Here is a 115,343-nt window from a genome sequence, read left to right as displayed (position 1 = left end):
TATTGAACGATATTTCCTTCCATGAAAACATTTTCGCAATCCTGTGTCTTTATCAGATTCGATATTTCGGCAGGAGTTGGCGACAGGAACAGGTTGTCCGTGATTTTTAATCCGTCGACTGATTTGGCGGAGATAGCGTTTGTGCCTGTCAATTGGAAACGGTTGTTCGTTATGGCGATGTTGCGGTGAACATAGCCTTCGTTACGGTCGTTTTCCGGAGAAATGAGGATGACCGGTCCGCCGCATTCCATGAAATTGTTGTTGCGGATGGTTACATCGCGTACCATACCTGATTCGAACCAACTGCGGGCATCGTCGGCTATCAGAATGCCACTCATTTGCATACGGAAGAAGGTGTTGTTCTCTATCAATACCTTGCGACGGGTCGAAACAAGGATTCCGCGTGTCGGTATGCGGGCAAAATAGTTATTGTGAATGAGGACTTCCGGTGTATAGGTTACGTTTTCAACGACCAGTTCTTTTTTATCCCGGATCGTTTGGGGGATATTCCTGTCGAGGGTTATGAGTATTTCCCGTTCATTTTTCATTTCCGCCTTTTTTACCTTTGCCGGTGCAAGGCTCATCAGCGAATGGGCATCGATAAATTCGATCTGGTTGCCGGGAAGGAACGATTGGAAGCCATATGTCTGCGGGTGCATGTATTTTACTGATACCTGGTTGGGGGCCGGGTAGCCGGTGACAGCCAGATGGGTTCCGTGTATATTGATTGGATCGTCGTGTGCTCCGAGGAAACGGGAGTTTTCAATCGTGATCTTACCTTTGCAGCCTGACATTTGTACGAAATCGGCAAAACCGGCACAGGTACGTCCGCTTCCGGCTTCCGGTTCGAATGTCAGATTCCGGTAAGTGATATTTTCTGTCATTTGCCCGACAATGCCGAAGTTACCCAGGAATGCCAGATGTACCCCTTCCAAAGTGACGTTTTTACTATATTGGATAAGTCCGCAAGCCTGGTCACGGATACCGTCACGCATCTGGAATACCGTACCTTGTTTGGCCTGTGGCGGGGTGTCATATACGAAACGGAGCAGGTTGGTGTCCAGCTCTATTGCCTTGCGAAGGCCGGAAAGCGGCGACCAGCTGCGCCAGGTTATATCTTTTTCTTTGTCATAGCTTTGAGCGATACCTCCGGATAGTTCCCAGTTGTCACCGACAAAAGCAAAATGTCCGTCTTTGACGGTGTAGCGTGATTGCGGGTGGATGCGTACGGTCATAAAGTTTTCGCCCACTTCCGTAACGGTCAGTTCCGGGACGGTGGGGTCGGAAGCTGTAACGGTAAAGTCCCGTAGAGTGATATTTTCGCACTGGTCGATTACGAAGCTGCTCATTTCGCCATGGGTGACGAAACGGGCTCCCTGACCGTCTATTGTCACGTTTTTCAGGTCTTTCAACCACAAACCGATATGTTTTGTCTGATCGGGGTTTTCTTTTTCGGAGGCCGTATTGGAGATATGGTAAAGGATCTGTGACGAACTTTCGCGATGGAGGTTATAGTCTGCATTTTGCAGTTTGATGACAACCGCTTTCCCGTTATAACTCCGGGCCTGTTCGATTGCAGCCTGGATTTTCTTTGTCATATCTCCGTTTTCCGGGGCAATCCGGATTACATGTTGTGCATTTGCTATGAATCCCGAAAAGAGACATAGTGCAATAAGGATCGTTTTTTTCATGGTGTAATTAAGAATTTAGAAATAATAAATTGGCGCAAAAGTAAGAAATAATGCGTCAATATTGTCGGATTACTGCCGGTTTTACGAATAGAACATTATTTGAAATAGTATTTTACCAGACAGAGATTATCGTCTTCCTGTAAATTTTTTACTTTACTGAACTCTTCCGGCGAAAGAATATTATGCAATGTCCCGATCTCTTCCGGTGAAACGATGCTGATCATATATTCATCGGTGAAAAGACTTGTTTTCTTGACTTTTGCGCCTCCTTCCAGCGTGTCGAAAACAAAAGATTTCCCATCTTTTTTGCGGTAGAAAACATTGCGCCATTTATCTATGTTCCAGGTGTTCAGGACTGTGTAATAATAGTCTTTGTTTTGAAACTGCCGGAAGAAAAAGTAGGGGACTTCGTGTGAATCTACCAATTGAGGAAATACATTGGGATCTTCTTTTATCCTTTCCTTAAAGGGTTCAAGGTCGATATTGCCGGAACCGAAGTCCCATTTATATGCTAATTCTACGGCCTCTTTCGTGAACCGGTATACCTCATTGGAATATTGAGTGGAAAAGTAATTTTCATTATTATATTTGTAAAAAACATCGATGCACATGTTGGTCATAAAATTGTCGTCTGTCGTTTTCCAGAAACCTCCGGCTATTTCCTCTGTGTTTGTATCATAGAATGTGATTAAGTTTTCTGTCGGATCGCCCGCTGTTGTCAGAGTCCAGTAAGCAATCAGCCCTTTGTCGATTTCTATCATATCCGTCTGTCCTCCGCCTCCTGGCAGCAGGTGCCTTTTTATGAATTGTCCGTCTGTTGTATAAGTATATATGGCTCCCATCGGACTTAACATATGAATAAGGTTCTCTTCCGGATTGACAATGACTTCATAGATCATATTATATTCACCCGGACCGTTACCGGTCTTGTCTATTTTAGATAGAAATTTGCCTTGTTTATCAAAACAGAAAAGTATACCCATCTCCCTGTCATCATCGAGAATATAATATTTGTTATCAGCTTCGATAACTCGTCCGATCGTTTTAAGCAGGCATTGTTCGTTTGTTTCCAAAGGGATCACTTCTATCTTTTTGAACAGGGTGGAGGCTGCCAGATCTTTGGGAGAGAGTTCTACCTGCAAAATTTTCTGTTCCGTTTTGCTGTTTTGTTTGTTACAAGAGAGTAGTAACATACAGAGAAGTGATATGAAAAAGTATTTATTCATGGCAGTACTTGATTTTATTCATTGGGCTAATGTAAGTAATATTTTTTATTTTTGTATTCAAACACGGGGTTATTATGGAAGAGAAGAAAACAGGTCTTTGGAAGGCTTTTAAAAATAAGATAAATACCTTTCTTCACAATAAAGAGTTGAAGGAGAAATTGTATGTGATCATTTTTGAATCGGATACACCGAAAGGGAAATTATTCGATGTCTTTCTGATCGGTTTTATCATTATGAGTGTTCTGGTGGTCATCCTGGAGAGTGTGGTCACTTTTTCCGATCATTTCAGGCTGGCGCTTCAGATACTGGAGTATGTGTTCACTGCTTTTTTTACTTTCGAGTATCTGGTGCGTATTTATTGTTCGCCGAAGCCGAAGAAATATATTTTCAGCTTTTTCGGTATTGTCGATTTGCTGGCAACCTTGCCGTTGTATCTGGGATTCCTTTTTACCAGTGCACGTTATTTACTTATTATCCGGACATTCCGCCTGATCCGTGTCTTTCGTGTGTTTAAGCTGTTTAACTTTCTGGAGGAGGGGAATTTACTGTTGGTTTCCCTGCGGTTGAGTAGCCGGAAGATTTTTGTTTTCTTCTTTTTTGTACTGATCCTGGTGACTTCGATCGGTACGATCATGTTTATGGTGGAAGGTACGCAACCCGATACTCAATTCAATAATATTCCCAACTGTATTTACTGGGCGATTGTAACCATGACGACCGTGGGGTATGGAGATATAACTCCTGTGACTCCTGTCGGCCGTTTTATCTCGGCTTGTGTGATGCTGATCGGTTATACGATCATCGCTGTGCCTACGGGGATTGTCTCTGCCACGATGATCAAGGAACACCGGCGGCGGAGCGAATTGAGATGCCCCCATTGTTTCCGCACGGGACACGAGGAAGAAGCTAAATACTGTAAATACTGTGGTGGAAAGTTAGATGAGTTTTCATGATTTTTTCTATATTTGCGCTTTAAGAAGGGGGAAGGAATATGAAAAAAGTATCTATGAAAACACTACTGGCTACTATTGTGGCCGCATTATTTATTACACTGTTTTTTGTCGGCGGAGCGTATTGCCTATATACTCAGGTGGCAGATCCGGCATTGTTTATCGTCGCTTTAGGGATTGTCTGGGCGGTTTCGTTATGGTTGTTATTGTCTACTGTTTTCAGTAAAAGACGGAAAGTATCCGTTTCTTTTCATTTTCATGACAGGAGTCTGTTAGTCTTTTGATCCGCTGTTAATATCTTTCCAGGTATCTTTTACAACATACCATATTACACATACGATCATAACCAGCATGATCGCACTGCCGCCTACACTGATAATTGTTTTTATGTATTGATCCATTTTTTCCGGTGTTAGATTTATGAATGCTGTTATTTGATTGGCTAAAGATAGGAATAAGAATATCAATAATTTGAGTTTTGTCGAAAGAATGATGCTGTGTCCAATAAATTTCTGTATTTATTCATTTATCATTACTTTTGCAGAAAAAGGTGAAACAAATAAAAAGCTGATGGGATGCGGGGATTGGCATGTGGATAAGATAGTGAAAGGGGATGAGCTTGCTTTCCGCTTTTTTGTCGATACGTACTCTAAAGATTTATATTATTTCGTTTTGGGCTATGTTCATACGCGCGAGGTTGCAGAAGAGGTCGTTAGTGATGTCTTTCTGGAGGTCTGGAATAATCGTACCTGCCTCGGTGAAATACGGCAGATGAAATCATGGCTGCTCATTCTGGCTCGTAATAAAGCGATTTCTTATCTAAGAAAGGAAACTCCGGAAGTCGTGTCTTTTGATGAAATTGATGATTTTTATGTTCCGTTGGTCCAATCACCTGACCATAATCTTATAAGTAAGGAAGAAATAGATGAGATAAACTGGACAATAGCCTTGTTGCCTCCCAAATGCAAAGAGGTTTTCACACTCGCTAAAATAGAAGGGTTGCCTTATAAGGAAATAGCGGAGATGTTGGATATATCTGTAAAAACCATAAATATTCATATTGCAAAAGCATTGAATATCATTGCAGGAATACTTTGTAAATAAATAATTTCAAAAAAAATGATATTAGAGTAGGAGATTTATTTTCTTTCTGCGTCATAGTTTATGTAAGTACAATTAAACTTGAATGAAAGAAAATAAATTCATAGACAATGAAGTCTTTCAGCCGAAAGATGAGGAAGAACGGGAAAAACTCGAGTTCTTCTGGAATCGTTGTACACCGGAAGATACGGATGTGACGGAATCTATCCGCCAAAAGACTTTCCGGAAAATACATGAGGAAGAACGGAAATCGACTGTTCAGCAAAAGAGGTCATCGAAAACACTTTATATTACTATTGCTTCAGTTGCTGCTTCTTTGTTGCTCCTTGTTGCAGGAAACTGGTTTTTCAGTCACGATAATTCAGCTGGTATAAAAGAGGTTGCAGCCCTGATGAGTTCTGTTGATCCGGAGGATGCTGAAGATATTACATTGATGATGTCTGATTCGAAAAAGTTGCAGATCGAGACTGACTCCCGGGTTGCTTATACATCGAAAGGAACTGTTTCGGTAAACTCGAAGTCGCTGTCGCATGATGCTGAAATGGAGGATGTAAAAGAAGAAAAAAGCGCAGCAAAGAATGAATACAATCAATTGATTGTCCCCAAAGGGAAACGTTCGCAACTGTTGTTGTCGGATGGTACGAAAGTCTGGGTGAATTCGGGGACAAAAGTTATTTATCCGCGTGTATTTAAAGGGAATAAGCGTGAAATATATGTGGAAGGTGAAATTTATCTGGAAGTGGCTCATAATGCAGAAAAGCCGTTTTTTGTCAATGCGTCCGGATTTGAGGTGAAAGTGCTGGGTACTTGTTTCGATGTGTTCGCTTATAAGCAGATGGAAGCGAGGGTGGTACTGGCCGAAGGATCGGTTCAGATAAAGGATAATAATGAAAAGCTGATCAAGATGGTCCCTAACGAACTGGTCTCGATTGCGGAGAATGGAATTAAAGAAAAGATCCGGGTAAATGCAAACGATTATAAAGCATGGATCGACGGTTTGATGATTCTGGATGGAGAGAATCTGAATCGTCTGGCCGAGCGACTGAGTCTATATTACGGAAAAAAGATTGTCTGCGATTCTTCACTGTATAATGAAACGGTCTATGGTAAACTGGATTTGCGGGATGATCTCAATGATATTATTGATTTTATTAAATCTATGATCCCTCTTTCTGCGCGCGAAGAAAATGGGGTGATTTATTTATACAGAGAGTAGATATGGTAAGTATTAACCTTTAAAAAGATATTATTATGCAGCGATAAAACACTCTTTTTCATATGAAAAAGCCGGAGAATATTCCCGTATTCTCCGGCGGTGATTCTATTTCAATCAAAAGTCGTAAAGTTGATTAATCAAAAATCTAGGTAAAGTTATGAATAAGAATAGAATTCCCTGGCAACAACCAAGGGAAAAGACATTGTATTTTCTATTTATTAGTATTTTTTTATTTTTAACAACCGTCCCGGTATATGCGGGAGGGGTTGATATGTACACCCAGCAAAAGACTTTTACTGTTAAGCTGGAGAATAAAACAGTAAAGGATGTTATCAATTATATTGAGAAAAACAGTGAGTTTGTTTTCATGTATTCTAAGAATTCCTTGGATATTCTGAATAAACAAATTTCTTTGCAGGTCGATAACGAAAATATATCCGCTATCCTGGATCGTTTGGCAGACGAAACGGGGCTGAAGTTCCGGATAAAAGATCGCCAGGTGATCATTTCTGATCCGGAAACCAGAAGTTCGGCAACTCAACAGCAGGGAAAGATTGCTGTTAGCGGTTGTGTGTATGACGAGAATGACGAACCGATCCCGGGTGTCAATGTGTATGAAAAAGGCACCACGAACGGAACAGTGACGGATATGGATGGTTTGTTCAACCTGAAAGTGCCTGAAAATGCGGTACTTGTCGCATCGTTTGTCGGTTACCAGCAGAAAGAAGTACCGGTAAAAAAGAAAAAACATCTGGAGATCAATCTGATTCCGGATAATAAAATGCTGGATGAGGTGGTCGTAGTCGGCTTCGGTACTCAGAAAAAAGAGTCGGTGGTTGGGGCTGTAAATACGATTAAGGCGGAAGATTTGCGGGTACCTTCAAGTAATATCTCTAATGCGTTGGGAGGACGTCTGGCGGGTGTTATTGCCGTACAACGTTCCGGTGAGCCGGGGGCTGATGCTTCCTCTTTCTGGATACGCGGTATTTCTACGTTCTCAGATGCAACTTCGCCTTTGATCTTTATCGATAATATAGAAGCCTCTTCGAGCGACTTAAATGCTTTGCCTCCTGAAGCGATTGAAGGTTTTTCCATATTGAAAGATGCTGCGGCTACTGCTCTTTATGGGGCACGTGGTGCAAACGGAGTTATGCTGGTAACTACCCGTACCGGAAAAAATATGGAGAAGGCCAAAGTGAATTTTCGTTTGACACAGACTTTTGCCGCTCCTACCCGTACGGTGAAGATTGCCGATGGTATCGATTATATGAATATGTATAATGAGGCTACGATGGCCCGAAATCCGGAAACCGATCCTTCTACCTTGCGGTTCTCCCAGGAGCGTATTCAGGCAACAAAAGATGGTTTAAATCCTTATATTTATCCGAATGTGGATTGGATGGATTATTTATTCAAGAAAATGACAATGAATCAATCGGCCAATCTGAATGTCACAGGGGGAACTAAGCGGATGGATTATTTTCTAAGTGCATCCATTAATAATGATAATGGTATGTTGAAAAATGATCCGAACAATAATTTCAATAATAATATCAGGAACTTACGCTATTCATTTCAGGCAAATCTGAATGTAATGGTAACTCCCACAACCAAAGTCGGTGTAAAACTTAATTCTCAAATACTCAATTATAGCGGTTCGGCCGTATCTACAAGTGATATCTACAACAAAATATATCAGTCACCGGGTGTTTATTTTTCTCCGACCCTGCCTGCATTAAACGGAGAAGATCATATTTTATTCGGAAATGCAACCGGAGGTCCCATTAACCTGGGAGGAGGTCGTTATGAAAATCCTTATGCCGCGATGGTTAGCGGATACGATAACAGAAACGAATCGACTGTGACGACATCCTTTCATATCGAACAAAAGATGGATTTTATTACCAAAGGTCTTTCTGCCAGAGCTCTTGTTTCTTTTAAGAACTGGACAAAGACAGATGTAGTACGCTCTTTTGATCCTTATTATTACAAGATAACAGATTATGCGCAACAGCCGGACGGATCTTTTACGTACCAATATGAGCCAATGAATACTGGACGGACTTCGCTTACCACAACAAATTCCCAGGAGGGAAACCGGTATATCAATTTACAGTTTATATTGGATTATCAGAGACGTTTCGATAAACATGATGTTTCGGGAATGTTGGTCTATATGCAAAGAGATTACAGCTTGAATACTCCGGCCAACTTTTATGATACGTTACCGGAAAGAAATCAGGGTATAGCCGGCCGTCTTACTTATGCTTTCGACGACAGATATCTGGCAGAGTTTAATTTTGGATATAATGGTAGTGAAAATTTTAAAGAAGGAGACCGTTTTGGTTTTTTCCCTTCTATTGCTTTGGGATATATTATCTCGAATGAGAGATATTTTCAACCATTGGCAAACGTGATCACTAATTTTAAATTACGCGGTTCTTACGGCCTGGTGGGGAACTCTGTTTCGGATTCCCGTTTCCCGTATCTGACACATGTGGATTTGAATGGTTTAGGCTATCAGTTTGGAAATTTATGGCAGACTAGTGGCAGTGGTGCCGTCGTTACTCAATACGGAGCGGATAAAGCTCACTGGGAAGTCGGTAAAAAGCTGAATGCGGGTATTGATCTGGGGGTGTTGAATAAGTTTAATTTATCAGTCGATTATTTTACCGAGACACGTAATGATATATTTGTGACGCGCGGTACGATTCCATCGGAAATCGGATTGGTGGCGGGAGCAAAACCGATTGCCAATTTAGGAAAAGTGAGAAACGGTGGTGTCGATTTGACGTTGGATTACAATCAGGCTATCAATAAAGATTTGATCATTTCAGCGAAAGGTACGTTTACTTACGCCAAGAACAAATTGCTTGAAAAAGATGAACCAATAGTCGATTATCCTTATTTGTCTGATATCGGACAACCATTGAAGAGATACCGGGGATTAGTTGCTATCGGATTGTTCGAAGATGAGGAAGATATAGCAAACAGTCCGATTCAAACTTATACAGCCAAGGTGATGCCGGGTGATATTAAATATGCCGATTTGAACAATGACGGAAAAATCGACGATTTGGATAAGACTCAGTTTGGTTATCCGACTGTCCCTCAGATTGTATATGGTTTCGGAGGTTCTGTTCAATATAAAAAGTGGGATGCCTCTATTTTCTTCCAGGGAGTTGCACAGACTTCTATCCAGTTAAGCGGCATACACCCTTTTGGCGGGGATGCGAATACTGTTTTACAATTTGTTGCTGATGATTATTGGAGCGAGAGCAATCCGAATCCGAATGCAGCATATCCCAGGTTGGATTTGTCTGTCAACAAAAATAATTCACAGGTGTCGACTTTCTGGTCGCGGAACGGAGCCTTCCTGCGATTGAAAAATATAGAGATTGGTTATACTTTTAAATTTATTCGTTTTTATCTGGCCGGACAAAACCTGTTGACTTTCTCGAAGTTTAAACATTGGGATCCGGAACTGGGAGCAGGTAAGGGACTTACTTATCCGACAATGCTTTCAGGAACGATTGGCGCACAAATTAATTTTTAAAACTAGAAAATCATGAAAAAACTGATTCTTGCTATAAGTACTATTTTCTGTCTTTCCGGTTGTAATTATCTGGATATTGTACCGGACGATACCCCTCTGCTGGAAGATGCATTTAAAAATGAGCAGACAGCCGAAGGATTTATGTATTCCTGTTATGCTCAGATTCCTGACTATACGAATTTCAGAAGCAATATTGCGTGGTTGACGACTCCGGAAGTAGTTTATTCTTATCACTGGATCGATGCGTGGTTCGCTTCCATCGGTTTGCAACAGGGCAAATATTCTGCATCGAACCCCGTAGTAGATGTTTGGAGACCCTCTTACCGGGGTATCCGTCAATGCTATACCTTCCTGGATAATATGGAAGGAGTTCCGGGTGTAAATATCTCGCCGGAAGATTTGGTACAGAGGAAGAAAGAATGGAAAGCACAGTGTAATTTTCTAATTGCCTATTATCATTATATCCTGCTGCAACATTACGGACCGATTGTAATAGTGGACCGGTTGATCGATATGAATGAAACCGGCGATGAATATTATCGTCCCAGAAAAACGTATGACGAATGTGTGGAAGCGATTGCAGAAATGTTCGATACTGCGATTGCCGATCTGCCGGTATCTGTAGGAACCGATGATTACGGGCGTCCTACCAAAATGGCGGCTCAGGCATTGAAAGCGCGTATGTATTTATATGCAGCCAGTCCGCTTTTCAACGGCAACTCCAAATTATATGCAAACTTTAAGAATCTGGATGGTACGAATCTGATCTCGCAGACTTATGACAAGGAAAAATGGAAGAAAGCATTAGATGAGACAGAGAAAGCAATTAAACTGGCGGAAGAAGGCGGCCGCAGTTTATATCGTTCGAAAAAGACCGGTTCGGCATTTGATGTAGCTGTAGATGCTGAAAGATATGTGATGACTGATCCGTGGAATGAAGAGTTGATCTGGGGATATTCGGGCACCAAAGAGACGATAGATAACGGTAATTCTTATCAAAAACATGTTATACCGAGAGGTATGGGAGCAACAACCGGCGTTATCGGTGGTATCGGTACTACTCTGCCAATCGTAAAAATGTTTTTTACTCAAAATGGTTTGCCGATAGACAAGGACCCTGATTATAAGATGGATAAGATCATGACGATAGAACCGGGTGATTCGACTATTTATCTGCATCGTGACCGTGAACCTCGTTTTTATGCCTGGATCGGTTTTGACCGGGGGGATTATCCTTGTAATGGGATAACAAATCTGAAATTGCGTGCCGGGGAACGCAATGGTGCCGAGTGGGCAAATGGAGCGGCCAATCTGGGGCGTGACCTTATATATGGTGGCTATGCGATTGCTAAAGGGATTCATCCGGATGCAAAAATGACAGCTACGCAGCGGAGCATCGTTTCTTACCCGTATATTTTAGCCCGTTTAGGTGAACTGTATCTGAATTATGCGGAGGCGTATGTCGAATATTATGGCAAACTGGATGGAAAAGCATTGGAATATATCAATGCAATCCGTAATCGTGCCGGTATACCGAATATGGAAACGTCGTATGCGAAGATAGGTGGTTTGCCGACCGGCGATGCGCTGATAAACGCTGTCCGTCTGGAGCGTACGATCGAACTGTTGTTCGAAGGTCATATGTTTTACGATTACAGGCGCTGGATGACTGCGAGCAAAGAATTTGCCGGTATGGAAGATGGTATGATCGGTCTGAATGTGGCCGGTGCGACTGCCGAAGATTTTTATAAGGAAACGAGGCTGACTACCCAACCGTATATATTCAACAGCAAAGAGTATCTGCATCCGATCAACCAGGAGGATATTAATGTGAACCGCAACCTGGTACAGAATCCGGGATGGGGTGTTGATATTTTACCGGAATTATAGTAGAAATAGCTGGTATATAATTTGAAAACTCCTGCCGGGACATAAAAGATATTTAATATATGCTTATGTCTTTGCAGGGGTTCTTTATATAGATTATTTTTGTTTTAAATTTATATATATCATGAAAAAAATAACGTCACTACTAGCTATTCTGTCCCTGGCTTCGGGACTTTCCGCCCAGACCGTGATTAAACAATCCGGATGGGAATGGCACATCAGCGATAAAGGTACAATCGAACAATTGGTTTTTAAAAACAGTCGGGGGAATGATACGATTCCTTTCTTTGTCGGGAAGGAAAATGACGGTCCTTCCTTTTATATAAGCCGTGAAGGGAAAGAAACGAAAGGAAAATGGATTCCCGACGGATACCGCTCGTTCCGGTCGGATATAGATCATGTGGAATGTCGTATGACATATAAGGAGTGGAACGGGCAACCGGCCCTGGAGGTGTTGCTGGTCAATAAAGGACATGTGCCGTTCCAGCCGGAAAAAGCCGGACTGAAATTAGGTATAGATACGTATATGGATAAGTATCCTGACTGGTTCAACAAGTATTTTCCCACTCTGATGCGGAATGAGAAAACGCATTTCTATGGTTATTTGCAAACGCCTGAAAAGCATACGCTGGCTTTGGTTTCTCCGCAGCCTGTAGCCTCCTGGAGTGTGGATTATAATCTGGGGTATATGGATCCTGCACCGCATTGGTTTATGGGACACCGCATTGAATCCCTGAACCTGGACCTGATGAATGCATTGCCTTTACCGGAACGTCATCCGCAGGATTTGTGGCAGTTGATGCCGGGTGAGTCCAGAACATGGACAATTGCCCTGGTTAATGTAGGGGAGCTGGATCAGTTGGAAACGACAATCAACAAGGTATCAGGACTCCCGCTTATCCGCCTGGACCAGACTTCTTATCCGCCGAAAGAAGAGGTAACCTTTGATGTGATAGGGAAGGAGCCGGTGGTCCGTGTACAAAATGATAAAGGAGCCGCAATTGTTTCGGTTGTGGAGAAGACCGGTGCTGATCGTTACCAGGTTAAGACTCAGTTGCCGGAAGCCGGACTTTATACGGTAGATGTTGTTTGCGGTGATAAACAGGCAGAAGCCGTATTAACGGCTCATCATTCCTGGAAATGGACGTTGGAGAATGCCCGTGTTGCTACATTGAAATATCATCAGAAAGCGACATCGCATGCAGAAAGCTGGTATGGATTCTATTCTGCTTTTATTGCCAGCAAGTACTTTCCGTCTGCCGGTACGGACAAGGCGGTGACAGAGCGTTTTGACTATCTGTTCAACCTGTTGCATGATACGACCAGAATGGAACCTCTGTATTATGCTTCCAGGATTCAGAATACGTCGACTACAATCGGTATGCTGATCGATAAATACGAAGCACAGGGTTCTGTGGAAGATTTGCATAAGGCTTCTATGCTGGCTGATTGGATGATAAAGCATTGGCAGCGGGAGGATGGCGCTTATGTAAACCATAATACGATTTATACAAGTGTGATCTATGTCGCTAAAAGTGTTTTGGAACTGGCACTTGCCGAGAAACAGTTGGATGGGCAGGAATGGCAGGATGCGGCCGGGCGGCATTACCAGTCTGCTAAAAGGGCTATCGATCAGTTGGTTGAATCGCAGGGAGACTTCCAGACCGAAGGTGAATTGACGTTTGAAGACGGGATGATTTCCTGTTCGGCATTGCAGATCGGCATGCTGGCTTTGATGCAGAAAGATGAGATTCAAAAGAAGCATTATACGGATGCCATGCTGGATATTTTGAACAGCCACGATTGTCTGACTCAGTTGAAAGTGCCTGATGGCCGCCGTCGTCAGGGAACGATGCGTTACTGGGAGGCACAGTATGATGTACAGATGCTGCCGAATATGTTCAATTCGCCTCACGGATGGAGCGGCTGGCGTGCATATGCCACTTATTACGCTTATTTGCTGACCGGTGAAGAAAAATGGCTTTTGCAGACATTCAATGCAATGGGTGCTTTTGCCAACCTGATCGATTATAAAACCGGTGATCTGAGATGGGCGTTTGTTGTCGATCCGCATCTCCGCGTGGAACAGGCTTGCAGTGCGGATACGCATTATACGGCGGATTCACTTAGTTTTGGAAATCCGCATCCCCGGTTGTATGATACCCGTAAGTTTGTGATCGGTGAGCAGTATGTCAATATGATAAGTGACTGGCAGACGGTAAATACGCAGGACAACGATGTACATGAGTTATTTAAATGTATAGGAGAGACGGTTCTGACGAATGCTTTTGTTGTAGAGCGTGCTGACGGTAGTGTTGCCGGATATAACTGTAAGGTTATTCGTAAGGGAAATACGCTGGAAGTAAAAGCGGATGAAAAACAGATCAGGAACCTGCATTGTAACCTGAAACATGCTTATACAGTCCGGTTTGAAGGACAGAAAAAGGATTTCTCCGGAGCTTATACAGGATGGGCTTTCGGTAAGTCAGAATACGATTTTTAAATTCGTATATGCCTGATTGGCCTCCTGTTCTTAAATAATATCTATATTTGCGATATGATGGAGGTCGATCGGGAATCTGAATATCTGGAAAAATTGGGGCAGGGGGATCATAAGTCCTTCGATGCCCTGTTTATGTTGTACCATCCGCGGGTAAAGAACTTTCTCAAAGGTTTCATTAAGGATGAGGAAGAGGCGTGCGATATGGCGCAGGATATTTTCTTCAAGGTCTGGACAAATCGGGAAAGCATTTCTAAGGTCAGTTCCCTGAAAGCCTATTTATTTCGTATGGCTCGTAATATGGTCTACGATTATTATGAACACAGTCTTGTAAAAGAATCTTACGAACAGAAACTACAATCTTCATCCTCTGCTTATACCGACCTGATAGAAGAGGATATCTATGCAAAAGAGTTATCGATACTGATCGATATTGCTATCGAACAAATGCCGGAGCAACGCCGGCGTATTTTTAAGATGAGCCGGAAAGAAGGGTTATCGAATGAAGAAATTTCACAGAAGTTGCAAATAAATAAACGGACTGTTGAAAACCATGTAAGTCAGGCGTTGGCGGACCTTCGTGAAGTCGTGCGCGGAACTTTTTTATTACTTTTTTGAAAAAAATCTCTTTTTGACCGTGTGTGCCTGCTCTTTGTCCCGTCTTCAATATAAACAGGGGATAAAATGGCGAATAAAACGATACATACATTAATCACTAAATTCTTCGGAAATGATCTTCCGGATGCAATCCAGATGTCTTTCCGGAAGTGGTTTGTCGGCGGAACCCATCAACAGGAAAAGGAAGAGGCTATGCGGGAACTTTGGGAACAGGTTCCGGCAGAAGCAGACGGTCGGACTGTACAGGAACTGTACAGGTTACACCATCGTATGGAAGCAGTTGCCCGTCCGGTAGCCAGGCGATCTATGTATCAGCAGGTTCTTCGAGTTGCCGCCATATTACTGTTACCTCTGATCGGTGCCGCCAGTGCCTGGTTTGTGATGCAGGGCGAGCCGAAGGTTATAGAGCCCGAATGGACGGAATGTTTTGTGCCGAACGGCGAGAGAAAGCAAATTACTTTATCGGATGGTTCTGTGGTATGGCTGAATTCAGGATCGCTACTGGTATATGCCGCAAAGTTTGAAGGTAGCAAACGAGCTATTTACCTGAATGGGGAAGCGAGCTTCAATGTCGCTAAAGACCCGGAAAAACCTTTCATTGTTAAGACAAGCCATATGGATGTGGAGGCGTTGGGGACGGTATTTAATGTAGAGGCTTATTCGGATTCGGAGTTGACCGTAGCAACGTTGGAGGAAGGGAAGGTCCGTGTAAGTACCGACCTGACAGCGGATAAGCCGATCATTCTCCACCCGGATGAGCAGGTCGTATATAACAGTTTATTGCGGACCGTTTCCAAAGAAGTTGTCGATGCCGGCAAAGTCATGCAGTGGAAACACGGATATCTCACCTTCCAGGGGGCTTCGTTCGATTATATCGTGAAGACGATAGAAAGGCGTTTCGATGTGACGATTAACTATGAGACCGGCAAGTTTGCAGGACGTAGCTTCACAATGAAATTCCGACCGGATGAAGGCTTGAACCAGGTACTGGATATTCTGAAAGAAATGGTGAACGGATTAAATTACAGGATTAAAGATAACGTGATATACATAAACTAAAAAATGGAGGATACATTATGAAAAAAAGAACCCGGGAAGACGACGCCAATCAGAACTCCCCGGATTTGAAATCGTGGTGAACACCAATTAATAAATCGCCTGAAACAGGTGGTAAATAATATAGTATTCAACTTTAAAATCTAATTTTACAAAGGTATGGAAATAAACCTGAAAACACAATGGAATAAACTGAATAGTTTGTTCCGGGTAGCAATAATACTTTTTCTTTTCCTTTTTTCGCAATTTACGGTTATATGGTCTCAGACCATAACGTTTTCCGAAAATAGTCTGACAATCAAAAAAGCGTTTGCCGAGATCGAGAAACAGACAGACATGTCGGTTGACTATGATGAATCGGTTTTGAATATTCATAAGAAGATAGAGCTTGGAACTGGTAATAAAAATCTGGATGAAATATTAAATCAGATTTTACAGGGAACAAATTGCTCTTATGTAATTAAAAATAATCATATTGTTATTTCTGCCGAGAATAAAAAGCAGGAAAAGGAGAATCTGGTGGTAACCGGGACAATCACAGATGAACATGGCGAACCGATTATCGGTGCGAATGTGATGGAAAGAGGAACAACAAATGGTTGTATCTCCGACATCGACGGCAATTATTCATTAAGCGTAAAAGGAAATTCGGTCCTTTTATTTTCCTATATCGGATATATATCCAAAGAAATAGCCGTGAATAACCAAAAGATGATAAATGTGAGATTGATGGAAGACACACAAAAACTGGAGGAAGTGGTTGTCGTAGGTTATGGTGTTCAGAAAAAGGTAAATCTTACCGGTGCTGTTTCTGTTGTGAAAGGGGAAGAGATGACTAAACGTCCTGTTACCAATGCAACTTCCATGTTACAGGGGCAAGTTCCGGGTTTGCGTGTCGTAAACGGTTCCGGACAGTCGGGTAATAATAAAGTGAGTTTGCGGGTTCGCGGACAAGGCACGTATTCCGATGCCGGTTCCGATCCGCTGGTGCTGATCAACGGTGTTCCGGGAGATCTGTCAAATCTCGATCCGAATGCGATAGAAAGTATATCGGTATTGAAAGATGCCGCTTCTGCTGCTGTATATGGTGCGCGTGCGGCTAATGGTGTAGTATTGGTGACAACGAAAACGGGTATAAATAAAAAGACATCGATCAGTTATTCCGGAAACTTTGCCATTTATTCTCCGACACGTATGCTGAATGTCGTTACCAATTCCGTGGATTATATGAATTTATGGAATGAGGCTAAAGCGAATTCCGGTATTTCTTCGGGTTTGTATCCTCAGGACATTATTGACCAGTATAAAAATGCTAAACCGGGTGATCCGGAATATCCTAATTATGATTGGTTGGGAGAACATATCCACAGCACGTTCTCACATAATCACAATGTAGCTGTTTCCGGCGGATCGGATAAGATGTCATACAATGTATCTATGTATTATGCCGATGAAAACGGAACAATGGACGGACACGGATATAAGAAGTATAATTTTACGGCAGATCTGCAGAGCCAGATAACTAAATGGATGAAATTCGGTTCGTATGTGGGATTTATGAGAGGGGACAGAAAACGTCCTTATGAGGGAGGCACAGATGGCAGCTTTACTTCTATTTTTGCACAGGCACCTACTTATGCACCTCAACGTTCCGACGGTTCTTGGGTGTACAAGGCTTATCCGTGGGAAAGTAATAACAAGAATGTGATTGCTTTGGTCGGTAATGATGCATTACGTAAAAATACGAGTTATGATGTGAATGCACAGGCCTGGTTGACAATAGATATTGTTAAAGGGTTGTCCTGGCATACAAAGGGAGCGGTTCGCATGATCGCAGAAAGAGAGAAAGAATGGCGTCCGTTGGTAAAACTTTATAATTATCATTCCGGTGAATATATGAATGAACTGGATGTGGGTGCAAAAGGTCTGAATTCGAATGATTATCATACATTCTATACTTATCTGTATTCTTATTTGAAGTATGATGTGTCAACAAAGGACCAGAATCATAATTTCGGTCTGCAATTGGGTTATTCCCAAGAAACAAATGATTATGATTGGCTGAAGGGATATAGAAAAGATTTTCCGTTCCCGTTGACAGAGATTGATGCCGGTTCGAAAGAATTGCAGGAGGCAGAAGGAAATCTTGAACAATGGTCGTTAATGGGTATTTTCGGACGTTTCAATTATAACTATAAGGAACGTTATTTGTTTGAGGCCAACTTCCGTTATGATGGTTCTTCCCGCATTAATCCCGACGACAGATGGGGTATATTCCCTTCTTTCTCTGCCGGTTGGAGAATGACAGAAGAACAGTTTATGCAGGATTTGCATTGGTCATGGTTGAATAGTTTGAAGATCAGGGCTTCCTGGGGACAGTTAGGTAATCAGAATATTGGTATATACCCTTATCAGGCAGTCATGGAAAATGAGGGAAACTATACATTTGATAATTCTTCTTTGTCGACCGGTTATGCACAAACCAAGTATGCGAACCGGAATATAACATGGGAGACAACTACCGTTACTGATATAGGTTTGGAGGCAACAGTATTCAATGGTCTTAATGTTACGCTTGACTGGTATAAAAAGAAAACAAAAAATATTCTCCGGGATGCCCAGGTTACAGGGGCTTTAGGATTGGATGCACCTGTTATAAATAACGGTGAGATGGAGAATAAAGGCTTTGAAATTAATGCGCAGTATGTAAATAATATTAAAGGCGGTCTTTTCAAGGGATTAAATTATAATGTAGGTTTCTATTTTGACCGTAACAGGAACAAGGTGACAAAGTTTGGTGCTGATGAAATATCCGGACATTATCTGCGTCAGGAAGGTTTGCCTTACAATTCTTATTATATGCTGGATTGTATCGGTATTTTTAGGGATGAGGATGATGTGAAAAATTCACCCAAACAGTTCAATGATAATACATTGCCGGGCGATCTGAAATATCGTGATGCTAATAATGACGGTGTGATAGATAATGATGACCGTGTAGTGATTGACGGACGATTCCCTAAATTTGAGTATGCATTTAATTTGTCTGCCAGTTGGAAGGGATTTGACGTTTCTCTTCTGCTGCAAGGTGTTGAAGGAAAGAAACATTATGTTACGGATTGGGGATTACAGCCATTCCGTCAGGGTAGTGCTCCGACAATTGACTATGTAAAATATCGCTGGACAGAAGATAATCCGGATAACGCAAAGTATCCGAGAATGTATTTTGATGATTTCGGCGGTAGCAAGAATACAAGAAAGAATTCTTACTTTTTGAAAGATGCTTCTTATTTGCGTCTCAAGAATCTGACAATAGGCTATACTATTCCTGTAGAGTTGACAAGGAAAATGTTGGTTGAAAGGATACGTATATTCTTCTCCGGTGATAATCTGGCGACAATTACCAATTACCCGGAATTGGATCCGGAAAGAGAAGAAGACGGTCGTTTTGTTGCTTATCCGCAAAATAAGATTTGTTCATTTGGTATTAACGTCCAATTTTAATTCGATATGGTTATGAAGAAAACTAAATATTATTTGCTGCTGGCATTGGTTGTTATCATGAGCGGATGTGATGATTTTCTGGAAAAGAATCCGCCGTCCAAACCTTCGGAGAATACATTCTGGAAACAAAAAAGCGATTTGGATATGGCTCTGACCGCCTGTTACGGGACAATGACGAAATTTAGCCATGGTTATTTTTCATTCGGTACTCCTCAATGGGATAGCTTTGTTGATAATTGTCATAGTGTGGGCGAAGGAATCACATTTGATGTATTCCAAGGGAATATAGACCCGTCGACTGTAGGCATAATTCAAGATGTATATAAAGGTTCGTATGTCGGGATTACCCGTATGAATTTATTTCTTTATCAATTGGACCGGTACGAAAATACCGACTTATCGGAAACAGAGAGAGATTTTTATAAAGGACAAGTACTTTTCCTTAGAGCATTTTATTATTCATTCTTGTATAGATGTTACGGAGATGTACCTTTGATCCTTGAACCCCTCGATCTTGAAACACAATATCAGCCGAAAGTTGAAGCTGCAAAAATCTTAGAACAGATCTATTCGGATCTGGATGATGCCATTGGGCTGTTGCCGGACAATACCTATTTGGAATTACCCGGAAGAGTGACAAAAGGTGCGGCTCTTGCTTTAAAGGTCAGAATTATGTTATATGACGCATATAATGACAACGGAAAAGCTGACATTGGAAAAATGGGAAATATACTGACTGTGGCTGAGCAAATAAAAGGCTATTCGTTAAGTAATGATTTTGAAAGTATTTTTCAGGGTGCAGGGCAGGAAACGAATACAGAGATCATTTTCTCGACAAAATATCTGGCTCCCAATAATTGGCATACGAGTGATCTGTGGTTTGGCGCATGGTTACGTTGTGCTCCTTTGACAAACCTGGTGAGTGAATTTGAGTTTAAAGACGGTACCTCTTTTTCTACGGAAAATCCGTTATATAATCCGGAAAACCCGATCGAAAACCGAGATCCCCGTTTGGATATGTCCACTTTTTATCAGCAATTGGTTATGGGAGATGTCGAACAGCCTGTTACGGGCGTTTTGCCGACCGGTTACGGACTGAAGAAATTTGTAACCCGTGACAAGACGCAGTATCCGATCGGGTATAATACGCGTAGTGATCAGGACTGGGTACATTTCAGATATGCCGAAATATTGCTGGCTATAGCGGAAGCAGAGAATGAAGTGAATGGCCCGACTCAGAAAGCGTATGATGCGATTAACAGTATCCGTGCCCGTAAAGGTGTTGATATGCCGCCATTACCGACAGGTTTGAATCAGACACAGATGCGCGAAAAGATACGTCATGAAAGGCGGATAGAATTAGCATTTGAAGGGCATCGCTATTTTGATCTGAAACGATGGCGTATTATTGGAGAAATTATGAATAACTTTGACGAGCCGACATTGCCATTGTATAAATCTGTATTTGAAGATCGTTTTTATTTGTGGCCGATACCGCAGAGTGAGATCGACAAAAACAATGGCGTTTTGGTTCAGAACCCGAATTACAAATAAAACAGAGATATGAATAAGTTAATCAAAAATCGCGGGCTGCTTCTTTCATTAGGCAGCCTGGCAGTCTTTAGCAGTTGTGCTCAACAACAGCCACAGGAAGCAAAGAAGCCGAATATCGTGTTCATCTTTGCGGATGATATGGGATATGGAGATGTTTCTGCATTGAATGAAAATTCCAAGATAAAAACGACTAATATCGACCGGATTGCCAATGAAGGAGTTGTTTTTACAGATGCACATTCCAGTTCGTCTGTCAGCACACCTTCGCGTTACGGCGTGTTGACCGGACGGTATAATTGGCGTTCCGATCTCAAATCCGGTGTATTGATGGGATACAATAAGGCTTTGATCGCTCCGGATCGCAGAACGATCGCTTCTGTGCTGAGGGATCAGGGGTACCAGACTGCCTGTATCGGTAAATGGCATCTCGGATGGGATTGGAATAATATAGAAGCAGGGCCGGATAGTGTGGATTTTAGCAAACCTATCTCCAACGGGCCTACGACAAGAGGTTTCGATTATTTTTACGGAATCATTGCTTCCCTGGATATGGCTCCTTATGTTTATGTGGAAAATGATATGCCGACGGCCTTGCCTGACCGGGTAACAGTGAATGACGGTATGAAGTATTGGCGTAAGGGACCGACGGCTTCCGATTTTGATCATGAACAGACGTTACCCAATTTTATCAACAGGGCGGTGGATTATATCCATGATAAATCAAAGGAAGACAAGCCTTTCTATCTGTATCTCCCGTTACCGGCCCCTCATACTCCGATCTTGCCGATCAAGGAGTACCAGGGTAAATCCGGTCTGAATCCTTACGGCGATTTTGTACTGATGGTGGATGATATGGTAGGCAAGGTAATGAAAGCGTTGAAGGATGCCGGTGTTGATGATAATACAATATTGGTATTCAGTACCGACAATGGTTGCAGTCCGCAGGCCAAGTTTGATGAGTTACAGGAAAAGGGGCATTATCCGAGTTATATTTATCGCGGGCATAAAGCCGACTTATTTGACGGCGGTCACCGTATCCCTTGTGTTGTAAGATGGCCGGCACAGGTTAAACCTCATACGGTAAGCCAGACGGTCTGTCTGACAGATTTTTTTGCGACGTTTGCCGCTGTTGCCGATTATCAGTTGAAAGATTCTGAAGGTGAGGACAGCTACAATATCTTGCCTTTGTTGTTGAATGAGAAAGAAAGTAATGTTATCCGTGAGGCTACGGTTCATCATTCGATCAATGGTGATTTCACGATCCGTAAAGGAGAGTGGAAACTATTGTTGTCTCCCGGTTCCGGTGGTTGGAGTTTTCCGAGACCAGGTACGGATGATGATGTTATCAAAACATTACCGTTGGTTCAGTTGTATAATATGAAGGATGATCCGGCAGAAACAAAAAATGTATATGCAGAACATCCTGAGATCGTGAAAGATCTGAAGGAACTGATGATAAAATATGTCAGGGAAGGCCGTAGTACTCCGGGAGTCCCTCAGAAAAATGATGGTCCCGAAGTCTGGAAGCAACTAAGCTGGATAGAAGAATAATATTTTGAATCCTTGGAAAATCCCGGAAAACAGTTACTTTTGTTTTTCGGGATTTTATTTATCCGAGGGAGAGATATGTTAACAGAAAAGAGGAATATACCGTATGATTTTGAAGAAATATATGTATCATATTTCTCCAGGATGAAATGTTTTGCCCGTGAATATGTCTTGTCCGAAGAAGATGCGGAAAACATTGTACAGGATATTTTTACAGAGCTTTGGGAGAAAAAAGAGTTACTTACCTATAATATAAATTTAGTCGCATTTCTTTTTACTGCTGTAAAAAACAGATGTATAGATCATTTACGCCATAAAGTAACCGTGAGAGAAGCGGTAAACCAAATGCAGGAAGAATACCAGATTACTTTAAATGTGAAACTGGCGTCTTTGGAATTGTTTGACCAATCACTTTTGTCGGAGCAGGATGTTGAAAAGATAATTTCAGACGCAATCGACTCTTTACCTGAAAAATGCCGGGAGATTTTTATTAAAAGTAAGATAGAAGGGAAGAAACAGAAAGATATTGCCGCAGAATTGAATCTATCCCTTAAAACCGTTGAAAACCAAATGAATATAGCTTATAAGAAAATCAAGTCCGAGTTAAAAGATTATTTGCCTCTTCTTTTATTTTTTTTGAATAACTAAAAAAATAATTTCCTCTTTGGGGGTTTTTATACCTTCATCCGTTTACTAATTACTAAACGGAAAATATGGACGAACGAATATATAAATACTTTTATGAGGAGCTTTCCCCTGAAGAACGGGTTTCTTTGTTGCGTGATGTTGAAGCAGATGAAGAACTGAAAATGCAATTCGCAGAATATCAGAATATGTATGCCTTGTTGAATTTGGGACATCAGGTGGAAAACAGAGAGGTCGGCAAACATAAGTTCAATCAGTTTGTTTCCAGGAAGCAACGTGGAGTTCGCCTGAAATTGTGGTCACGGCGATTCAGTTATGCTGCTGTTATTACCTTACTGGTTGTTTCATCAAGTATATTGACGTATTGGTATGTGTGGAATAGCCTGCAACAGGATTTATCAGCCAATATAATGAATACTTTATATACACCGGCCGGGCAGCGTGCACAACTTGTTTTGCAGGATGGAACGGAAGTGTGGCTGAATGCGAAGTCGAAACTGGTTTATCCGGCACAGTTTGTTGGAAAGGAAAGACGGGTGACCGTTGAAGGAGAAGCCTTTTTTAATGTAGCGAAAAATCCCTCAAAACCATTTATCGTTTCAACACAAGATGTCGATATGAAGGTACTGGGTACACAGTTTAACGTTTTCTGCTATCCGGATGCCGGGTATATACAGACTAGTTTGCTGGAAGGTTCCGTCAAAGTGTTTTTTCCGAATAAAGAAAATGAAGGGGTTATTCTGAAACCGGACCAGCAGGTTACCGTTTCTCAGGGGGAAATGCATGTTTCACCGATAAACCTGGAAGATCATTTTTTATGGCGTGAAGGTATTTATGCTTTTGAGAACGAACCTTTGATTGAGATCCTGAAGAAAATGGAGTTATATTATGATGTCAGGATTGTAGTTAAAGATACTTCTCTGTTTAACGATACCTATACAGGAAAGTTCAGGCAGCGTGATAGTCTGGATGATGTGTTCCGGGTATTACAACAGATACGGAGATTCAAAATCGAAAAAGATAAAGATCGAAATATTATAACCTTGAGTAAATAACATGTTAAACTAAAAATGAGATGCTTATGAGGAAATAACACAAGTAAGAAAACAAAAGCGACAGAAGCTACCAACAACTGCCGCCGATGTAAAGTAAACACAAGACGTAAAATTTTAGTATTCACTTTAAACATTGAACAAATGTATGAAAAGAAAAACTTTGTTACAGTATTTTGCTGTGCATAATAACAGCATTAAAGATTTTTTTAGGATTATGAGAATATCGCTGGTTCTTTTATTTGTCTGTGTATTTCAGTTGATGGCAACTGATATGGATGCACAAAATACAGTAGTCAAGATTAAACAGAATAATATTTCTGTTAAGCAGTTTATAAAAGAGATCGAATCTCAGACTGACTACCTGGTTGTTTTTCGCAATCAGGATGTAGATGTCGATAAGATGATTTCTTTTAGAAAGACATCTGCCAAAGTCGCAGAACTTTTGGAGGAAATGTGTAAAAATGCCGATATTAATTATGTATTTGAAAATAATTATATCACACTTTCCAAAGCTCTTCCGGATGTAAAGCAGAACAAGAAGAGAGTCACAGGTGTTGTGACCGATGCTAAAGGTGAACCGGTAATCGGAGCCAATGTCGTAGAAGCTGGAACGACTAATGGTTCTATTACAGATATAGACGGGAATTATATTTTAGATGTTAACGATGATGCGACTATCCAGTTCTCATTTATTGGGTATCTCAGTCAGAGTGTGAGTGTGAAAGGAAAGACTGTTCTTAACATTACACTTATAGATGACACGCAGGCTTTGGATGAGGTGGTAGTTGTAGGTTATGGTACAGCTAAAAAGAGTGATCTGGCAGGATCTGTTGTTCGTGCTGATTTGGGTACTTTACAAGAGTCTCCCAATATTAGTTTAGGTTCTGCTTTACAGGGTGTTGTTCCCGGATTGAATGTGGGTGCGGTCACAGAGGCTGGGAAAGATCCGGATATGTCAATTCGCGGACGTACATCTATTAGTGGGGGAAATTCTCCGTTGATAGTGTTAGATGGTATAATATTCCGTGGAAACATGGTTGACATTAATATGAATGACGTAGAGTCAATAGATGTATTGAAAGATGCCAGTGCTGCTGCTATTTATGGTTCTGAAGCCAGTAATGGTGTAATTCTGATCACATCAAAAACAGGTAAGGTGATGAGTAAACCAACTATTGAGTATAGCGGTTCTTTTTCTTATCAACAACCAACAAATAAGGATATGTTTCCGGAAGGACGCGATGGTTTTCTTCGGAAAATTGCAGATCGCTTTCTGGAAGAAAGTAGGACAGGAAGTGATATGCTTGCTCCTAATCCTGACTGGGATGTTACAAAGCATTTGATGGATGGTAATACTTTCGCAGGTTATACTAATGGTACGGAAACCGACTGGTGGGGAATGTTGACGAAAGACATGCCATATATCCAGAATCACAATTTGAGTGTAAGAGGAAAGAGTGAATTAAGTAGTTATTATTTCTCGATGGGATATACGGATCAGCAGAACCTCATCATCAATGATACCTATAAGCGTTACAATGTGCGAATTAATATGGATACTAAAATCACCAATTGGCTGAAAGTTGGAGTACAATCGTTTTTTACGGTTAGTGACTATTCTGGTGTAGCTCCAACCTTGGGGACTGTAGTTGGTTTGCCACCGATTGTTGCTGTAACGGACGAAACCGGTGAATATATCAAAGAACCATATAAGAATACAACAAATCCGTTACTCCAAATTCAACAGGATGATGTAAACAAGCGTTATAATTTGTTTGGTAATTTCTATGCAGATGTAGATATTCCTTTTGTGAAAGGATTAAATTATCGTATGAATTTCTCACAAAACTTAATTGAAGGGAAAGAATATAATTACAATGCACTGGGACAAAATTATACTGGTTCTGCCTCTAAAAAAAATACAAGCCAGTATAACTGGACAGTGGATAATATAGTATCTTATAAGCGTACATTTGGTAAACATGCTATTAATGCCACTTTTGTATATGGTGTTGAAAAAAGACAGTATGAGGAGACGAAAGCAGGAGCTGTCAATTTTGCGAATGGTATTTTAGGTTATAATAAACTACAGACTGGCCAGTCGGATTTACAAACTGCACAATCAGGAGCTTGGCAAGAATCGAGTTTATATACTATGTTGCGTGCTATTTATTCATTCAATGATCGTTATATTTTCACAGGAACGGTTCGTCGTGATGGTTTTTCGGGTTTTGGTAAAGACCATAAATTTGGCGTATTTCCTTCCGGTGCTTTTGCATGGAGAATTAGCGAAGAGGATTTCTTTAAGGATAGAGTCGATTGGATGGAAAATCTGAAGTTACGTTTGTCTTATGGTTCAAATGGAAACAGAACAGTAGGGCGTTACCAAACATTAGCACAGTTGGGTTCGGGTGCCGGGTCTGTTAAAATAGGTGATGTTACCTATGATGCGGGTTATTTGTTTGGGGATGGATCTAGTGCAGAGCAGATGCAATGGATCACTTCATTGGCAAATGCCGATTTGAAGTGGGAAACAACTAATACTTTCAATATGGGGATGGACTTCAGTGCTTTAAACGGACGTATATTTGGTAATGTTGATTATTACTTATCACAAACGAATAATTTGTTGTTTAACATTAATATACCACAAATAAATGGTTTGGAAAAAATACCTACTAATATTGGTAAGCTCAAAAATCATGGGGTTGAATTTTCTATAACTGGTGTGCCGGTGCAGACAAAAGATTTTAGCTGGGATGTAACATTTAATTTTTCACGCAATAGAAATAAGGTTGTAAGTATTCTAGGTATTGATGCTGATGGTGATGGAAAAGAAGATGATCTGATTGCTAATAAAATATTTATAGGAAAGCCTTATGGAGTGAAATATGACTATAATATTATTGGTATGTGGCAATTGGCAGACAAACAGAATGGTCTTATTCCGAATGGCTTTGAATATGGAACTTATAAAGTGGAAGATGTTAATAATGATGGAAAATATACAGCTGACGAGGATCGTAAGATTGTTGGTTATGAAGACCCTGCTTATCGTTTTAGTATCCAAAACTCATTCAGATATAAAAACTGGGAGTTGAAAGTTTTCATAAATTCAGTACAAGGTGGTAAAAAATATTATTATGGACAACCGGGTAGTTCTTTACCTAACCCTGATAATATCTATCAGAGTAATCTGTTTAATTTTGATTACTGGACTCCTGAAAATCCGGACGCTCGTTATCGTCAGTTAGGATATTTTTCACAGTCTTTGGGGGGCTTTGCTTTTTCTCCATATGTTCAGCGTAGTTTTGTTAGGTTGCAGGATATAACCATATCTTACAATGTACCGGCCAGTTGGTTGAAGAAATTCAATGTAAATCGTCTGAAAGCTTATGTTTCTGGGAAAAATTTGCTGACATTTACAGACTGGGATGGATGGGATCCGGAAACAGGTTCCGGACTAGATTCGTCCAAATATCCGGTAATGAGAAGTTATTCTGTTGGTCTTAATCTTGAATTTTAATAATCTATGAATATGAAATCATTAAAATATAGTGTATTGTTTCTTATGGCATGTACACTTTGTGTATCATGTGATGAAAGTAAATTTCTGGAAGAAAAACCGTTGGATTTTTATTCTCCGGAGAACTCAATGGAAACATCAGCCCATTTTCAGGCGTCTATTAATTATTTGTATAACAGGACTAGACATTTGCAGTGGGGGACAAATACGGAAGCTCGTTTTGCATTTCGTTATGCAACTGATTTTGCATTTAATGCAACCGACTATTACAAACCAGCAAAACTGAATGATTATACGAATGTGATGGTTCCGACTTATTCAGTTCCGTTAGAGATCTGGAAAACTTGTTATACGATTGTATCAAATGCAAATGTAATATTAAATAGGTTGAACCAGGCTGCATCTGTTACGGATAGCGATAAAGAGGCTTTTCGTGGGGAGACCTTGTTTTTTAGATCTTATGCATATAAAATTTTAGCAAATTTATACGGAGGCGTTCCATTAGTCCTGGAAGAGGTCGAAACACCACGCCGGGATTATGTGAGAGCGACTCGTGAAGAAGTTTACGATCAAATAAGGAAGGACCTCGAAGAGGCCGAAACCTTATTGGATGATATAGATAAGGTAAAAGACGGAAAAATAAGTAAACAGATGGTCGAGCATTTACTAGCAGAAGTCTATATCAGTCTTGGACAGTATGACCAAGCTATCAGTGCTGCATCTCGTGTGATTGAGTATCCGGCAATGGGATTGATGACTTCTCGTTTTGGTTCACGCAAAGATGAAGAAGGCGATGTGTATTGGGATTTATTCCGTTTGAATAATCAGAACAGAAGTAGTGGAAATACAGAAAGTTTGTGGGTTATTCAGTATGATTATCAAAATCCTGCTTCAGGAACGGAATATAATATGCCTTGGGTTGTCCTTCCTTTTTATCAGAATATCCAGATAACGGAAAAAGATGGAACAGGCAAAGATATAACAACCAATGCTTTTTTAGGTGTAACAGATGGAAAGGGAGGACGTGGTGTTGCTTGGATGCAACCTACAGATTTCTTTTTCGGAGATTTATGGAAAGGTTCGGAAAATGATATAAGGAATTCATCATATAATATCATGCGTGATGTGAGAATTGATAATCCGGCATCCCCTGCTTTTGGTAAATGGTTAGTGAAAGATGGATATTCTAAGCAAGTGGATCCTATTCGTCAATGGTTCCCGTTCCTGACAAAGGTGGCTCGTATGAATAATTTCCCGGAAGATTTGTATCAGAGGAACTCAAACGGAGAACCTCTTATGACTGCATTCGGTGAACATCTGTTGATAAATAATGCGAACAGTTCTTATAAAGATGAATATATGTATCGTTTGGCAGAAACTTATTTATTACGTGCTGAAGCCTATGTCGGTAAAGGTGATAAGGAAAAAGCTGCTACTGATATTAATGTAATTCGTGCTAGAGCGAATGCAGAACCGGCAAAAGCTTCGGAAATGGATATTGATTATATTCTGGATGAGCGTTTGCGTGAATTATATGTAGAAGAAATGCGTATGGTCACTTTATGTCGTATGGGTAAGCTGGTGGATAGAAACCGCAAATACAATCCAAAATCAGGACCCTCCATTTCCGACTATCATAACTTATGGCCGATACCATTCTCTGAAATAGAACGGAATATTTTTGCAGAAATAAAACAAAATCCTGGATATTAGTACTATTTTGTTGATTATGATAAAGTTAATTAGGAACCAAGGGCTATTGTTCTCTTTGGGTGGAATGGCTATTCTAAGTACTTGTGCCCAAGCAGAACAAAAAACGGAAAGACCTAATATCATCTTTATTTTTGCAGATGATATGGGATACGGAGATGTTTCGGCCTTGAACGAAAATTCTAAAATTCAAACAGCTAATATCGATCGTATAGCAAAGGAGGGTGTTGTTTTTACGGATGCACATTCCAGTTCTTCAGTTAGTACACCTTCGCGCTATAGTGTGTTGACTGGACGGTACAACTGGCGCTCGACTGAAAAAGCCGGTGTATTGGGCGGATATAGTAAAGCTTTAATTCCACTGGGACGACGAACGGTAGCTAGTTTCCTAAAAGAACGAGGATACCAAACTGCTTGTATCGGAAAATGGCATCTGGGTTGGAACTGGAATAATATTGATGCAGGGATTGACAGTATCGACTTTAGTAAACCTGTAACTAACGGTCCGACAACATTAGGATTTGACTATTTCTATGGTATTTCCGGTTCACTGGATATGGCTCCCTATGTTTATGTGGAAAATGATATGCCTACAGCCTTACCTGATAGGATTACGGAAAACACAGGAATGAAATTCTGGCGAAAAGGTCCGACGGCTTCCGATTTCGATCATGAGCAGACTATGCCTAATTTTGTGAACAGAGCGGTGAGTTATATTCATGAGAAAGCGGAGAGCAATCAACCTTTTTATTTGTATTTGCCGTTACCGGCTCCTCATACTCCAATTCTTCCGATAAAGGAATATCAGGGTAAATCTGGCTTGAATCCATATGGAGACTTTGTTTTGATGGTTGATGATATGGTAGGTAAGATTATGAAAGCGTTGGAAGATGCCGGTATCGATAAGAATACAATTTTGGTATTCAGTACAGATAATGGGTGTAGTCCGGAAGCTAAGTTTGAAGAACTTCAGGCAAAAGGGCATTATCCCAGTTATGTTTACCGTGGACATAAAGCGGACTTGTTTGATGGCGGTCACCGTATCCCGTGTGTTGTTAAATGGCCTGCAAAAGTGAAACATCATATAGTAAACCAGACAATCTGTCTGACTGACTTTTTTGCCACTTTTGCTTCGGTTGCCGATTATAAATTGAAGGATTCTGAAGGTGAAGATAGCTATAATATCTTACCATTGCTTATAAATGAACAAGAAGGAGATGTTATTCGTGAAGCGACAGTTCATCATTCTATCAGAGGGCATTTTACGATTCGTAAAGGAGACTGGAAATTGTTACTCTCTCCTAGTTCCGGAGGTTGGAGTTTTCCGAAACCGGGAAAGGATGATGAGGTTATAAAAACTTTACCGGCTGTGCAACTCTATAATATGAAGGATGACCCGTCAGAAATAAATAATGTGTGTGCTGAACATCCGGAGATTGTGGAGGACTTAAAGGCTTTGATGATTAAATATATCAGAGAAGGACGAAGTACTCCCGGAATTCCTCAAAAGAATGATGGCCCTGAAGTTTGGAGCCAATTGAGTTGGATGGAAGAATAAGAATCTTTGAAATTTGTATAAATCCCGGAAAACTTTAGAAATCGTTTTTCGGGATTTTAATGATAAAATCTAATAAAAATGAACAAACGAATACTTATTTTGTCAAGTATGATGGTCGGTATAGGCTTTCATTTAGTAGCGCAGGATAAGAAATTACCGAATATTGTTTTTATCCTGGCTGATGATTTAGGATATGGTGATCTTTCATATTTGAATGAAAAAGGGAAAATTAAAACTCCCAACCTGGATAGAATGGCCGAAAATGGCGTTGTATTTAACGATGCTCATTCCTCTTCAGCAGTCAGCACTCCATCCCGATATGGAATACTAACTGGACGTTACAATTGGCGGTCAACATTGAAAAATGGGGTATTGGGTTGGTATGATAAACCTTTGATAGCAGGAGATAGAACTACTATGGCCAGTATGCTGAGAAATCAGGGTTATCATACTGCTTGTATTGGAAAATGGCATTTAGGTATGAATTTTCCTACAAAAGATGGCGAGAAACCTGTTGATACACCTGATGCATATAATCTCGATTTTTCAAAAGAAATAACGGGAGGACCTTGTGATGTCGGATTTGAATATTTTTTTGGCGTTGATGCACCAAACTATCCTCCTTATTGCTTCATTGAAAATCGTCATACAATGGGAATGCCGGACTTTTATTATCCGCTTAGTAAAGAAATGGATTCCCGTCCCGGAAGAGGATTGGCTAATTGGAAAATGGAAGAAATTCTTCCTGCTTTAGAAGAAAAAGCTGTTACGTATATAACTCAGGCAGCAAGTAATGAAGATCCGTTTTTTCTTTATATCCCGTTAACTTCTCCTCATACACCGATTGTTCCGACGGATGAATTTGCAGATCAGTCGAAATTGAATAAATATGCTGATTTTGTAATGCAATCGGATGCTGTGGTAGGGAATATAATGAAGGCACTGGCGGATAATAATATTGCGGATAATACAATAATTGTCTTTACTTCCGATAATGGCTGTTCTCCACAAGCTGATTTTAAACTACTTGCTGAAAAAGGGCATAACCCTAGTTATATTTTCCGTGGAATGAAATCTGATTTATTTGAAGGAGGACACCACATTCCCTGTATTGTCAGTTGGCCTTCAGAAATTAATCATCATCGTGTAGACCAGACTATTAGTCTGATTGATTTTATGGCTACATTTGCTTGTATAACGGGCTATGAATTGTCTGATGACGAAGCAGAAGATAGCTATAATATATTGCCTCTGTTGATCCAGGCAGATTACAAACCAAAAATACGTGAAGCAACTGTATACCATTCTATTAGAGGTGACTTTACTATTTGTAAAGGCGATTGGAAATTACTTTTATCTCCCAGTTCAGGCGGATGGAGTTTTCCAAAACCGGGAAATGATGATGAACTTATTAAAACTTTACCTTCCATACAACTATATAATATGAAGGATGATCCGGCAGAAACTAATAATGTGTATGCCGAATATCCTGAAATTGTCAATGAACTTAAAGCTTTGATGACTAAGTATGTCAAGGAAGGGCGAAGTACTCCCGGAATTCCTCAAAAGAATGATGGACCTGAGGTTTGGAGGCAATTGAGTTGGATGAAATAATTAAAAAAATAAAAATATAGAGACTTTTCTTGAGGAAGGGTCTCTATATATCCGTCTATTTATCACCAGAGCAGGAATATATAAACGAATATTTTAAAATCAATATCATGAATTCTTTAAAATGTTTTCAATTCTTAATCTTTCTTCTGATATTATTATCCTGTCAAAGCAAGGAGAAAATGGCTAATGAAACCCTGTGGACCGACATGTATAATATTACTTGGGAGCAACCTTCATTGAATGCTTCGGAGTCTATGCCTTTAGGTGGAGGAGATATCGGTTGTAATGTTTGGGTTGAATCGGGTGATATTCTGTTTTACATGCAGAAAAGCGGTAGTTTTAGTGAAAATGGCGAATACCTGAAATTAGGGCGCGTCCGTTTACGTCTTACGCCTAATCCTTTTGCCGGAGTGACTGGTTTTCAACAATCTCTCAGGCTGGAAGACGGTTCAATTCTGATTTCGGCCGGTGAAGAAGGTAAAGAGTCGGTTCATATTAAAATGTGGGTCGATATTTTTACGCAATCCATTCACTTCGATCTGCATTCGGATAAAAAAATAGCAATGGAAGCTTTTTATGAGAACTGGAGAACGGAGGATCGGGAGTTGGCTAATGAAAAGAGAGGTCGTTTCGGATGTTTTGGAATGGAAGGTTATCCGGGGGAAGTGATTAAGAAGAAAGATCAGATTGCTTTTTCGGAAAACGGTATCCTGTTTTACCATCGGAATGCGGAGAATACATTATCGCCTGATGTGATGATAGAGCAACAGAAACTGACCGAATACAAAGATGAGATTTGTAATACTATCAGTAATCTGACGTTCGGAGGTTTTATGTTTGGCGATAATCTGGTAGCCGGTGATGTAACGGAAGGAAGGTATTGTAACACTGATTTTAAAGCATGGTCCCTGAAAAGCAAGGAAACCAGCAATAATTATCATCTACAGATTGTTACTCACAGGGAACAGACTCCGGATATGAACCAATGGACAACCCGTTTAAAAGAAAAAGCGGCATTAGCGGATAAGGAGAAAGGAAATCCGAATAAAAATGCGGAATGGTGGCGGCAGTTCTGGAACCAAAGCTGGATTATCACTGATCCGGCCCGGAAAGATACAGGTAACTTATGGGAGGTTGGACGTAATTATCAACTCTTCCGCTATCAGCTGGGCTGCAATATGTATGGAGAATATCCATCCAAGTTTAATGGTGGTAACCTTACATTCGATCCGGGATATGTCGACCCCAAAATGGAGCATGATCCTGATTGGCGCCAATGGGGCGGCGATGTCTTTACCGCACAAAACCAACGTCTCCTTTTCTGGCCTATGCTGAAGAGTGGCGATTTTGACGGGATGATTGCCCAGTTCAATTTATATAAAAGAGGATTACGCGGTGCCCAGTTAAAAGTCTGGGAGTATTTCGGACATAACGGGGCCGTGTATTGTGAATATGCAAATGATGCAGGTTTGGATTTTGGTGCCGGATGGGGATGGGAAGGAAGTAAAATGAGACAGCGCGGGAAGGAATTACCGTTCGGCTCACCTGAGATAAAAGCTGTCAATACCTATTTTGAGCCTGTTGAACAAGGAGTTATGGCTAACGGTTCCATCTCTTATCATTGGGAATCACAGGTAGAACATGCGTATATGCTTTTGGAATATAATCGTTTCACCGGAAGAAATATTGATGAATATATGCCTTTTATCAAGAATGCCTTGATTTTCTTCGACGAGCATTATCAAAAAAGGCAGCAGATGAGAGATGGGAAGACGTTGGATGAAAACGGGATGCTGGTTTTCTTTCCGTCTACTTCGTGCGAGTCCTATCGGGGTGCAAAAAATCCGGCGGATCTGGTTTCCGGTATCCGTTCCTGCCTGGAATCGTTGCTGGTGTTACGGAGCGACTCTGTGTCGGATAAGGACAGAGACTATTTCTCCGCTTATCTGGAACGATTACCCGATTTATATTATGATGTGATAGAGGGTGATACGGTTGTGAAACCGGCAGAATCCTATATCAAGTATCAGAATGTGGAGTGTCCGCAGTTTTATCCTCTTTTTCCTTTCAACCGTTACGATATAAACAGCAGTGAAATTCCTGTATTCAGAAACACATGGAAACATGGGAATTTCCCGAAGAATATGGTAATCAGCTGGCATCAGGACGGTATTTTTTATGCCCGGATGGGGATGGTAGAGGAGGCGTATCAGTATAATAGGCGGAAACTGAAGGATTCGGAACGACGTTTCCCCACGTTCTGGGGGCCAGGGCACGATTGGGTACCGGATCATAATTGGGGAGGCTCGGGTATGATCGGTTTGCAGGAGATGTTATTGCAAACTATAGGAAACAAGATACATGTATTACCTTGCTGGCCGAAAGACAAAGATGTCTGTTTCAAGTTGCATGCTCCTCAAAACACAACTGTGGAAGTGGAATATAGAAATGGTGAAATACAAAAGCTGGAAGTCTTGCCGGAAAGCCGGATGAAAGATGTTGAACTGTTTTTGGAATGAATTTATTATCAGTAATATGAAAACAAAAGTATAAATGTTTGGAAATATTTGATGGTTAAAAAGTAACTTACTAAATAATAATAATATGAAATCACTTTTACTGCTTGGAATAGGGACTTCTGCGTTCGTTGCCTGTTCTGCAAACAAACAAAAAACGGTAGAAGCCACGCCGCAGAAACCCAATGTTATTTTTCTTATTGCAGACGATATCGGGTATGGAGACCTGAGTTGTTATGGGGAAAAAACAATTCATACCCCCAATGTAGATAAACTTGCTTCTCAGGGAATCCGTTTTACGGATGCCCATTCTGTTGCTGCAACCAGCACACCGTCTCGCTATTCCTTATTTACCGGACACTACGCCTGGCGACGTAACGATACGGGGATTGCGACAGGTGACGCGGGTATGGTGATCCGCCCGGAACAGTATACGATTGCCGATATGTTCAAAGAATGCGGATATACGACCGGAGCTATCGGTAAATGGCATCTGGGGTTATCGGATAAAACGGGAGGACAAGACTGGAACGGGCATATTACTCCAGGTCCGTCGGATATCGGTTTTGAATACTCCTATATTATGGCGGCAACGGGTGACCGTGTACCTTGTGTCTGGCTAGAAAATGAGCATGTTGTTAATCTCGACTTGAATGATCCGATCGAAGTGAGTTATCAAAAACCTTTCCCTGGGGAACCTTTGGGAAAAGATCATCCCGAATTGTTGACCAAGTTGAAACCCAGCCCGAATCATGGACATGATCAGGCTATTGTGAATGGGATTTCCCGTATCGGTTATATGAAAGGCGGTAAGCAAGCATTATGGGAAGACGAGAATATTGCCGATAGTATTACAATGAAAGCTGTGCAGTTTTTGGAAAATCATAAGGGTGAACCTTTCTTTTTATATGTTGGGACCAATGATGCGCATGTTCCCCGTTGGCCTCATCCTCGTTTTGTTGGTAAAAGCGGTATGGGACCACGCGGAGATGCTTTGCTTCAGTTTGACTGGACTGTGGGGCAAATAATGGAAGCACTGGAAAAGAATGGACTGGCAGAAAATACGCTGATTGTGCTAAGTAGTGACAACGGTCCTGTTGTTGATGACGGATATGCTGACAAAGCAGTGGAGTTACTGGGTGATCATCGTCCCTGGGGAGATTTTAGAGGTGGAAAATATAGTAATTTTGAAGCGGGAACTCGTGTTCCTTTTATCGTTTCATGGCCTGCCAAAATAAAACCAGGTGTTTCGAACGCTTTAGTTTCTCATATTGACTTGTTTGCTTCGATGGCCGGACTTGTTGGAGGAAAGATCGCCGATCAGGCTGCTCCCGACAGCCGTAATCAGTTGGAAACACTCTTGGGTAAAGATTCGAAAGGTCGTGATTATATTATAGAGCAGGCTGGTACTTTATCTGTTTCTGATGGAAACTGGAAATATATTACTCCTGGCAATGGAGCAGTATATAATAAGTTAACAAATACGGAATTAGGGAATAATAAGGAGGTTCAACTCTATAACCTGAAAGATGATGTTGGAGAGAAAGTAAATATCGCGGCTCAACATCCGGAGATTATAGAACGACTTAGGTCTATTTTGGAAAAAGAAAAGAATAAATAGACGATTTTGTGTAAATAAGCAATTCTGCAAACCTTTGCGTAGATTTTTCTAAATACTTGTTTTCCTTTATTGCATAGGGTTGACTGAATTCAAAATGCCGGCCAAAGATTAGACATGGATCTGTAGATACAGGATTTCGGGGATGGCTTTCATTAGCTAATGAAACATCAAAAAACAGATTTCTTTGTTTTTTGATTATCTTTGCTTACAAATTTATTTTTCTGACAGTCTTGGAGAATGAAACATATATGAACGGAAATGTTCAGTTTTATCTTAGACTGTCAGATTAAGTTGAAACTCATTTATGTATGTTAGTAGATGAAAGTCAAATAAAGTGGCAGCAATTTATCTCAGGTGATGACGATTCGTTTTCCTGGATATATACGACTTATGCACGAAAACTATATCGGTATGGTCTTTGCTTTACATCGAATGAGGAAGTCGTGAGAGATAGTATACAAGATATTTTTGTGTATTTATATGATAACAAGACGAAATTGGAATTTTGTGATAATATCAAATATTACTTGTTTGGTGCTTTTAAGAATAATTTAATCAAAGCTATTCATAAAGAATCTGTATCTGAAGATTTAGTTGGGGATATGCCTTTTTTGATCGAACTGACGGTAGAAGACCAATATATCCAAAATGAACAGTATGTGACTGAAAGTAAGAAGATAGAAAAACTTCTTTCGCTATTGACTTCCCGGCAAAGAGAAATTATTTATTATCGGTTTACTCAAGGGATGAGTATGGAAGAAATTTGCGGCTTGATGGACCTTAATTATCAATCTGCACAGAATCTGATTCAACGCTCATTGAAAAAAATGAGAACCTCTCAGATAGATATGGATTTGTTTCTGATTTTACTACTTGCGCTGCAGTAATTTTTATTTTCATAAAAAAACGTTTTTTAGTGAGTATAAAAAGCGCTCCTCTGGCTTTTACTATTAAACGGACAATTTTATGAATAAGAATTATACAGGATATAATGTTGAAGAACTGTTGAATGATGAATATTTTATTCAATGGTTGTTGGCTCCTGATGTTGAAAATGAAAGGTTCTGGAACGAACTTCGGGAAAAAGACCCAGAATTGAAGTTAGAGATCGATGAAGCTTGTACCTTTGTTATGCATTTACAACAGGATATGGAGAGTCCAGGTTTCTCGTCAGAGGATGAGATTGCGGTATGGAATCAGATTAAAGTGAAGACTGATAAAAATAAAACCAGGAAGAAGAGAGTCCACATTTTCAGAATAATAACCGGAGTTGCAGCAGTTATTTGTTTGTGTTTTCTTACAGTCGGTAAGTTCTATCTGAAAGATAAGCAAGATATAAATTATTTAGCGATAATAGAATCTGTAGATCAGGCGAGTAACTATTCTGGGGATGTGGAGTTGATTTTGTCAGAAAGCAAAAAGATTGCTATTTCGGAAAAAGAAAGTCAGGTGGAGTATAATCAGGATGGTGATATTAATGTTAATTCTCAAAAGGTGGAGAGTGTATCGAAAGAAAAAGACCATGCTGAAGCCTTTAATCAATTGATTGTCCCTTTGGGAAAACGTTCTTCTGTTACTTTCTCTGATGGAACAAAAATCTGGGTAAATTCAGGTTCAAAGGTCATTTATCCTGTGGTCTTTGAAAAGAAAAAGAGAGAAATATTTATAGAGGGTGAAGTTTATTTGGATGTAACCTCTGATATAGATCGACCATTTGTTGTAAAAACACGAGAAATGGATGTAAAAGTATTAGGGACAAGTTTTAATGTTTCTGCCTATAAAAGTGATTCGAATTTGCAGGTAACTCTGGTTGAAGGAAAAGTCGAAGTAAAGACAAGCAATAACCATTCTGATATTTTATCACCCAACCAACAGTTCGATTATGATATTAAAACAAATGAAGCGACAGTTCAATCCGTGGATGTAGATAACTATATTGCATGGAAAAACGGGTATTACCAATTTGAGAAACAGCCGTTGAATATTGTATTTAAGAAGTTATCCCGGTATTATGGAGTTCAGATAGAATGGGATGAAGAGGTTGGAAAACGAACTTGTTATGGTAAACTTGATCTGAAAGAGGAATTAGGTGATGTGTTGAATAATTTGAAAGATGCGACTGCAATCCCGATGCAGTTCATTTATAATGATGATTGTATTAAAATTAGTATGAACCCTTAAAAAAATAATTACTTATGGATCCTTAAATCTACAATTAAAAATAGAGCCGAACAATACTCCCAATATTATCCGGCTCTCTAAAAATTAGTCTGTTAATAACAATACTAACTTAAATCATTTACAAAGTTATGAATTTAAAAGTGAAGTTCGGTGTAAAAAACACTGAATGCATGAAATTTTTGCGAATAATGAGAGCTGTCGTATTATTCTTATTTCTTGGAATAGGTGTAAGTTTTGCCTCTGATATGTATTCTCAAGAGACATTATTGTCGATTAGCGTTAGGAATAAGACCGTAAAAGATGTTTTCAAACAGATTGAAAATAAAAGTGAGTTTATTATCTTCTGTATGGCTGATGTAGTCGATTTAGACAGAAAGGTAAGTCTGAGCCTGGAGGATCAGAATATTGAAACGATCCTGAATTTTATTTTCAGAGATACGGATAATACTTTCAAAATAGAAGATCGGCAAGTCATTATAACTAAAAAAACAAGTGATCAGCAATCTTCGTCGGTGTCACAGCAAAATAAGACAAAAGTGACTGGTGTGGTAACGGATACCAATGGTGAATCGGTTATTGGTGCTTCAGTTGTTGAAAAAGGAACGACAAATGGTATTACGACCGATATAGATGGACGTTATGAGATTTATGTTTCCGGCAAAAATGCAGTTTTAAGTATTTCCTATTTGGGATATGTCACTCAGGATATAAAAATAGATGGGAGACGTAATATCAATGTCCAACTTTTTGAAGATACCAAAGCTTTGGAAGAGGTTGTGGTTATTGGTTACGGTCAGCAGAAAAAAAGTAGTGTTGTCAGTTCTATCAATACCATTACGAGTGCGGAACTAAAAGTACCAAGCAGGAATTTAACAAACAACTTGGCCGGCCAAGTTGCGGGCCTGATCGCCGTGCAGCGATCAGGCGAGCCTGGCTATGATAATTCTGAGTTTTGGATTCGGGGGGTCAGTACGTTCAGTGGTGCACAGAACCCGTTAGTCCTGGTTGATGGTGTTCCTCGGGCCATGGCAGATATTGAACCAGATGAAATTGAAACATTCTCCCTTCTAAAAGATGCTGCAGCAACAGCCGTTTATGGAGCCGAGGGAGCGAACGGGGTTATTTTGATTACCTCTAAAAGAGGGCGTGAGGCAAAACCGAAGTTTACTTTCAGGGCCGAAGGAACTATGTTGACTCCAACTCGTGTACCTGAGTTTTTAGGAGCTAAGAATTTTATGGAGGCTTACAACGAGGCGTTGATGAATGTAGGAAAAGATCCTATGTATTCGGTTGACTTAATTGAAAAACATGCCTCACATATAGATCCCGATATCTATCCGGATGTTAACTGGATGGATTTGTTGAAAGATAAGACTTTTAATCAACGTTATACGTTAAATGTCAGAGGTGGCTCGGCCAGAGCACGTTATTTTGTTTCCGGTGCTTATTATTCAGAAAAAGGGTTGTTTGAAACTAATGGTTTGGAGAAATACGATGCCAATATCGGACTTGAACGTTTCAATCTTCGTAGTAATATTGATATTGATGTATCCAAAACAACTGTTATCAATGTAGATATGAGCGGACAATATTTAATGACTAACTATCCGGGACAAGCGACTGGTGATATTTTTTCAGCTATGACTCGTACCGCTCCCAACCAAATTCCGATGGTTTACTCTGACGGATCGTTAGCGGGGCACGTTTATCATTCCGGAAACAGAAATAATCCTTACAACTTGATTAATCATTCGGGGTATATCAAAGAGTGGAGAACTAATATCCAATCCAAAGTGAGTATCAACCAGAAATTAGATATGATAACCAAAGGATTGTCATTTAAAGGAACAGTCTCTTTTGATGCCAACACGACAAATGTTGTTGCCAGAAAGAAGAGTCCTACATTATTTCATGCGGACGAACGTAATGAAGACGGCACTTTGAAGTTATATGAAGTTATAGCCGGAAGTGATAATCTTTCAGAAGAGAAAAGCCATAAAAACGACAAGCAAATTTACATTGAAGCTTCGTTGAATTATCAGCGTACATTCGACTCGCATAATGTCAATGGTATGTTACTCTATATGCAAAAAGAAAAATCGTATCACGATCAGGCCCTTCCTTACCGCAAACAAGGATTTGTCGGCAGAGCGTCTTATTCTTATGCTGACCGTTATTTTATAGAAGGTAGCTTTGGTTATACCGGTAGTGAGAACTTTGCTGATGGGTATCGTTTCGGAATCTTCCCTGCTGTCGGTGTTGGTTGGCTGTTGTCGGAAGAAAGTTTTTATTCGACAGGTTTGAAGAAGATTGTCAATAAATTGAAGATCAGAGCCTCTTATGGACGTACCGGTAATGACCAGACAGGAACCGATCGTTTCATTTATCGGGGAACATTAAATCAAGGCGGTGGAGGATATAATCTAGGAATTTTGAATGGGTCTACAACTGGAGGAGTGGGTAATAGTATTTGGGAAGCCCGTTTTGCTTCTCCTACATTATCATGGGAAATTGAAAACAAGCAAAACTATGGTATTGATCTAGGTTTACTGGATAGCCGCGTCGATCTACAGGCTGATTATTTCAGCAACAGAAGGCATAATATCCTGTTAAAACGTCAAACGGTATCGGGGGTGGCTGGTTTCCAACAGAACCCATGGCAGAATTTTGGTATAGTAACCAATAAAGGAGTTGATGCCAGCCTTACATTGAATCATCGGATTGGTGACTGGAAACTCAGTGCACGAGGAAACTTTACTTTTGCTAGAAATAAGATTATCGAAAGGGACGAAGTGCCCCAGCTTTATTCTTGGATGAATGACACCGGAACTCGTATTAACACTTGGGATCTTTATATTGCCGAAGGGTTATATAAGGAAGAAGATTTCATCATTAGCGGTGAAGGAATAAACAGAAAATACACATTAAAAGATGGAGTTGTTAAATCTGGACTTAGTGGTGATATCAAACCAGGCGATATCAAATATAAGGATATGAACAATGACGGCATTATCAATTCGTATGACGTTGTACAAGATGTCGGACAACCTTCTGTTCCGGAAATAGTTTATGGTTTCGGTTTTAATGCTGAATACAAGGGGATTTATGCAGGTATATTTTTTCAGGGGGCCGGAAATACCTCTACTGTTTTAGGCGCTAATGCCGGACAACTCATTTTCCCGTTTACCTATGGATTGGAGGAATCGTCTCTTCGTAAAGAGGTTTTAGATCGATGGAATGAAAACAACCCGAGCGATGACGTTATGTTTCCTAGATTAAGACCTGACCGTCATCCGCATAACAATGCTGCCAGTACATGGTGGCAACGAAACGGATCGTTTCTTCGTTTAAAGAATATCGAAATTGGTTATAGTTTCAACGAAAAAACATTGAGGCATACACCGTTTAATGCGTTACGGATTTACTTGATGGGGAATAACCTTGCCGTATGGGATCATATAAAAATGTGGGATCCGGAAATTGGTAATAAGAATGAAGGGGTTAACTATCCGCTTTCCCGCACGTTTACCTTAGGATTAGAAGTTTCATTTTAAAACAGTGTTGATATGAATTTAAGAAGTTTATATAAGATTTGCGCTTTGTCACTTTGCTTAGCCGTATTCGCCGGATGCGATTATTTGGCTGTTTCCGATGAATTGGCCAGCGAGTTGACAATGGAAGAGGTATTTGAAAATGCATCCTATACAAGACGTTTTCACCGGGGGATTTATACAGGCATACCGGATGTCTCTTTTGTATCGATCAACTCCGGTTATGGGGTATGTAATGGACTCGGTTTACCATGGGTTGGTGCTTCCGATGAAGCGAAAATGGGACACAATAACCTGAAAAACCTTGTAACAACGGGAGAAAATGCGGCTAATGCCTCTTTGACGCGTTGGTCCCTGTATAATAATATTCGTCAGGCCAACCTGTTTTTGGATCAGGCGCATACAATTCAAAGCGATAAAGATCAGTTAGATGAAACGGAATTGAATCAGATGCGTAGTGAGGCTCTTTTTCTGCGTGCTTATTATCATTATTTATTGTTTGAACTCTATGGACCTATTCCTATATTGGATTATCATGTAGATCCTAATGCCACAGATTTGGATTTTGCCCGTAATTCGGTTGATGAAGTCGTAGAATTCATAGATCGGGAATTGCTGGCTGTTGCTGATCTGTTGAAAGAATCGGAACCAGATGAACGAAAAGCTGCTCCGACAAAAGGTGCAGCATTGGCAATCAGGGCTAAACTTTGGGTTTATGCTGCAAGTCCTTTGTTGAATGGAAGTTATAAGGAAGCAGTTGAATTGAGAGATAATGAAGGGAAGCAATTGTTTCCGGAATACGATGCTTCCAAATGGCAAAAAGCGTTGGAAGCTTTACAAGATTTTATAAATTATAGTGAAGGCCGTTATGAATTATATAAAGTTTATAGTAAAGATGGACGTTACAATCCTGATGCTTCACTTTACGAATTGTTCCAGAAATATAATAATGAAATTATTTGGGCAACAACCAAAGACTCTTGGGGGAGTGTAGATAATGAAGGTTTTCAAAGACGCAGTACCCCACGTGGTGTCAGAGGGAGTCAGGGTATGTCAGCACAGGGAGTTACACAAGAATTGGTCGATGCGTTCTTTATGAGAGACGGATTGAGCATTAAAGAATCTCCTATTTATTCGGAAACAGGATTTAGTACTGTAACACATAATGTTATACAATTGGCAGACACCGTGGAAGTTACGGATACAATTTTTAATATGTACCTGAATCGTGAACCGAGATTTTATCAAACAGTCATGTATGCAGGTAGAAGATGGCATGTTGGAGGAGAACAGGTTTTCTTTCACAAGGGAGCGAAAGATGACAACTCCTCTACCAATAATTGTTATACCGGTTATCTTCTGTATAAACGTGTTAATCGTACTTTGTATAGTTATGGTAGTTATCCTCGTTCCTGGTTCCGTCCGGGTATTCTTTTCCGTTTGGCTGAATTTTATCTATTGTATGCGGAAGTGTTGAATGAGGTGAACCCGTCTGACAAACGTATTATTGAGTATGTAGATAAAGTACGGGAAAGAGCCGGTATTCCTTTGTTGAAAGATATTAAGCCTGGAATTATAGGTAATCAGGAACTGCAACGTGAAGCCATTCGTCAGGAGCGTCGCGTGGAATTATGTACTGAAGGACAACGCTATTTTGATGTACGTCGTTGGATGTTAATTGAAAACTCGCCTGAAAATGGTGGTCAGGCAGGGGAGTTTCATGGAATGAATATGGAAGGAGATTACAATAACTTCTTTAAACGCAGGGCGTTTGAGACTCGTGTTATGGATCGTAAAACTTACCTGTATGCTATACCGCAGTCAGAAATATTGAAGAGCCGTAAATTAGTTCAAAATCCGCTTTGGTAATGTTATACCGAAAAGCATAAAACTATCAAACGCAGATTTCGCGGATAAGACGGATTGTTAATACCCGGAAATTCGTATTGTTCGCGGAATTTGCGTTGTTTTTGATTAATAATTAAATCGTTACAACCATGAAGAAAGTATTAAAAGGTTGGATCGCCGACAATTCGGTGACAGCCGACAAGACAGACAAAATCTTGGTACTCGAATCGGCAGGAAAAGTCGATATCGATGACATTCTCGAAGAGATGTTGAAAGAAGACACCGGGTTACGGCCGGAAACACTGCGTCATGCTGTGGAACTTTACAATCGTATTGTTATGGACTTTATCCTTAACGGATATCAGGTGAACACAGGCTTGTTTTATGCCGTAGCCAAACTTACCGGCATTTTGGAAAGCGGTGTTTGGAATAAAGCAAATAACTCTATTTATGTTGCTTTCACACAAGGGAAGGATCTTCGAAGAGCGATCTCCGAAACATCTGTCAGTATTTTGGGTGAAAAGGCCGGTATTATGTATATCCTTGAAACAGAAGATGTGAAAACCGGTCGCAAAGACGGAAGTGCAACGGCTGGGCGTAATATCTTTGTTCGCGGTGGAATGTTGAAGATTTCAGGAGAGGATCCGGCAGTGGGTATAGTATTGACTGATAGTAAAGGTACAGAAACGAAGTTGGAAGACGATCTGATTGTTAAGAACATGCCATCGGAACTAACTCTACTTATACCTGCAGAGTTAACGGCTGGGGAATACACGCTGACTATTACGACCCAATACAGCCATAGTTCCCGTCAGTTCCTGAAAACCCCACGTAGTGTTACCACACCGATATGGATTGGCGGTAAACCGGAAGAGGGTGGTGGCGACCGTCCGGAAATCGAATAGTTTTCTCTTTCCGACACATAGGATGTGCCACTTGTGGCACATCCTATGTGTCTTACCTAGCGCATGTCGTGTGCCACTGGTAGCGCATCGGGATTTGTAGAATGGAAGAATAATATTCTGAATCCTTAGAAAATTTCGGAAAACAGTTACTTTGGTTTTCCGGGAGTTTAAATATAGAATAAACAGGGAGTGTGTTGAAATGACATACTCCCTAAAATACTTGAGAAATGAAAGGTCTGTTTTTGTTGATTTTTATGAGTTGTATTTTCTGCTTGTCTGCACAAGTAGGACGAGCTAGAATAGTAGATGTTTTTTTAATTGGAGGACAGTCTAATGCAACAGGACAAGGATATGTACGAAATATTCCAAGGTCGTTTGAGGTGGATACGACTGTTATGTTCTATTATTCTCGCTATTTAAACGGAGGAAAAGGAGGTGAACGTTGGCGCCTCCTTTGTCAGGCATCAGAGTCGGACGACAAATTCGGAGTTGAATTAAGTTTAGGCACTTGTTTGCATAATGAATATCCGGATAGGAATATTGCTTTAATAAAACATGCGCTATCGGGGTCTAATTTGTATGAGCAATGGAATCCGGGAAATAGGAAAGGGGAAACCAGAGGAGAAGAATATGCCAAGTTTATAGAAACTGTAAAAAGCGGACTGGCCCAATTGCGGGAAAAAGGATATACCCCAGTATTGCGAGCAATGGTCTGGCAACAAGGGGAAGCAGATGCACGTGATATTGCAGGAATGGAGAGATCCCGTTTATACGGGATAAACCTGAATAATTTCATACAGCAAGTACGTCTTGATTTGGGTGCGGAAGACCTACTGTTTGTCTATGGATCCGTGATGCCAATGGCAGCTTCCCGGTTTACCGGTCGTGATTTGGTGCGTAATGCACAAAAAGAGGTAGCAGAGGGTTCCGGCTCTTCTTTATCTCTTCCCAGTGCGATTTGGATTAACGCTGATGATTTGCAGATGAGATGCTCTGATTATATGATACCTATGCCGGAAGATGATGTGCATTTGGGTACTTACGGGGTGTTAGAGTTGGGACGACGTTTCTCGCAAGTGATCATACGTAAGTGGGGTGACAAGTAAATGGAATTTACTCGATCGACAGGTGTATACCTGTTCGGTTGACAGGAACGGGAATGATTGTATATGATTTTTGAAGTGGAGTTTTGCATGATTTGATTTTTAATGAATGAACTGATCATTAAGAGAAAAACAAAATAATCCACCCTAAGGAGTTTTTAGTTGCATGCCACTCCTGAAAAATAGCTTATATTCATGACATTATATAGAATAAGGTTTTAGGATACTAATAAACAAGCATCCTATTCCTTATTCTATATAAACTCAAATAATTAATAGATAAATTATGAACTATTTAAAATCAGTGTATTTATGTTTAGTCGTAACTGCGATGGGAATGGTTACGACTTCTTGCGAAAAAAAAGAAGTCCCAGTAAGATTTGCTATCGCATCGGATTTTCATGCACCGGATGTTCCGGGTGGAAAGGAACGTGTTGAAACATTTATTAAAGTGGCTAGTGATGAGAATGTGGATTTTATCATCGAACTGGGGGATTTTTGTCGACTCGACAGTGTAAATCAAGTGTACAGAGATGTATGGAACAGTTTTAAGGGAGAAAAACATCATGTTATCGGAAATCATGACCTTGATCGTTACAGTGTAGATGAATATGTAGCGGGAATGGGGATGCCGAATCGTTATTATTCATTTGACAAAGGTAATTTTCATTTTGTGGTACTTGATGGTAATAATTATTCCGATGGTGAAGAAATTCATCATTATGACCATGCAAATTATGGGAAGTATCCACTGAGTAACCATTCGTATATGGACAAAGAACAAATGGAATGGCTGGAAAAGGATTTGGCATCAACGAACTTGAAGACCGTTTTGCTGTCTCATCAAAGTCTTGACAGTGAACTAAAAAACGGTGCTGAAGTGCGAAGCATCCTAGAAAAGGAAAACAAACGTGTGGGATTTAAGAAAGTTGTACTTGCTTTCAGTGGGCATAACCATAGTAATTACACGAAAAACATCAATGGGATCACTTATATGCAGATCAATAGCGCTTCCTATGTGTGGATCGGCGAAGAAACTATGACGGAGGAGCGGTTCCCGAAAGAAATCAATGATAAATATGGCCTGATGAAATATTCTATGATGTATGATAAACCGTTGTATGCTATTGTGACATTGACAGAAGAGATGGCTGAGGTAAAAGGGGTTAAGGCTAACTTTATACCGCCGGCACCTAAAGAAATCGGGCTAGGAGATTCGATTGGAGTCTATCCGTTGGTGTCCACAATTGAAGATATGTTTGTGAAGTTTACGGATTAAAGGTTGTAATATTTGAAAAAGAATAAAATGAAAAAGAAACTTATTATATCGGGGGTATCTGCGATAACTCCATTTATATTGTCAGCCCAATCAGAGCAACCGAATATTATCTTTTTTCTGGTTGACGACATGGGATGGCAGGAGACTTCGGTCGCTTTTTACAAAGAGAGGACTTGGCTTAATAACAATTATAATACTCCGAATATGGAGCGTTTGGAACTGCAAGGGGTGAAATTCACGCAAGCTTATGCCTGTCCTTTATCTTCTCCAAGTCGCATAAGCTTGATGACAGGTCAAAATGCTGCACGACATAAAGTAACAAACTGGACGTTATTCAAAGATCAATCTCCGGATCGTTATTCTAAAAATAAAGAAGTGCTCGTACCGGAGTGGAATGTGAATGGCATGTCTATGGCACCGGGTGTTGAACATGCACTATATGTTTCTGAAACACTCCCTTCAATTTTGAGGAAGGCAGGTTATAAAACAATACATGTGGGTAAGGCGCATTGGGGGGCTATCGGGACTCCTGGTGAGGATCCGTTAAATTTAGGGTTCGATGTAAATATAGCAGGACATGCAGCAGGTGGGCCTGGTAGTTATTATGGGAAAAACAATTTTAGTGCAGCATTTCGGAACGGCGGACCGGAATGGGATGTTCCAGGACTGGAAAAATATCATGGGAAAGATATTAATTTGACGGAAGCATTAACCTTGGAGGCTACGCATGAGATGGAAAAGGCTGTTGATGAAAAAAGACCATTCTATCTGTATATGTCCCATTATGCAATTCATGCTCCTTGGGAAGAAGACAATCGTTTTGTTGAAAAATACAAACAAATGGGATTGACTGACTTTGAGGCTGTTTATGCTTCTATGTTGGAAAGTATGGACAAATCGTTGGGAGATTTGATGCAACACGTTCGTCGTTTGGGGATTGAGAAAAATACGATTATTATTTTTATGTCAGATAACGGTCAGCCACATCAGGTAAAGACATATCCTCCACTCAGAGGACATAAGATAACGCCGTATGAAGGAGGTATCCGTGTTCCAATGCTGGTGAAAGTTCCGGGGATGACGAAACCGGGATCAGAATGTAATGTTCCTGTAATAATAGAAGATATTTATCCTACAATATTATCTTTGGCTTCTGCTACGAAATTTGCAGAAAACATGGAAATAGTGGATGGACGTGACATATCTCCTTTATTGCAAGGGAAAAAATCAATGGATAAGAACAGGGCTTTCTTTTGGCATTATCCTCATATTTATGATGTTACTCCTTATAGCATTATCCGTAAAGGTGACTGGAAACTGATCTGGCATTATGCAGACCAACGGGCAGAGTTGTTTAATTTGAAGTATGATATAGGAGAAAAGAATAATTTGGCAGATAAAGAACCTGATAAGGCGCAGGCTTTGCGGAAAGAATTACGGGAATACCTGGAATCAGTGAATGCTCCTATTCCTAGAAAGAAGTCGACAAATGAACCTTTTAGATTGCCTTGATTTTAAGTTGCTACAAATAATATTCTTTTCATAAAAATAGTATAAGATGAATTGTTTTAAAAGTCTGATTATTTTATTTCTTGGGTATTCGTTAGGGGTAAAGGCCCAAACGCATACCCCGATCTCTTTACCTTCTCTTTTTTCGGATCAGATGGTCTTGCAACAAGAAGATTCCGTCCCTATTTGGGGATGGGGAAGAGCTAGTACTACGGTGAAAATCGTAGGTAGTTGGTCACCGGAAGATACAACTTCGGTGGTTGTCGATGATAATGGACGATGGAAGGGAAAAATTAAAACCACCCGTTATGGTGGACCTTATACTTTGAGGGTCTTTTCGAAAAATAGTAACGATGAGGTCTTGTTGAGAGATGTTATGTTGGGAGAAGTTTGGGTATGCAGTGGCCAATCAAATATGGAGTGGGCTTCCGGTAACGGAATAACCAATCAACAGGAAGAGATCGGGGCTGCCGATTATCCGAATATTCGTTTTTTCAGTTTAGCTAAACAAGCCAGTGGAACGTTACAAGACGATTGCCGGGCTGTATGGGAGATTTGTACACCGACGGTCATGCAAAAGCGGAGTGCCGTCGCTTATTTTTTTGGTAGGCATCTACATCAGCAGTTGAATGTTCCGATCGGATTGATCGTTTCAGCTTGGGGAGGAACACCGGCAGAGGTTTGGATACCGAAAGAACTTGTTCCCGATACGCCGGAACAACAAAAGCTTACAGCAAGCAGAAAGAATCCTTGGTGGCCAGTCGAGGCTGGAGTGCTCTACAACAGCATGGTTAGCCCTCTTTTTCCTTATCGGATTGCCGGTGTTATCTGGTATCAAGGAGAATCCAATCGAGATGCAGCGCAACCGTATGCCATGCTGATGAAACAACTAATCCAGACCTGGCGTAAGGGATTTGATAAGGAATTCCCTTTTTATCAAGTGCAGATTGCGCCTTATAATTATAAATCGACCGATAATGGTCCGGCTTTAATACGTGAAGCGCAAGAGTTGGTGGCGCGTACTGTTCCACGAACGGAAGTTGTTGTCACCAATGATATCGGGGAATATGGAAATATACATCCTGCCCGGAAACAGGAAGTTGGGATACGGTTGGGAGATATAGCATTAAAAGAAAACTACGGGATGTCGGATAAGGAAGTCCGGAGCCCTTTTCTAACTCATGCAGAAATAGAAAAGGATCGGGTAATCCTTACTTTTAGCCATGCAGAAGAAGGATTGATTTGTACAGGCAAAGTGGTTAAAGGTCTGCAAATAGCTGGTGAGGATGGTGTTTTCGTAGAGGCTAAAGCCAATATAAAAGAAAGCCGTTTGATAGCGTATGCACCAGGTATCAAACGACCGGTTACCGTTCGTTATTGTTTTGATGATGCAACAGTAGGAAATATATTTAGCAAACAAGGGTTACCGGTTGCTCCCTTTCAAAAGGATCATTTAACGAAATAGAAATGTATTTATTATGAAACAGTTGGTTAATTTTCTACTTATAGTTGCCATATTTTTTTCTCCAGTTTTTTGTTTTGGGCAAAAGATTAAAGTTGCGTGTGTCGGGAATAGTATCACCTATGGAGCTGGAATTGTAAACCGCGAGAAAAATAGTTATCCGGCACAATTGCAGGTATATTTAGGGGATAAATACGAAGTACGTAATTTCGGAAGCAATGGAGCGACAGCCTTTCATGAAGGGGATTATCCTTATGTGCAGACTGAAGCGTATAAACAGGCGATTGCCTACAGCCCGGATATTGTTTTCATAAAATTAGGAACGAACGATTCCAAACCCCAGAATATTTGTTATCAACAAGATTTCAAATCAAATTATTTAGAGCTTATCCGAAGTTTTAGCAAACTGACTTCAAAGCCACGAATTATTCTTTTGTCTCCTCTTCGTTGTTTTTTACCGGAGGCAGCACCTATAAAAGACAGTGTGATTCGATCTGCTTTGGTTCCGGTTATAGAAGAGATTGCCCGAAAAGAAAAACTCGAATATATAGATCTTTATGATTTGATGGGGAATGAATATGATGCATCCTTAATGCCGGACCGCCTTCATCCTTCTTCTATCGGAGCCGGACGGATCGCTCAAAAATTATATGAATATCTGAAGCCGGAAAATTATGATCCTAATCCTTGTACACATCCGATATGTGGAAATGAATATCGAAGCGGAGCCGGGTGGAAAGAGGGTGCCGATTGGCATGCTGTTTCAGAAGAAATATCTCAAATAACATCTTCGCAGAAGTTGGATATTCTATTTTTAGGTAATTCCATAACGCAAGGGTTTGGTGGAAACCGCCGGCTTGTTACTTACAAACCGGGAAAAGCCGCGGCAGATAGCTGTTTTACTCATTTGCGTTGGGAGTCTGCCGGCATATCGGGTGACAGAACGGAGACATTACTTTGGCGTATCCGGAATGGCGGCTATGGAAAATCGGAACCGGCTTACGTTTTCATAACAATAGGTGTAAATAATATTATTGCCGGACATCAGGTAAATGATATAGCGGAAGGTATAAAATCTGTCGTTCAGGAAAGTAAAAGAGAATTTCCTGATTCTAAGATTGTGCTGTTTGGATTATTGCCGGTCGGGTTGGAGAAAGAATCTGAAAGACGGCAGAAATGTGATGCTATTCATCAGTTACTGAAACTACAAAATTGGGGGGATGTTCTGTATGTGAACCCAACACCTTGGTTTACTCAAGAGAATGGTGAGTTGAAAACGGAACTATACGGAGGAGATTATTTGCATCTGACGACAAAGGGGTATGAAGTATGGTGTCAGCACATAAAGGATGTGCTTTCATTAATTTCTGAAATTAAGTAACTGTAAGTAGATAACATTTAGAAAAGATTATTGGTAATCCTTTCTGCAAACCTTTGCGTTGATTTTTCTTGTAACTTATTTTTAAGTCAAAGATTAATACTGTATTTTTGATCAAATTATCATATCATAATAAACACACACATGAAAAAAATCTATTCTTTTCTGCTTGGGACAATGCTTTTTACAGCATGTTCGCAAACGCAAGAAGGAGGTATGCCTTTTCAAAATACGATTAAGATTGAAGAGGGGGACAGTCAGGAACTCATCATTGAAAAGGCGGCCCATGTTGTTCCGACTCCGAACCAGTTGGCTGCACTGCAAAATGAATTTATTGCTTTTATTCATTTCGGGCCGAATACGTTTACCCGGATGGAATGGGGGAACGGTATGGAAGATCCTAAAATATTCGATCTGAAAGAGCTCGATACCGATCAATGGTGTGAGGCGATGAAAGCTGCTGGGATGAAAATGGTTATCCTGACTGCGAAACACCATGATGGCTTTGTGTTGTGGCAGAGTAGGTACACAAAGCACGGGATTATGTCTTCCGGTTTTGAAGATGGAAAAGGAGACGTTCTGAAAGACCTGTCGGCTTCTTGTCAGAAATACGGACTGAAGTTAGGTGTTTATCTTTCGCCTGCCGATTTGTTCCAGATAGAAAGCCCGGATGGTTTATATGGAAATCTAAGTAAATATACTAAACGGACCATCCCGCGCGAAGTTCCCGGCAGGCCGTTCGCTAATCAAACGAAATTTGAATTTGTAGTGGATGATTACAATGAATATTTCCTGAACCAGTTGTTTGAGGTCTTGACAGAATATGGTCCTATACACGAAGTCTGGTTCGATGGTGCCCATCCGAAGCGGAAAGGCGGACAGACCTACAACTATCCTGCCTGGAAAGAACTGATTCATAAGTTGGCTCCGGATGCCGTTATTTTCGGTCGCGAAGATGTGCGCTGGTGTGGTAACGAAGCCGGAGGAACAAGACCGACCGAATGGAATGTAGTTCCTTATCCGGCAGATCCGGATACCATGACGCAGTTTGCCGATATGACAGATGCCGTATTGGGTGGACGTGACGAATTGTATAAAGGAAAATATCTTCATTATCAACAGGCTGAAACCAATACATCCATCCGCGAAGGTTGGTTTTACCGGGACGATACACATCAGCAGGTTAGAAGTGCCGATGACGTATTTGATATATATGAACGGGCAGTTGGTGGAAACTCGACCTTCCTGCTGAATATACCGCCTAACCGTGATGGGAAATTCTCTCCCAGGGATGTCGAATCGTTGAAGGAAACCGGTAAACGTATCCGTGAAACATATGGTACGAATTTGCTGGCTGGAGCCAAAGGACCGAAAGAGGTGTTGGATGGAAAAGAGGATACTTATTTGTTGATGAAAGATAAGGAGTTCACTGTTAAGATGCCTTCTCCGGTAACGATCAACCGTATCATGCTTCAGGAAGCGATTGCGACGAATGGGGAGCGTGTGGAAAAACATGCGGTAGATGCCTGGATCGACGGTGCCTGGAAAGAGATTGCCGTTTCCACCAATATCGGATATAAACGTATACTTCGTTTTCCGGAAATAACAACCGATAAACTTCGTTTCCGTTTATTGGAATCGCGTCAGACTCCGGCTATCAGCCATATATCCGCCCATTATTATAAATCCCGTCCGCCTCAGTTGGGTTTCCGGCAGGATATGAACGGAATGGTTACGATCGAACCCAAATTGCAGGACTTCGGGTGGAAGTCTCATGGTGAGAATGCCGCCGGAAACCTGAACGCCGGTTATAAGATCTATTATACGACTGACGGAACAGAGCCGACTGAAGCATCCGCCGAATATACGGAACCTGTGCAGCTGGATCGTTGCGAACTGAAAGCCGTGGCTGTTTTACATGGCGAGAAAGGAACTGTGTCCGGTGAACGACTGGGGTTGATCAAGAAAGACTGGAAGTTGTTGGATGCAAAAGGGGGTAGTAATCCGTCCCTTCTTGCTTTAGATTTGGGTAATAATCAGGATTTGAATGGGTTTGCCTACAAACCACAGACCGGCAAAGGTTTTAAAGGGGGAGTGACAAAAGGAACTTTTAAAGTCAGCGATGATGGCAAAAACTGGCGAACGGTGGAAAGTTTTGAATTCGGTAATTTGATTAACGATCCGAGCAAACGGTACCATTATTTCAAGAAGTCAGTCTCTGCCCGTTATGTACGTTTCGATATAACAGAAATGGCACAGGGACAGTTTACAATAGGTGAATTAGACCTGCTCTGATTGAAAATGGCTTAAATACTTTTGATGTCTCCGGAAAACAACTACTTTTGTTGTTCGGAGACATTGTTTTATCAATTATAATTCTAATATCATCATTATGCGCATTTTATCTTATTTTTTGTTCGTATTCGCTTTTGTTGCGTGTGCGGAAACACCAAGGGAAGAGCCATTGTCTTTATGGTATGATCGCCCGGCGGAGAACTGGAATGAAGCCTTGCCCATAGGGAACGGTCATGCAGGTGCTATGGTGTTCGGAGGTGTAGACTCGGAACAGTTACAGTTGAATGAAAATACTTTATACAGTGGAGAGCCTTCGGTCATTTTCAAAGATATAAAGGTCACCCCGGAGATGTTCGACAAAGTGGTGGGGTTGATGAAAAAAGAAAAATATAAAGAAGCAACCGACCTAGTATGTGAAAACTGGCTGGGACGTTTGCATCAGTATTACCAACCTTTTGCCGATCTTCATATTAAGAACAATAAATCCGGTGAAGTCAGCGAATACAAGCGCGACCTGAATATATCGGATGCCATAGCCGGTACGCGTTATGTGCAGAACGGCATAGAATATGAACGTGAGGTCTTTGCGTCGAATCCGGAGAATGTAATTGTTGTCCGCCTGAAAAGTAATAAGCCGGACGGGATTGATATTTCCCTCAATTTCACATCGGAGCATCCGACTGCTGTACAAAAAAGCAAGAACGACCGTCTGGCCGTGCAAGGCAAGGCTCCCGGATATGTGGAACGTCGCACGTTCGAACAGATGGAAAGCTGGGGCGACCAACATAAACATCCGGAGCTGTACGATGAGAAAGGCAATCGGAAGTTTGATAAACGTGTATTATACGGTGAAGAGATAGACAACAAAGGCATGTTGTTTGAGGCACAGATCAAGCCTGTTTTACCTTCAGGCGGTACTTGCGAAATCACAGATTCAGGTATACATGTTAGCGGAACGGATGAAGTTTATTTCGTCATGAGTCTGGCTACCAGCTATAACGGTTACGATAAAAGTCCGAGCCTGGAAGGTATAGATCCGGCTCTGAAAGCTGCCGGTATATTGGATAAGGCTGTTGCCTATGATTACAAAGAGTTGAAAAAGAGACATCTGGATGATTACCGGAATTTGTTCGACCGGGTAAAACTGAAGCTGGTATCAGACCAGGAACAACTGGCTTTACCTACCGACGAACGTATTATCCGTTTTGATGAAAAAGCTGACCCGGCTCTGTCTGCCTTACTGTTCCAGTACGGTCGTTATCTGATGATTAGCGGTTCGCGTCCCGGCGGCCAGCCGTTGAACTTACAGGGAATCTGGAATAAGGAAGTCGTTCCGCCATGGAACTGCGGATATACTATGAATATCAATCTGGAAATGAATTATTGGATGGCAGAGACTGCTAATCTGTCGGAATGTCAGGAACCCTTATTTACTCTGATTAAGGAATTGTCGGAAACAGGAGCAGAGACTGCCCGCGACATGTACGGTCGTCGGGGTTGGGTGGCTCATCATAACACTTCCCTCTGGCGCGAATCCCTGCCGAACGACAATGTCCCTTCCGCCTCTTTCTGGCCGATGGTACAGGGATGGTTATGCAGCCATTTGTGGGAGCATTACCTGTATTCCGGTGATAAGGAATTTTTGAAAAATACAGCTTACCCGTTGACGAAAGGTGCTGCCGAATTCTTTGCCGACTGGTTGATCGACGATGGAAAAGGCCGTCTGGTTACTCCCGTCGGTGTCTCTCCGGAGAACTGGTTTATTACTCCCGGCGGCGAAAGAACCGCTTTGAGTATGGGCCCGACGATGGATATGGCGATTATTCGTGAAACATTCGAGCGGACCATCCAAATGTCTGAAATGTTTAACCTGGATACCGATTTCCGCAAAGAACTGGAAGATAAACTGGCTAAACTGCTTCCTTATCAGATAGGTAGCCGTGGCCAGTTGCAGGAATGGATGTACGACTTTAAAGAGCAGGACCCGCAACACCGCCATTTATCTCATCTGTACGGTTTCTATCCGGGCGACCAAATCACACCGGATAAAACGCCTGAGTTGTTTAAGGCTGTAGAACAGACATTGAACTTGCGTGGCGACGCAGCTACCGGTTGGTCGATGGGCTGGAAGATTAACTGTTGGGCCCGTCTGCTGGATGGCAATCATGCCTATGAAATTATCAGGAACTTATTCAATCCGGTTCAGTTCGGGCCGAAGAAAAGAAACGGCGGAGGTTTATACAGTAATTTGCTGGATGCTTGTCCGCCTTTCCAGATCGACGGTAACTTCGGCTATGCCGCCGGTGTCGCCGAAATGCTGATGCAGAGCCATGCCGGATTTATTCAATTATTGCCGGCCTTGCCCGACGTATGGAGCGAAGGAAACGTGTCCGGCCTGAAAGCACGTGGCAATTTCGAAATAGCGATGCAATGGAAACAAGGCAGTCTCTCAGAGGCAACTATTCTTTCCGTCAAAGGAAACGAATGTCGGTTGCGAACGGCTGTCCCGGTAACAATCAAACAAGGAAGCAAGGAGATAGCATCATCTTCTCCTGTCACCTCCAACGGAAAGGAATACTACGAAGCGGTATTTGCGACTACAGCGGGAACAAGCTACCGGGTAAATCCGGTTACACCCTGATGTAATTATGATGACATGGTAACTATTTATATTTACCTGCTCATAAAACTTGTTGCCGACGTCCTCGACAAAATAAACGACGTCCTCGACAGCTTTGCCGACGCCCTCAACAATATTGCCGAGGGCGTCGGCAACAAAATACATTGGCGACTAAGTAAGAAAACATCCTGCCTTGTAGGAACTTACCCCGGGGTAGTAATAAATATAAAGCACATAACATAAAACATATCACTTATGAATAAGAAATTAACCTTATTAAGTACGGCCATGCTTTCAGCAACCAGCCTGTTTGCCGCCGACAAGAATCCCAACATCATCCTGATACTGGCGGATGACATGCGTGGAACAGCAATGGATTTCCTGGGTGTCGAGGACATACACACTCCCAATCTGGATAAACTGGCTGCCGAAAGTACCGTCTTTACGAACGCTCATATCATGGGCGGAACCTCCGGCGCCGTCAGTATGCCGAGCCGTGCCATGCTGATGACCGGTAAATATCTCTACACCCTGGAAAAGCAGGGGGCAACCGTTCCGGAAGACCATAAACTGATTGGTGAAACGTTGCAGCAGTCCGGTTATAATTCCTTCCATACCGGCAAATGGCATAACGGCTACCAAGCGATGAACCGTTGCTTCAATGATGGCAAAGGCATCTACTTCGGTGGCATGTGGGACCACTGGAACGTACCGCTCTACGACTACAATGCCAACTGCGACTATAGCAATAAACGCCCTGTCGTAAAAGATTGGGCAAAAAGCAATGTCATTACTTACGAGAAAGGCGAATATATGCTCTCCGGCAAACACTCGGTAGATATCTTTACCGAAGATGCCGTCGAATATATCGAAAAACAAAAGGAAGCCGGCAAACCCTTCTTCCTCTCCGTTGCCTATATGTCGCCGCACGACCCGCGTACTATGCCGGACGAATACATGCGCCAGTACGACTTCGACAAAATCCAGTTGCCGCCGAACTATATGGATAAGCATCCGTTCGACAACGGTGAACTGGTGATCCGTGACGAGGTACTCGCCGCCATTCCCCGTGTGCCAGACGAAATCAAGAAGCATATCATGGAATACTACGCCATGGTTACCCATGTGGACCGCCGTGTGGGCGATATCGTGAAAGCCTTGAAAGAAACGGGCGAATATGAAAATACAATCATCGTCTTTGCCGGCGATAACGGACTGGCTGTCGGACAACACGGTCTGATGGGCAAGCAGAATGTGTATGAACATAGTGTCCGTGTTCCTCTGATGATTAAACAGGCAGGCAAAGACGTCAAAGGACAGAGGAGCGATAAGCTGTGTTACCTGATCGACGTTTTCCCGACTTTGTGCGAGATGGTCGGTGCGAACATCCCTTCTTCGGTAGACGGTGTGAGCCTTGTCCCCGCCATCAAGGAAGACAAGCCGGTGCGCGATTATCTCTATTACAGCTACATGGATAACCAACGTGCCGTATCCGATGGCGAATGGAAGCTGTGCGAATATAATGTAAAAGGCGTACGTACCACCCAACTGTTCAATCTGAAGGCCGACCCTTGGGAGATGAATAACCTGGCAGGAGAAAAGAAACATGCCAAACTGATTAAGAAACTGCGCAACCAAATGACTTTGGAGCAGGAGAAAACGAGAGACAATTCGTCTTTCTGGAACGGATTTGTATTCTAAAATTACTATCTTTGCGGCTGTTTGAATAAAATAAAGAATTTAGAAATGGAAACAGTAGTAAGTGGCATCAGGCCAACAGGTAATTTGCATCTGGGGAATTACTTCGGAGCAGTAAAGAGTTTTCTGCAAATGCAGAATGAGTATAATTGCTTTTTCTTTATTGCAGACTGGCACTCCCTGACTACGCATCCGCGTCCGGAAAATATCCGTAACAGCGCGAAGACAATCCTGGCTGAATATCTGGCCTGCGGCATCGATCCCGAAAAGGCGACTATCTATATACAGAGCGACGTGCGTGAAGTGGCAGAGTTGTATCTCTACCTCAATATGAATGCCGGTATCGGCGAATTGATGCGTACCACATCTTTTAAAGATAAGGCGCGTCAGATGCTTCATATCGACCGTGTAAATACGGCGGAAGGCGACGTGGAAAAAGAAATCTTCAACGAAGGAAACCGTCATAGTGTAAGTGCAGGCTTGCTGACTTACCCGACTTTGATGGCCGGTGATATCATCATCCACAAAGCCGTGAAAGTGCCGGTAGGAAAAGACCAGGAACAGAATATGGAGATGGCCCGCCGTTTTGCCCGCCGCTTCAATTCAACGTTTGAAGTCGATTTCTTCCCCGAACCAGCATCATTCCACTTGACAGAGAAGGCTGTAAAAGTGCCCGGCTTGGACGGTTCCGGTAAGATGGGTAAGAGCGAAGGCAATGCCATCTATCTGATCGATGATGAAAAAGCAATCAAGAAAAAGGTCATGAAGGCAGTCACCGATGCCGGTCCTACAGAACCGAACAGTGTGAAGCCCGAACCGATTGCCAACTTGTTTGCCATGATGGATATCGTTTCAACGAAAGATACATACGATTTCTTCAACGAAAAGTACAACAACTGCGAAATCCGTTACGGCGATTTGAAGAAGCAGCTGGCAGAAGATATCAACAACTTCTGTGCACCGATCCGCGAAAAGATTATCGACATCCGTTCCAACGAGGAATACATGGAGAAAGTAGCCCGCATGGGAGCCGAAAAAGCCCGCGAAAGTGCCTCTAAAACATTAGCGGAAGTGCGTGAAATTATCGGGTTCCGGCCGTATTGACATTTATTGTATAGAATAAGTCTAAGAGGTTGTTCCGGAAGGGATGACCTCTTTCTTTTTATTAAATATGTGATAAAGAAACTGAAATATTGCTTGACTATCAGGAAAACTCCTTTTCTTTGCACGGAATAGTTACAGATAGCAAACGTATGGCAATCATTTCCAGCGGAGAGTTTGAACAGTATTTCAGGGATTTGTATAAACCTCTGTGCTTGTTTGCGCTTCGTTTCACTGAACGGTTAGATGATGCGGAGGATATTGTACAGCAAGCCTTTGCCGATGTATGGGATAAGAACATCAATAATGTGTTGATTGAGAATCTTAAATCCTATATGTATCAGGCGGTACGCAACCGCTCCCTGTCGCTGGTGACTCAGCCGGTCGAATTGCAGACTACCGACCAGTACCCGGATATGGAAGACGTGTCGGAAGAAGAGCAGATGTATAATGCCGAACGCGATGCCCGATTGTGGAATGCCATCGATGGTTTACCTCCCGAACGCAAAAAAATCTTTTTACTTTCCAAACGCGACGGCCTGAAGTACCAGGAGATCGCGGAAGAACTGAATATCTCAATCAAGACGGTTGAGAATCAGATGGGTAAGGCTTTGAAAGCGTTGCGGGAAACAGCTGTGCGTATCTATAACTTTCTCTTGGGGCTGGCGTGACCTGAGAAAAAAGTTTTATCCGGAGTAGGGGTTTTTTCCATTAACTCTGTCTTAGAGACAAAAGGTATTACAAGTTTTTGTTTCACTAAGAATGAGAGAAATGATGATGAAGAAGATTACATCTTGCGTGATGTTGATGATGATGTTGATGTGTGTGACGGAGGTTAGTGCACAATGGTCTGTAACTCCTGAGGCCGGAATGAATGTGACGAAGTACAAGGATTCGCCTGCCGCACAAGTCGGTTTTAAAGCCGGTGCGGCTGTGAGTTATACTTTTGGTTCAGGATTGTTTTCACTTCAATCCGGCCTGTATTATGTACAACGGGGGACGGGAAAAAGTTTTTATGGAGCAGCCTATGGTAAGGTTATGGGCGAAGATGGGAAAGAGGTAGATCATTATCTGAACTTTGCACCGGGATATTTGAATAGTTTTCATTATGGATACTTAAATGGGTATGGTCAGGATGGAGGAATGAGCTTTCCGCTGGATATGAAGGTTGAAGGTATCCGTTTGAGCGAAAGTAGTATTCGGAGGGATTATCTGCAATTGCCTGTTTTAGCCCGTTTTAACTGGAAGGTTGGTGAGGATATAAGGTTGCATGTAGCTGCCGGTCCTTATTTTGCTTATGGAATTGGAGGAAAGTGGAAGTATTCGTCAACGGAGATGTCTGAGAAGGGGTTTTCATCGATCTACGAGTCTTCAAATCCGTTTAAAAATTCCACTTATAGGCGTTTTGATTGGGGATTATCTGCTAACGCAGGTATAGAGGTGAAACGCTTTTCATTCAATGTCGGTTACGATTTGGGATTGGGTAAAAAGTATAAATACGATGATATGGGCTTACAATATCATACCGTAAGTTTTACAGTAGGATATAGGTTTTAAAGAATTAAATAAATATGAACAACGAGCAGGAACATAAACTGGAACAACGCATTCGTTTCGTAGCGAAACACTACGAGGAAGGACGTCTGGATACTGATAAGGCCTGGCAAAAGTTTGCCGGCAAGCATCAGGTGCGCCGTACGGTCTCTTTCCGTCGCTACTGGATGGCGGCTGCGTCGGTGTTGTTGCTGCTCATAGGTTTTGGTACCTATTTTATAACCGAACGTAATTCGCCCGAATGGGTTGCTGTTACGACCGAACCGGGACAAATCATGGAAGTTTACCTGCCCGACAGCACATTGATTTCGATGGCTGGTAATTCTTCCATCCGATATGATAAAAAAGCTTACGGAAAGGAACGGCGTGTAGTGGAGATGAAAGGAAAAGCCTTTTTCCAAGTGACGCGGAATGAAGCACGCCCCTTCTCTGTATATACTGAACGGACGGAAGTCACCGTGCTCGGCACTAGTTTTCAGATAGATGAACAGCCGGACGGGACGGATGTGGATGTGATGACCGGTAAAGTCAGCTTTGGCGCTACCGGATGCGAAACGGACAAAGTGATATTAACCGCCGGAATGTCGGCCTCCTATTCTATGGAAAGTAAAGGAATCATGATACTTGAAGAAGAAGACCTTAATACCCTGTCGTGGAAAACCCGGCAGTTGCGCTTCAATGACACCCCGCTGGAGAAGGTGGTCAGCGATCTGAGTGAATATTATCAGGTGAATATAATCAATAAAGCAGAAACCCCGAATCTGAAACTGACGGCCACTTTCAATGATCTTCCGCTGGAAGATGTTTTATTGGTTATCAACCAGACACTCGATACCCGTCTGGCTCCTGACACCAATAAATAAGTAATCTATGGAACGTATATGGATATTGCTGACAGGGCTTCTTATGCTTTTTTTCCAGGTAAAAGCCAGGGAAGAAGCCTTTGTTGTCGATCTTCCGGTGGAACCGACGCCTACGGTTACGATGGACAAACGACAGGTCTCTTTGTTGGAAATCTTACAGGAACTGGAAAAGCAAACCGGAATCTTTTTCTCCTACGAATCGTCTTTGCTGGATGAGTTTCCGAAAATCTCATTCAAGGCACAGGACGAATCGCTTTCCTACTGTCTGAGAAGATTATTTTCCACCTTGCCTCTTACTTACCGACAGACAGGACAGATCGTGATACTGAAACGGAAGCCGCGGCTGTATACGATCAGTGGCTTTGTCCGCGATTCGGTGTCGTATGAAAGTCTGATCAATGCCAATGTATTTGAACGCAAATCCAGAACCGGTACGACTTCCAATAATTATGGTTTTTATAGTATCACGCTTCCACCCGGAAAAGTCACTTTGCGGGCCTCTTATGTCGGGTATGAAGCGAAAGAGGTGACATTTGAATTGTCTTGCGATACATTGATAGATATACCATTGCTTTCGTCGAGGGCATTGGGCGAAGTGGTCGTGGAGGGACTGAATCCCCGATCGGAGGTATTAAGCACACGAACCGGGGTTGTGGAGGTTCCTGCCCAGCGCATCAAGTCGATGCCGGCCCTGCTGGGGGAGACGGATGTGGTGAAAACCCTGCAACGACTGCCCGGTGTTGCAGTGGGGACCGAAGGGATGACCGGACTCTATGTCCGGGGAGGGGATGCGGATGGGAACCTCTTTTTGCTGGATGGCAATCCGGTTTATCACACCAACCATCTGCTCGGTTTCTTCTCCGCCTTTAACCCGGATGCCGTCAAAAATGCAACATTTTATAAAGGAAGCTTTCCTGCCGAATATGGGGGAAGGCTTTCGTCCGTAGTAGACGTAAGGACCAATGATGGCGACCGGTATGAATATCATGGTAATCTTTCGATTGGTCTGCTGGCTTTGCGGGGCAACCTGGAAGGTCCTATCGTAAAAGGGAAATCATCTTTCAATGTGTCTGTCAGGCGTACTTGGATGGAGCTGATTACCTGGCCTTTGCTGAAAGCTCTCAACAGCGGGGAAGAGAAGAAGATCAGGGGTGGTTATCATTTCTTCGATATGAATGCGAAAGTAAACCACTCCTTTAGTGACCGGACACGCGGTTATATGAGTTTTTATATGGGAAGCGACAGCTATTTGAACGGAGAGGAGAAAGACGAAGAAGATCGTGTAGGTAAAGATTTCCGTTGGCGCTGGGGGAACCTGATCGGTTCGGCCGGGATCAGCCATGTGTTCAGTAATAAATTGTTTGCTACGTTTACGGCAGGCTATACGCGTTATCGTTCGCATATCCAGCAGGATAAGGAAGGGTATACTTTATCGCCCAATCGGAAGGACCGGCAGTTATTCAGTCAGGAAAACCATTACCGTTCGGCGATGGAAGATGTCAGCCTGCGTGCGTCTTTCGATTATCGTCTGCATGAGAAACATCGTCTGAAGTTCGGGGGAGACTATCTTTTCCATAATTTCCGTCCGGAGCAGAATACGATGAAGAGTTTATATAAAGATTCTGTCAAATCGCAGAAGACCAATACGGTCTATGCAAACTCGCTGATCCGCGGTCACGAAGTGTCTCTGTTTGCGGAAGAAGAGATGCATGTGATAGAGCGCCTGACTGCTAATGTCGGTTTGCGTGCAACGACCTTTCATGTGCAGGGGGAGACTTATTTCTCTTTGCAACCCCGTTTATCCGCCCGTTATTTGCTGGCGCGTAATTTATCGGCAAAACTGTCGTATTCGAAAATGAACCAGTATATCCATTTACTTTCCAATTCTTATATCAGCCAGCCTACGGATATTTGGGTACCCGTTACCCGTAATATCAGGCCGATGAATGCCCACCAGTTTACAGCTGGTCTTTATTATACATTACACAGGCAGTATAATTTTTCCGTGGAAGGATATTTCAAGCGGATGAATAATTTGATAGAATATAAAGACCGCATTCCGGTCGGTACGGATTATTCTAACTGGGAAGAGCGGGTTGGTATGGGATATGGTCGTGCGTATGGCATGGAGTTGATGGCACAGAAAAAGTCCGGACGCCTTTCCGGCTGGATCGGTTATACGCTGTCCTGGTCTGACCGCCGTTTTCCGGACGGTAGTGTGAACAAAGGGCGTCGTTTCCCATCCAAATACGATAACCGCCACAAGATTGATTTGGTAGCGACTTATAAAATTTCCCGTAAAGTAGAGTTGACTGCCGCCTGGATGTTTGCCTCTGGTAATCATATTACTATCATGGATCAGATCTATCATGGAGGAACCGGGCAGACTGATCATGGCTATATGCAGGGAGAAGACGTAATTCTAAAGGATGGTGAAGGGGTCGCTTATGCTGCCAGTTCGCGTAATAACTATCAGCTATCACCTTATCATCGTCTTGACCTGGGGATGAATTTCTACCGTTATAAAAAGAAAGGACGTCTGGGAGTCTGGAATCTGAGCCTTTGCAATGCGTATCTCCATCCGAATCCGTTTTCTGTGAGAACTCATTATTATATAGACGGTGAGACAGGAAAGAAAAATATATATCTGGAACAATCCATCCTGTTTCTGTTCCTGCCATCTGTGTCTTATACTTATAAATTCTGATCGTTATGAAAAAGATATTATTGTTCCCGTTGTCTCTGTTGCTATTATTCATATGCCTCTCGTGTACACGCGATGTGATATTAAAACTTGACCCTGCACCTCCGGTGTTGGTTCTGAATGCATCCATAACTCCGGAACGGGAAGTGGCGGCTTTTTTGTCAAAAAGCTGGTTTTTGCTGGATAGTGTTCCGGAGTATGATTTACCGGATGAAGGAGTGAAGGTTGACGTTTACGTGAATGAGACTTTCCGGGGAACTATGCAGCGATCCGACGATCCGGCCGATAACATGGCATATAAAGGGCAGTTCAGACTACCGGGTTGTCATGTACAGGCTGGTGATAAAGTGCGGCTTGAAGCTCAGGCTCCGGGATTTGATCCGGTAAAGGGTGAAACCATTATTCCTTCAAAAACAGATATATTATCACTCGATACAGCCAGTGTGATTACCTCTGATTATAGTTCGGCGCGTACGCGGATATATCTGACGTTGAAAGACGATCCTTCTGTCCGGAATTATTACCGGTTGGTGGTGGAACGTCTGGTCGAGTATCGTAAAGGGGATAAGGTGTTGTGGGTGAGTTCATTTAACGATAATGGTTGGGAAAGTCCTGTAATTTCCGGTGACAGTTTAGTGGTCGCAATTGAATCTTCTAATTTCAGGCTGTTTTATGATGATCCTGCATTTCAGCAAGGTATTCCGTCTCCCGCTCTGGAGGAGTATGACGGGACTTATTGCCGGGGTGTTTTATCCGATGAGATGTTTGAAGGGAAAGAGTACACGTTGACCAGTTCCTTTTTCACGGAAAGTTCTTTTAAGAATGATTCGATAGAAGCTATTGTACATTATGATATCCATCTGATGTCTATTTCGGAAGCTTATTATAACTATCTGAAAAAGATTCGCGGTTTCTCTATCTCCTTGGGGGATGCTTATCTGGATGGTTTGCTGGAACCGACTGCCATTTATTCGAATGTAACTGACGGTTTCGGAGTAGTAACAGGCTATCAGATTTCCACACGTCGCCTAACAATGCCTTTCGGTGATCGGACGCACGTGTGGTACTAGGTTGTATCCATCTGATTGAGATTTTTTAGATCTTCGAACTATGTAATTTTTTATAGATCTCGATACGGGCTTCTCTCTCTGCCTGTGTCAGGCTGGCCGGCAATTCAATAGTTGTTCGCGGACCTACTGAAACGAGTATCACTTCGCCAACGCTTTTTTTATACTCTTTCAGTGAATTTTCAATTAATTGATTGGCCTGATTCCTGTCCGACCGCATGTTGATTTCCCTTTTCATACTTTTGTATATTTAATATTAAGTGATATCGTCTTCCGGATTTTTATTCTCCGGTTCGTTCTCCAAAGAGATATTGATCGCATTCATACCCTTCAATCCACGTTCCAGGTCGAATGTTACAATATCACCTTCTTCAACCTTTGAAAGTAAATTGTTTACGTGGAAAAAGTATCTTTCACCTCTTACCAGTTCTTTGATAAAACCGAATCCTTTGGATGTATTGAAGAAATCGACTTTACCTTTTAATATAACCGGTTCCTCTTTTTCCTTTTTAGGTACTGAGATCATTATTTCTTCCTGATTGATCTCTTCTTTTTTGAGATCCTCAGCCGGTGGGGTTGATGAAATAACGCCATTCTCATCGACATAAGCAATCATATCCTCGAAACTGCTTGCCTTGCCGGATAACTTCTTTTCTTCTTTTTTCTTTTGCTTTTCTGCTCGTTTAGCGAGTCTTTTCTTTTCATTTTCACGTTTGTCAACTGTCATTGATCTTGCCATATAACTTTTTTTATAAGATAAATACTAAGTGGAGTGAGGAGTATAATTAAAGGAGAGACCTGCTTAAAATAAATAAGGAGAACTGTGCAATAATGATTTATATCTCTAACTCTTCTACAAAGATACGAAAAAAAGGGGAATATTCCTAGGTTTAATTTTTTTTGTCTTGCCCGATAGGGGTATTTCCTGAAAATCTGTCTTAAAAACAGATATCAACAAATAACAAGATGAAGAAAGTATACCCTGCAAAACAATTTGCCCGTGTTACCTTGGTAATAATGATGATGATTTTTAGTTTGTCCGGCCTTCAGGCACAGACAAATAGAGTGGATGAAACACGGAAGGTTACGTTGAACATGCAAAAGGTCTCTGTCCGGGAAATCCTGGACGAAATTCAGAAGCAAACCGGAGTAACCTTTTCCTACGAATCATCTTTGTTGAGTGGACTTCAGAAAACTACGTTTCGTGCGGATGATGAAGCACTGACGGATTGCCTGACGCGTTTGTTCGCGAATCTTCCGGTAGTGTACAAGATGACAGGAAACGTAGTGGTTCTGAAGCGTAAACCCAAGCAGGTAACGGTCAGTGGTTTTGTGCGTGATAAAAGATCCGCCGAATCTCTGATCGGGGCCTCGGTTTATGAAGCCCATAGTCGTGTGGGAACAGCTTCCAATAATTTCGGTTTTTTCAGCCTGACACTGCCACCAGGGAATATTACAATTCGTTCTTCTTATATTGGTTATACCAGTCATCAGCATATTCTTAACGGACTAGAGCGCGATACAGTGCTTACTATCGAACTGGAGCCTTCGGCTTCGTTACAGGAAGTTGTCATAACTGGACAAAGTAATGACAAGCAATCTGTGCTAAGTACCCAGATGGGAGCGTTGGAAATTAATCAGCAAACGATCCGCTCTACTCCCGTAATGTTTGGGGAGGCTGATATTATCAAGACTTTGCAGTTGACGCCAGGCGTGTCGGCCGGTACGGAAGGAACGGCAGGAATGTATGTCCGTGGCGGTAATGTGGATGAAAACTTATTCCTGATCGATGGTAACCCGGTTTATCAGATCAATCATATCGGTGGTATCTTCTCGGCATTTAATCCGGAAGCAATCAGCGGTATGGATTTTTTCAAATCCGGTTTCCCCTCGCGTTATGGGGGACGACTTTCGTCTGTAGTGGATGTGCATACAAAAGAAGGTAATATGAAGGAATATCACGGGAGTGCTTCAATTGGCTTGATTTCCGGTAATCTTAATTTCGAAGGGCCTATCATAAAAGACCGTACTTCTTTTAATATAGGTTTGCGACGTACCTGGCTGGATGTACTTTCAGCTCCGGCTGTCGCTATCGCCAATAAGATAACGAAGAAGGATGGAACACGTCTGCGGGCCCGTTACGCTTTTCATGATCTTAACCTGAAGGTGAATCATATATTTAACGACCGTAGCCGCATGTATCTGAGTCTTTACAACGGTAATGATGTGTTGAAAGGAGGAAGTACAGATTTCCCGGATCAAGATAGTGACAATAATTATAATTATGATTCCGATCTCTCTTTACGCTGGGGTAATATCATGGCTACTGCCGGTTGGACTTATGTGTTTAATAACCGTTTGTTTGGCAAAGTGTCAGGTGTTTTTACCCGCTATCATTCCAGATTGAGGAATACAGAACACGATGTGGTAGGAAACGAAGGAGATGAGGATTATTCTGATTCGTTCAGGGAGAATGAAACAAATACGGGTATTACGGATTTTGGGTTGCGCACTTCATTTGATTATCTGCCGGCATCTGCTCATCATATCCGTTTTGGAGGTGATTATCTGGTACACCGTTTTCATCCGGAATACAATCGTTCGGTAGCTTATGAAAAGAATGAAGAAACATCGGTCGAGATAGGACAGGAATTTGCAAACGATTTGTTGTGGGGGCATGAAGCCGGAGTCTATACGGAGGATGACTGGACATTGTCGTCTGCCGTAAGGTTGAATGCCGGTCTGCGTTTCAGTCTTTTCAATGTACAGGGAAAGACTTATACCGGACTGGAACCGCGGGTATCTCTTCGTTGGTTGCTGGATGATAATCTGAGTTTTAAAGCTTCTTATTCCCGAATGAATCAATATGTACATCTGATTAGTAATAGTTTTATCAGTTTACCGACCGATGCCTGGATGCCGGTTACACGAAGATTGAAACCATTGATAAGTGACCAGGTCTCTGCCGGTTTCTACTACAATCTTAATAAAGAATATAATTTCTCTGTTGAAGGATATTATAAAACATTGGATAATCTGTTGGAATATCGTGACGGACATACCTTTACACCTTCCTTTGTCAATTGGGAAGACAAACTGACTGCTGGTGAGGGACGTTCTTATGGAGCAGAATTTATGGTACGTAAGGAAACCGGTCGTACGACGGGTTGGGTGGGTTATGGCCTGTCCTGGTCCGACCGACAGTTTGACGAACTGAATCAGGGAGCACGTTATCCGGCTCGTTTTGACAACCGGCATAAATTGAATATAGTGGTGATGCATAAGATATCTCCTAAAGTTGAACTATCTGCAGCCTGGTCGTATGCTTCCGGAAATCACGTGACATTATCTTTGGAAAACTATTATGAAAATGGAACAGGTTCTCCAACGAATAATGATAACCATTATGTGGTTAATTCTGGTGAGTCAATAGATTATTACGAAGGACGAAATAATTATCAGTTGCCAGCCTATCATCGACTCGATTTAGGAATCAAGATATATCGTCCTAAAAAGAAAGGGCGGATGGGTATCTGGACAGTTAGCATATATAATGTCTATTCCCGCATGAATCCTTTTATGATTTATAAAAGTGATAAGACGATTCCTGATCCAGGCAGCCCTTACGGTAAGAATGTACCGGTCTTTAAAACTATTGGAATAATGCCTATTATTCCTTCTATTTCTTATACCTATAAATTTTAATGATTATGCATATGAAACATATATTTCTTTTAGCTCTTCTTTTATTAGTTACTTCCTGTATGAAAGAGATTGATCTGGAGCATTTGCGTCCGGATCCTAAACTTGTATTGAACTGTGCCATTATACAGGACAAACCGATAATTGCTTCCTTGTCACGTACTTGGTTTTACACGGAGGGCGGAGTTAACCATCTTATGGAAGGCGCGGATGTCAAGTTATACGTAAATGACCGTTTTGTAGAACAGTTATCATTTAATCTAAATGCGTATAATTATAATACATTTGGAGGCTATGTGGCTACTTATGTTCCGGTTGTCGGAGATAAAATACGTATTGAAGCGGAAATGGAGGGGTATAAATCGGTTATGGCAGAAGATGTAATACCGGGTCCTCCTACATTACTTAATTTTGCTGTGGAAAATTATTTTAATCAGAATCCTTATTATAGCTATTTTCAGGAACGTTTGAAAGTTACATTTCGGGATGATCCATCTGCTGGAAACTGCTATCTTATTCGTTTTACCAGAGGCTATCCGGAGTATGATTATGTGGGGGACGACTGGGAGAAAACGCAGGTTTACAGGGGATCTTATAAATGGAATTTGCAGTCTGTTAATTTTGCTTCTGAACCGATATTTGAAAATAAAATTACTATTCTGGATAAGGTAATGGGAAATGACTGGTTGTCTGGCGGACAAGGACGGCCTTTTTCGGATGAGTTGTTTAACGGGAAGGAATATACTATGAAGTTGGAAGGTGGTTATTCTTATTCACCTGAAAGTGCTGAGCCTATTATGCCGGATTCAATGAGGGTTTATTTATACTCTATATCTGAATCTTATTATAAATATATGTTAGCTTTGGCTTCCTTACAAGACGGATCATTGAATAACGACCTTGCGGATATTGGTCTTGCCGAACCGGTTCGTGTATTCAATAATATCGAAGGAGGAGTAGGCATATTGGGAACAGCTTGCGTGGATAGTCTTACTGTTGCTATTCCCAATAAAGTTTTGTCGGATAACGATTAGATATCTCTTCCCTAATTGAAGTTTATTTTACTGTCCCGGTGAAAGTAATCACGCATTTTGCCGGTACACTGACAACATACCGGCCGTTTTTGTCCGGTGAGTAACTTTGTGGAGACCAGCGGTTGTTTTCATCAGTCAGGAAACTATTCAGAGTTCCCGAAACCTGCACTTCTGTAAGTTGTATTCCGGTGAGAATCGACCGGGATGAGTTGTTGATGACGACAACGGTATAAGTCTGTTCTTTTTTATAAGCGGATATCAGCAGGCTGTCGGTCGGCTGACTGAGCTGAGTACCGATACGCTGGCTTCCCGGTGTGATATAACGGGTATAGTTACCGAATGTCTCGTATCGTTTAGTCAGGGAGTAGCCTTTGCGGTCCGGATTCAGTACAATCAAGCTTTCATTGTTGCCTGTAGGCATAGCTCCGGCCCACCAGACAAAAGCGTTTACATTGGCATCCGTCAGATAAGCATGAAAAGTATTTGCCCATTTCAAACCATCGTTTATTGTCGTATCGAGCGGATTTATGTCACTGATTTCTGTTACCCAAACGGGGAGGTTGTTTTTCTCTGCCAGTTCAAGTGGTACGATCGGGGTCCGCAGGCTGTCTTTTTCCGGAGACAATGATTCCGGCAAAGTATATCCGTGTCCGGCAGCAATCAGGTTGAAGTCCGTGATTTCCGGATATTTCTCCAATATCGTATTGGTGAAATAGAGCGAGGAGGCAAAGTTTGCCTGTGAACTTACGGCAGACCATAATGGATTTTCTCCAAAGATGATCCGTGCAGGTATCTGCTGACGTTTGAAAGTCGGTCCCAGATAGCGGGTAATGAATTCGCCCATCTTCTCCGGTGTCCAGAGGCTGGAGTTCCAGGGAGCGGCATAACCCGGTTCGTTGGAAGGGGAGAGGGCATATGGTTCCAGTCCGACAGATGCATATGCTTTGTAGAATTCAGCCAGGTAATCGGCATATTCCTGATAACATTCCGGTTTGAGTTCACCCTGGGATACTTTTCCATTGGTTTTCATATAAGCCGGAGCACTCCAGGCGGAGAAGAACAGTTTATCTACATGATATTTGTTTTTTGCCAGCAATGTGAGCCATAGCTGTCCGCGGCGCAGACGGTCATCTGATTTCCCTTCAAAGAATGGATCGTCGAGATCCATATCCAGGTTATCTGCCAGGTTGAAGTCCTTGTCCTTACTGTTTTTCCAATAATGGGGGAATATCTCTCCGCGAAGAATATTCAATCGCAGGCCGTTAGGGCCGAACATTTCGTCCATGACTTTTTCTCTGTTTTTATGCGAATAGAGTTCATCGGCCCATCCGGCTTGTGCGATACCGAAACCATCAATCGGTTGTTTAACGTCATCCCATATAAGTTGTATGGAAACTTCCGGTTGTTCATTTCCTGTATTACTTCCGGAACAACCGGAAGTAAGCAATGTAAATATGGAGCAGCCCAAGAATAAATATCTGTATAATTTCATGATGTAACCTCTTAATGGATAAAATATTTATTCCCCTTTGTATTGTTTGTTCTTATCGATTAGCTCGTTGATCTTTGCTACGGAAGCAGCAGACCGGAGGCCGTCTTCGGGGGTATTCATACAATAATCGACCAGTATATCTATGGTAGAAACCGCGACATGCATCCGGGTATCGCTTGATGCATAATAAATGAATACTTTCCCATCTTCATCAACAATCCATCCGTTGGAAAATAACACATTGGATACATCTCCAATCCGCTCTTCCCCTGTTGGTGCCAGAAAATAACCTCCGGGCTGTGCAATAACCTTTGTGGGGTCTTCGAGGGCAGTCATATACAGGTAGAGTACATATCGGAGTCCGGCAGCACACGCCCTGACTCCGTGAGCCAGATGTAACCAGCCTTGCGGAGTCTTTATCGGGTGTGGCCCTTCTCCATTCTTTACCTCTTTAATCGTATGGTAGTAGCGTTTATCTATAATTAGTTCAGAGAGGATTTCTGCATTTGTCATATCTTCTATCAATGCCCAACCGATTCCACCACCGCTGCCGGCATCAATAAATCCATCTTGCGGACGGGTATATAATGCATATTTTCCGTCTATAAATTCGGGATGCAGAACGACATTGCGCTGTTGGCTTTTCGATTTCAGATCCGGTAGTCTATCCCAATTGATCAGGTCTTTTGTACGAACAATACCCGCTTTTGCCACAGCAGAAGAGAGGTCACCTTGTTTTGCTTCCGGATCATGGCGTTCGCTGCAAAATATTCCGTATATCCAACCGTCTTCATGTGCTGTCAGGCGCATATCATATACATTCGTTTCTTCCGGGTCGATATCCGGTAAATTAACCGGACGTTCCCAGAAGCGGAAGTTATCCACTCCGTTCGGACTTTCTGCAATGGCAAAGAAGGATTTACGGTCCGAGCCTTCCACGCGTACCATAATCAGATATTTTCCATTCCATTTGATGGCGCCGGAATTCATGCAGGCGTTTACACCTATACGTTCCAGACAAAAAGGATTTGTCTCGGGGTTAAAATCGTAACGCCATTCCAAAGGGATATGTTCGTTTGTGACTATCGGATGAATATATCTGTCAATGATACCGTTATTATTCTCCTCTATTATATTTTTTCTGGCTAACAGGTTTTCATGGGCTGTTTGCAGTTTTTCCAAACGTTCTTTGAAGATGTTGTTTCTCTTATTCATAATGAAAGACTTTCATATTTGTATTTTGAATGCAAATGTAGAGAATGGATTATATACAGGACTGTCCTATTCAGTCAACTTATTGTACGTTTCTGTCAAGTTTGTCAAAGCGAAATCTTGCCTGTTGCTTTATGGTTACAAAAATTTACTTATAACAGGTTGTTATACCGTGATATTAACAAAAGTTTGTGGGTGTAATGTGAATATGTGTTATGTGCTCTTATTCTTTTATTTTGGATTCAAGGTGTTAACAATCAGTGTGTTATTATTATCTGTTCTGCTCAGGATGGTCAAAAAAGATTCCTCTATTCAGTCAAAAGATTGTCGGTTAAATGATTACCCGCATACGTTGATAGCTTTCCCGATATTCCTGTGGAGTGGTGCCTTTGAATTTTTTGAAAACTTTGTAGAAGTACGATTGACTGACAAAACCACAACGGGAAGCGATATCCATGATGCTTTCTTTTTCATTAATATTCAGTTCCCGGATAACAGAATTGATGCGGTATTCCTGTAAAAAGTCGGTAAAGTTATGATTGGTGTTTTTCTTTAGGAAACGTGAAAGTGTGGAAAGGCTCATGCCCATGTATTGAGCGAGTTCATTGATCGTGATCGTATTGGATAGGTTTTTACTCACATAATCGAGTATCTTTTTCATTTGATAGTCGCTTTCCGTATATGCAGGATATATATTGGGGGATAGGACACGTATATCTTCTGACAGGGATAGTTCATGGAGCAGAATAAAGAATTTCATGACGGAATAGAATCCTTTTTCTGTCGAAATCATCCGTAAGATAGGTAGTATACGGTTGATTTCTGCCTGCCCGAATAACAATCCGTGTTCTGCTTTTGCAAACATTTTCATGATGGAATCGAACTGTCTTTTCTGGAAAGCCGGACTACTGAAAAGGGAAGGATGGAACTGAATGGTAATTTCGTGGATATCATTCGACTTGCAGCTACCGTTCATCCAGGCATGTTTCAGTTCCGTATTGGTGATAAGTACAAGATCCTTTTCTCCGATTGTCTCTTCAGAGTTTCCTACAATACGCCGGGCACCGGCTGCATGCTCCACAAAGTTCAACTCCCATACATTATGAACATGTATCGGAAAAGTGAAGGATGATTTTGTGCGTTCAAATAATATGAAACTGTCTTTGTTGGATAAAGGAGACTTTTCTCTGAATATTTCTGTCATCATGGTATTTGAAACTAAATGAGTATAAGACAAAGATAATGGATAAAGTCAGAAAAACACCTGTCAAACAAGATTAAACGACATGAATAGCCGTTCTTCGTGTTTGGCAGATGTATAGACAGAGGCATATTGATTGCCGCTTATTTTGTTAATTGGAAAGTAGCCAGTACAGCTTTATGATCGGTAGGCCAGATGCCTTGCGGTTCAATAACCGGATCAGCAGTTTCTTCTGTGATACGTTCACCACGGAGAATATCGCCTTTCGGTCCGATAATGGTCATGTCTGTCAGGGTAAGGCCATTGAAAGGTGAATACATGATAAAGTCAATACGGTCGCGATCATCGGCTTCCGGTGACCAGACCAGTTTTTTTAAGGCAATGTCCGGGCAATCTGCCGGGCAGGTAAAACCGGGATGAGTGACGGGATCCGGATATTTTTCGCGATAGGAGTCTTTATATCCGGCTTTTTCAAGCATAACGGATACATCCCAGGGAACAACCAGGCCATAATGGTCGCGCATATCTTTAGTCGCTTCCGTCCAGTCCAGATGAGAAGGCTCGTTGAAGTCACCTCCCAGAATAACGATACGGCCTGCCACCTTGTCTTTTTCCGCTTCTTTGATGAAACGTGCGATAGCATCGTCACGCACGGATGCACGGTTCAATATCAGGATCGAGTCCAGATTCGTAACAGGTTCTATTTTTTCCCAATTGTTACCGTCATATCCACGGGCATCGTAGTAAGCACAATTGCGGTAATCCAGATGGGCAGTGTATACGGCAAATTCCTGGTTCCCTTTTTTCGTTACCAGGCGATAAATGCTTCCCCGGTCGTCGTTCAAAGGATAAACAGTACTGCTGTCGCTGATGGGATAGCGGCTTAATAATCCGGAATCTTCCGTGTAGAATGAGTAATATGTTTGTCCGCGTTTTTTGAGAGCTTCAACGATACGGTCGCAGAAACGTGTGTTGTGGTAATTTCGTACCTCGCTCAATGTAACGAAATCGGCATCGCTACGAACAATTTCATCTGCAACGGCATCAAATCCGTTTTCTACTACGGTTCCTTCTTGCCAGATATTAAACTGGAGAACTTTAAATGTTTCTGTTTTCTGACAAGACGAGAAACAGAAAGTGATCATAAACAGTAGAACTGTTGCGAATAGACCTTTTTTCATGGTGTTTATGTAATTTTGTTTAGCTCCGCGAAATTAATTAAATTTCGGATAAATAGGAGTGAATTTTTTATTTATTAGTGTTACAACAGTTTTACAAGACTCTTTTGTTATCTTTGCAGCAGACAATCAAACACAGAACAGGGTATGGACGGTAAGAGAGTTTTTGTCACCGGTGGTGCTAAAGGTATCGGTGCAGCTATTGTGACTGCATTTTGTAATGTGGGAGCAAGGGTCGCTTTTTGTGATACAGATGAAAAAGCGGCTTCGCGTCTTTGCGATCTATTACCTACTTTCGTCCAGTTCTTCCAGGCTGATGCAAGTGATCCGGAAGCTCTTCAAAAAGTTATCAACAGGCTTTTCAACATGTGGGGAGATATAGATGTGATTGTTAATAATGTGGGAATCAGTGAGTTCTCTCCATTGGCCGAAACGAGCATTGAACAGTTCGATAAAGTGTTGTCAACAAACCTGCGGCCGGTGTTTATAACTTCGCGGGCATTGGCTATCCATCGGAATAACGAGGAAGGGAAACAGCGTTACGGCCGGATCATCAATATCGCTTCTACCCGTTATCTCCAAAGCGAACCCGGTTCGGAATGCTATGCTGCTTCCAAAGGGGGGATTGTTTCGTTGACACATGCGCTAGCATTGTCTTTCAGTGATTATAATATTACTGTAAACAGTATCAGTCCGGGATGGATACAGAATGAAGATTACCGTTTGCTGAAACGGTCGGACCATAGCCAGCATCCGTCAGGACGTGTGGGGCGTCCTTCAGATATAGCAAGCGCCTGCCTTTTCCTGGCTGCCCCGGAAAATGATTTCATCAACGGCCAGAATATTGTAATAGACGGCGGGATGACTAAGAAGATGATTTATGAATAATCGGTACGTTAATTAATGCCTATCCTGATATTTTTACCTTTGAACGCCGGATAGAACAGGAACTGCGGATCCATACGTTTGTTCCAGGGATTATATTCATAATTTACTCCGACACCGAAGCTGAAATTATCCTTTACTTTAAATTCAAAAGCACCTCCTACGCTTGTATGATTATAATAGGGATTCAGCAACATGTGAGGATTCATACGTTCTCCTTTCTGATAGAATGCATATTGCCCCCAACCTTTGACAGTCATCCAGTCAACCACCTCGATGCTGACAGTGGCGTTAACACCTCCCATAAAGTCAGGACTGTAGTTGAACGGCGTGAAGTAACGTCCGGCAAATGCACCTCCTGTAAGTGTCCATCGGTCCTGGTGCCATACTAATGATGAACTAACCCTTGTAAGTCCTCCTACTCCTGGCCAGGTAAATTGTTCTCCGACTGTCAGCAGACCTGTTGTTTCGCTGATCGGGGTAAAACTAAACTCCTGAAAATCGAGTGCCATTGGAGATACGCGGCGTAGCATTGGAGTAAACGGATTAAAGAACGGACGGTAAGCGGCTGACAGAACCTGCATATCCATCGGACGTTGATCTTGAATTTCAGGAAAGTCTGGCGTGAATTCCCTGAGTTTCTTCTCCAACTCCGTCCTAAGAGAAGGAGTATATGTTTTATATGAAAATTCAGGAATATTGAAATTGAATTTTTGAAACTTGGGAATGGCAGTCATTTTCCCATCACCATTCAGAACATAATCAAAAACAGACTGTGCGTGCCCACAGCATACACATGTCACTAGTGCTATAATTATAAAATATCCCCGCTTCATACACAACATCATTTTATTGACGCTAAGATAGATTATTTGCTTAAAATAAGCTATTTATTGATCTTGTTTTTACTTAAAATAGTAGAAAAACTACATATTAATTCTTGTAGAGGCTGCTAGCAGGAGAAAATATAGCATATCTTTGCCTTTAATAAGAAAAAGAAAGGAATGTTACGTATGAAAATTAAAAGTTATATACTGGTTATTTTATTTTCGCTGTCATTTGCTGCTTGCGAGAAGGAGGATAACAATGGACCAAAAACAGATAATGATGTGAATCTGTGGATAGAAAGGATTATGAGAGAAAACTATCTTTGGTATTCTGAACTTCCTGAAAAAAACACGTTGAACTTTGATGCGGAACCGAAGGCTTTTTTGCTTTCTTTATTATCTGATAAAGACGGTAAAGACCTGGCCGAAGGCCATCATTATTATTCAACTCTGGAAAAGGCGGTAGCGACGAAAAGTATTTTTAATGATAGAGATTCGTATGGATTCGATTTCGCTACTTCCAATTTAAAAAGTGGGAATAACATTTATAAAATAGCTGTTGTCCTTTATGTCTTAAAGAACTCACCGGCCGAGGAAGCCGGGTTGAAACGTGGTGACTGGATTCTGGGTGTAAATGGGGCAGAAGGCACGATTCAAAATTATGATATATTGAGAAGCGGAGGCAGTGTGTCTCTTCAACTGGCACGATATGATGAGGATAGGGAGGTTATTATTCCGACCAAAGAAATAGCTTTGGGAGCATCCCGTGTTGTGGAAGATACCCCTTTTCTGAAAGATTCGGTTTATACTATCGGTAATAGTTGTATCGGTTATTTGATGTATAATCATTTTACTATCGGTCTGGATGGGCGTGACGATATGAGTTATAATCTTTACCTGCAACAATTATTTGAAAAGTTCAAAAGCCGGAATGTAAATGAGTTTGTGCTCGATTTACGGTATAATGGCGGTGGTGATGTGAGATGTGCCCAGTTACTGGCCTCTTTACTTGCTCCTGAAAGTGTGTTGGGAGATACATTTTGTAAACTGGAATATAATGACAAAAACGAAAGTAAGAATAATGTGATACCTCTCCTGAAAACATCAGAGGTCCGATCTGGAAATCTCAACTTGAAACGGTTGTTCGTTTTGACAGGAAGCAATACTGCTTCATCTTCTGAACTTGTTATCAATTCTTTGAAGCCTTATCTGGGTAATAATGTTCGTTTGATCGGTGTACAAACTTTCGGTAAAACGGTAGGGATGAGTGTTTATGACGAATCGGAGAAATATGGGTGGATTTTTTCACCTGTTACATTCCGTAGTTATAATAAGGAAGGTAAGGCTGATTATGCAGATGGTTTTTCTCCTGATATAAGGATCAATGAGTTTAATTGGAACTTGGTAAGTTTTGGAGAAACGAATGAACCTTTGTTGGCAGAGGCTATTTACGAAATAACAGGTCGGTCTTCATTGAAATCGGTGCGTTCTGCTTCAAAGCCTGTTCCTTTGGATATTTCTTATTCTCCCCAACAGAGTATTAGAAATAATATGGTATTATATATCGAGTGATAATTATTTATTTTTATTTTTCTCCACTATAGCTGCAACATTAGGAGAGGCTTTTTCATCATACAGATAGAGAGTAATATTACCTATGGACGAACAGCTGTTAATTGCCGGATGCAAACGTGGGGAGTCATGGGCTCGTAAAGAAGTCTACGAGCTGTATGCTCCTGCCATGATGAGTGTGTGTATGCGGTATGTCAATAACAGGGAAACAGCTCGCGACTTGTTGCAGGACGGATTTATCAAGATATTCACAAAGATCGGAAGTTATACGGGATCCGGTGCGTTTCCCGGTTGGGTACGCAGGGTATTCGTTACTACTGCTCTTGAATATCTCCGAAAAAATGATGCAATCCGGTTAAGCGTAAACTTTGATGACTGCGGGGATTTGGCTGATGAGGTCGATGTGTCGGCTTTAGACCGTTTGTCGGCAGATGACCTGCATGCTTGTATTGCCCGTTTGCCGAATGGCTACCGGACGGTGTTCAACCTCTATGCGATAGAGGGATATTCTCACAGTGAAATAGCAGAAATGCTACATATAAGCGAAGTAACCTCGCGAACACAGTTCATCAGGGCGCGGAAAGTGTTACAGAAAAGTGTTCAATCATTAATTATGCATGAAGATGCGCAGTGATACGGATCATAAAGAACAGTTGGATGATTTCAGCGAATTCATGAAGCAGAAACTGGAAGATCACCGGTTACCTGTCGATGATCTTTGCTGGGAGGATATCGAGCCTCATATGAAGCCCTACGGACAGAAATGGTTGTGGTGGGCCGGAAGCTCTGTGGCTGCTGCCGTCATTGCATTACTGTTTTTGTTTTCACCCTTTCGGGCAGGGGACGGATCCTATGACGGCGTGGTGCCGCCAGTGGCTTCTGTTCAGGATGAAGAGAAAATATATCAGGAGACTCAGGAAAACATTCCGGAAAAAACGAAACCATCTGTTACTGAGTCTGTACCAGCGAAGAAACTGATTGCTGCCGCGAGACCTGACAAGCCCTTGCAAATAACTGAAAATGAAGTATCGGAAGCGGAAGTCGCAGAAGAAATACAGGAACAAGAAAAAACGGTGCAGCAGCCGGAAAAGAAACAGAAGCAACAGGATTTGTATAGCTATGAATCGAAAAAATATAATTTCTCTTCTGCCGGTAAGAAAAAGACAGCGGAAGGCGGATGGTCTGTCAATGCAGGTTTCGGTACTGGTGGTCATGTCTCGCTAGGACTCGGAAATGGGGATCTTGTAGCGGATATGGATGATCCTTCGAGTAGTATAACTCCGGGTAATCCGGGAGAGGTATCTCCTCCTCCGGTCAAGCCGCCTTTGTTTGAGAATTCGAATGTATTGCCTCCTGAACAATATACGGAGGTGGATGCAGCATTGCCTCTCTCTTTCGGTGTGACAGTCCGGAAAGATTTCAATCGTTATATCGGGGTGGAGACAGGGTTGGTATATACTTATTTATCTTCCAATCTGTCTGCATGGGATAAAGTTCAGTATAAGTCCCGCCTGGAACTTCACTATTTGGGCATACCTGTCAACCTGGTTGTGTCCCTTTGGCAAAATCCACGATGGAAAATATATTTGTCGGGCGGCTTTATGATGGAAAAAGGGTTACGGTCCAAACAGACGGAAAACAGGTTCTGGCAGTTTGAACAGGTAAATAATGTTGAGAAGAAAAGCATAAACGGCCTGCAATGGTCATTGAATGCCTCTGCCGGTATGTCCTATCGTTTTTACAGGGATTGGAGTTTTTATTTCGAACCACGTATTTCGCATTATTTTGATAATGACCAGCCGCCGAGCATCCGGACAGAAAATTCAGTGATTATCGGACTTGGTGCAGGTATTCGTTTTGATTTTTAATTGAAAGAACTATAAGTATTTATCCACTAAATGTATTGAAGATGAAAAAACTAATGAGTCTGTTTTGTGTGTCGTTGATCTGTTTGCTTTGCGGATGCAACGATGATATGAAAGTGAGGGAGACGATTACGTTGACCATGAATGAACCTGTATTTATGCCTGCCGATGTTTTCCGTTCGTCAGTGAAAGTAAAAACACAACCCGAAGAAATTACTCAGCAAGGTAAGATTTGTTTTTATGAGGGGTATCTGTATGTATCGGAACCGGGAAGAGGTATTCATATCATTGACAACCGGAATCCTTCTTCTCCCCGTGCCACAGGTTTTATTGAGTTGATCGGGAATGCGGATATAGCCATTCGTAATAATATGTTGTATGCCGATTCCTATGTGGACCTGATTTGGTTCGATATTGCCAATCCGGCTCTTCCCGTTTTGAAAGACCGTTTGGAAAATGTGTTTGAAACTTTACCGCCGGTGGAAGAAGGTGAGATCGATTATCAGATGTGTTTTTCGGAAGAGGCAAAAACGAAAGGTGTTGTTGTCGGCTGGACTAAAAAGGAGAAGACAATAACACATGAATATTACAAGAATGAAGAAATCTATTATGATATGGCTTCAAGCAATAGCAGTGGTGGTTCTACAGGGGTGAATGGCTCCATGTCCCGCTTTGGTCTTTATCAGGACTATCTGTATGTTGTCCTGAATAATCAGATGAGTATTTTTAATCTGGGGGGAGCCAAACCGGAGAAAGCGGCAGATAATATGTATATCGGAGGAAATGTGGAAACTATTTTCAGCTATAAGGATTGTATGTTTATGGGAACTCCGACCGGTATGTTGATTTATTCGGTGGCCGATCCTGTTAAGCCGGAATATCAGTCGTTTATGTCGCATGTGTATGGTTGTGATCCGGTCGTTGTGGAAGATGATATTGCTTATGTAACAGTTCATGCAGGTAATAACTGCGGACAGAATTTTAATGAACTGATCATATTGGATGTCAGTGACGTGAAACGTCCCCAGCCGATTGTCGCTTATACGATGACTAAACCGAAAGGATTGGGAATCGATAACGGTACGCTTTTCCTTTGTGACGATGGTTTGAAGATCTATAATGCCAATGACCCGCAGACTCTGATGGCAAACCGCCTGGCCCATTATTCCGGTATGGAGGGTTATGATGTGATCCCTTATAATAATGTATTGATGATGATTGCCGAAGACGGTATTTACCAGTATGATTATTCGGATTTGAAGGAGATTAGGTTGCTGAGTAAGATTGCGGTGAAGAAGTAATAGACTAGATTTGGCTAAACAAACTCTGCCGAAGCAAACTATCACTTTTGCTTCGACAGAGTAAATAATGAAATTAGAAAAAGTATAACAGGTACTTACTATTCAAAGTGCTTCTATAATTGAATGCAAAAAGTCTCTCCTTGTTTTGTTTTAAATTCGATAATGTTATCTCCAGTATTATGATATTTAACGGATTTGCCATTGGAATCAATAATCTTGGCTTGTCCGATACCTGTATATTTTATTCGGCAAATCTCACCTTTGCGTGAGAGAATATTGAATTCTGAAGCTTTTCCCTCTTTCCATGTAGCGGATACTTCGAAGTTACCTCTGGCAACCAATCCATTATAGGAACCGTCTTTCCATGCATCCGGTAATGCTGCTAAAGGTTCTATATACCCTTCATGGCTCTGAAGTAACATTTCAGCAACTCCGGCTGTTCCACCGAAGTTGGCATCGATTTGAAATGGAGGGCATAAACTCCATAAATTTTCCATGACACCTTCGGTAAGTATTAAATTATAAAGCGTATAAGCTCTATTCCCATCTTTGAGTCTTGCCCAGGTGTTTAATCGGTGAGCCATAGGCCATCCTTTCCATATTCCGGGTCTGTCTCCTCTTTTGTCCAAGGCAACCCGGGCTGCGTTTAACCATTCCGGGGTTGTTCCGTTGATTAAGGTGCCCGGATATAAAAGGCAAAGGTGGGAAATATGGCGGTGAATAGGGTCACCGATATCACTATATTTGTTTTCCTCCCGATACTCTTTGAGTTGTCCGGATTCTCCTATATGAACAGGATCTAATAGAGTGATTTGTTTTTCAATGATTTTAGTGAAAGAATCTTTTCTTTTTAGTATTTTGGATGCTTCCAGTAAGTCTCTGAAATTTTCCCAGATCATTCCCTGGTCAAAGGTACAAGCCTTGGTTTGATAGTGTGCGCCGTTATGTCTTTGTTCGGGGGAAGAGGATGGATCAGCCAGTAAAAGACCGTTAGCATCTGGTTTTAATGTTTTGGATAAAAATTTTGCCATTCCTAAAAGTGCCGGATATGTATGATTTTCTAGTATCTGCCGATCGCGTGTGAAATCGTAATAGTCCCAATATAATTTTGTTGTAAAACCTCCTGTTCCCGGACCGGAATGACCACCTGGGGCTCCGATGCCATAAGCGGTAGCACCGGTTCCTATTGTCCAACCATTTTCACCTTCTTGGGGATTTAATGCTTCGGGATTATTTTTTTTGATATAGTTGGTTGCATTACGCATTGCTGCTTTCCGGTAGGTTTCGTTGTATTCTACATAAGGAATAAATAGTTCCGCGAGGTTCGTATTGAAAACAGGCCAGTAATTCATCTGTACATTAATATTATGCCAATAACCACCTGACCAGGGAGCATATTCATACTGGTTCCATCCTCCCTGTAAGTTTGGAGGCAGGGAACCGGCTCTTGAAGAGGCGATCAGGAGGTAACGTCCGTATTGGAAGAACAATTCTTCCAGATACGAGCTTGATTTACCTTTCTGGTAGCTTTTTAATAATTGATCAGTAGGAATTGACGGGACATTTTTATCTAAGCATAAATCAACTCTACTAAATAAATTTTGATAATCGGCAGTATGTTCTTTCAACAGCTCTTCATATCCTTTTCTAATCGCTTCGGCGATTCGTGCAGAAATGTTGTTGTGAGGATGTTCATTCCCTTTGCATTTTTCTTCGGGAGGCAACAGAAAGACACTTTCCCGTAACTGATAGGATGTGCCGGCTGTAATTAAAAGAATCGTACTGTCTGCATGCTGGATACTTATACATCCGTCTTCTGTATTTTTCAGTTCGCCTCCATGATTGATTACTTTGATCTGACATTCGTAAGCCAGGTTGAAGTATTGTACTTCTCCTTGCATTGTTATCAGATCTTTCTCTACTTTAACGACTCCGGTCCGGCCTGTTTTTTCTTTATTATAAGGATGTAGGTAGGGGAGCACGGGACGAACTTTGAAAGAAATACTTCCCGGACGGTTGGCTTTGAGTTTTACAGCAATGACATTACTAGGATAATTTGCAAAATACTCTCTTGAATAAAGGATATCTTCGTGTTGATAGCTAACTGTCGAAACCGCATCGTTTAAACGTAGTTCACGTTTGTAATTCTTTGCATAGTTATGATGTATATCCAGATAGATTTCCGCAAAGTTAGTAAACCCTCCCTGACCGTAGGCACCTTTATTGGCCATTGTTTTTTCGGATAACTGGATACGTTCCACATCTGTCCGTCCGAATAAGTTGGCTCCCATATAGCCATTCCCAATAGGGAGTGACCAATGTTCCCAATCTTCATCATACGGATAACCTCTGGATATTTCCTTACTATAATCACCTCCCCGGTTGTAGGCAGGACGATCATACCAAAGTGAATAAATCTTGTTAAGTTCTTTTGCCTGGCAGAAAGAACTTAGGATTAATGCTAAAAATAAAATTTCTTTTTTCATTGTATCGTATGTTATTATTTACATTGTTACGATGGAATTACTCTGCCTAAATGATTAGTTGTTTTATACATCTTCGATTTTGAACGTCTTCTGCGAGTTTTGAATTAACTTGATAGCTGGTAATTTCTTTTTCAAATCGACTTTAATGATAGTGACTGTTTTATCGGGAGATTTATCTGATATATCTATTGTCATGATATTATCCTTTGTTTTATATTTTAGGATTGATTGATCCGACATAAATGTCACTTTCTTTATACCATAATTGCAGTTTAATTTCAGTTCCCCGCTTTCAGGCCAGTCGAACACACATAGATATAAAGTTGAACTATTTTTAGAGTCCTTACGAATACATTCTCCCCATTCGGGTGTGAGCATACTTCGTTGTGAATTGTAAATAATCTCTCCATTTACTTTCATCCATTCTCCGACAGATTTCAGGCAGGCTTGCGCTTCTTCCGGTATATTTCCTAATGCATCCGGACCAACATTCAGTAAGAAATTACCCCCTCTGGCGGCAATGGTTATCATGTTATGAATGATTTCATCCGCAGATTTCCATTTTTGTCCCCAACTCCGATATCCCGATTAAAATGCGTATAGTCGATAATATTAAAGTTGCTGGCATTGCTTTTGAACATAGCAAAACCGTCATGGTGCTTGGTGGTAAAAACAACATATTTCATGCCGGCCTCTTTAGCCATATTAACCAAAGCATCTGCATTGAATTTGACAGGATTAAATGTATGTGCTTTGGCACGATATTCTCTGAAAGGTATTTTACACCGGTTCATAATCCAGGCGGGATCTCCTCTGTGCTGTTTGAAACCATTATACACTCCTCCGTATAAAGCGTAAGGTCCCCAATGTACGAATAATCCGAATTTCGCATTTCGCCACCAGGTCATTTTTTCGTCGTAGCTGATTATATGCGAAGATTGTGTTTTCGCAAACAAAGAGCCGGATATTAGCAGAAAGAAAAATAAGATTAATTTGTTCATCATGTATTTGGATTAGGAATTAACGAATTTTCTGATGTAAATATAGGCTTTATGTAGCATTTGAATTTTACAATAAGAGTTATTTGTTTTGCAAAATCCGTTATTTGAGAAAGAAGTTATCGAAAATGTCGTAGCACTTTATAAAAAGTGCCAAAAGGGACAATCTGTTTGTCTTACTTTTGGCACATGATTATATAATGGAATTAAATTACCACAATGGATTCTGAACAAGGCTAGGTGAAATCTCAACCTCATTGTGAGGTATTGGATACAGATACATAGCTCTTACCCACTGGTATTTTCTGACAATTACCCGATTGAAGAAAGAACCAGGTTGTCCGGGAGGAATAGTTTTGAGGCCATCCACATTCATTCCCCAGTAAACTGACTGGTCAGCTTCTTCTCCTGGATCGCAGATCATCCAACGACGAACATCGAAATAGCGTTGTCCTTCGGTAAATAATTCTACCTGACGTTCACGACGGATTGCATAGGCTTGTGCTTCATAATTACCGATCACATTCTTCTTGATTCCTTTATTGTGTAGATCCTGATATCCGGCAATTCCGGCACGTTCACGAACTTTATCAAGATAGACAATCACATTCTTATCGGATGGATTCACCTCATTACAAACCTCGGCATAGTACAGATAAAAATCGGCCAGACGAAGTATAATAGATGGGCGTGCATAATTTTTTAAATAAGATCCTGTGTTCATTAACTCCTGATTATTTCTTTTATATAGAAGATAGCCGGAATAATGTCTACGAGATGCATTAAAATTATCGTTATTGCCCCCCTTAGATGAGTCGAAACTCCAACCCGCTTTAGGCTGAATGTGCCAACTTTTACCATGATAGGTAACAGCATGATAAAAACGTGGTTCACGGTTTACATACATATTAAATACTCCTTTGTCAATCTGTGGTTTCACGTAGGCACATGGATTTTCGATATCGGTAAATCCAGTTTCATTATACTCTGGATCTTCCTTGATGTCCAATCCGTTTTTAGTAAAGAATGCATCCACCATTTGCTGAGAAACACCCAATCCTGAAAATCCGTCAAATATATCCCGGGGTCTGCAACGACGATCCAGATGTTGTCCGTTGTTCCCTTCGTTCAAAGAAGTTCTTCCAGTTGCCCAAATAATCTCATTATTGTAATCCTGAAATACTTTGTAAACGGATTGACTAGGATTGATATTTCCATCTTTATTTGTTGCAGTGAACAGTTCGTATCCTTCTGTTTTTGCAAATGTCAGAAAAGTTTCCAAATGTTTCTTCGCTGTTTCCCATTTACCTTTATCTTCTGCAGGGAATAATTTCTTTCCATCCGGATTCGTTAACTCCAAAGCTTCTTTATAACCACCATTGAAAAGCTTGCTTGCTGCATATACCCATAGTTTAGCTCGCATGGCCAGTACGACAGCTTTAGTCGGGCGTACCATTTCGTTCATGTTTTCAACGGTTTCTCCGGTTGCTTGATTTACACTACGCAATGTAAGAGGCAGAGCATTTTCATTCAGAACTTCCTGATAAAGGTTGTCTATAAAAGTAGTCATTTCATCTACAGATGATCTCGGATAATCGAATGAAGTATTTGACTCGTCCACAATTTCTGAGATAAGAGGAACCGGTCCGTACAGTTCAAATAAAGAGAAATAAGAATAAGCGATAAAAAATTTAGCTTCTGCTTTCATCCGTTTAATATCTTGCTCTGTCAACGCCTGGTTGTCTGTAGCATTTCCAATCGGTTTTGCTTTTTCTAAAAAAATATAGGCCTGTCGTATTGATCGATACAAAAGAGTGAATCTATGAAAATTCGCATTGCTGGCATTGAAACCGTTTTCCATTTCCATTTGAGCTTTATCGTGGCAGGTGGTTGTCTCGCCACACAAATGAGGCCACGGATTTTCCAGTCCGTTCATATCCCAGAATAGTTGTGAATATTCTGAAATACAAGTAAATATTTCCGCATGCCAACGACGCGTGTATTTTACATTTTCAAAAGTCTCTTCTATCGTCAGATTACTGGCCAACTCATCGGATACATTCAGAAAGTCAGAGCAGGCTGGAAATAACAGACAGGTGCTTAAAAAAGCTGATAATATTATTTTTTTCATATTTGTAATAATTAATAAGATTAGAAACCTAATTCAAGACCAACAGTCCATGTCATAGAGATTGGATATTTACTCCCACCACCGGCTGAACCTAATTCCGGATCCCACATCTTTATATGATCCCATACGGCAATATTGTTACCTTGCACATATAATCTTGCATTTTTTATCAATGCTTTCTGCAAGGTTTTAGGATTGAATTGATAACCGAATTCAAGATTCTTTAAACGAATAAAGTTACCGTTACGATACCACCAGGTACTTCCCATTGTATTATGGGAAAATTGTTCTGGGTGTAATCTAGGATAAAGTACATTGTGGTTTTCAGGGTTACGACTGCTCCAATGGTCGACGGATTCCACGCGTGTCGAACCTGTTAAGCCTCCGCTAAAAGGAACAAACCTACCTCCGTTCAGATTAATGGATGCATTGGCTACTCCCTGGAAAAATATGCCGGCATAAAAACCTTTATATTCGGCATTCAAACCAAAGCCATAAACCCATTCGGGATTTTGGGCATAAAAGCCATGGTTGTATGTCTGATCATAACTGTCTATTTTCTTATCATTATTCAAATCCGTGTATTTTATATCTCCGGGCATAACAGCACCGCTTGGGATAGCCAGCCCCTCTTTCAGTGTATAATTTTTACTCCCGTCCGAAGGATTCTCTGTGATAATGAAATCATTATCCGTATATAAGCCTTCAGCTATATACAACTTGGGAGTCCCCAGACTGTGTCCGGTATATGCCTGATAATCATATCTTTGTTTTACTTCGTCGTATTCAATAACTTTGTTTTTTGCATATGTGATGTTACCACGGAACGATAGATTTACCTGCTGTACTTTTTGCTTAATCACTATATTTCCATCTATCCCTTTATTGCTTACTTTCCCATAATTTTGCCAGGGGTTTTGTCTGAATCCGGTTACAGAACTGATCGTTTTTCTTTGCATCAGGATATCTCGGCGATCGTTCTTAAAAAAATCAACACTTATATCAATCCGTCCCCTTAGTAATCCTAAATCCAAACCTATATTTTTTTTCTCTTCCACTTCCCATGACAAGTAAGGAGCTGAAAAAATCCCTTCAATGAGTCCTTTTCCCTGTGAATTAACGCCTTTACCTCCTGACCCTCCATTAAAACCAAAAAATACATCTTCCGCACCATTAACTAAGACTCCTCGATAAGGGAAACGAGATCCTCCTACATTATCATTACCAGTCAACCCATAAGATGCTCTGATTTTTAATTTGTTAATAATATCTTCAGCATTTTTCATAAAGGCCTCGTTGCTTACGTACCAAGCCAAGCCGACAGAAGGGAAAATACCATACCGGTATCCTTTTGCAAAGTTTTCACTACCGGTTAGACCGAAACTAGCTTCTGCTAAATAGCGATTATCAAATCCATAGGATGTTCTGGCTACCACACTTTGTTTTTTATATGGCAGTCCGCTTCCCATATCCTGACGGTCTTTTTGCATATAAAGAACCATTCCTGCCACATCATGCAATTCATTGAAGGTTCTGGTATAATTTAATGAAGCTTCCAGGTATATTTGTTTCCTGCCTGTTTTTCCGGAAGCTGCATCATTGGCATGATCGCTTAGATTGGGTTGCCCCTCATTGATTTGTACATATTCTTTTTCTCCGTTTTCATTTAATTTCATTGTGTAACTAGTCGGAGATTTTGTTCTTTTAGTGATAGATGCATAATTAGCGTCAAAACTTCCGGTCAATTTTAAACTTAATCCTTTCGTAATAAAGTCAAGTTTTTGATTTAAGGTTATTTTAGACTGGATAAAAGCATCCCAGTTTTTCTGATAACCAGATTCATTTAACATATTATAAGGGTTTTCTGTAGAACTTCCGTTCCACTGCGGATGTTCGGCAAATTTACCATCGGAGAATCGAAGAGGAAACAAATAAGGCGCATATGCATAAATATTAGTAAATATAGTATTTACATCTTTTGCCGGATAACTTGAGTCCATGTATTGTCCACTCATATCGACAGATAAATCGGTTGTTTTTGTTACGTTAATATCCACATTAGAACGAATATTATAGCGACTTAAACCAATATTGGCATCATATTTATCAATCGCCTGGGAATCGAAAATACCATTTTCGTTATAGAATGCTCCCGATACGAAGTATTTTACGCGTTCTGATCCTCCCCGCAGGTTTAAAGTAACCCGTTGATTCTGTGTATTGTCCTTCAATAAACTTGTAAAATCAGCATTGGGATACAAATCCGGGTCGATTCCGGAACGATACATTTCCAGGACGTCATCCGAATAGGGGGCTACAAAAGAGGTGGGATTTCCTTTTGATTCCCAAACAGCCTCATTATATAATGATAGGTGGTCATATGATCCCATCATTTTAGGTAAGCGGGTTGGTTTGGCAACACTGAATTCGGCCCTGATATCTAAGGTCGGTTTCTGTGCAGTACCACGTTTCGAGGTAATTAAAACAACACCATTTGCACCTTCTGCTCCATATACGGCAGTTGCAGAAGCATCTTTCAATACGGTGAACGATTCGATTTCGTCTACTCCGATATCACTCATGCTTCTTGGCACTCCGTCAACAAGAACTAATGGAGAAGTACCTCCCGCAAAAGAACTGACACCGCGAATCCAAAACTCTGAGTCGTCTTTGCCTGGTTGTCCTGAACGTTGTACAGCTAGAATACCGGAAATTTGTCCGGCCAGATTGTTGGTCAAGCTTCGTGTCGGCATTGACAATTCTTTAGCCGAGATGGTGTTGATGGAGGCAACCACACTCTCTTTCTTCTGTTGCCCGTATCCGATTACAACCACGTCTTCCAATCCGACACTCGATTCCATCATACGGATATTTATCGGATTGTCGTTTTTTACCTCTTTTTCTTCCGTGTTGTAACCAATATAACGGAATTCCAGGATACATCCTTTCGGAGCATTGATAACATATTGTCCGTCAATATCTGTAATAACTCCTGTTGTTGTACCTTTTACTGCAACAGTAGCACCGATGATCGGATTACCGTCAGCATCTGTGATAAGACCTTTTATCTGAAGATCTTTCTGCTGTGTTATTGAAGGTGTCGCTTTTTCAGCATTGCCTTCTTTCCGGGCAATAGCAATATAATCGTCAATCTGTTTAAAGGTATATCCGTTTCCTAGAACAGCTTCGAGAGCATCTTCTATATCAGAAGTCTTTATGTTAACGGACACACTCTTGTTTGTGGCTATTTCATCGTTGTTGTATGCGATCTTTATACCGGACTGTTTTGTGATTGCGTCCAGTACTTGTTCGATTTTTGCATTTTTAAATGATAGATTTAATGTAAACTTTTGCTCAAAAATGGAGCTGTTTGCAGAAACATTCAATGCCATACCAAGAAACAGGCATAAAAATAGTTTGCGATAAGCATCTCTTTTTAAGACTTTTTGTAGTGTTGGATACTTTTTTAGATGTCTAATTTTCATAACTTTGCATTTTGCAGGTTAAACTAAAATGATTTTGTTTTTTGATCTGTAGTCACAGAGATAGTATCTGATCCATACTGTCTCTGTTTTTTCATGGTTTAGATATTATTTTATTTCATTTTCCCTCCTTTGTTTTTTAATGTGAATAGTATTATTATCGGTTCTCTCTAATTTGATATCTGATGTATAACTGATTATTTCAAGTAAGTGCTCCAATGTCGTTTCCTTGTCGACGATTAAAGAATAACGGGTACGTTTTAGTGCTTTATCTTCGAATTCAACAGAGAAGTCATGCCAACGTTGCAGTTTTGTCATAATCTCTTCAAGTGGTGTATTTTTGAATACGTATGTTCCGTTTATCCATGATGTGTAAAGTTCGGTATCGACAGTTCGTATAGTTGTTTTTTTATTATTTCTGTTGAAAGTAAATTGTTCTGAAGGTGAGATTGTTTGTTCTTCTCCATCTTCTGTCTGTACAGCGACCGAGCCTTCGATTAGTGTAGTGCTGGCTATCCGGTCTTCCGTATAACTACAAATATTGAAGGTCGTTCCCAAGACTTTTACTTCCATACCGTTAGCTTTTACGACAAAAGGTTTCTCTTTGTTTTTGGCCACTTCGAAATAAGCTTCACCAATGAGGGTAACTTCTCTCTTATTGCCAGTAAAGCGGGTGGGATAGATCAATTCTGTTTCGGAGTTCAGCCTGATACGAGTGCCATCCGATAATAACAGTTGATAGGTCTTTCCTTTAGGAATAACTAAATGATTATTTTTTACTTTGGTCTTTTTACTTTCTTGCTTAGACTCATAACTCAACAGACTCTTGGCATCATTCTTGATAGTTACATCTTGTTGGTGCCGGGCAAATTCTTCCTGGTTTAGAGCAAGTTTTTCTCCATTGTCCAATAAAAGAGTCGGTTCGTCAAATTCATTTATATTGACTTCGCTGACGATCGGTGAACGAAATATGTCAGAGAAGAGGTATGTACCGATGGAAATAACTAAAGCAATCATTGCTGCATATCGAAGCCATAGGGTATAGTTACGTATTTTCTTTTTGTTTATTGTCTGGCTTTTGACAGTGTTCCAAGCCTGGTCGATATCGACTGTTTTCTCTTTGCGAGGCAACGATGAAACTTGGTGCAATCGTTTGAGTTGCTCATATTCCGACTTGTTTTCTTCAGATGCATCCAGCCATTCCGACAAGATATGGCGCTCCTCATCTGTTGCTTCATCAGATAGAACAGAAAATATAATTTGATATATTTTTTCAAACTTCATATTTCTTCTTTTTATATATTGACAATCGAAGAGGACAAAATGGGTAGGTTGTTTTAGAAAAATAATAGAAAAAATAAAAAAGTGAGATGTTTCAGTTCTTCACGCATGATACGGAAAGCTTCTCCCAGATGATATTTGACAGTGTTCACAGAAATATTGGATACCTCGGCTATTTCTTTGTACTTCAATCCTGTAACGTATTTCAGAAGGAATACATTACGACACTTCTCCGGAAGCTTCAGCAAAGCTTGTTGCACTTCTTTCCGGTATATAAAATCTTCCTCTTCATTAAGCTGTTCTTTCCACTCTTCAGTGAGGGAAGCAAAGAAGTCTTCTTTAATAATTTCAGATTTGTAGTAGTTAATACAACCGTTTTTTATGGCACGATAAGCATATGGGAGAAAAGTTTCCCGGGTTACGGACAGATGTTCTTTCTCCCAGACAGAAATGAAAAATACCTGTACAATATCTTCTCTAACCTGGCTGTCAGTAATATATTTGCTGGCATAATTGCATAGGTGAGAATAATATTCCCGGAATAATTTTTCGAATATAGGTCCTTCTGCTATTCGCATAAGTAGTTTTTGTTATCTGGTAAGGAGTGTAACAATTTGTAAGTATCTGCTACATCCCATTACGTTATCGCTTTGAATCTCTGTTGAATCTCTCTGTTTCCATTGCATTCCGAATGTCTGCTTTTGCGTGTTATGTATATGAGTCCTACAAGAACTATACACCAACGAATGCAAATATAGTCTATTTCTGAAATAATAGGTTAAATGTTGAAGAATAATCCGATAATGCAATATTCTTTTGTTAACAACCATATAAACTTCCACTTTTCATTTGAAAAAAAGAGAATGCTCAATAGGATTATACATCTATAAATCTGCATATTACGTTTCAATCATTGCATTAGTTCTTGTAGAACTAATGCGATTTGTACTTAAAAGTATTCGTTTTTAATCTTTGATAGATGTCTGTGTATTAGTATAAATAGTAACTTTATATGTTAGTTGAAACTTCATATTTCCCCTTTGTCTGCTTATCAGTTTTTCTATTAATATTTTTCAACATTCTAAATACATCGCTCTAAAATAAACTATACGATAGTAAATGTGTTCTTTAAATAGAAACATTTATAAATACATAAGGCGATGAAATTTTTTATAGACACAGCGAACCTGGATCAGATCCGGGAAGCGAATGATTTGGGCGTGTTGGATGGTGTGACGACCAATCCGTCATTGATGGCCAAAGAAGGAATTAAAGGAGTGGAAAACCAACGGGCACATTATTTAAAGATTTGCGAGATCGTGGATGGCGATGTGAGTGCCGAGGTGATCTCTACCGATTATGAAGGAATGATCAAAGAAGGGGAGGAACTGGCTGCCCTGAATCCGCATATCGTAGTAAAAGTTCCTTGCATTGAAGCAGGGATTAAGGCCATTAAATATTTTACGGACAAAGGTATCCGTACAAACTGTACGCTGGTCTTTTCCCGTGGTCAGGCTCTTTTGGCGGCAAAGGCCGGGGCTACCTATGTCTCTCCGTTTGTCGGACGTCTCGATGATATATCCAGTGACGGAATTGAACTGGTTGCCAAAATAGTGGAAATGTATACTTATTATGGTTATGAGACGGAAGTGCTTGCTGCTTCTATCCGTAGCACACAGCATATTATCCAATGTATCGAGGCGGGAGCCGATGTGGCAACCTGCCCCTTGGCTGCTATCAAAGGTTTGTTAAAACACCCGCTTACCGATAGCGGATTGGCAACCTTCCTGGCCGACTATAAAAAGGTGAACGGATAGGCCGTCGGTGACAAATAATATTTTCTTTGTTTTATAGGGGGCAGCAAAAAGTTTGTCATAGTTGATTATTAGTGTGTTACGGTGAAAACGGCTTACAACCGGGGTAAAAAGGTCCCTACTTTTGACCTCGAGTTTGTCACGATTAACATTTGAAAACATATAATTCCTGTCCGGTATATCACCGGGTTGATACCGGAATACCACCTAGGTGATGATGAAACGTCACCGGGGTGGTATGATGCAAAAGCTATAGCTTTCGAGATTAGAAGCTATAGCTTTTGTCCTTAAAGTAAGTAGCCTTTGAGCTTAGTTGTTATTCACTTCTTAAAACTTTGACAGGATTACCCGAAGCTGCTTTGTAAGTATGCCAGCTGACGGTGAGCAGCGTTATAAAAAGTACACTGAATCCGCCGAGCAGAAAGTGGAAAACGGATATTTCCGTATGATAGGCAAAGTGTTCCAGCCATTGGTTGAGGAAAAGCCATGAGACAGGAACAGCAATAACGAAGGCTATTCCGATCCAGCCGACAAACTGTTTATTCAGTAGAAACATAATCCCTAAAGTGCTGGAACCGTTTACTTTCCGGATGCCTATTTCTTTGGTGCGTTGTTCCGTAGCATACAAAGCCATTCCGAACAGCCCGAAACAAGTCAGGAAAATACTGATCAGCGAGTACATGATCATTAATTCCGCCAGTTCGGTTGTCCTGCTGTTGCGTTGCATGAACTCCTTATAAACATCCTGAAAAGTGAAATATTTACCGGGATTCATCTTTTCCCATACTTTCTTGATGGAGGCAATGGTTTGCAGGCGGCCTTTGCCGAGTTTGATCTCTGCAAAGGCATATCTTTTGTCGTCATCCTGAACTATATAGATGATACTGGGGAAGACATCTTCTTCGAGTGAATTAGCAAAAATGTCTTCGACAATACCTGCAACGATCATTTTAGGCTTGTTGCCGTCTGCCTCATATTCAGCATTCTTTTTATCGTATTTACTCAGCGGTTGGCCAACCGGGTTTTCTCCCGGAGGAACCAGGAGATCTGCATATTTTTGAGTGATATAAGTCGGATTCTTGAACTGTTCAAGTGCACGGTCCGGTTCGATTCCCTGCATAATCTTTATCTTTAATGTTTTCAGAAAATCACGTCCACCCATATATTGTGCACTCATATAATGGGTTTCGCTTCCGTCCGGATTCTTGATGTCCGCAGTAGATAACCCCATATTTAATAAACAGCTTCCCGTGAGTGTCACATTTTCCACACCGGGTATTTTTTTTATTTCGCGTACAAAAGCCGGCATGTAGGAATTATCTCCTCCCCAGGAACCTACCTCAATTAAGTCGCGGTAACCTTCTCCTCCTTTTTGTATAAAACGAAGTTGGCTGTTTACCGTGAGTGTCGCGATGATCAGGCCGATGGAAACGGTATATTGGGCGATGGAGAGGGCGGTTACGATCCTTCTTTTCTTATTCCCGGTGAAAAACTCGCGGTAACCGGAGGCCGACAGTTTACCTATTTTCCGGCTTATATAGACGGAAGGGATGATGGATAACAGGAATATAAACAGGGCGATCATCGGCAATACCTGTTTATTGAAGAAGAAAGATGTTTGTATGTTCCCTGAGACAATCGAGTTGAATAGCGGGATCAGGTCGTTTGTGATCAGCAGGGAGATGAGGAATGCTGCGATAACGGTCAGGAATGTATCGAGGAAAAGCTGGCGGTTGATATCAGCTTTTGTCGCACCCATAAGTTTTTGTGTATGAATCATCCGTACCTGTTGCAGCAGACGGGAGAAGTTGAGGTTGATATAGTTGAAACAGGCGATCAGCAGGATCAGGATGGCGGAGATCAGTCCGACATAGAGCAAGGTCTTCTGGCGGCTGTTGAGGAACAGGAAACCTTCCTGTGTATATTTCCGGAAATAGCTTTCCTGTAAAGTGTATAAATGGTATTTCCCTCCTGGGAGAAATGTCTGCATGCCGTCTTTATTGATCTGTTCGGCGAATTTATCCGCGTCGATAGGGCGATTGGTCATTAAGAGGCACAATCCTCCGTTGAGCGTTCCTCCGGTTCCGGTTAATGCATCGAATGAGATATAGGATTGGTCGCGCGATTCGACGATAGCGGCAACTTGATAGGTCGTTTCGTTTTCTTCCTTTTCTATTGTACCATCTTTCCGGACACGAGTAATCGTATTGTTCGTGCCGGTGGTGATCGTTTGGCCGATCGGGTTTTCTTTGCCGAAGTATTTCCGGGCACATTCTTCCGTCAAAGCGATTTTATTCGGTTGAGTCAGCACCTCGTTCAGGTCTCCGTTCACTACTTTGTAGGGAAAGAAACGGGGGAAGGAGGCATCGGCTACCACTATCGTGATCGGATCGAAACGGGTATTGTTTACCATTATATAATCCATTCCGGTATTATTCATGCGTACATAATCGGTTACTTCCGGATATTTTTCTTTTATTTCGCCCGGAATGCCGCCGACAATGAAACAAACCCGTTCGCCGGGTTGGAGTGGTGAGTCCTGGTCCATCAGGTAGATATTATCCCGGTTCGGATTATCCGCTTCCAGGTTATATTCATGGATGACGAAAACTGCCAGCAGGTTTGTGCAGGCAATGCCGATTGCCAGGCTGACGATTGATATGATGGAGAACGTCTTGTTTCGCCACCAACTTCGCAGGACGAGTTTAAATGCGATTGCTTTCATATTGTAATCGGTTTATTCGCTTCTTAATACGTTGACTGGATTGCCGGAAGCCGCTTTGTAGCTGTGCCAGCAGACTGTGAGCAGGGTGATAAGCAGGACAAACAATCCGCTTGCCAGATAGATGCCGATACTCATATCCGTGTGGTAGACAAAGTTTTCCAGCCAACGGTTGAGTAGTAACCAGGTGATAGGGATGGCAATGATAAAGGAAATGCCTATCCAGGATATGAACTGGCTGTTGAGCAGTAACATGATTTGGGGGCTGGTCGCTCCGTTCACTTTCCGGATACCTATTTCCTTGGTGCGTTGTTCGGTTGCATAGAGTGCCATTCCGAACAGGCCGCAGCAAGTCAGGAAGAGGCTGATCAATGAATACATGAACAGCAGCCGGGAGAGTTCGGTTGTTTTCTCGTTCCGTTGCAGGAACTTTTGGTAAACATCCTGATACGTGAAATATTTACCCGGGTTTACCTTATTCCATGCTTCCCGTACGGCAGCGATACTCTTCTCCCTGTCATCGCCGAGGCGTATATAAATGTAATTGAACGAATTTTGAGGACTGTTGTTGATCTGGATGGTAAAAGGATAAACTTCGTTTTCCAGTGTATGTGTGTATAAGTTCTCGACGATACCGGCAATTGTCGTGACCGGTGCATTTGACGGATCATTACCTGTATTCCCTTCATCGAACTCTTTATCGATCGCATTAATCGGTTTACCGATCGGGTTTTCTTCTTTTCCGACCAGTATCTCTGCATATTTCTCATTGATATATACCGGACGGGCATATTTCTCGACGGCCTGTTCGGGAGGAAGGCCTTTTAACAGCTTCAGTTGTAAGGCGTCCAGGAAGTCTGGTTCGCCGAAATAGTTGATTTGTGCTGTATAGTTTTCGCTGCCGTCTTCATTTTTCAAAACGATTTGCATTATCCAACTGTCCAGGATAGAGCTTCCGGCAAGGGATACGTGTTTTATCTCCGGGTGTTTTTTTAGTTCCCGGGCAAAAGGACGGACATAAGAACCGTCTTCTTGCCAATCTCCTATTTCAATCAGGTTTTTATAATTATCTCCTCCTTGACGGATGAAATGAAGTTGATCGTTTACCGTCAGTGTGGCAATGACCAGGCCGATAGAAATAACATATTGAGCGATGGATAATGAGGTGACTATCTTCCTCTTTTTATTTCCGGTGAAAAACTCCCGGTAACCGGAGTTGGAAAGCCTGGATATCTTTTGTCCCATATAGGCTGCCGGAATTATGGATAACAGCAGGATAAAGCAACAGATGACTGGCAATGATTGGCCGTTGAAAAAGAAAGAGGAATGTAATTGCCCGTTTACGATTGAGTTGAACAGGGGAAGCAGGTCATGGGTAATCAGCAACGAGCAGAGGAAGGCAATGATTACCGTCAGGAAGGTATCCAGAAAAAGTTGCAGGTTGATTTCTTTCCGGCTGGCTCCCATCAGTTTCTGTGTATGAATCATCCGTACCTGTTGAAGGAGACGTGAGAAGTTGAGGTTGATATAATTGAAACAGGCTATTAGCAGAATCAGGATGGCGGAGATTAATCCTACATAAAGCAATGTCGGCTGACGGAAATTCAGATAGTTCGATTTCTGTCCTTCGGTCGTGTAGAAGTAGCTTTCCTGTAAAGTATCCAGATAATAATTCCCCAGGTCACCCTGTAAAGTAGGGATTTTGTCTTTTTTCAATTGTGCTTCAAATGCTTTCCGGTCGATTGGCTTGTTCATCAGTAACAGGCTGGTACCGCCATAGAAGGGATCTGAGATGGCTGTTACTGCCTCCAGGTTTAAAAAGGATTGTTCCCGGTCGGCTATGATGGCGGCAACCTGGTAAGCGTGTTCGTTGTTAGTACTGCCTTTGGTGCTCATCTCTTCATCGGGAAGACTGAAATGTATTATATTGCCGATCGGATTGGTTTTTCCGAAAAGTTTTCGGGCAGTTTGTTCGGTAAGGGCCAGTTTGTCGGGTTGAGTCAGGGCCTCTTTCAGGTTTCCGGAGAGTACTTTATAGGGGAAAAACTCTGATAAAGACGGATCGGCGGAGACGAGACGAATCGGTGCGTGTTTCACATTATCGATAGAAATGTATTTGACGGTTTTTCCGCTTATCCGGAGATAGTCCTCGACTTCGCTGTATTTCTCTTTCAGCATTGCCGGGATATCGCCTCCTGCATAGATAGTCTTTTGTCCGGTTTTCATCGGCCAGTCCTGGCTGAGTATCCAGATACGTTCTTTGTTCGGATTTCCTTTCTCTATTCCATATTCATGAATAGTGAATACGGCCAGCAGGTTTGTGCAAGCAATGCCGATCGCCAGACTGACGATGGAGATTATTGAGAATGTCTTGTTTCTCCACCAGCTGCGGAATACAAGTTTTAGAGCGACAGTTTTCATAAATTCGATATTAGGCTTTTCGTACCGTTCTTTTTCGAATGGCATTTCAAATCTATCCTCTTTCTTTTGCAAGGACAAAGAATAAGTAAAAATAATTGAAGGATACAGTCAAATTGTCTAAATATTAGACAATGGGAGTTGGGAGAAAAAAGAATCCGTATATCTTTGCTTTTGTTATGAGAAATGGAAAGATTATAGTAGTGGACGATAATGAGGCGGTGCTTAAAACTTTGCGGATGATTCTTTCGCGTGAATTTAAGACGGTGGTCTGTGCTTCGGTGCCGACTTTGCTGCCTGCTTTGCTTCGGGAAGACAATGTGGATGTTGTCCTGTTGGATATGAATTTCGGAACCGGCAAGCAGAGCGGGGGAGAGGGACTTTTCTGGCTGGACCGTATCCGTGAACGTCCGAATCCGCCGGAAGTCGTGTTGATAACTGCTTTTGGCGATATAGAACTGGCTGTCTCTTCCCTGAAAAAGGGAGCGGCGGATTTTATCGTGAAACCCTGGGATAATGATAAACTCTTGTCGACTGTTATCGCTGCTTGGGAATCCCGTTCCGGGAGAAAACAAAATTCCTCTCGAAAGGAATCGGAGTTTCTTTCGGAAGAAACAGATTCTGTCGTTACATTGCTTGTCAATTCCCTGCTCCGGAAATATGCAACGGCTTATGGGAAACCTTTTCCCGGAATTACTCCCGATGCATTGCATAAATTGTCGGACAGGATGCTCAATGGTGATCTCAGTCTTTTGCAGCAGACCATCGAGCGTGCCGTGCTTCTTTCAAATTCATCCGTGCTCGATAGTGATGACTTTTATATGGATGCTCCTCTTGTAACTGTTTCCCATCCGGTTACTTTGGAAGAGATGGAGAAACAGTTTATCAGTGAAGTACTGGCAGAGAAAAAAGGAAATCTGACGCTTTGTGCCCAGCAATTGAATATCAGTAGGCAGACGCTCTATAATAAGATGAAGAAATATAATCTTTAGGAAATAACAGGCTGATATGTCAAAATAATACCGGAAAGACGATGGCAAGTGACCTACATCTTTCCGGTATTTAATTAGGTGAAGTCGTGTTTATTTCCTGATACCTTGGATTGTTTTTGTTGTCCGGTCTGTTGTCATTCTGAAGAAATATACGCCTTGAGGGAGAGAACCTGTATGAATTATACTTCCCGGATGCTGTATCTTTCTGACCAGTTTCCCGTTGCTTGCATAGATTTCCAGCAATTTGACTTGCTGATTATGAATGATATTCACCTGATCGCTGAACAGGTTGGGTTGAATACTTACTTCCTCTTCCCTCTGTATCTGTTCATTATCGACGCTGGTGTCGGTATCGATTGTAACCGGTTGGCTCTTTTTGTCGTTGTAAAGGGCATATACCTGATAAACAGGAGCGTTAGCCGGTATGTTTTTATCGGTATACTGTGTGCTTGAAGCCGGTAAGGTGGCCAATTCCAATTGGTCGCGGTTGATTTGATAACCTGTCGGTTCCGTAAAATCGGTAATCAGGAATCCTTCCGGCGACGAAGAGGCTACCTCTGATCTTATGATTGTCATTTTAGTGCTTTTCATCGGATTAAGTGCTTGTTTCTTTGCCCTTAACAGTGAAGCACTATTTGTCAGTTCTCCTTCTTCCGAAGTTACGACGAATGAAATACAGGAGTTGGCATCCAGCTCTTCGGTCGGGAATGTTGCCCACTTTTTGTCGCTCATTGCATAGATATTCCCTTTTCCGTCGATGGCTGGCCCTTCGTCGGCAAAAGCCGGAGAAATCTTTTTATTATATTTTTGGGCATGAATAGCTACAATCAAATCCTGACCGGCATCTATAGTGAAAGGCTTTTTTAATGTAATAGCATTCGTTTTCTGGTATTCAATATCTGTCAGATCTTCTTCATATATCCGGTTTCCCTGTTCTATATAAACGGCATACGACACATTTTCGACCGGAGTGAAATAAACGGTAGTGATCGTCTTTTTGTGAATTGGTGTCAAATCATTCGTATCCCATCTCTGACCATAATAAAAAGGATCGCCTTCAAATCCAAACTGATAACCTTTCCCTTGATCTCCCCAGCCGATAATTTGTTGATATATGGGTGCTTTCCATTCCAGTTCGATATTTCCGTCTGTCGTTTTCCGGGCTGTCAGGTCCGTCGGTGCCATTAAGCCGGCTTCTACTGTTTGACCGTCCTGCGACATACCGGCAAGATATGTCGTTCCTGTATTCTGAGGATCCAGCCAGATATCCATACGCTCTTTGCTGTTTTCGCTGAATTTGTTCCAGTGAAAAGAAAATTTACCGTACAGGTTTAGTCCGTTGGGGTTTTCACAAGAAGAAGTGCCTCCGCTTAATATTCCTATAATCAGACCTTTGTCGTTGAAAAGCGGAGAGCCGGAAGATCCACCTTCCGTTACCGCATGACCGTTGGTCGTTTCATCGAAGGTGGTGTTCCAATGGGCATTCCTTGCTCCGGTTTGCTCTGTATCCGTATTGTTCCAGGTGACAGATTCAACCGGATATTTTCCATAGGTGGAAATCTTTTTATAATCTCCTGAAGGGTGATGGATGCCGACTCCTGAAGGCGATGGCGTACCTGTCCGGTCCCAGCCATTGAAGAAAACATCATAATTATCGGGAATGTTCTCGTTCAGTAACAACAACAGACCATCGGAACCATTCTGAATAGGGATGGCTGCTTTACGGGTACAACCAACTATTGGTTCATACCTATTCCCGGACGAACTGTTGTCGCAGCCAGTGCGTTCCATATGAAAAAAAAACATCCATTCCTGTAATTCTTCGTCTGTCGCCTCTCCCAAACCGTCCATTGTCTGCGAACAGTGATAAGCGGTCAGGATATAAGGCTTCTTATCTTTTGCCGTATTATTAACCAGCGATCCGGAACAGATAAAGTATTGTCCTTTTATCAGCTGGATTGTATGGCACACGCCTTTTTGCTGTAATAGCCAGTCATCTCCTTCTTCACAGTTGATGTTCACCATGCAGGGACCTGATAATTCTTCTTGGGCGCTTTTCGTTTCTTTTGTTACGTAAAGATGGTTGTATCCATATCCTATGCCGCTGATCCGTAATAAAGGTTCCTCACCCGACGCGGCCGGTATGTATTCCAGTGTAATTTTATCACCGGCAATCGGTTCGGTAGCAAAATGTCCGTTTTGGGGATGGGTACGGGTTGTATAAGCACCCAGTACCTGGCTTTTATCTGCATTATAAATAAATAATTTGCCGCCTTCCGGAATGTAAAAATCGGAGTAAGACAAGATCAATGCAATAGCTCCTTTTGCTTCGAGATGCAGTTGCCATACTTTTTGTCCGTCGGGTAAAGTCCTCCAATTTCCACTGTTGGATATACTCAAATCTGTTTCGATCCGTTTGGCAATCGCTAAAGGAGCACCTTGGCTTACCCGCCAAGCATCGACAACTTTAAGGTCTTCAACACTGAAGTTTACCGGGATCTGTACAGGCTGTTCCGTACTTTTCAGATTGGTCATAAACTGAAAACTCGGCGGAAGACCTCCTTCACTGATTTGTGCATGCAGAAATATCGTCGGAAAACAACAGAGACAAAGAATGCCTGCTATTAACCGAATGGAATGGTAATGATTCATCTTATTTGTAATGTAATACTAGTTTTTATTTGTTGCGTTAAAAATAAGAATTATTTATTTAACCACAATCATCACATACTGATTTTCCTGTATTCTCTTGTTGTCAAGGAGATCCAGCAGTTTTTGCTGTTTAGGCGAGCCGGTTCGTTCTACGTTCATACGCATTTCTGTCAGTGTACGGATCATATAAAGAGAACCGTCTGTTTGTCCGTCCGGCCAGAAAGTGAGTCCGCCGTCCAGGTCGTTGATAAATCCCTGTCCTCTACGCGGAAGGACATACGTTTTACCTTCATCTTTCATATAAACAGCCTGATAACTCAGTGTCGGTTTGTACTCATATTCGAATCCCAGCCAGCTTACGAGCTTTGGACCTTTCTTTTGATACAGGCCCATGAATAAACCTTTTGAGTTTTCATATAAAGTACGCAACCATATCTTCTCGTCCGTAACTTCTTGTTTTTCTGCATAGTCAGTCAGGATGCCGTATTTCCCGAGATTCAGATTGTACAAAGGTGCAACAGTCTGAGGATCACGCATCTGGAATACGGTATCACAGAACGGTATCATAAAAGTCATTTGATCTTGTGTCTCATTCCAATAGGATGTCTGGAAGAATGGGATATTATCTGTTTGCGATTTGGAAAGTGTCGATTTATCCTTTAAGGTGAACTTTCCGAGCGTTTCGCCTGCCAGGTTGAAAGTCAGCATGCAGTTCGGAACGCCGCTTGTGTCTTCATAGTGGCTCAACATATATCCGTCGGATGAGAATCCCAGTAGTTTATCTTTTCCCAGGTTGATTGTGTATTTCTTTTCCACTGTTTCAGGAAAAACATACCGGGTGATTGTCAACATCGTATCAAGTGGAGGCAGTTCAATGATTTGTGGGTCGCAAGGCTCCTGGCTTCCTCTAGTTTCCACATCTTTACCGCTCATGGCACAATACATGCGGGTTGTCTTTTTGTCATAAAACAGATTATGCCCGTTCATTTCATTATTCCATTTATAGGCCAGTGCCTTGAAACCGTATCGTTTGCTTGGCCTTCCTATTTTCCGGTAATAAAGCCGCGGGTTGTTGAACGTGATGAAAGCATTGCTGTCAGGTATGGAAATGGCTTGCTTTACCGTATAGTTACCGTCTCCGACAATATAATAATCTATTTCCGAAGCGATCTGGCTTAACTTCAGTGGTTGCTTTTCGCCATCGAGGGCACTTTCCAAATCTATATGGGTAGGAACAACAGAATAATCGACCTTTCCTTCATATTTAGGTGGAGTGATTGGACGAGTGCTCTTTCCTTCTTTTTGTTTACAGCCGCTCAGTGTACCGAGACATACAGCACAGGTGGCAATCAGAACATATAATGTTTTCATGATACCGGTTTTTTTAATTGATTGCCTCAAAAATAGGTATTATTTATTTAATTGCATCTATTGGGTACGATTTTATCGTTTATTTACGAAAAAACAGTAATAATATTGCATGCCAATGATTTAATAGCTTTATTTGTATATAGTAATCTAAATACCAATCAGTATGGATGCAAGTTCGAAACTTTTAGGCGGTTTATTAATCACTTTGGCCACTGTTTCTTGTATTACGGGGAATAAAAACAACGCTGGACGTAAGAATCTTTTGAAGGATTGTCCCGTTGTAGGTCAGTATGTTCAGGTGGGAGACGACAAGGTTTTGTCGTGTGACCAGAAGTTATTGACGGATACGATCCGTCTTCCTCTTAGTTTCTTTACAGAAGATATGGAAATCGTTAAATTGGATGGTAGGGATACGGCATTGGTTACTCAATGTGGTGTTAGTCTTTCTGATAATTATATCCTGATACATAGCGGATATCCTCCTACTGCTTTTAAACTTTTTGACAGGAAGGGTAATTATCTGACGGATATAGGTGCTGTCGGTCAAGGCCCGGGTGAATACAAATTTGTCTATGATGCTCAGATAGATGAAAAGAACGGACGTGTTTATTTGATGCCTTGGCAAACGGAGAATCTGTTTGTTTATAATTTAAATGGTGAGTCGTTAGATCCCATACCCCTTGGGGTTCGTTGTCCGAAAGCTATGTTTAATGTTGATCCGGATAAGGGTACGTTGACTGTGGCAACATTACCTTTTCCGAAAACTTCGGCAGTTGTCTGGGTACAGGATTTAGCTGGGAATCATATTCAGGAAGTGGCTCCCGGGCATTTGGAAGTTCCCTGGACTTTTAATAATGAGATATTATGTAATTTGAATATGCACAATGTGTTTGATGTCAATCTTTTATGTGTAGAACCGACTCGTCCAGATTCTCTATATCATTATGATATTGAGAATAACCGGTTGCGTCCGACTTTTACCTTTAATCATTCAAAAACGGATCCTATTCCTTGGCATGGTTACCACGAATGGCCGGATTATTTTGTTGGACAATTTTCGGGTCCTCCTGTTGTTCAACAAAGTGAATATGGAACGGTTTCGACTCCGGGAGAGACTGTTCATTATATAGTAGAGAAGAGTACTTGTCAGGGGGCTTATTTTAAAATATATAACGACTATTTCGGAGATCAGGAAATAGAATGGCCTAGCGGAATATTCTCGAACGGTTATTATATCCGTAATATGGAACCGGGAAATTTACTGACAGAGATTGAAACTTTATTGAAAAAGAGTGACCTTTCCAGTGATATGCGGAAAAAACTAACTGATATACAGAATATGATTGACGAAAATGATAATAATTACCTGATGATTTATCCTCTTAAAAGATAAAAGTTTATAGAACTATCCTCCTGTTGGTCCCATCGAAAAAGAACTGGCAGGAGGTATAATTTATTTGACGACAATCATTACATTCTGATTGTCTGGCAGATTGCGAAGGAAGTTTTTAAGTGCTTTCTGTTTAGGGGAGCCAGTTAGTTTAATGCCTTTTTTCAGTTCGCTGGCCGGACGAATCATATACATATATTCGTCTACTTGACTGTCAGGCCAGAAAGGTAAACCTTCATCCAGGTCGTTTGTCAATCCCTTTGATTTCAATGGGAGCGCTTTTGTTTGTCGGCATTTCTTCAGGAAAACCATCTGATAATCTTCGGAAGGAAATTCTTTGCTGTTTTTCTCTTTTTCTAACCAACCGGATTGTCTATGTGTACCTTCTTTGTGGATTGTTAGAAATACTCCTTTCGGATTCTCGATGAAACCGTTAATCCATGCTTTGTTTTCCAACCCACTGCTTCTTATAGCTTTGCTAGCCGGTAGTCTGTATCTTCCTAAATGAACATAATATGCCGGAAAGATTGTTTGATGATCTTGTAAACGGTAAACTGTGTCACAGAAGTTTACAACGAATGTTGGTTTGTTTTCATATAGATAAAAATTGTTGTAGCAAGTAAAACTGTAATAACTTCTTATCGGAACTACCCCTAAGGAGTCGATTCCGAAATGGAACTGACAGAGTGTGTCATTCTTTAGATTGAAAGCGGTTACTCCCTGGATAAATGAACTTCCGGGATAATTGAACCGGCGGTAGTACATTTCCGGAGTGAAGCACTCTGCACGATCTGTCAGTAAATGACGGGTTGGGAGTGAGTCCGGATATAAATAATATCTTCTGGCAAGTACGCTGTCTAATGGAGGTAATTCTCCGATATACCAATTGGCATATCCAGTCTCCGGGTTTATTTTCTTTGTTTGTCCATACAGTTTCGTTGTAGCTTTGTCATAAAACAGGTTCTTTCCAAAAGGATACCAATTATCATATTCCGTTTTCAATCCTACGCGTTTTCGCTTTTTCCCTTGCCGGTAAAGATAGAGTTTGGGCTGGTTCAGAACAATGAAACCTCCTTCAACGGCAACAACATCCGTAATCGGATATTTGTCGTCACCAACCTGGTAGTATTCGATGGTTGATGCCACTTCGCTTAGCAGGACAGGGGAGGAAGTGGAAATAGCCGATTCGACATCTATTTTTTCCGTTGGATTTGTCTTGTCATATTTGGCTGTATATTTCGGACTGGCAGGTTGATAAACGGCTTCTTCCGTTACAGAGGATATGGTTTCTTTCCCTTTTTGTTTGCATCCGGTAAACAGAATAAGGAAAACCAGCAATAGATTATATGGTAAGTTTCTTTTCATGGCTCATTGTTTTAATTTAACTAATAGGTTAATATTGTTATCATTAATAAAAAGAGTGAATAAGGCAACCGATTATCGTATATCCCAATTAATTCAATTAGTTTACCAGGAAGGTGACAGGATCTTTATTTGACGACAATCATTACATTCTGATTGTCCGGCAGATCACTGAGGAAGTTTTTAAGAGTTTCCTGTTTAGGGGAACCGGTTAGTTTAATTCCTTTTTTCAGTTCACCGGCCGGCCGGATCATGTACATATATTCATCTGTTTGACCATCGGGCCAGAAAGGCAAGCCTCCGTCCAGGTCGTTTATCATTCCCCGGGCTGTCAGTGGTAATGCTTTGGTCTGACGTTTATTTTTCAGATAAACCATCAGATAATCTTCGGATGGAAAATCCTGATTCTGCTTGTCTTTATTATCCAGCCATCCTGATTTGTTACTTTTACCCTCCCTGTGAACTTTCAGGAATACGGCTTGCGAATTTTCCCGTAAATTATCCACCCATGCTTTATTACGTTTATCTCCTCTATTAATTACATAGGTTGCCGGTGCCTTGTATTTGCCTAAATGGATGGCATAGACCGGAGCAATGGTCTGCTGGTCCAGCAGTCGGTAAACCGTATCGCAATAGGTTGCTGAAAATGTCGGTTTGTTATCATACAGATATGATGTATGGAAGAGTGTGAAATTGTAAAAGTTATCGCTTTTAATAGTACCAATGGAATCGATCCCGAAATAAAAATGGCAGAGAGTATCGCCCTTTAAGTTGAAAGTGTTGACTCCGTAGTCAAATCCGGTCCCAGGGTAATTGAACCGGTCGACAGACACTTCCGGAGTGAATATTTCTACCCAGTTTTTCAGAAGACGGCGGCTTGGCAATGAGTCCGGATACAGATAATGCACCCTGGCCAAAACACTGTCCAACGGAGGAAGTTCTCCTATATATTTGGTTGAATATCCGGTTTCCTGATTCAGTTTCTTTAATTGTACGTATAATCGGGTAGTCTTTTTATCATAAAACAGGTTATTACCCGATTCATTGTCCCGCCAATTACTATATTCTGTTTTCAATCCGACCCGTTTCCGTTTTTTCCCTTGCCGGTAAAGGTATAGTTTCGGCTTATTGAGGGCAATGAAACCACCCTCAACAGCGACAACTTCGGTCACCGGATATTTGTCGTCGCCTACCTGGTAATATTCGATGGTTGAGGCCACTTCGCTTAACCGGACAGGAGATGATGTGGAAATAGCTGATTCGATATCTATTTTAGCGGCAGGTGTTGAATGGTCATGCCTGGCTGTATATTTCGGACTGGCAGGCTGGTAAGCAGTTTCTTCCGTTTCAGAGGATATGATTTCTTTCTCTTTCTGTTTGCATCCGATAAACAGGATAAGGAAAACCAGAAATAGACTATATGACAGGTTTCTTTTCATAACTCATTGTTTTAATTTGGCTAATAGGATGATATTGTTATCATTTTCATGTAATGACTCAGCCAATGTTGTCAATTCTGCTTTTTCTTCTTCTGTTAATTTGTTAGACTTTAGAGCATTTTCTAACGTGTTTTTCAGATTTGCCGGTTCCATATTCTGGACAAAGTAACCGTTGTGAAAAGAATAAATAGGCCAGTCGATTTCCGTATATCCAAGATAGTCATTATATAACCGGAAAAAGGCGCCTTTACCTGTTTTTTTGTCTATAATATAATAGCTGGGGGATGAAGATTCGAATGAAGTAGATGATACTTGTTTCGGATAGGAAGCATCTCCCATATAATGGTTCGGAAGTTCGAGATAACCGTGCCAGGGAATCGGGTCTTCGCTGAAATTTAAGGTAAAGGTTGGAGACAGGCGGTTGTTACGGTAATCGTAGCGGTAAAGGCTGTCGACACGTGTCGGCATGATACAAAGAATATTTACATCAAAAATACCCGGTATATTATTATATGTATAGACCTCATTACTGTAATCTTGCGGTGCAGCGAGATGGCCGGGTTCGATATATTCTTTCCTGTTTCCATGAAAATCCTGTGTCCAGGCTACTGCCGGTAATCCCTGGAAAGGAAGTAGAACAACTGCAACTGTCGAATTCTGAGCGTCTACATGGAAAGTGCCTTTGGGAGCCCGCAGACAAAGCGGTATTGCAGGCTGAGGATTACCCTTTAGGTCATAGACCAGTATTTGGGCACTTTGCCAGGGTAAAATATAGATACGGTCGTTTTTCTCGTCTATATTGGCGTCATAGACATTCAGATACTCATTTGGTCCTTGTCCGTATGCTCCGATCGTGGTCAGGAAATTCCCTTTCCGGTCGAAGAGTTTGAAAGGATTTTGTTTGTTGTTCCATGCTAATAAATAATTATCGGAAGCAAGTACACGCCCTTCGCTGACCAGCGCTTCATCCCGGTTGTCCAGATGAATGATCTCCGGTTTTTCCGTAAGATAAGTGAGTAGAAGATGTATGGAGTCGGTCAGTAATTTCTGATCGCACGAAAGAACCTGGTTATCCCCAACCTGTACAAAAGTACCGACAACGGGTGAGTCTTCCAATCCGTTATTGAATGATGATTTATTGCCACTTTGACACGAGACTATCAATAGTAAGCAAAGTAAACCAGTAATAAGATTTCCTGCCTTCTTCATAATGTTGCTGTTTTAGAATGATGTTTGATGCAAATATATCCTTAAATGTTGATAACAGACTAGAAAGTTAGTTGACATTTTAGATAATACCGAAAGGGGTAATATGTAGGTATATAGATGATTACTATCTGATCGTAGTAAAAATGAATTGACATTTCCTCTTTTGATCATTTAGAACGCATTCAAAAGATCATCCAGAGACAGGTTATCATCCTCAACTCCGAACTTTTCCCGTTTCATACGTGCTTTCTTTTGGCTGATGGCCGAAGGAGTGATATAATAGATGGAGGCAAGGTCTTTCGTGCTGATCCCGCTTTTCAACAGGCAACAGAAGGCGATGTCTTTTGTACGGAGTAACGGATAAGTATTTTTTAGTCGTTCGGCAAAGCCGGACCAAATATTATTCACAGTTTCGATCAATTCGTCTATCTCTTCCGATGTTAACCTCGATTTGTTATCATCTGTGTTTTCTTTTGCTTTTCCGGAAAGGGAAGGAATCTTTTGGGATGCGGACAGACGGCGGAACAACTGTTCACGCAAAGCCGTAGCTCTTTCACGCAAGGATATCAATTCCCGTTCTTTCTCTAATTGGGCGACCTGGTTTTTTAGTTCCTGTTCTTTTAATTGTTGTTCGCCGATGATTTTCTTTTTTCGGAGACGGCTGTAAACAAGATACCAAAGAGTGCAGGCTGTAATCAATATCAGACATAATGAAAGGAGGTAGATATCTTGTTGCTTCTTTTTGAGTTTTAATTGGTTGTTTTCATTTTTAAGCAGTTCTTCCTGATATCGTTGTGTCATTATCCGGGATTCGGCATCACCGGATATATTGCTGAAACTTCCTTCATAGTTTTTCCAGGCGTAGTATATTTGTTCGTCTGTTTTGTTTTTTTCATATAGCCGGGCCAATAGTTGATAGGCACGGGTTGCAACATAAGTGTTTGTGCTTTGTATTGCTTTCTGAAGGTAAACCCTTGCCGAATCGGTTTCGCCGGATGCAATGTATATTTGGGCTTGAGCAAGCATATGATATGGATAACTTGTCCGGGTGTTACATAAACTCTGACTTGCTTTCAATGCTTCCGTTGCGTTCCTAATATTCCCCTTTTCTTTTTCAATTTCGCTTATTTTTTGATAGAAAAAGGCTGTTTGTTCCCTTGATTCGATTTCCAGTGATTTCCGGATAGCTTTTAGGTAGTAGATGATTGCACTGTCGGTTTGTTCTGAATATCGATATGCTTGTCCGATTTCTGCTAATACTTCTGCCTGGTAAGCGGCTGGGATAAAGGCACTGTCTTGTAATGACTGTATATGCTGCTGCAATGCCTGTTTTGCGTTGCCTTTGTACAGAAGGGCAAAACCGCTGTATTCGTATAATCTGGTTCGTACTACAGGATTTGTCGCAAACGGAATACCCAGGGTAAAGAAAGAGTCAGCCCGCATATAGTTCGCAGTTTGCATATTGATAAACCCACTCCAGAAACAAGCATTAGAGGTTTTGGCCGAATCATTGTTGGCAATGAAAATATCAATAGCTTTTGTGAGCAGGGAGTCTGTCCGTATGGCCTGACCTTTGCGGAATCCAGCAATAGTCTGAAACAGATCGTATTTCGCTTTAGGATAATCGGCCAGCTGGTCAGGGTTCTTTATCTTCTCCAGAAATATTAATGTACTGTCCGGCTTTTTGTCCAGATAATTTTCAGCCTGTTCCAACCAATACTCTGTTTGTCCGCCCGTACAGGCCGACAAAAGTAGTGTAGATTGTATAATTAGTAGCCAAAAAGTATTTTTCATGACTTAAATCATCACGATTAAAATAGCATTATCATATTGCCTTTGAGTTTTAAAATATAGTTTGTTTAATCTTTTCTATTATTTCCTGGAATGCACTATTTTTAATGCGGCTGCAGATCTTAACAACATCGCGATCCGTATATCCTCCAATAAGTTGACAAATAACATAACTCTCTTTAGATAAGGGCTTTGTTAACATAGTGTTGTCTAAAGAATAGGTATACTGGGGATTATAATTTTTGGATGAAATCATTGCTATATAGAAAAAATCCTCACTTTCCTGAAGTTCATCATTGGAAATGACGATTGCCATGTGTGGTTTACTTGTTCCATCAGGGAAAAGGTAATTAACCTCTATGATATCTCGTTGATGAATTTTCATTCTGATAGATATTTCTCTATATGTTTAGCCATGGAACGTTTAGAATTTGTAAAAAAAAGAGTTTTCTCTTTTTCTATTATTTCTTTCTCTGAGTCTTTCTTTTCTGAACGAATTTTCCATCCCATTTTTTTTGCTAGAAACTCAAAAATAGGGACTTCCGACTGCGGAATATCTACTTGTATGCTTGATATGTTTCCTGTTGTTTTCATTTCGTTCATATATCTATATTACAAAGATATAAAGAATTTCTGAATCATTATATCTTTGTAATATAAAAGATGTGTATTGCTTAGTATCCTAATTCAAATTCCTGATCGACTGCCGGGACTCCTTCGTCCATCCATTTGGGCATTGGTTGCTTGTTTAGGTAATGCTGGAAGAACTGATACATACGCTTCTGGAAATCTATCCGGTTTGCCAGACGCATCGGCCAATGAATTTCTCCGGTATAATTGAGCAGCCATACCGGTTTCTGCAAACGTTTGAGTGCTACAAAATATTCTATTCCCTGATACCAGGGTACATGACCATCGTTGTCGTTATGCATTATCAGGATGGGAGTTTCTACTTTATCCATGGTAAACAACGGAGAGTTTTCCATATATTGCAATGGGGAATCCCATAAAGTTCCACCGATACGGCTTTGTCCGTGTTCATATTGGAAAGAACGGTTCAGTCCTGATCCCCAACGGATTCCTCCGTAGGCACTGAACATATTGACGACCGGAGCTCCCGATTCGATAGCGGCAAACAGGTTTGTCCGGGTAGCCAGATAAGCAACCTGATATCCGCCCCAGCTGTGACCTTGTGCACCGATCGCTTTTTCATTCACGTATCCTTTGGCTATTAATGAGGTAATACCCGGCATGACACAGTTGAAACAACTTTCTCCGGGATAACCGTCTACATAACGTACATCCGGATTAAAAATGATATAACCATTGCTGGTATAGAAATGGTAATCAATCGTGGAACGATGTGGTTCCGGCATATGGTAAGCATAGAGCGTTTCCGAATTACGTTCGTAGAAGTTTACGATTACCGGATATTTTTTGTTTGGGTCGAAGTTCTCCGGTTTATAGACAACTCCTTCCAAAGGTGTTCCGTCCAGAGAAATCCAGGAGACGAGTTCGGCAGTTCCCCAATTCAGATTTGCTTGTTGTTCTTCGCCGTGGGTAAGCTGGATGGACTTTTTGAAACTAAGGTCAGAAAGCCTTATATTCGGATATTGCTCAAATGTTTCAGAGGTATAGATCACTGCATCCGAATATTTCGCTTTGACAGGTGTTTTCAGCATGAAGTTTCCGGTCAGCAGGGCTTTCGGCGCTTTGGGGGCAGAGAGATGGGCACTGTAATATCCGGAACCTTTTGTCTTTTCATTGAACACTTGTAATAACTGTGACTTTGTTATATCAATGAATTTTTCTTCTTTATCCAATCTGATCAATCGATATGAAAGTTGTTCCTTTCGTCCGTTTACTGTCAGGTTTACAGGAGCGACTTCTGCTGTAGGATCAAACTTCCAGATATCATAACGGTCGTATATCAGGAGGTTGCGATCATCAGCAGTCCATCCGGCCAAACCGTGAGGTGAGGGATAGTCCGGGACGTCATTGTCTTCATCCCAGGCGGCAAAAGTAGTGGGAGTTGTCAGACGGTATTCTTTTCCGTTTGTCAGGGAATAGGTATACCAGGAACTGTCTTGCACACACTACCAATAAGCATATGTCCCTTTGGGGGAAAGTTGCATATTGCTGTTGCTTGCTTTTTTTATTTGCCGGCGTTCTCCGGTTTGAAGATTAACTGTATAGATATCATAACGGCTTCTGCCTTCCCACATCTGTTCCGTTGCATAGGGTTGGTTTGTCGATAACAGGGCGGTCGTAGCATTACCTTCATCGGCAGTGATCAAATGAGGGATTTCCTTGTCTGCCAGTTGGAAGAGGGTGTTGTCGGAAATGTTATAAACGGCAGTGTAAGTTTTTTTCAGGTCTTTTTCTTTATTATATACTTGTTGAGTATATTGTACACCCTCATCCCATTTCCAGATTTGTACGTCGGGACGATTTTCTGCCAGTACGGTAGTATCTTTTTGCATGGGAGCCGGTGCTGTTCCGAAGAAAATATGTTCGGAGTTATCAGAAAAACGGATATCACCGTTCTCGCTGATCACCCAGCCTTTGGGTATAAAGTTTTGTTCCTTATCGGCAACGATGCGGGCCCGGGTATTATTTTCAGCCAGATAAAGTGAAAATTGCGTATCGGTTGAGTCTTTATCCGGACAATACAGGAATGCTATTTTGTCGCCGGTTTTATTGAATGTCGCTTTTTTAATTACACCTTTACCTTCGAAAATGACGGTATGCCCTTTCTCCGGGGTAAATGTGGACAAGGTGGAATCTGTCGTATAATATAGAATGTTTTCTTTTTTAGCGAACCCGAACTCCTTGACATCGGCAAACTGTACCTCTTTTGCTCCGTCCAGCGAACGTACATGGAGTACAGTATCTGATTTACTCTCTCTCTTATAGGCAATCCAGTCTGCACTCTCAGAAAGTTTATATGATTTCAGGGAGTCTATCGTCTCTTTTTTGTCTGAGAGATTGAAGATGACGAGTTCATCCAACGGCATATCTTCTTTTTTTGTCTTTTTCAATTTCAGGGCTTCTACTTTTTCAATTTCCGGCTTCCTGGTAACCAGCAGGTAACCGGAAGATGCAGAAAATTCAGCCTGTGTAGCCGGAAGGAAAGAAGCTGTCATTTCTCCTTTGGCATTGTACACGAAAATACTGGCATCTCCCCGCCAGGGTTCCATCTTACAGGCTACCCATTTCCCGTCGTGGGAGATTTTTTGTTCTGTGATGCGTTTCCAGCTAACCATTTCGTCGAATGTCATCGCTTTTTTTACTTCCTGTGCGGAAGCGTTGCAATAAACACTCAGACAAATAAAAAGTACCCACTGTTTGAAATATCTCATGCCGACCATTATATATGTTATGTTTGTGAATGCAATATTACGACTTTTTGATTTTACTGCAAAAAAAAGCGGAGACCATTACCTGATCTCCGCCCTTATAAATAGTATATTCCGGATTTTCTTATTTAGCCAGTTCTTTATCGATCATCTCTTTCATCTTATCCACTCCCATGAAACCGACCTGGAAGTGAACCGGAGTACCGTCTTTTGCCACTACCATGTAAGAAGGGACACCATTGATTCCGAATTTCTTTCCCCAGTATTCCCATTGTTCGGCAGTAACACGGTAGTGTTCACCTTTGATGTCCGGGATCATTTGCTCCCAGGTTCCTTTCGGAGAGTTTTCGGCTGCCAGGTAGAGGAATACGATGTCTTTTCCTTCATATTCTTTCTTTACCGGTTCT

At 41.4% G+C, this 115,343-nt stretch carries 79 protein-coding genes and 1 pseudogene (3 of these 80 only partly in view); 51 read left to right on the top strand and 29 right to left on the bottom strand.

The features are described 5' to 3' along the window. On the top strand, window positions 1–6 hold the final stretch of the coding sequence (locus tag NBH14_RS04900) for an EamA family transporter (RefSeq protein ID WP_222622122.1). It extends 897 nt beyond the left edge of the window; the window shows 6 of its 903 coding nt (coding positions 898–903); its start codon lies beyond the left edge, outside the window; it ends in the stop codon at window positions 4–6. Here the strand turns inward: NBH14_RS04900 and NBH14_RS04895 are convergent. Both NBH14_RS04895 and NBH14_RS04890 read right to left on the bottom strand, forming a co-directional pair. Next, a protein-coding gene (locus tag NBH14_RS04895) for a right-handed parallel beta-helix repeat-containing protein (RefSeq protein WP_186960346.1) crosses the window boundary here: on the bottom strand, window positions 1–1,691 show its 5' portion. Its footprint begins 1 nt before the window's first position; only the first 1,691 of its 1,692 coding nucleotides appear in the window; the start codon lies at window positions 1,689–1,691; its stop codon straddles the left edge of the window (only 2 of its three bases are visible, at window positions 1–2). The genes NBH14_RS04900 and NBH14_RS04895 overlap by 7 nt on opposite strands. Before the next feature lie 95 nt (window positions 1,692–1,786). Next, a complete protein-coding gene (locus NBH14_RS04890; protein ID WP_186960345.1) occupies window positions 1,787–2,917 on the bottom strand; it encodes a DUF4934 domain-containing protein in 1,131 nt (376 codons plus the stop codon). A 74-nt stretch (window positions 2,918–2,991) separates the two neighbouring features. Between NBH14_RS04890 and NBH14_RS04885 the strand changes: the two genes are divergently transcribed. Together NBH14_RS04885 and NBH14_RS04880 are read left to right on the top strand one after the other, a co-directional pair. Further along, window positions 2,992–3,870, top strand: a complete 879-nt coding sequence (locus NBH14_RS04885) for an ion transporter (RefSeq protein ID WP_186960344.1) — start codon at window positions 2,992–2,994, stop codon at window positions 3,868–3,870. A gap of 53 nt (window positions 3,871–3,923) precedes the next feature. Then, window positions 3,924–4,151, top strand: coding sequence for a hypothetical protein (locus tag NBH14_RS04880; RefSeq protein WP_186960343.1), 228 nt, complete (start codon window positions 3,924–3,926; stop codon window positions 4,149–4,151). On the opposite strand, the gene NBH14_RS28655 is transcribed toward NBH14_RS04880, so the two are convergent. Next, window positions 4,140–4,268, bottom strand: a complete 129-nt coding sequence (locus NBH14_RS28655) for a hypothetical protein (RefSeq protein WP_255419985.1) — start codon at window positions 4,266–4,268, stop codon at window positions 4,140–4,142. The genes NBH14_RS04880 and NBH14_RS28655 overlap by 12 nt on opposite strands. A gap of 169 nt (window positions 4,269–4,437) precedes the next feature. Between NBH14_RS28655 and NBH14_RS04875 the strand changes: the two genes are divergently transcribed. From NBH14_RS04875 to NBH14_RS04690, 38 genes are all read left to right on the top strand, one after another. Continuing rightward, on the top strand, window positions 4,438–4,971 hold the full coding sequence (locus tag NBH14_RS04875) for an RNA polymerase sigma factor (protein ID WP_186960352.1): 534 nt from the start codon (window positions 4,438–4,440) through the stop codon (window positions 4,969–4,971). Between the two features lie 82 nt (window positions 4,972–5,053). Then, window positions 5,054–6,184: a FecR family protein gene (locus NBH14_RS04870; protein WP_186960342.1), complete on the top strand. Its 1,131-nt coding sequence runs from the start codon at window positions 5,054–5,056 to the stop codon at window positions 6,182–6,184. A 157-nt stretch (window positions 6,185–6,341) separates the two neighbouring features. Then, window positions 6,342–9,740, top strand: a complete 3,399-nt coding sequence (locus NBH14_RS04865; RefSeq protein ID WP_186960341.1) for a SusC/RagA family TonB-linked outer membrane protein — start codon at window positions 6,342–6,344, stop codon at window positions 9,738–9,740. A 12-nt stretch (window positions 9,741–9,752) separates the two neighbouring features. After that, window positions 9,753–11,630 (top strand): RagB/SusD family nutrient uptake outer membrane protein, encoded by a 1,878-nt coding sequence (locus NBH14_RS04860; RefSeq protein WP_186960340.1) that lies wholly within the window; start codon window positions 9,753–9,755, stop codon window positions 11,628–11,630. Between the two features lie 121 nt (window positions 11,631–11,751). Next, on the top strand, window positions 11,752–14,130 hold the full coding sequence (locus NBH14_RS04855; RefSeq protein ID WP_186960339.1) for a hypothetical protein: 2,379 nt from the start codon (window positions 11,752–11,754) through the stop codon (window positions 14,128–14,130). Between the two features lie 54 nt (window positions 14,131–14,184). Next, window positions 14,185–14,745 carry an RNA polymerase sigma-70 factor gene (locus NBH14_RS04850; RefSeq protein WP_186960338.1) on the top strand — a complete coding sequence of 187 codons (561 nt, stop codon included), beginning with the start codon at window positions 14,185–14,187 and terminating at the stop codon, window positions 14,743–14,745. 66 nt (window positions 14,746–14,811) lie between these two features. Continuing rightward, window positions 14,812–15,804: a FecR family protein gene (locus tag NBH14_RS04845; RefSeq protein WP_186960337.1), complete on the top strand. Its 993-nt coding sequence runs from the start codon at window positions 14,812–14,814 to the stop codon at window positions 15,802–15,804. 156 nt (window positions 15,805–15,960) lie between these two features. Next, entirely contained in the window at window positions 15,961–19,305 is a 3,345-nt protein-coding gene (locus tag NBH14_RS04840) for a TonB-dependent receptor (protein ID WP_250817202.1), read from the top strand. A gap of 12 nt (window positions 19,306–19,317) precedes the next feature. Continuing rightward, window positions 19,318–20,859 (top strand): RagB/SusD family nutrient uptake outer membrane protein, encoded by a 1,542-nt coding sequence (locus NBH14_RS04835; protein ID WP_250817200.1) that lies wholly within the window; start codon window positions 19,318–19,320, stop codon window positions 20,857–20,859. A 9-nt stretch (window positions 20,860–20,868) separates the two neighbouring features. Next, window positions 20,869–22,410 carry a sulfatase family protein gene (locus tag NBH14_RS04830; RefSeq protein ID WP_186960334.1) on the top strand — a complete coding sequence of 514 codons (1,542 nt, stop codon included), beginning with the start codon at window positions 20,869–20,871 and terminating at the stop codon, window positions 22,408–22,410. 75 nt (window positions 22,411–22,485) lie between these two features. Beyond that, window positions 22,486–23,055: an RNA polymerase sigma-70 factor gene (locus NBH14_RS04825; protein WP_186960351.1), complete on the top strand. Its 570-nt coding sequence runs from the start codon at window positions 22,486–22,488 to the stop codon at window positions 23,053–23,055. A gap of 65 nt (window positions 23,056–23,120) precedes the next feature. Then, window positions 23,121–24,107: a FecR domain-containing protein gene (locus NBH14_RS04820; RefSeq protein WP_186960333.1), complete on the top strand. Its 987-nt coding sequence runs from the start codon at window positions 23,121–23,123 to the stop codon at window positions 24,105–24,107. 145 nt (window positions 24,108–24,252) lie between these two features. Further along, window positions 24,253–27,633, top strand: coding sequence for a SusC/RagA family TonB-linked outer membrane protein (locus tag NBH14_RS04815; protein ID WP_250817198.1), 3,381 nt, complete (start codon window positions 24,253–24,255; stop codon window positions 27,631–27,633). Window positions 27,634–27,645: 12 nt separating this feature from the next. Next, window positions 27,646–29,346, top strand: a complete 1,701-nt coding sequence (locus NBH14_RS04810) for a RagB/SusD family nutrient uptake outer membrane protein (RefSeq protein WP_186960332.1) — start codon at window positions 27,646–27,648, stop codon at window positions 29,344–29,346. A 16-nt stretch (window positions 29,347–29,362) separates the two neighbouring features. Beyond that, window positions 29,363–30,901 carry a sulfatase family protein gene (locus NBH14_RS04805; protein WP_186960331.1) on the top strand — a complete coding sequence of 513 codons (1,539 nt, stop codon included), beginning with the start codon at window positions 29,363–29,365 and terminating at the stop codon, window positions 30,899–30,901. 78 nt (window positions 30,902–30,979) lie between these two features. After that, a complete protein-coding gene (locus NBH14_RS04800; RefSeq protein ID WP_186960330.1) occupies window positions 30,980–32,515 on the top strand; it encodes a sulfatase family protein in 1,536 nt (511 codons plus the stop codon). 179 nt (window positions 32,516–32,694) lie between these two features. Next, a complete protein-coding gene (locus tag NBH14_RS04795) occupies window positions 32,695–35,034 on the top strand; it encodes a DUF5703 domain-containing protein (RefSeq protein ID WP_186960329.1) in 2,340 nt (779 codons plus the stop codon). 85 nt (window positions 35,035–35,119) lie between these two features. After that, complete coding sequence (locus tag NBH14_RS04790; protein ID WP_186960328.1) at window positions 35,120–36,652, top strand: sulfatase family protein; 1,533 nt, start codon at window positions 35,120–35,122, stop codon at window positions 36,650–36,652. Between the two features lie 308 nt (window positions 36,653–36,960). Continuing rightward, window positions 36,961–37,539, top strand: a complete 579-nt coding sequence (locus NBH14_RS04785) for an RNA polymerase sigma factor (RefSeq protein WP_186960327.1) — start codon at window positions 36,961–36,963, stop codon at window positions 37,537–37,539. A gap of 79 nt (window positions 37,540–37,618) precedes the next feature. Next, window positions 37,619–38,833: a FecR family protein gene (locus tag NBH14_RS04780; protein ID WP_186960326.1), complete on the top strand. Its 1,215-nt coding sequence runs from the start codon at window positions 37,619–37,621 to the stop codon at window positions 38,831–38,833. A gap of 128 nt (window positions 38,834–38,961) precedes the next feature. Beyond that, window positions 38,962–42,387: a SusC/RagA family TonB-linked outer membrane protein gene (locus NBH14_RS04775; RefSeq protein WP_436277973.1), complete on the top strand. Its 3,426-nt coding sequence runs from the start codon at window positions 38,962–38,964 to the stop codon at window positions 42,385–42,387. Window positions 42,388–42,399: 12 nt separating this feature from the next. Next, on the top strand, window positions 42,400–44,253 hold the full coding sequence (locus NBH14_RS04770; RefSeq protein ID WP_250817196.1) for a RagB/SusD family nutrient uptake outer membrane protein: 1,854 nt from the start codon (window positions 42,400–42,402) through the stop codon (window positions 44,251–44,253). Window positions 44,254–44,381: 128 nt separating this feature from the next. After that, window positions 44,382–45,137: a DNA-binding domain-containing protein gene (locus NBH14_RS04765; protein WP_186960324.1), complete on the top strand. Its 756-nt coding sequence runs from the start codon at window positions 44,382–44,384 to the stop codon at window positions 45,135–45,137. A 227-nt stretch (window positions 45,138–45,364) separates the two neighbouring features. Beyond that, complete coding sequence (locus NBH14_RS04760; RefSeq protein ID WP_186960323.1) at window positions 45,365–46,243, top strand: sialate O-acetylesterase; 879 nt, start codon at window positions 45,365–45,367, stop codon at window positions 46,241–46,243. A 283-nt stretch (window positions 46,244–46,526) separates the two neighbouring features. Next, window positions 46,527–47,519 carry a metallophosphoesterase family protein gene (locus NBH14_RS04755; RefSeq protein WP_186960322.1) on the top strand — a complete coding sequence of 331 codons (993 nt, stop codon included), beginning with the start codon at window positions 46,527–46,529 and terminating at the stop codon, window positions 47,517–47,519. Between the two features lie 27 nt (window positions 47,520–47,546). Further along, window positions 47,547–49,031, top strand: a complete 1,485-nt coding sequence (locus tag NBH14_RS04750) for a sulfatase (RefSeq protein ID WP_186960321.1) — start codon at window positions 47,547–47,549, stop codon at window positions 49,029–49,031. Between the two features lie 46 nt (window positions 49,032–49,077). Beyond that, window positions 49,078–50,493, top strand: coding sequence for a sialate O-acetylesterase (locus NBH14_RS04745; RefSeq protein ID WP_250817193.1), 1,416 nt, complete (start codon window positions 49,078–49,080; stop codon window positions 50,491–50,493). A 13-nt stretch (window positions 50,494–50,506) separates the two neighbouring features. Then, on the top strand, window positions 50,507–51,871 hold the full coding sequence (locus NBH14_RS04740) for a GDSL-type esterase/lipase family protein (RefSeq protein ID WP_186960320.1): 1,365 nt from the start codon (window positions 50,507–50,509) through the stop codon (window positions 51,869–51,871). Window positions 51,872–52,012: 141 nt separating this feature from the next. Then, window positions 52,013–54,163: an alpha-L-fucosidase gene (locus tag NBH14_RS04735; protein ID WP_186960319.1), complete on the top strand. Its 2,151-nt coding sequence runs from the start codon at window positions 52,013–52,015 to the stop codon at window positions 54,161–54,163. Between the two features lie 97 nt (window positions 54,164–54,260). After that, window positions 54,261–56,804: a glycoside hydrolase family 95 protein gene (locus NBH14_RS04730; RefSeq protein WP_186960318.1), complete on the top strand. Its 2,544-nt coding sequence runs from the start codon at window positions 54,261–54,263 to the stop codon at window positions 56,802–56,804. Window positions 56,805–56,819: 15 nt separating this feature from the next. After that, window positions 56,820–57,026 carry a hypothetical protein gene (locus tag NBH14_RS04725; RefSeq protein ID WP_250817191.1) on the top strand — a complete coding sequence of 69 codons (207 nt, stop codon included), beginning with the start codon at window positions 56,820–56,822 and terminating at the stop codon, window positions 57,024–57,026. A 12-nt stretch (window positions 57,027–57,038) separates the two neighbouring features. Continuing rightward, window positions 57,039–58,484: a sulfatase family protein gene (locus NBH14_RS04720; protein ID WP_186960317.1), complete on the top strand. Its 1,446-nt coding sequence runs from the start codon at window positions 57,039–57,041 to the stop codon at window positions 58,482–58,484. 45 nt (window positions 58,485–58,529) lie between these two features. Then, window positions 58,530–59,585, top strand: a complete 1,056-nt coding sequence (trpS, locus tag NBH14_RS04715) for a tryptophan--tRNA ligase (RefSeq protein ID WP_186960316.1) — start codon at window positions 58,530–58,532, stop codon at window positions 59,583–59,585. A gap of 149 nt (window positions 59,586–59,734) precedes the next feature. Further along, window positions 59,735–60,253, top strand: a complete 519-nt coding sequence (locus tag NBH14_RS04710) for an RNA polymerase sigma-70 factor (protein ID WP_044245988.1) — start codon at window positions 59,735–59,737, stop codon at window positions 60,251–60,253. A gap of 100 nt (window positions 60,254–60,353) precedes the next feature. Further along, entirely contained in the window at window positions 60,354–61,139 is a 786-nt protein-coding gene (locus NBH14_RS04705; protein ID WP_250817189.1) for a porin family protein, read from the top strand. Window positions 61,140–61,153: 14 nt separating this feature from the next. Further along, a complete protein-coding gene (locus NBH14_RS04700; protein ID WP_186960315.1) occupies window positions 61,154–61,999 on the top strand; it encodes a FecR family protein in 846 nt (281 codons plus the stop codon). Window positions 62,000–62,006: 7 nt separating this feature from the next. After that, on the top strand, window positions 62,007–64,706 hold the full coding sequence (locus tag NBH14_RS04695; RefSeq protein ID WP_186960314.1) for a TonB-dependent receptor domain-containing protein: 2,700 nt from the start codon (window positions 62,007–62,009) through the stop codon (window positions 64,704–64,706). A gap of 5 nt (window positions 64,707–64,711) precedes the next feature. After that, window positions 64,712–65,773, top strand: coding sequence for a DUF4249 domain-containing protein (locus tag NBH14_RS04690; RefSeq protein WP_186960313.1), 1,062 nt, complete (start codon window positions 64,712–64,714; stop codon window positions 65,771–65,773). Window positions 65,774–65,798: 25 nt separating this feature from the next. Here NBH14_RS04690 and NBH14_RS04685 read toward each other — a convergent pair whose 3' ends face one another. After that, window positions 65,799–66,008 (bottom strand): hypothetical protein, encoded by a 210-nt coding sequence (locus NBH14_RS04685; protein ID WP_122356952.1) that lies wholly within the window; start codon window positions 66,006–66,008, stop codon window positions 65,799–65,801. An 18-nt stretch (window positions 66,009–66,026) separates the two neighbouring features. Beyond that, window positions 66,027–66,509: a cold-shock protein gene (locus NBH14_RS04680; RefSeq protein WP_186960312.1), complete on the bottom strand. Its 483-nt coding sequence runs from the start codon at window positions 66,507–66,509 to the stop codon at window positions 66,027–66,029. A 227-nt stretch (window positions 66,510–66,736) separates the two neighbouring features. Between NBH14_RS04680 and NBH14_RS04675 the strand changes: the two genes are divergently transcribed. Both NBH14_RS04675 and NBH14_RS04670 read left to right on the top strand, forming a co-directional pair. Continuing rightward, the gene (locus tag NBH14_RS04675) at window positions 66,737–69,475 is read left to right on the top strand and encodes a TonB-dependent receptor domain-containing protein (protein WP_186960311.1); all 2,739 of its coding nucleotides are present in this window, start codon (window positions 66,737–66,739) and stop codon (window positions 69,473–69,475) included. An 11-nt stretch (window positions 69,476–69,486) separates the two neighbouring features. Beyond that, window positions 69,487–70,506 (top strand): DUF4249 domain-containing protein, encoded by a 1,020-nt coding sequence (locus NBH14_RS04670; RefSeq protein ID WP_250817187.1) that lies wholly within the window; start codon window positions 69,487–69,489, stop codon window positions 70,504–70,506. 22 nt (window positions 70,507–70,528) lie between these two features. Here NBH14_RS04670 and NBH14_RS04665 read toward each other — a convergent pair whose 3' ends face one another. The 4 genes from NBH14_RS04665 to NBH14_RS04650 form a co-directional block, all read right to left on the bottom strand. Continuing rightward, entirely contained in the window at window positions 70,529–71,998 is a 1,470-nt protein-coding gene (locus NBH14_RS04665; protein ID WP_186960309.1) for a glycoside hydrolase, read from the bottom strand. A gap of 27 nt (window positions 71,999–72,025) precedes the next feature. After that, window positions 72,026–73,213 (bottom strand): glycoside hydrolase family 130 protein, encoded by a 1,188-nt coding sequence (locus NBH14_RS04660; RefSeq protein WP_186960308.1) that lies wholly within the window; start codon window positions 73,211–73,213, stop codon window positions 72,026–72,028. A 328-nt stretch (window positions 73,214–73,541) separates the two neighbouring features. Then, window positions 73,542–74,417 carry an AraC family transcriptional regulator gene (locus NBH14_RS04655; RefSeq protein WP_186960307.1) on the bottom strand — a complete coding sequence of 292 codons (876 nt, stop codon included), beginning with the start codon at window positions 74,415–74,417 and terminating at the stop codon, window positions 73,542–73,544. Between the two features lie 137 nt (window positions 74,418–74,554). Next, window positions 74,555–75,592, bottom strand: a complete 1,038-nt coding sequence (locus NBH14_RS04650; RefSeq protein ID WP_186960306.1) for an endonuclease/exonuclease/phosphatase family protein — start codon at window positions 75,590–75,592, stop codon at window positions 74,555–74,557. Between the two features lie 144 nt (window positions 75,593–75,736). Here NBH14_RS04650 and NBH14_RS04645 point away from each other — a divergent pair, with 144 nt between their 5' ends. Continuing rightward, entirely contained in the window at window positions 75,737–76,477 is a 741-nt protein-coding gene (locus NBH14_RS04645; protein WP_186960305.1) for an SDR family NAD(P)-dependent oxidoreductase, read from the top strand. Window positions 76,478–76,485: 8 nt separating this feature from the next. On the opposite strand, the gene NBH14_RS04640 is transcribed toward NBH14_RS04645, so the two are convergent. Further along, window positions 76,486–77,310, bottom strand: a complete 825-nt coding sequence (locus tag NBH14_RS04640; RefSeq protein ID WP_186960304.1) for a hypothetical protein — start codon at window positions 77,308–77,310, stop codon at window positions 76,486–76,488. A gap of 177 nt (window positions 77,311–77,487) precedes the next feature. Between NBH14_RS04640 and NBH14_RS04635 the strand changes: the two genes are divergently transcribed. From NBH14_RS04635 to NBH14_RS04620, 4 genes are all read left to right on the top strand, one after another. Further along, entirely contained in the window at window positions 77,488–78,873 is a 1,386-nt protein-coding gene (locus NBH14_RS04635) for a S41 family peptidase (RefSeq protein ID WP_186960303.1), read from the top strand. Window positions 78,874–78,958: 85 nt separating this feature from the next. After that, on the top strand, window positions 78,959–79,507 hold the full coding sequence (locus tag NBH14_RS04630) for an RNA polymerase sigma factor (protein ID WP_007655522.1): 549 nt from the start codon (window positions 78,959–78,961) through the stop codon (window positions 79,505–79,507). After that, a complete protein-coding gene (locus NBH14_RS04625) occupies window positions 79,491–80,741 on the top strand; it encodes an outer membrane beta-barrel protein (protein WP_250817185.1) in 1,251 nt (416 codons plus the stop codon). The genes NBH14_RS04630 and NBH14_RS04625 overlap by 17 nt, the downstream gene beginning before the upstream one ends. Window positions 80,742–80,782: 41 nt before the next feature. Then, window positions 80,783–82,039: an LVIVD repeat-containing protein gene (locus NBH14_RS04620; RefSeq protein ID WP_186960302.1), complete on the top strand. Its 1,257-nt coding sequence runs from the start codon at window positions 80,783–80,785 to the stop codon at window positions 82,037–82,039. Between the two features lie 113 nt (window positions 82,040–82,152). Here the strand turns inward: NBH14_RS04620 and NBH14_RS04615 are convergent, their stop codons facing one another. From NBH14_RS04615 to NBH14_RS04585, 7 genes are all read right to left on the bottom strand, one after another. Next, window positions 82,153–84,525: a glycosyl hydrolase family 95 catalytic domain-containing protein gene (locus tag NBH14_RS04615; protein WP_250817183.1), complete on the bottom strand. Its 2,373-nt coding sequence runs from the start codon at window positions 84,523–84,525 to the stop codon at window positions 82,153–82,155. A 63-nt stretch (window positions 84,526–84,588) separates the two neighbouring features. Next, window positions 84,589–85,056 carry an alpha-L-fucosidase gene (locus NBH14_RS04610; RefSeq protein WP_250817181.1) on the bottom strand — a complete coding sequence of 156 codons (468 nt, stop codon included), beginning with the start codon at window positions 85,054–85,056 and terminating at the stop codon, window positions 84,589–84,591. Beyond that, the gene (locus NBH14_RS04605) at window positions 85,053–85,529 is read right to left on the bottom strand and encodes an alpha-L-fucosidase (protein ID WP_250817179.1); all 477 of its coding nucleotides are present in this window, start codon (window positions 85,527–85,529) and stop codon (window positions 85,053–85,055) included. The genes NBH14_RS04610 and NBH14_RS04605 overlap by 4 nt, the downstream gene beginning before the upstream one ends. Window positions 85,530–85,734: 205 nt before the next feature. After that, complete coding sequence (locus NBH14_RS04600) at window positions 85,735–87,654, bottom strand: RagB/SusD family nutrient uptake outer membrane protein (protein ID WP_250817177.1); 1,920 nt, start codon at window positions 87,652–87,654, stop codon at window positions 85,735–85,737. 20 nt (window positions 87,655–87,674) lie between these two features. Continuing rightward, on the bottom strand, window positions 87,675–91,139 hold the full coding sequence (locus NBH14_RS04595; RefSeq protein ID WP_250817175.1) for a TonB-dependent receptor: 3,465 nt from the start codon (window positions 91,137–91,139) through the stop codon (window positions 87,675–87,677). 105 nt (window positions 91,140–91,244) lie between these two features. Beyond that, window positions 91,245–92,420, bottom strand: a complete 1,176-nt coding sequence (locus tag NBH14_RS04590) for a FecR family protein (protein ID WP_250817173.1) — start codon at window positions 92,418–92,420, stop codon at window positions 91,245–91,247. A gap of 53 nt (window positions 92,421–92,473) precedes the next feature. Beyond that, complete coding sequence (locus NBH14_RS04585) at window positions 92,474–92,995, bottom strand: RNA polymerase sigma-70 factor (RefSeq protein WP_250817171.1); 522 nt, start codon at window positions 92,993–92,995, stop codon at window positions 92,474–92,476. A 582-nt stretch (window positions 92,996–93,577) separates the two neighbouring features. Between NBH14_RS04585 and fsa the strand changes: the two genes are divergently transcribed. Beyond that, window positions 93,578–94,234, top strand: a complete 657-nt coding sequence (gene fsa, locus NBH14_RS04580) for a fructose-6-phosphate aldolase (protein ID WP_046145530.1) — start codon at window positions 93,578–93,580, stop codon at window positions 94,232–94,234. A 313-nt stretch (window positions 94,235–94,547) separates the two neighbouring features. On the opposite strand, the gene NBH14_RS04575 is transcribed toward fsa, so the two are convergent. Together NBH14_RS04575 and NBH14_RS04570 are read right to left on the bottom strand one after the other, a co-directional pair. Then, the gene (locus NBH14_RS04575) at window positions 94,548–96,956 is read right to left on the bottom strand and encodes an ABC transporter permease (RefSeq protein ID WP_128133824.1); all 2,409 of its coding nucleotides are present in this window, start codon (window positions 96,954–96,956) and stop codon (window positions 94,548–94,550) included. A 12-nt stretch (window positions 96,957–96,968) separates the two neighbouring features. After that, complete coding sequence (locus NBH14_RS04570) at window positions 96,969–99,374, bottom strand: ABC transporter permease (RefSeq protein WP_250817169.1); 2,406 nt, start codon at window positions 99,372–99,374, stop codon at window positions 96,969–96,971. A gap of 176 nt (window positions 99,375–99,550) precedes the next feature. Between NBH14_RS04570 and NBH14_RS04565 the strand changes: the two genes are divergently transcribed. Then, a complete protein-coding gene (locus tag NBH14_RS04565; RefSeq protein WP_297597612.1) occupies window positions 99,551–100,363 on the top strand; it encodes a sigma-54-dependent transcriptional regulator in 813 nt (270 codons plus the stop codon). A gap of 90 nt (window positions 100,364–100,453) precedes the next feature. On the opposite strand, the gene NBH14_RS04560 is transcribed toward NBH14_RS04565, so the two are convergent. Further along, entirely contained in the window at window positions 100,454–103,015 is a 2,562-nt protein-coding gene (locus NBH14_RS04560) for a trypsin-like serine protease (RefSeq protein ID WP_250817165.1), read from the bottom strand. A 54-nt stretch (window positions 103,016–103,069) separates the two neighbouring features. Further along, the gene (locus tag NBH14_RS04555; RefSeq protein ID WP_250817164.1) at window positions 103,070–104,386 is read right to left on the bottom strand and encodes a DUF4933 domain-containing protein; all 1,317 of its coding nucleotides are present in this window, start codon (window positions 104,384–104,386) and stop codon (window positions 103,070–103,072) included. Between the two features lie 163 nt (window positions 104,387–104,549). On the opposite strand from NBH14_RS04555, the gene NBH14_RS04550 reads away from it, so the two are divergent. Further along, the gene (locus NBH14_RS04550; protein WP_250817162.1) at window positions 104,550–105,779 is read left to right on the top strand and encodes a DUF4934 domain-containing protein; all 1,230 of its coding nucleotides are present in this window, start codon (window positions 104,550–104,552) and stop codon (window positions 105,777–105,779) included. A gap of 60 nt (window positions 105,780–105,839) precedes the next feature. Here NBH14_RS04550 and NBH14_RS04545 read toward each other — a convergent pair whose 3' ends face one another. The 8 genes and pseudogenes from NBH14_RS04545 to NBH14_RS04510 all read right to left on the bottom strand — a co-directional run. Beyond that, window positions 105,840–107,141, bottom strand: coding sequence for a DUF4933 domain-containing protein (locus NBH14_RS04545; protein ID WP_186960289.1), 1,302 nt, complete (start codon window positions 107,139–107,141; stop codon window positions 105,840–105,842). 125 nt (window positions 107,142–107,266) lie between these two features. Further along, window positions 107,267–108,577, bottom strand: a complete 1,311-nt coding sequence (locus NBH14_RS04540; RefSeq protein ID WP_186960288.1) for a DUF4933 domain-containing protein — start codon at window positions 108,575–108,577, stop codon at window positions 107,267–107,269. 3 nt (window positions 108,578–108,580) lie between these two features. Beyond that, window positions 108,581–109,786: a DUF4934 domain-containing protein gene (locus NBH14_RS04535; RefSeq protein ID WP_186960287.1), complete on the bottom strand. Its 1,206-nt coding sequence runs from the start codon at window positions 109,784–109,786 to the stop codon at window positions 108,581–108,583. A 171-nt stretch (window positions 109,787–109,957) separates the two neighbouring features. Further along, window positions 109,958–111,580, bottom strand: coding sequence for a hypothetical protein (locus NBH14_RS04530; protein WP_186960286.1), 1,623 nt, complete (start codon window positions 111,578–111,580; stop codon window positions 109,958–109,960). Window positions 111,581–111,629: 49 nt separating this feature from the next. Further along, window positions 111,630–111,962 (bottom strand): type II toxin-antitoxin system PemK/MazF family toxin, encoded by a 333-nt coding sequence (locus NBH14_RS04525; RefSeq protein WP_128133291.1) that lies wholly within the window; start codon window positions 111,960–111,962, stop codon window positions 111,630–111,632. Then, a complete protein-coding gene (locus NBH14_RS04520; protein WP_128133290.1) occupies window positions 111,959–112,171 on the bottom strand; it encodes a hypothetical protein in 213 nt (70 codons plus the stop codon). The genes NBH14_RS04525 and NBH14_RS04520 overlap by 4 nt, the downstream gene beginning before the upstream one ends. An 80-nt stretch (window positions 112,172–112,251) precedes the next feature. Further along, window positions 112,252–114,939 (bottom strand): annotated as a pseudogene (locus NBH14_RS04515) (S9 family peptidase). Between the two features lie 121 nt (window positions 114,940–115,060). Beyond that, window positions 115,061–115,343 carry the 3' portion of a TlpA family protein disulfide reductase gene (locus tag NBH14_RS04510; protein ID WP_186960285.1) on the bottom strand. 1,664 nt of this gene lie beyond the right edge of the window, so the window shows 283 of its 1,947 coding nt (coding positions 1,665–1,947); its start codon lies beyond the right edge, outside the window — the gene reads right to left on this strand; the stop codon is at window positions 115,061–115,063.

It is taken from the genome of Parabacteroides caecihominis, assembly GCF_023656785.1.
GTDB lineage: Bacteria > Bacteroidota > Bacteroidia > Bacteroidales > Tannerellaceae > Parabacteroides > Parabacteroides segnis.
The sequence above is the reverse complement of the archived record's forward strand: the minus strand, read 5'-3'. Positions and strand labels throughout refer to the sequence as shown.

Bases quoted from the DNA above. Each gene is read 5' to 3' on its own strand.
- NBH14_RS04890 (WP_186960345.1), bottom strand. From the start codon at position 2,917: ATGAATAAATACTTTTTCATATCACTTCTCTGTATGTTACTACTCTCT.
- trpS (WP_186960316.1), top strand. From the start codon at position 58,530: ATGGAAACAGTAGTAAGTGGCATCAGGCCAACAGGTAATTTGCATCTG.
- NBH14_RS04560 (WP_250817165.1), bottom strand. From the start codon at position 103,015: ATGAATCATTACCATTCCATTCGGTTAATAGCAGGCATTCTTTGTCTC.
- NBH14_RS04730 (WP_186960318.1), top strand. From the start codon at position 54,261: ATGCGCATTTTATCTTATTTTTTGTTCGTATTCGCTTTTGTTGCGTGT.
- NBH14_RS04765 (WP_186960324.1), top strand. From the start codon at position 44,382: ATGAAGAAAGTATTAAAAGGTTGGATCGCCGACAATTCGGTGACAGCC.
- NBH14_RS04520 (WP_128133290.1), bottom strand. From the start codon at position 112,171: ATGAAAACAACAGGAAACATATCAAGCATACAAGTAGATATTCCGCAG.
- NBH14_RS04755 (WP_186960322.1), top strand. From the start codon at position 46,527: ATGAACTATTTAAAATCAGTGTATTTATGTTTAGTCGTAACTGCGATG.
- NBH14_RS04630 (WP_007655522.1), top strand. From the start codon at position 78,959: ATGGACGAACAGCTGTTAATTGCCGGATGCAAACGTGGGGAGTCATGG.
- NBH14_RS04700 (WP_186960315.1), top strand. From the start codon at position 61,154: ATGAACAACGAGCAGGAACATAAACTGGAACAACGCATTCGTTTCGTA.
- NBH14_RS04685 (WP_122356952.1), bottom strand. From the start codon at position 66,008: ATGAAAAGGGAAATCAACATGCGGTCGGACAGGAATCAGGCCAATCAA.
- NBH14_RS04805 (WP_186960331.1), top strand. From the start codon at position 29,363: ATGATAAAGTTAATTAGGAACCAAGGGCTATTGTTCTCTTTGGGTGGA.
- NBH14_RS04745 (WP_250817193.1), top strand. From the start codon at position 49,078: ATGAATTGTTTTAAAAGTCTGATTATTTTATTTCTTGGGTATTCGTTA.
- NBH14_RS04635 (WP_186960303.1), top strand. From the start codon at position 77,488: ATGAAAATTAAAAGTTATATACTGGTTATTTTATTTTCGCTGTCATTT.
- NBH14_RS04705 (WP_250817189.1), top strand. From the start codon at position 60,354: ATGATGATGAAGAAGATTACATCTTGCGTGATGTTGATGATGATGTTG.
- NBH14_RS04620 (WP_186960302.1), top strand. From the start codon at position 80,783: ATGAAAAAACTAATGAGTCTGTTTTGTGTGTCGTTGATCTGTTTGCTT.
- NBH14_RS04565 (WP_297597612.1), top strand. From the start codon at position 99,551: ATGAGAAATGGAAAGATTATAGTAGTGGACGATAATGAGGCGGTGCTT.
- NBH14_RS04660 (WP_186960308.1), bottom strand. From the start codon at position 73,213: ATGAATAAGAGAAACAACATCTTCAAAGAACGTTTGGAAAAACTGCAA.
- NBH14_RS04570 (WP_250817169.1), bottom strand. From the start codon at position 99,374: ATGAAAACTGTCGCTCTAAAACTTGTATTCCGCAGCTGGTGGAGAAAC.
- NBH14_RS04825 (WP_186960351.1), top strand. From the start codon at position 22,486: ATGTTAACAGAAAAGAGGAATATACCGTATGATTTTGAAGAAATATAT.
- NBH14_RS04880 (WP_186960343.1), top strand. From the start codon at position 3,924: ATGAAAACACTACTGGCTACTATTGTGGCCGCATTATTTATTACACTG.
- NBH14_RS04615 (WP_250817183.1), bottom strand. From the start codon at position 84,525: ATGAAAAAAGAAATTTTATTTTTAGCATTAATCCTAAGTTCTTTCTGC.
- NBH14_RS04550 (WP_250817162.1), top strand. From the start codon at position 104,550: ATGGATGCAAGTTCGAAACTTTTAGGCGGTTTATTAATCACTTTGGCC.
- NBH14_RS04835 (WP_250817200.1), top strand. From the start codon at position 19,318: ATGAAGAAAACTAAATATTATTTGCTGCTGGCATTGGTTGTTATCATG.
- NBH14_RS04770 (WP_250817196.1), top strand. From the start codon at position 42,400: ATGAATTTAAGAAGTTTATATAAGATTTGCGCTTTGTCACTTTGCTTA.
- NBH14_RS28655 (WP_255419985.1), bottom strand. From the start codon at position 4,268: ATGGATCAATACATAAAAACAATTATCAGTGTAGGCGGCAGTGCGATC.
- NBH14_RS04870 (WP_186960342.1), top strand. From the start codon at position 5,054: ATGAAAGAAAATAAATTCATAGACAATGAAGTCTTTCAGCCGAAAGAT.
- NBH14_RS04735 (WP_186960319.1), top strand. From the start codon at position 52,013: ATGAAAAAAATCTATTCTTTTCTGCTTGGGACAATGCTTTTTACAGCA.
- NBH14_RS04605 (WP_250817179.1), bottom strand. From the start codon at position 85,529: ATGATGAACAAATTAATCTTATTTTTCTTTCTGCTAATATCCGGCTCT.
- NBH14_RS04860 (WP_186960340.1), top strand. From the start codon at position 9,753: ATGAAAAAACTGATTCTTGCTATAAGTACTATTTTCTGTCTTTCCGGT.
- NBH14_RS04815 (WP_250817198.1), top strand. From the start codon at position 24,253: ATGAAAAGAAAAACTTTGTTACAGTATTTTGCTGTGCATAATAACAGC.
- NBH14_RS04540 (WP_186960288.1), bottom strand. From the start codon at position 108,577: ATGAAAAGAAACCTGTCATATAGTCTATTTCTGGTTTTCCTTATCCTG.
- NBH14_RS04650 (WP_186960306.1), bottom strand. From the start codon at position 75,592: ATGAAAAAAGGTCTATTCGCAACAGTTCTACTGTTTATGATCACTTTC.
- NBH14_RS04610 (WP_250817181.1), bottom strand. From the start codon at position 85,056: ATGATAACCATTGCCGCCAGAGGGGGTAATTTCTTACTGAATGTTGGT.
- NBH14_RS04710 (WP_044245988.1), top strand. From the start codon at position 59,735: ATGGCAATCATTTCCAGCGGAGAGTTTGAACAGTATTTCAGGGATTTG.
- NBH14_RS04720 (WP_186960317.1), top strand. From the start codon at position 57,039: ATGAATAAGAAATTAACCTTATTAAGTACGGCCATGCTTTCAGCAACC.
- NBH14_RS04680 (WP_186960312.1), bottom strand. From the start codon at position 66,509: ATGGCAAGATCAATGACAGTTGACAAACGTGAAAATGAAAAGAAAAGA.
- NBH14_RS04795 (WP_186960329.1), top strand. From the start codon at position 32,695: ATGGCTAATGAAACCCTGTGGACCGACATGTATAATATTACTTGGGAG.
- NBH14_RS04595 (WP_250817175.1), bottom strand. From the start codon at position 91,139: ATGAAAATTAGACATCTAAAAAAGTATCCAACACTACAAAAAGTCTTA.
- NBH14_RS04760 (WP_186960323.1), top strand. From the start codon at position 45,365: ATGAAAGGTCTGTTTTTGTTGATTTTTATGAGTTGTATTTTCTGCTTG.
- NBH14_RS04845 (WP_186960337.1), top strand. From the start codon at position 14,812: ATGGCGAATAAAACGATACATACATTAATCACTAAATTCTTCGGAAAT.
- NBH14_RS04575 (WP_128133824.1), bottom strand. From the start codon at position 96,956: ATGAAAGCAATCGCATTTAAACTCGTCCTGCGAAGTTGGTGGCGAAAC.
- NBH14_RS04695 (WP_186960314.1), top strand. From the start codon at position 62,007: ATGGAACGTATATGGATATTGCTGACAGGGCTTCTTATGCTTTTTTTC.
- NBH14_RS04855 (WP_186960339.1), top strand. From the start codon at position 11,752: ATGAAAAAAATAACGTCACTACTAGCTATTCTGTCCCTGGCTTCGGGA.
- NBH14_RS04820 (WP_186960333.1), top strand. From the start codon at position 23,121: ATGGACGAACGAATATATAAATACTTTTATGAGGAGCTTTCCCCTGAA.
- NBH14_RS04850 (WP_186960338.1), top strand. From the start codon at position 14,185: ATGATGGAGGTCGATCGGGAATCTGAATATCTGGAAAAATTGGGGCAG.
- NBH14_RS04875 (WP_186960352.1), top strand. From the start codon at position 4,438: ATGGGATGCGGGGATTGGCATGTGGATAAGATAGTGAAAGGGGATGAG.
- NBH14_RS04865 (WP_186960341.1), top strand. From the start codon at position 6,342: ATGAATAAGAATAGAATTCCCTGGCAACAACCAAGGGAAAAGACATTG.
- NBH14_RS04555 (WP_250817164.1), bottom strand. From the start codon at position 104,386: ATGAAAACATTATATGTTCTGATTGCCACCTGTGCTGTATGTCTCGGT.
- NBH14_RS04800 (WP_186960330.1), top strand. From the start codon at position 30,980: ATGAACAAACGAATACTTATTTTGTCAAGTATGATGGTCGGTATAGGC.
- NBH14_RS04600 (WP_250817177.1), bottom strand. From the start codon at position 87,654: ATGAAAAAAATAATATTATCAGCTTTTTTAAGCACCTGTCTGTTATTT.
- NBH14_RS04810 (WP_186960332.1), top strand. From the start codon at position 27,646: ATGAAATCATTAAAATATAGTGTATTGTTTCTTATGGCATGTACACTT.
- NBH14_RS04780 (WP_186960326.1), top strand. From the start codon at position 37,619: ATGAATAAGAATTATACAGGATATAATGTTGAAGAACTGTTGAATGAT.
- NBH14_RS04725 (WP_250817191.1), top strand. From the start codon at position 56,820: ATGGTAACTATTTATATTTACCTGCTCATAAAACTTGTTGCCGACGTC.
- NBH14_RS04840 (WP_250817202.1), top strand. From the start codon at position 15,961: ATGGAAATAAACCTGAAAACACAATGGAATAAACTGAATAGTTTGTTC.
- NBH14_RS04675 (WP_186960311.1), top strand. From the start codon at position 66,737: ATGAAGAAAGTATACCCTGCAAAACAATTTGCCCGTGTTACCTTGGTA.
- NBH14_RS04830 (WP_186960334.1), top strand. From the start codon at position 20,869: ATGAATAAGTTAATCAAAAATCGCGGGCTGCTTCTTTCATTAGGCAGC.
- NBH14_RS04525 (WP_128133291.1), bottom strand. From the start codon at position 111,962: ATGAAAATTCATCAACGAGATATCATAGAGGTTAATTACCTTTTCCCT.
- NBH14_RS04690 (WP_186960313.1), top strand. From the start codon at position 64,712: ATGAAAAAGATATTATTGTTCCCGTTGTCTCTGTTGCTATTATTCATA.
- NBH14_RS04530 (WP_186960286.1), bottom strand. From the start codon at position 111,580: ATGAAAAATACTTTTTGGCTACTAATTATACAATCTACACTACTTTTG.
- NBH14_RS04790 (WP_186960328.1), top strand. From the start codon at position 35,120: ATGAAATCACTTTTACTGCTTGGAATAGGGACTTCTGCGTTCGTTGCC.
- NBH14_RS04785 (WP_186960327.1), top strand. From the start codon at position 36,961: ATGTTAGTAGATGAAAGTCAAATAAAGTGGCAGCAATTTATCTCAGGT.
- NBH14_RS04645 (WP_186960305.1), top strand. From the start codon at position 75,737: ATGGACGGTAAGAGAGTTTTTGTCACCGGTGGTGCTAAAGGTATCGGT.
- NBH14_RS04665 (WP_186960309.1), bottom strand. From the start codon at position 71,998: ATGAAATTATACAGATATTTATTCTTGGGCTGCTCCATATTTACATTG.
- NBH14_RS04750 (WP_186960321.1), top strand. From the start codon at position 47,547: ATGAAAAAGAAACTTATTATATCGGGGGTATCTGCGATAACTCCATTT.
- NBH14_RS04545 (WP_186960289.1), bottom strand. From the start codon at position 107,141: ATGAAAAGAAACTTACCATATAATCTATTGCTGGTTTTCCTTATTCTG.
- NBH14_RS04585 (WP_250817171.1), bottom strand. From the start codon at position 92,995: ATGCGAATAGCAGAAGGACCTATATTCGAAAAATTATTCCGGGAATAT.
- fsa (WP_046145530.1), top strand. From the start codon at position 93,578: ATGAAATTTTTTATAGACACAGCGAACCTGGATCAGATCCGGGAAGCG.
- NBH14_RS04885 (WP_186960344.1), top strand. From the start codon at position 2,992: ATGGAAGAGAAGAAAACAGGTCTTTGGAAGGCTTTTAAAAATAAGATA.
- NBH14_RS04625 (WP_250817185.1), top strand. From the start codon at position 79,491: ATGAAGATGCGCAGTGATACGGATCATAAAGAACAGTTGGATGATTTC.
- NBH14_RS04535 (WP_186960287.1), bottom strand. From the start codon at position 109,786: ATGAAGAAGGCAGGAAATCTTATTACTGGTTTACTTTGCTTACTATTG.
- NBH14_RS04655 (WP_186960307.1), bottom strand. From the start codon at position 74,417: ATGATGACAGAAATATTCAGAGAAAAGTCTCCTTTATCCAACAAAGAC.
- NBH14_RS04640 (WP_186960304.1), bottom strand. From the start codon at position 77,310: ATGAAGCGGGGATATTTTATAATTATAGCACTAGTGACATGTGTATGC.
- NBH14_RS04590 (WP_250817173.1), bottom strand. From the start codon at position 92,420: ATGAAGTTTGAAAAAATATATCAAATTATATTTTCTGTTCTATCTGAT.
- NBH14_RS04670 (WP_250817187.1), top strand. From the start codon at position 69,487: ATGAAACATATATTTCTTTTAGCTCTTCTTTTATTAGTTACTTCCTGT.
- NBH14_RS04775 (WP_436277973.1), top strand. From the start codon at position 38,962: ATGAATTTAAAAGTGAAGTTCGGTGTAAAAAACACTGAATGCATGAAA.
- NBH14_RS04740 (WP_186960320.1), top strand. From the start codon at position 50,507: ATGAAACAGTTGGTTAATTTTCTACTTATAGTTGCCATATTTTTTTCT.